A 115,343-nucleotide genomic window follows, 5' to 3' on the forward strand; every position below is an offset into this window, starting at 1 on the left:
GGTTTCTGAGTCGGCTATCAGATACGGCCTGTCGCGGCGCCGTAATAATCTGTAACTATCAGCATGTTGTGGGTATCCACAGCGCGACATAAGTCAAGAACCGTTAGAATGCTCACTGGCTGAGCAAGCCGACTCGTTCATCGCGCGGACACCTATCCCGTCCAGCCCCGCATCACCCACTACCCCCCGGGTGCAGAACAAGGCCGCTGCCGGTGGCCCACCCATCCCGCCGCAAGCCGCCTCCCTTTTCTCACTGTTGAGCATCATGAGCCAAGCCGAATTTACTGAGGCCGAGCTGCATCGGCCATTGAACCGCAGCGACTACAAGACTCTTTCGCTTTCCGCGCTGGGCGGCGCACTCGAGTTCTACGATTTCGTCATCTACGTATTCTTTGCCGCTGTCGTCGGCAAACTGTTCTTCCCTGCGGATATGCCTGACTGGCTGCGTCAGATGCAGACCTACGGCATTTTCGCCGCGGGCTACCTGGCGCGTCCGCTCGGCGGCATCATCATTGCGCACTTCGGCGACCTGTTCGGACGCAAGCGCATGTTCACGCTGTCGATCTTCCTGATGGCCGTGCCGACGCTGCTGATCGGCCTGCTGCCCACTTACGAGACGATCGGTTTTGCCGCACCTGTGCTGCTGCTGTTCTTCCGCATCCTGCAAGGCGCCGCCATTGGCGGAGAAGTCCCCGGAGCGTGGGTGTTCGTGGCAGAGCACGTACCGACGAGCCGCATCGGCATTGCCACCGGTACGCTGACCTCCGGCCTGACCGGCGGCATCCTGCTCGGTTCGTTGATGGCGGTTGCCATCAACAAGATCTACTCGGCCGAAGAAGTCGCCGCGTTCGCGTGGCGCATTCCGTTCATCGTCGGCGGTGTGTTCGGTTTTGTGGCCGTGTATCTGCGCCGCTTCCTGGAAGAGACGCCGATCTTCAAGGAAATGCAGGCCCGCAAGGCGCTGGCCAAGGGTTTCCCGCTCGAAGAGATCAAGCGTCACCTGTCCGGCACCATCATTTCGATGCTGCTGACCTGGGTGCTGTCGGCCGCCATCGTGGTGGTGATCCTGATGACGCCGGGCTACCTGCAGAAAGTGCACGGCATCACGCCGGTGCTGGCCGCCCAGGCCAATGCGCTGGCTACGCTGACGCTGACCGCCGGTTGCATCGTGTTCGGCTGGGCCTGCGACCGCTTCGGCGTGCGTCCTGCCATGCTGGTCGGCTATGCCGGCCTGCTGGGGGCGAGCTATTTCTTCTATCACAACGCGGGTAACGACTCGAGCCTGTTCCTGAGCTATGGCGTGGCGGGCTTCTTCGTCGGCAGCATCGCTACCGTGCCCTACGTGGCCGTGCGCGCGTTCCCGGCGGCGATCCGCTTTTCGGGTCTGTCGTTCTCGTACAACGTGTCGTACGCGATCTTCGGCGGCCTCACGCCGATGGTGCTGACGGCATGGCTGCAGGTCGACAAGCTGGCGCCGGCCCACTACGTGGGTTCGCTGGCGGTGCTGGGCTTCCTGCTGGCGTTCGTGCCGCTGGCGGGTCGCCAGTCGGCCAGCCGTATCGTCGGAACGTCGCTGGCAACGCAGGCGCGCTGATCCGATTTCGTGCCCGGCCAGGGCATGTGACGCGCAACGGTGGGCAACCGCCGTTGCGCGTTTTTTGTTTGGTGGACCGTAGAACCGGCGCGGTTCTGCTATTGGTCGGCGTCGCCCCAACGCGCGACCAACGCGTGCGGCACGCCGAGCTGGTCGAGAACGCGCGCCACGACAAAATCGACGAGATCTTCGACGCGTTGCGGCCGGTGATAGAAGCCGGGCGATGGCGGCAGGATCACCACACCCATGCGCGACAGGCGCAGCATGTTTTCGAGGTGCAGGGTCGAGAACGGTGTTTCGCGCGGCACCAGCACCAGCGTACGGCGTTCTTTCAGGCAGACATCCGCTGCGCGCTCGATGAGGTTGTTGGACAGTCCGGCGGCAATTGCCGCGAGCGTGCCCATCGTGCACGGGCACACCGCCATCGCGTCCGGAGGATTGGAACCCGATGCCAGCGGCGCAAACCACTCTTCGCGTCCGTACACCTGAAGCCGATCTTCCGGCGCGCCGTACCGTTCCATCAACCAGGTCCGGGCCTCCGACGCACGCGACGGGAGCGCGATATCCATCTCCTGTCGAGCGACGATCTGAGCAACCTGCGAATACAGCACCTGCACGCGGCAATCTGCCTGCAGCAAGCATTCGATCAATCGCAGGCCGTAGGGCATGCCCGAGGCGCCGGTCAGGGCGACAGCGATGGTTTTCATGGTTTCTCGTCGAGCAGGCGGGCTGTCACGAGCCCGTTGATGGTCCCGAATAGTAATGCCGCCGCCGCAAACACGGGAGACAGAGCCCACAGGCCCTCGTGCGGCACCAGCCACAAGCGTGCCAGCATCAGTTGCCCACCGATATGCGCGAAAGCGGCAAGGATGCTCAGCGACACCGGGCCGAACCACCGTGCTGGCAAACGCGCGGCGACGGCCAGCACGGCAAGGCTCGTCAGGCTGCCGGCCAGGCTCAGGAAGAAGCCGGACGCCATGAACTGCCCGAGCAGCAGGCCCCCCGCGAGCACACGCAGCAGCGCTACCCAAGCGGCCTCGCGCCAGCCATGGCGCGACAGCACCAGCAACACGACGATGTTCGCCAGCCCCGGCTTCACGCCCGGCAGGGGCGTAGGGATGGCGGCTTCGGCCACCGACAGCACGGTCGCCGCCGTCGCGTACCGGGCGATGCGGAAGTCTGAAGCGTCGGCAGTGATGAGTCGGGTCGGCACGGTCGCCATTATCGCGCGAACGCCCTGGACTTGCCGTGCCCTCGCAGGCGATGCGGTACGCCCTGTTACAAGTCCGGACTTCCGCTATGGACGATGGAAGCGTAAAGTTCAACTACTAAGTTTAACTTCGTAGTTTGACTGGATAAGTAGCGGAGCCATCTTGAGCGACAAGCCCGATAGCGTCGAGTCCCCGAACACCCAGAGCGTTGCGGTCGATCTGCGCGTGCTCGTGGGCAAGTTGCGCCGCAAATTGCGCGAGGCTGCGGATACGCAGGGCCTCAATGATGCGCAGCGATCCGCGCTCATGCACCTGGAGCGCGAAGGTACGTCCACCGTGACTGCGATGGCGCAGGCCGAAGGCATGCGGTCGCAATCGATGGGTGCCATCGTCACGGTGTTGATGGACGCAGGACTGGTCAGTGGCGCACCCGACCCGACTGACGGGCGTCGCACACTGCTGTCGCTGACCTCCGAGGCGCGCAAATACATCCGGCAACTGCGGGCCGCGCGCGAGGACTGGCTGGTGCAGAGCATCCAGTCGAAATTCTCTGCCACGGAACAAAAACAACTGGCGCGTGGCGTCGATCTGCTCAAGCGCCTCGTCGAATAATGGGAGTCCCAATGTCCGTCACTACGCTCGACCCGCACACCGCACTGGTCCTCATCGATCTCCAGCGCGGCATCGTCGCGCTGCCCACCGCGCATCCGGCAGACGATATCGTCGCGCGCGGCGCCCGGCTCGCAGCGGCGTTCCGCCGGCGCGGGCTGCCGGTGGTGCTGGTGAATGTGGCGGGCGGTGCTCCCGGCCGCACGGAGCAGCCACGGCGTACCGACGCGTACCCACCGGATTGGGCTGTGCTCGTGCCCGGACTCGATCAACAACCGAGCGACCTCCTTGTCACCAAGCGGACCTGGGGCGCATTCACCGACACCCGGCTGAAGGCGCTGCTGGCAGATCGCGGCGTGACGCACATCGTGCTGGCCGGCATCTCGACGAGTATCGGCGTGGAGTCCACCGCGCGGCAGGCTCATGAGCTTGGACTGAACGTGACGCTGGCCGTCGACGCGATGACCGACACCAACGCCGACGCCCATATCAACAGCGTCACACGCATCTTTCCGCGCCTGGGAGAAACCGGCACGACCGACGAAATACTCGCCCTGCTCGAAAGAACGCAGAACACCTGAGGACCGCACGAAGGAATAGCCCCATGGACCGCAGCACATTCCGCTCCCTTGGCAACTACAACTACCGACTCTGGGCGGCGGGTGCGCTGGTGTCCAACGTCGGAACGTGGATGCAGCGTACGGCGCAGGATTGGATCGTGCTTGCCGAACTGACTCATCGCAGCGCGACCGCGGTGGGGATCGTCATGGCGCTGCAATTTGGCCCGCAACTGTTGTTGCTGCCGCTGACCGGGCTTGCTGCCGACCGCCTCGACCGCCGCAAGCTGCTCATCGCGACGCAAGCGACAATGGGTGCGCTCGCACTCGCCCTGTCGATACTGACCATCACCGGACTCGTACAGCTATGGCATGTGTACGTTTTCGCATTTCTGCTCGGATGCGCGTCGGCCTTTGATGGCCCCGCTCGCCACACCTTCGTTTCCGAATTGGTCGGGCAGGCCGACCTTGCCAACGCGGTCGCGCTCAACTCCACGTCGTTCAATGCCGCGCGCATGATCGGCCCCGCCATGGCCGGCGTGCTGATCGCCGCCGTGGGCAGCGGGTGGGTGTTCCTCATCAACGCCGTGTCCTTTGTGGCGGTACTGGTTTCCTTGTTCCGTCTGCGTGCCGGAGAGTTGCATCCGCGTCCTGCCGCACGCCAGGCCAAGAATGGCCTCGCGGAGGGTTTCCGTTATGTATGGGGGCGCCCCGACCTGCGCGCTGCGCTGTTCGCGCTGCTGTTGGTGGGCACGTTCGGCCTGAACTTCCCGATCTTCATCTCGACCATGTCGGTCACCGTGTTCCACGGTGGCGCGGGACAGTACGGGCTGCTGTCATCGGCGATGGCCATTGGCTCCGTGACCGGTGCGCTCATGGCCGCCCGTCGCGCACGCCCGCGCATTTCGCTGTTGCTGACCGGGGCGAGCGTGTTCGGAGTCGCGTGTGCCGTCGCGGCATCGATGCCGCATTACGTGCTGTTCGGTATGGCGCTGGTGGTCGTCGGTCTGTCGGCACAGACGATCACGACCTCGACCAACAGCCTTGTCCAGTTGTCGACCGAGCCCGCGCTGCGCGGCCGGGTGATTGCGATCCTGCTGGCGATCTCGCTGGGCAGCACGCCCGTCGGGGCGCCGATCGTAGGCTGGGTTGCGGACACCTTCGGGCCGCGCTGGGCGTTGGCGGTGGGTGCGGCATCCGGCATCGCGGCGGCGCTCGTGCTCTTGCGCTACCTGATGAAATACCGCGGCGTGCGCGTGCGAATCGATTCCGGCCTGCCGCGGCTGGTGCCTTCCATCGTTCATCGTACACGCGCCGGTTGACGCGATGCCAGCGGCCCGTCCGTCACGGACTTCAAGCGTGATACGAACGGTTCAGCACGCTTCCTGACCTGCCATGACGGCGGCTCAAGAGACGTTCGTCACGGCGGAAAGGCGAATCACTTGCCATCGCGCAGGGCCACACATATAGTCGATTGGCCCATGCTGCCCACGAACAATTCTTCGCTTCCCTCCTCGCTACGCGACAAGCTTCTGGCCGAAGCGCGAGGCGAACTGCTGGATGGGTTGCGCCAATGCTTGCGCACCATCGGATTCTCGATGCCCGATGTGGTCGAAATCGGTGCCACGGCCGCTGGAGAGTGCTTTGATGAACTGGCACGGCTCAAGGACCGGCGCGGGTTCGAAATGGCGCGCAGCCTGACGGCATCGCGCATCAGCCTGCTGCATGAAGCCGACCTCGAATTTTCGATCCGCCTGACCGACCTCGCTCGCCGCCTGCGCGAGCTGACCGAAGAAGAACTCCATCCGCTGCATATGCGCTTCGTGCGATTGCTCGATCAGCGCGACGCCAGCGACGAACAGACCCCCGTCGGACCGGACGCGGCCTGTGCCGCATTGCGTGCCATCGTCGAAGAAGCCGGGCTGGAGCCCGACATGCGCCTGCATATGCTGGTGCGCGCCGAGGCGCCGTTTGGCGCCATGCTGCGTCAGTTGTATCGCAAGCTCAATGAACGCTTTGAGCTGGCGGGCGTGGCCGGCAGCCTGTATGGGCGGCCGCGCAGTGCGCCCGCTGCGCCGCCCGAACTGCCGCCCGGCGGTTCGCTGCAACAACTCCAGCAGCGTCTGGTGGCCGCCGGTGCCCACGAGGCCATGACGAGCCATTCGCTCGATCCCGGGCTGTCGGCGGCGCTGCGCGAACAAGTTCTGTCATGGCTGGCCGACCAGCAGGCGCAGCGTGCCGGGCAGCCATCGGAAACACCCCTGCAAGGACTGGGCGCGGCCGGCTTGTCGGGCCTGCTCAGCGTGTCGACACGTGCTTCGCTCGAAGCTGTCAGCCAAGTGTTCGAGACGCTCTATGCCGACCCGTCCCTGCCGCCGGTCATCAAGGGACTGATCGGGCGATTGCAGATCCCCGTCCTGCGGCTGGCACTGACGGATGAAGGCGTGATGCTGCGCACCGACCACCCGGCACGCCTGCTGATCGATACGTTGGGGGCGGCGACCATCGGCCGCAATCTGCCGCATTCCGAACTGGCCGCGCTGCACGCCATCATCGACGTGCTGGAGCGTCGCCGCACCATCGACGCGCCGGCCTTCAGCGAAGCTCTCGCCGCCATCAATGCGCGCCATGACGCTGCCATCGCAGCACTGGCAGCCGAAGCCGAACCGTTCATTGCGGTGGCACAGCGAGAAGAACAGCGCGAAGGTGCTGCGCGGCTCGCCTCGCAAGCGCTGCGAGCCATGCTGGAAGGCAACGTGCCGACGTCGGTGACCAACTTTCTGCGCTACTACTGGGTGCGCGTGCTGATCGGCGCGCTCACCGCCCGAGGCGAGCGCTCTGACATCTGGCGCAGCCTGCTCGAATCCGCTCACCGCCTTGTGCAGAGCTGCCAGGACGTGAACACGCCCGAGGCGCGCGATGCGCTCGCCAAGGCGCTGCCGGATCTGGTCAAGCGCCTGGACGCCGGTCTTGCACTCGTTGGGCTGGACGAGGCCGGACGCCATCAGGCGCTGGGGCCGTGCCTCGATATGCATACGGCCATGATCCGGAATCAACCGCTTCCCGAAGTACAGCCGATAGCCGCTCGCCCCGGACTGCGCTGGCGCAGCGTGCCGGAGACGACGCGCCTGCGCATTGCCCGCGCGCCGGAATATCTGCCCTACGAGCCAGAACCCTCGCAGCAGGCTGAATCCCTGCAGATCGGCAGTCCGCTCACCTGCAACCTGCCCGACCTGGGCGAGCGGATCGGCTCCGTCGCGTGGGTGGGGCCGGCGCGGCGTGTCGTGCTGTGGACCACGCCTGGTGTGCATGGCATGTCGATATTGCCGATGCGCTGGATCGCTGAAGGCTTCAAGACCGGCGACGCGAGTCTGCCGCGCGGTGGCAGCCTGTTCGAACACCTCGCCTCGACGGCGCTCTGCCGCTGACCTCGCGGGTCGGGCTTCTCCCGATCCGCAGCGCACATATCCGCGCGGCCTGCTAGATTGAACCGAGCGGCGCATTCGACGCTGCCCCACGGAGAGAGGCTCGCATGTGCAGATTGTTCGTCGGCGCAGACCCCGATTTCTATCGCGCACGCTCGCGTTCGCTGCGCCTGCATGGCGTGGCGACCAGCATCCGGCTGGAGAACTTCTTCTGGAAAATACTCGCCGAGATTGGCGAACGCGACGGCCTGTCGCTCAATCAGCTCATCACTCGGCTGCATGACGAACTGGTGCAGACTGGTGCGGATCTGAGCGACCTGGGCAACTTCAGTTCATTCCTTCGCGTGAGTTGCATGCGTTATCTGTCGCTGCAATTGGCTGGCCACATCCCGCGCGATGCTGGCGTGCCGATCCGCAGTCTCGACGCCGAAGCCGTGCTGCGTGCCGAACGTGGCGCGAACAAACCGGAAGGGCGACTGGCCGCCTGACGACGTGGCGCATGCAGGCGGCTCCGGGACAAGGTATAAAGGGTCGGTTGTCGTTTCGTTCGTGCCCCGATCATGCCCGTTCCCCTGCTGTCCGCGCTCGAAGCGCGCATCCTTGGCGTCCTCGTCGAGAAACAACGTACCGTCCCCGATACCTACCCGTTATCGGTCAATGCGCTGGCCTCCGGCTGCAACCAGAAGACCAGCCGCGATCCGGTGATGAACGCCAGCGAAGGCGAAATCCTCTCGGCGATCGACAGCCTGCGCGCGCAGACGTTGGTGATCGAATCCTCCGGCAGTCGCGTGGCGCGCTACGCGCACAACATGGATCGCGTACTCCATGTGCCCAGCCAGTCGGTGGCGCTGCTCGCCACGCTCATGCTGCGTGGCCCGCAGACGACGGCAGAGCTGCGCGCCAACAGCGAGCGGCTGCACAAGTTTGCCGACGCCTCATCGGTCGAAGCCTTTCTCGAAGAGTTGGCCGAGCGTGCCGATGGCGCACTGGTGATGATGCTGCCGCGCGCGCCCGGTAGCCGCGAGAGCCGGTGGACGCACCTCTTGTCCGGCGAGCCGGATCTGTCGGCCATGGCGGTGGCGGCGCCAGCGGCTGCGGGACCTGCTGGCCCGCTCGCCGAGCGTGTGGAAGCACTGGAGGCAGAAGTCAGCCGACTGCGCGAACAACTGGCTCGCGTGATGACGGAGCTGGGAATCGAAGCTTGAGGGCAGCGCCTCAGGCGGCGCGACCGTTGCCGACGAATTCCGGGAACAGGCTCATGGGTGGAAGTTCGTGATCGGACTCCACCAGCCCGCGACGGCCGAGCTCAAAGATGATCGTGTCGGGGTCGCCCACCGTCGCCAGTTGCGGGCGCAGCTCGCACCACGGCGTCTTGCCATTGACCATCAGCAGGGCGGAACGCAGGCGTCGCGGCAGCGTGTCGTCGTTCTGGATCGCGGCGCGGCCCTTGGCGGTCTTGTAGTAGATTTCCTGATCAAACATGAACATCCCCCGCGAGGCATCCTACGTGGCCCTCCGTTGCTTTGAAACGGTCAACGGGCGAACGGGCCGCGCACGCGGACTAGCGTTTGAACAAACGTTCAAACACTTTCCTCGCAGATTTGAATCCTTGTGTCACCCATGAACTGTCGCCCGCACTGCGGGGCCTGCTGCATCGCCCCCTCGATCTCGTCCCCGATCCCCGGCATGCCACACGGCAAGCCGGCCGGCGTGCCGTGCGTGGAGCTCGACGAAAACCTGCGTTGTCGCATTTTCGGTCAGCCGGAACGACCCGCCTGTTGTGCCGGCTTGCAGCCGGCGCAAGACATGTGTGGCGAATCGCGCGAGCATGCGGTGCGGTGGATCGCCCACCTTGAGGCAGTCACGAGGCCGTAATGGGCCAAGTGTCATGCCTTTGTTTTTCCGGTAGCCGTCAGCCAGTCGAAGAAGTCAGTAAGGCGCCGACCGCGCACGTCGGGATAGCGGTCGTTGTCGACCCGCAGATGCTGGATGCGGTCGACGCGGAAGTGGCGGAAGTCGTCGCGCAGCAGGCACCAGCCCACCAGCGTCCAGTTCTGACCCCAGAAGAACAGACCGAGCGGCCACACAGTGCGCTCCGATTCGGCTTTGTCTTCGCGCATGTACTGCATGTGCGCGACGCGGCGCTGACGCACGGCGGTGCGTAGTTCGCCGAGCCAGCGTGGGCGGGCAGCGTATTCGATGGGCGGCACGAAGAGACGTGCGGCGTCGACTTCGCGCCGGCGTTCTTCCGGTAGTGCGTTGTGGATCTTGGCGAGTGCAGCGGTCGCCGCGCGGGCAAGTTCCTCGTCGCCCCAGGCCTGCACCATACGCGAGCCGATGATGAGCGCTTCGATCTCATCCGTGTCGAACTGCAATGGCGGCAGGTCGACACGGTGGCGCAGGCGGTAGCCCACGCCGGCTTCGCCTTCGATGGGCACGCCCGACAGCGACAGATCCTGGATGTCGCGATAGAGCGTGCGCAGCGATATCTGCAACTGATCGGCCAGCCATGCACCTGTCACGCTGTGGCGGCTGCGCAGCAGTTCGACGAGGCGATAGAGGCGGTCGGCACGGCGCATGGCAGGGGATCAGTGGCGGGGAGTCGGCATATTACTGCGCTGCGGCCGGTTCAGTTCGGCGAGTGCAGGCCGATGAGATTGCCTTCGGTGTCGGCGAAGAGTGCGATGTAGCCAATCTCCGGGCTGATCTGCTGGCGTGGCAGCATGATCTTGCCACCGGCGTCCTCGATGCGATCGAGGATCGGGCGCATGTCGTTGCCGCCGTTCAGATAGACCTTCACGCCGTCTTGTCCCGGCTTCATCTTGTCCATTTCAACGACCGCCCCGCCCACACCTGGCTCGCGGTACGGGAACAGCGCCAGTCGGCAGTTCGGCATGCTCTCGATTGGCATGTCGACGTCGAGGATGGTCTGGTAGAAGCCGCGGGCGCGTTGGAAATCGGTGGCGGGAATCTCGAACCAGTTGAGGGCGTTTCGCATGGCAGCACTCCTTGTGCGGTGAAGAAGAGGCGCCACTTTGAAGGGGGGCTGCTGACAGCATGGTGTCAGTAGACTTGGCGGGACGCTGACAAACCCGCCAGGAATCTGCGGCCACCGTTCACCGCAGGTGCGAGAGAAACTTCTCCGGCAGCAGGCAGTGCTGCAGCGATCGTTGCGAAAACAGAAAGCGCCCATCGCACACGAAGCCCAGTTCGGCCCACGGGACTTCGTTGAGCGCTGCGGCCACGCGTTCGACGTCGAGCGAGGTGTCGTGCGGGAAGATCGCCATCACCGATCCGTCATAGTCTTTGCACGCATGCGTGAAGAACGGTGCAGCTCGGCGGGTCTTGCAGTTGACGTAGATACGCGGGGCGTCCGAGCGCGCGTGCTCGCGCCCCCAGCGCCACCAGTTGCGTTCGTCGAACTTGCGCACGCGGCGGCTCAGCAGCGCGGCTTTGTGGGCGTCGAGATGCGGGTGCTGCACGTTGTACAGCATGCGCCGCGTAGCGCCCGTGCGGGCCGTGCCTGAGTAGACGAACTCCACATTTCCATCGGCGTGCGTGAAGACACGGTCGGCGCCCGATACCGCTCCGACGCGTACGCTGAAGAGGCTGTCGAACGGGACACTGAAGCGGTTGGACAGGAACAGCAATTGCCCGTTGTGGCAATCGAAGCTGCGGCCATCCGACATGCGGCGATCGTGCCGCCCTTTTTCAAAGCGGAAGATTGCGCAGTTGGGAATCGCGCCTTCGAAGATGCGCGCGTCGCCCAGGTCTTCGAAATCAGTGATGGTGCCTTGATCGAACAAGTGACGGTTGAGCCGCCGGGCGCCGGTCGCCTTGATGAAGTCGCGCGGCGTGATGAAGATCAGCTCGCCGCCCGGCTGAAGGTGCCGCATGCATTTTTCGATGAAGAACAGGTACAGGTTGCTGCGCGAGTCGAACAAGCGCATGTCGAGCTTGCCGCGCGTCGCCGGCAGGATGTCCTGGTAGCGCACGTACGGCGGATTGCCGATGATGGTGTCGAAGCGCTCGCCAGCGGGCAGGTCGAAAAAATCCATGACCCGTGCATCGTGCGGTGCGACGCGGGCGTCGTATTCGATGGCCATGCAGCCCGTGATGCGCGACGAGAATGCGCCGTCGCCGCACGAAGGCTCCAGCGTGCGGCCGTGATTGCGGCGCAGCGCAAGCATGCGTTCGACGATGCGCGGCGGCGTGAAGACTTGCCCGAGCTGGGCAACGTCGCGCGGCGGGGCGATCAGTTCAGCGAGCGCCACCCGTGACCTCGATCGTCTCGCCCGCGACGCGCACCGTGCTGCCGGCGCGCAGCTTGCGCGTTTTGCGCAGTTCGACCTCGCCGTCCACCGTCACCAGCCCATCCGCGATCATGGCTTTGGCGGCGCCGCCGGATGAGGCGATCGACAGCAGCTTGAGCAGCTTGTCCAGTTCGATGTATTCGGTCGTAAGGGCGAAGGTGTGTGTCGTCACGACAGTCAGGCGGGGAGGTGGCGGAGGCCAAGGTTAACACAGCCCGGCGCGGCCGAAAAAAAGCCCGACGCATGGCCGGGCTTCGAGGGTCCGCCCATGGACGGGCGGGGTGTTCTAGAGCTTGCCCGCGCCGGCGTTGGCCGTGACCTTGGCCTTGATGCCGGTCGTTGCTTCCAGCGTGTAGCTGTAGACGCTGGACGGCTTCCAGACCGTGTCGGTGCTCAGCAGAACCGGCTTGCTCGCAGCGGCGGCGGCAATGTTGGCGGCCGCGAAGATGTCCTGCGGGGCGCCATTGAGCACGGAGCCTGCGTCGTAGTAATACGTGTTCTGACCGACGTCTGCCGATGTGCCAGTGGTGGGCGAAGCCTTGTGCCACACATAGAACATCGAGTTCACGCTGGCCTTGGTCGTGTTGCCCGACGGAGCGTCCTGGATGTCGAAGACGTTGTTTTCCGAATAGATCTTCGACAGGTAGCCGATGCCCATGCCGTACAGGAAGCGGTTGTTCGGCACCGGGATGTTGTCGCTGTCGATCGGTGCGTACTGGCCGGTGTAGCCGACCTGGCCGCTGTAGTAGTTGTCATAGACGTGAACCTTGCCGAAGCGCACTCGCGGCAGGCGCTGGCCAGCGTTTTCCCACCAGTTATGGTGCAGCGTGACCGACAGGGCGCCGAGGCCGTTGGTGGAGATGCCGGTCGTGCTGTCGTAGGTGCCGACGGAGTCCGAGCCGCCAATCAGGTGCGTCTTGTCGTGGTTCTTCACGTGGTTGTACGACAGGGTCACGTAGTTCGACCTGTTGGTGATATCCACGGCGCCGTCATGGTGCTCGACGACGTAGTCCAGACCCTTGTGCGGCAGTTCGAAGACCGACGGGAACATCCAGTCCTCACGATCGCCATCGGTGAAGGTGCAGTGGTCGATCCACACGTGCGTGCCGCCAGACAGGCTCAGCGTGTCGTAGTTCGAGTTCCAGTGGCCGCCCGGACACATCTGCGGGCCGGTCGTGGCATCGACGTACGTGGCCTGGCAGCCCGGCTTGGTGGTGTCGAGCACCCACGAGTCGGTCGGATCCCAGGCCGGGAAGTAGTCGAACGAATCTTCGAACGTGATGTTGCGCACGACCACGTTGTCGGTGCCGTCGCCGATCGAAATCTGGCCCTTGATGATGCGAGCGTCCGAGCCCAGGCCGATGAGCGAAGTATTGGAGCCCAGTGCGACCTTGACGACCTTGGACTGATTGCCCGAAGACGTGGTGCGGAGTGTCTCCTGCGTGCCGGACGGCTTCTTCGGCTTGTTCGTGGTATCCAGCGTCGTATTCCAGACGCTCGGCTTGTAGGCGGCGACATAGGCGTCAAAGCTATAGCCGGGGGCCGCGTAGTCAGCTTCCTTCAGCTCGACCAGTGCCTTGTTCATCGACAGCGTGATGGTGCCCTTGACGTAGATGATCTTCTTCGTCGTATCGAGCGTGCCGGTGAAGGAGCCGTCGTCGTTGATCACGGCATTGGTGTAGAGCGCCTGGATCAGTTCGTTGCGGTTGGTGACCGTGTAGGTGTGCGCTGCGTCGGCGCCGTTGCCGCCGGACGTGCCCGTCGCGCCCAGATTGTTGGTGCCGACCATGGCCCAGCCATCCGCACCGAGCGAGCCCACCGGCAGTGCGCTGCTGGAGGACGAACTCGAGGAACTGGTCGAGGAGCTCGACGAGCTGCTCGATGAGGAGCTCGTCGAAGAGCTGACCGAAGACGAGCTGCTCGAAGTCGAACTGCTCGACGAGGACGTCGTGGAACTGGAAGAAGAGGTGCTGGAAGAGCCGTCGTCGTCGCTGCCGCAGGCCACGAGGGTGGCGCTGAGCAGGGCGGCGAGCAGCAGCGAGGGTGCTTGCCGATTCATGTGTGAGTCTCCTCCGGGTGTAAATATGTCAGACAATTCAGACACTTGCGGACTGGTCATCTGAAGACCCGGTAATTTTGTGAGTTTGCCCATGTTTCTGGCGCTTTGTGATCGATAACAATTTGCCCGAAACGACGCCGACTATACGCTTCACTATTTCGGTACAGCAAGCCGTCTGCATACATGTCTGACATTGTGGTGCGCGAATACAACGTCCCTGTTTCGCGCATGGGCCCTTTGCGCTCGGCATGCGCGATTTGCGATCATCCGCGACAGTCATAGACAGGCAAAAAAACTCTTCGCCCCACCCAGGAGCCGCCCCATGCTCGCCCAAGTCGCCATTTTTCTTGCCGCAGCCATCGTGATGGTGCCCATTGCCCGGCGCTTCGGCCTCGGCGCCGTGCTCGGCTACCTGGCCGCCGGCGTGCTCATCGGGCCGTGGGGCATGCGGCTCATCGACGGGGTGGAAACAACGCTGAGCTTTGGGGAATTCGGTGTTGAACTCATGCTCTTCGTGATCGGGCTGGAACTGCAACCTCAACGCCTGTGGGTGCTGCGCCGGCTGGTGTTCGGGTTGGGCGGTGCGCAAGTGTTGCTGACCGCGGTGCTGGTCGGCGGTGCGGCGCTGTGGCTTGGGCTGAGCTGGCAGGCCGGCGTGGTGGTCGGGCTGGCGCTGGCCATGTCATCCACCGCGCTGGTGTTGCAGACGCTGGCGGAAAAGCACCAACTGACCGATCGTCACGGCCGCAACGCTTTCGCCATCCTTCTCTTCCAGGATCTGTCGGTGATCCCCATCCTGGCTCTGTTGCCCCTGCTGGGGGGCGAGTCGACCGCCGGCAGCGACTGGCACGATGCACTGCGCGGTGTGGCGGTCATCGTGGGGGTGATCTGGGGGGGCCGCACGCTGTTGCGGCCGGCGCTGAAGTGGATCGCCACCAGCGGCGCGCGCGAGAGTTTCACCGCCGCCGCCCTGTTCGTCGTGGTGGGCGTGACGCTGTTGATGGAATACGCCGGGCTGACCGCGTCGCTGGGTGCCTTCCTCGCCGGCATGCTGCTGGCTGATTCGGAATACCGTCACGAACTGGAAGCCGACATCGAGCCATTCAAGGGCCTGTTCCTCGGCCTGTTCTTCATCGCCATCGGCATGAGCGCCAACGTGGGGCTGTTGCTGTCGCAACCGCTGTCCTTGCTGGCTGGCGTGGTCGGATTCATGGCCATCAAGTTCGCCGCCCTGTACCTGATCGGGCGCGTGGCCGGCGGGGCGCGCTCTGCGGCGCGACGGCTGGCGATCTCATTGGCGCAGGGCGGTGAATTCGCCTTCGTGCTGTTCGCACTGGGGCGCAATCATGGTGTGCTGAGCGAGCCTCAGGCCGCATGGCTGGTGATGGTCGTCACCCTGTCGATGCTGTGCGCCCCGCTACTCTTCGTGCTCGAAGAAAAGCTCCTCACGCCATGGTTCGACCGCGACGTCGAGCGCCCCTTCGATGCCGTGGCCGATCCGGGACGTCCGGTCATCATCGCCGGCTTCGGGCGCGTCGGGCAGATCGTGTCGCGCCTGTTGGCGCTGCGGCGAATCCCCTTCACAGTCTTGGACGCCAGCGCCCAGCAGGTGGATTTCGTGCGGCGCTTCGGCAACAAGGTGTATTACGGCGACGCTTCGCGACTGGATGTGCTGATGGCCGCCGGCATCGACAAGGCGCGTCTGTTCGTGCTCGCCATCGATGACGTCGAAGCCTCGATCAAGACGGCCGAACTCGTGCGCGCGCACTTTCCCAAGCTGCCGATCTACGCACGTGCGCGCAATCGATTTCACGCCTACAAGCTGATGGATATCGGCGTGGAGGCGCTGGTGCGCGAAACGTTCTTCAGCAGCACGCAACTGGGGCGCGACGTATTGCGCGGTCTCGACGTACCGGCCCAGGACGTGGATGTGCTGATTGAGCGCTTCATCGCCCACGACGAGCAATCATTGCGCCGCCAGCACGCGGTCTATCAGGACGAGGCGGCGCTCATCCAGACGAGTCGTCAGGCGGCCGCCGAGCTGCGCGGGCTGTTCGAGGAGGACGCCGCCGCACAGCGTATCGCGCAGCCGGCGGACCCGGCTCGAGCCGGTGCGCCTTCGTGACGCACCGGTCCTGGATGGTGTTGGCTCAGGCGGGCAGATCGACGAGGTAGATCGCCGGCTCGCCTTCGAAGTCGGACGTATAGAGCACGTGCTTCTCGTCCGGCGTGAAGGCCGGATGCGGATGCGTGACCTGCCGGTTGGCGCGGTATTCCCGCCACGATGTGTTGTGGCGGCAGATACGGTGGGTGCTCTTGTCGCGGAAGTCGAACAGGTACAGGTACGGATCGGTCGCCTGCTCGTGCCCGGATGTATCGGCCATGTCCTGCGGCGTGCCGGAGCCGTCCGCCACGGCCAACGTGCCATCGAAGTTGCTCATCAGGTGCGAGCAGGCCGGCATGGGCATGAGCACTTCATTTTCGAGCGTCACCGGATCGGCCGTGCAGATCCAGCGGTCATGCTCGCCGCGGCGCAGATAAGACACGTACATCATCTTCGAGCCGTCGGGCACCCAGAATTCGTGCGTGCAGCGCTCGCCCGGTTCGTGCTGCTTGATCTTGCGGATGTGGCTGCCGTCTTCATCGATCAGCCACATGCGCGCGTCGACCAGGTCGAGCGGGCCTTCATGGCAGTAGCCAACCGTGTTGTCGTCGAACGGGCGATAGATCGGGTGCCCGGTCCACTTCGCTTGTTCCAGCAGCGTGCGAGCCTTGCCGGTTTCGATGTCGATGGAAATCAATCGGCAGCGCGGATTGCGCAGGAACTGTTCGCGGAATTCCTGCCACGTGGCCAGCGGCATGAGCTCGCCGTCCACGACTTCAATGCCGACGAGTTTCGTGCCGGCGGAATTCACGCCCCACGTACCGTAGCCGACCCAGCCGGCAGGCACGTCGTAGACGACCTTCTCTTCGAGCGATTCGAGGTCGACGCGGCGCAGTTGGCGCCCGTTCTTCACGTAGTACAGGTATTGCTCGTCGGCCGACAGGAAGCAGCCGAAAGTATTGTCGCCCTTGCCTTCAGTGAGTTGGCGCGCGGTCTGCGTGGCCATGTCCAGCAGGTAGCAGTTCCAGTCGCCGTCGAACCAGGCGCCGAAGAGCAACTTGCTGCCATCATCGAACCAGCACTTCTGGTAGAAGTAATTCCGGTGACAGGTGACGTCGGGCGGAGTCAGGCGCGTAATCGTGGCGCCGGTGTCCGGGTCGGTGAAGGTATGGAATTCAAGCTGGATGGTGTCGCCTTTTGCCACGTGCTGCCTCGTAAGACTCGTTGCAGAAAAAAAGAGGCCCGAAGACGGAGGATGACTTCGGGCCATGGCGATCCGATGTGCCGGAACCCTGGGCACACATGCACGGTACCGCCGTGACCGCAGTATCGGCAGGCGGGCAAGGCGTGTCTTGTAAATTTGCGACATGCCATGGTGCAGATCAGGCGGCTTTCGAAATGTCGCTTTTTTACAAGACTTCTTTGTGGACTCCAAAAATACTCCTCACTACGAGGCGTCGAATGAGCGCCCGTGGATAAGTTGAGTTGAGGAGACCCGCATGACGAAGTATTCCCGGACGCTGATCGCCACCATCGTGGCGGCCACGCTGCCGGCCGCTGCGCTGGCATATACCCAGGCGCCGATGCTGGCCAGCGATGCAAAGCTGCCACCCGTCGACAAACGCCTGCCCGATAAACCCCTGGTGATCAAACCCATCCAGGCAAATGGCGTCTATGGCGGGACGCTGCGCACCGTCGTGCGGGCCACTGGCGACCAGAACGGCATTCTGCGCACCATCGGCAACCAGGGCCTGACGCACTGGACGCAGGACGGCAACGGCGTCGAGCCCTACGTGGCCGAAAGCTATACCGTCAGCGCCGATGCGTCCGAGTACACCTTCCATCTTCGCAAGGGCATGAAGTGGTCCGATGGCGCGCCGTTTACCGCTGACGACATCGTCTTCGCAATGAACGACCTCATCCTGAACAAGGAATTCTTCGGCCAGACCCTCGACATGTACATGGTTGGCGGCAAGGCACCCGAAGTAACCAAGGTCGATGACTTCACCGTCAAGTTCAAGTTCGCAGCGCCCTACCTGACCTTCCCTGAATGGCTGGCTGCGCCCTACGGACAGCACCAGGTGCTGTACGCCAAGCACTACTGCCAGCAGTTCCATCCCAAGTACAACAAGAACGTGTCCGAGCTGTTCGCCAAAAACAACGTGAAGGACTGGCCTACGCTCATGCGCGCCAAATGTGCCGACACGGAAGTGCCGTCGCGCTGGGCTACGCCGGAGCGCCCGACGCTGGACCCGTGGATCGTCAAGGAGCCGTATGGCGGTACCGCGCAGCGCGTGCTCATGGAGCGCAACCCGTATTACTGGCAGGTCGACCCGTCGGGCAAGCAGTTGCCGTACATCGATCGCGTGCAGTTCGCCGTGATCTCCGATGTGCAGGCGGCGCTCCTGCAGGCCACCAACGGCCAGTTCGACTTTGAAGGCCGCATGTTCGTCGACGTGACGAACCGCCCGGTACTGCTGAAGAACCAGCAGAAAGGCGGCTACAAGGTCTTCGGCCAGGTCAGCACCAACGCCAACGCGGCGGGGCTGTGGCTGAACCAGACAACGAAGAACGACAAGCTGCGCCCGTTCATCACCAACCACGATTTCCGCGCCGCGCTGTCGCACGCGATGGACCGCGAAGAGATCAACAAGGTGGTGTATTACGGGCTGGCTTCGCCGTGGCAGAGCGGGCCGTTCAAGGAGAGCAAGTGGTACAACGAAAAGCTTGGCACGCAGTATCTCAAGCACGACGTCGATACCGCCAACAAGATGCTCGACGCACTCGGCCTGACCAAGCGCGACAGCGACGGCTACCGCGAATATCCGAACGGCGGGCGTGTGCAGCTCGAAGCGATCGTCATGATCGACCGCACGCACATGATCGCCACACTGGAACTCATCCGTCGCCAGTGGAAGCGTGTCGGCGTCGAACTGACCATCAACGCGGCCGAGCGCTCCCTGGCGACCAACCGCGCGGTCAATAACGACTACGACGTGAGCATCGACGTGTTCCCGGGTGGGCTGGACGCTACGCTCGCTCCGCGTGCGTACGTCGCGAACTATCCGCTCGAATCGCGCCAGAGCCTGGAATGGGTGAAGTGGTACCTGACGCAGGGCAAGCAAGGTGTGGAGCCCTCGCCGAGCATGAAGAAGCGCATGGCGCTGTACGACCAGTGGCGCTCGGCGAAGACGCCGGCCGAAGCGGACAAGCTGTTCCGCGAAGTGTTGCAGATCGCTGCCGACGAGTTCGAAGTGATCGGCACGGTGCGCCCGGCGCCGGTGACCACCATCCGCAGCCTCAAGCTGCAGAACGTGAACGAAAAGGCTCCGTTCAGTTGGCCGCTGGGCTCGCCGGCCCTGTCGCTGCCGCAGCAGTGGTGGTTCAAGAACTGATCGACGGATCGGCTGCTTGATGCAAGACACGCGCCCCGCCGGATTCCGGCGGGGCGTGTTCTTTGGCGCCTGATCGTTTTCAGTCAAGCGGTCGGCCCGTCTTTTTACCTTCGTTTGCTTGAATCTTTTTGCACGGCCTCCATCTAAGCGGGAGCGCATGAGCGCTTTTTTGCTGAAAGGCAGGTTGTAGCAATGTTCAATTGGGTCAAGACCTCGATCCTCATGGCGGGCATCGTGGCCTTGTTCGCGGTGGTCGGCCAACTCATCGGCGGCGCGCAGGGCATGATGATCGCGCTGGTCCTGGGCGGCGCCATGAACCTGTGGGCCTACTGGTTCTCCGACAAGATGGTGCTGCGCATGTACCGTGCGCAGGAAGTCGACGCCACTTCATCGCCCTATCTCTACAACATCGTGCGTGACCTGGCGGGCCGGGCGCAGTTGCCCATGCCCAAGGTGTACATCATCGATGAGCCGCAACCCAATGCGTTCGCCACCGGCCGCAACCCGGAGCACGCAGCCGTGGCGGCGACCACCGGCATCCTCCATCTTTTGTCCGAGCGCGAGCTGCGTGGTGTCATGGCACACGAACTGGCCCACGTGAAGCATCGCGACATACTGATTTCAACGATCTCGGCGACGGTGTCCGGCGCGATCTCGTCGTTGGCGCAGTTCGGCATGTTCTTTGGCGCGCGCGACGAGCGCGGGCGGCCGGCCAACCCCATCGTTGGTCTCATCGTGGCACTTCTGGCGCCGATCGCCGCCATGCTGATCCAGTTTGCCATCTCGCGCACGCGTGAGTTCGGTGCCGACAAGGGCGGGGCCGAAATCTCGGGCGACCCGAATGCGCTGGCCGACGCACTGGCGAAGATTCACTCTTACGCGCGAGGCATCCCGATGGAAACCGCCGAGAGGCATCCGGAGACGGCACAGATGATGATCATGAATCCGCTCTCCGGCGGTGGTCTCCAAGGGCTGTTTTCAACGCACCCCGATACGGCTGAACGGATATCCCGGCTGCGCGCCATGGCGACAGGCCGGGTGTGACGTAGCCATCCCGAACGACCCAGCCCGGCAATGCCGGGCTTTTTTCTGCGCACAGGCATGTCCGATCCAACGCTCTCCAATATCGACGCGGGGCACTACAGCGTCGTCGCCAGTGGACGAAGTGCACACCAGCACTGGGAGGTGTGGGATACCGAGCGCTTCGGTCGCCTCTATCGACTCGATGGAGCCTTCATGGCGAGCGAGCGCGATGCCCACATCGGCCACGAGGCGCTGGTTCACGTGCCGGCCATCGCACACGGGAATGTCCGCAGAGCGCTCGTGCTCGGGGGCGGTGACGGCGGTTCGGCCCGCGAACTGCTGCGCCATGATGCCGTGCGCGTGACCGTGGTCGACATCGATGCGGACGTCATCGCCTTGTCGCGAAAGTACCTGCAGGCAATTCACGATGGCGCGCTGGACGATCGGCGCGTGGATATTCGCATGGGCGACGCGCATTGGTTCGTCATGACGGCAAACGACCGCTTCGATCTTGTCGTGTTCGATCTGACCGATCCTTACCGCTCGCCAAGCTTGCACGACAGCGCCTTCTTCGCGGCCTGCAAGCGGCTGCTGGCGCCGGACGGTGCGCTGTCGGTGCAATTGGGTTCTCCCACCTACCAGAGGCAGCAAGTACGTCGACTGCTGGATGATCTGCGCTCCTGCTTTCGCACAGTGACGCCGTTTGTGACGGATATCCCGCTCTACGGCGGGGCGTGGGCTTTCGCCTGTGCGAGCGATGCAGTCGCCCCTGGCGCGATAGACCAAGCGACGCTGGTTGCCCGCATTGGCGTGCTCTCGGGCCTGCGGGAAATCAGTCCGACCCGCTATCGGCAGTCGATCGAGCGAGGCGATTTTCTGCGCTGAAATGCCAGCAAAAGCTGGCCCGAAAAGCCAAAACCTTGGCCCGCGCAGACAGGGAATGTCGCTGCTCGCCTCCCTAACATGCTCCTACCGCAATCGGTACGACAGCCTCCCCCGGCTCCCCGTCGACCGACGGTGAACAACCTTCGCAAGAGGAGCAACGAATATGAAAACCAAGCTGATGATCGTCCTTGCCGGCACCGTGTTGGCCACTTCCGCAGCCATGGCTGCTCAGCCCGGCTTCTACGTGGGCGCCAATGTGGGCGCCGCCAAGCAGGACGTGAATAGCGACGGTCACTACAAGGACACGCCCGCCACGTACGGGGTGTACGGCGGCTACAACTTCGACAAGAACTTCGGCGTTGAGCTCGGCTACCAGGATCTGGGTGGCATATCGGCCACGAAGAGTAGTGGTGACACTGTACGCGCTCGCACCAACGCTTACTCGGCCGACTTCGTGGCCCGGTTGCCGGTGACTGACCGTCTCGACGTCTATGGCAAGCTCGGCGTGGTGCGCTATGACCGCAGCTATTCGGGACTGGATAGCGCTTCGTCCGATACCGGCACAGGCGGCAAGGTCGCCATCGGCACCGAATACTCGGTCACCAAGAACTTTGGTCTGCGTGCCGAGCTGGCCCAGTACCAAGGCATTCCGAGCCGCGACGAGATGGGTGTGAGCTTCAAGGATTCGTCGACCGTGATGACGCTGGGCGCCAACTATCGCTTCTGAGCGGGGACTGCGGGGCGATCCGCAGGAAATTGCTGCAGATGTTTGCAAAGCGTTGCGGCAGACTGCTGCCGCAACGAATCCTTACAGTTGATGTCGAAATGGGCGGCCCGCAAGGCCGTCCATTTTTTTGTCCGGGTCTAGAATGGACGGCCGCCGATCCCGTGATGCCGATTCATGTATGACACATGGCTAGCCAGCGTTCTGCTGCTTGTACACGCCGAACTTGCCAAGCGAGGACTGGACGCTGACGCCGTTGCGCGCAGCGTGGGCGTGGAGCCCGCCGATCTGCGCGATGCAAATGCCCGTCTGCCGCACGACAAGGTTCGCAATTTCTGGGTTGCGGCTGTGGCGGCCTGTGATGGCGACGCCTGCTTTGGCCTGGACGTGGTCACGCTGGCCAATCCGACCACCTTGCACGCCTTGGGCTTCGCCGTGATGGCAAGCGGCACCCTGCGCGAAGCCACCGAGCGCTTGCGCCGCTATACGCGCATCGTATCGACCATCGATAACTGGGAATGCCGGCAGGATGCCGACGCCACCTGGCTGGTGTTCCAGAGTACCGATGACGACGCGAGTTATCCGCGCAGCTTCGACGCCCGGCTTGGGCTCATCGTCCGCATCTGGCGAATTCTGGCGGGCCGTCCACTCGCGCCGAGCGCGGTGCGCATGCGCCACCTCGCACCGGCCGAAGGTCTCGACCGCATCGCCGCTTTTTTCGGTGTGATGCCCGAGTACGAGGCTGGCGAGTACTCCCTGGCGTTTTCGAATGCCGATCTCGATCAGCTCCTCCCGGGGAGTAATCCGGAACTGGCGCTGGCGGCCGAAAAAGTCGCCGCCGACTATCTGGCCCGGCAGGAGAAGGACGATGTGGTGGTCCGTGTTCGGCGCACGCTGATCGAGTTGCTGCCATCCGGACAAAGCAGCCGCGCGATCATCGCGGGAAAGCTGTCGATGTCGGAGCGGACGCTGCAACGGCGCCTGACCGAGCGCGGCATGACCTACGCGGGCTTGCTGGACGATCTGCGCCGCGATCTGGCGGCGGACTATCTGCGCAATAGCCGGACGACGGTCCAGGAGGCGGCTTACCTGTTGGGATTCGCCGAAGTGGCGAGCTTCAATCGCGCCTTCCGGCGCTGGACGGGGGTGTCGCCTTCGCAGTGGCGCGAGGAAGCGGCCAACACCAATTGAAAGCTTGCCCCACAATTGAAGGCCTGCCGCTGAACCTTGCGGACAGGCCTGTGAGGACTTCTCAGGAGTTGAGTTCTGCCGGTGTTGCGGCTTCGAGCGCTTCCCACACCACGTTTTCTTCGAAGTCGACGTGTTCCTGCAGCAATTTCGAGAAGGCGGCGATCGTCTCTGCGTCGGGCTGGTTCAGTGCGGCGATGAGGCGGCGCAGCTCGGTGTGCTGCTCCAGCACCTTGTCGGCGAGATCGTCGCGGCCGATGGCGCGCAACTGCGGAAGGGCATGACGCTCTTCTTCCTGGAAATGGGGTTCCATCTCGGTCTCGAACACCTCGTAGACGCGGCGCGCAAAGCCCGGAAGGTTGCTGCCGTCCTCCGCCCCTTCGGGGGCAGCCTCGCGCGCGGCGGCGACCAGCATCATGGCGGCGCGATGTTCTTGGGACAGGTGCTTGAGGCGTAGACTCAACTTTCTCATGATGTGGTGCCTTGAGAATCTTGGGAACCCTCAAAAGTACTTGCGAGAAAATTCTTGCGGATGACCCAGATCAATATATAGCTACGGATTTGGGAATATGCGCATCTTCGTTGCAATCCTGGAAACGAACTGATCCACCCATGCATCAACCCCAACAGAGCAAACAAGAAAATGCTGGAATTCTCAACGTTTCAGCTTACAAATTCGTCGAAATCGACGACATCGACGCACTTCGTGCAGAACTCCAGACCCGCTGCGACGCGCATGGACTGAAGGGCACCATTCTCATCGCGCCTGAAGGAATCAACCTGTTCCTTGCCGGTCCGCGTGAACACGTGACGGCGATTGTGGATTTCCTCCGCGCCGATCCGCGTTTCGCCGATCTGGCGCCCAAGGAGTCGCTCTCCACCGCTCAGCCGTTCCGTCGCATGCGGGTGAAAAAGAAGCGCGAGATCATCACCATGAATCGTCCGACCATCCGTCCGAGCGAAGGACGCGCCCCCTCCGTGCCGGCACAGACGTTGCGTCGCTGGCTCGATCAAGGCCACGACGATGAGGGGCGCCCAGTCGTAACGCTCGATACGCGTAACGCGTTCGAGGTCGACGAGGGGGCCTTCGACGGCTGTATCGACTACCGCATCGCCAGGTTCAGCGAGTTCCCCGCCGCTGTTTCTGCGAACGCCGCCGGGCTCGCGGGCAAGACGGTGGTCACTTTCTGTACCGGTGGCATCCGGTGTGAAAAGGCAGCCATCTACATGCGCGAAGCCGGCATCGACAACGTCTTTCAGCTCGAAGGCGGTATCCTCAAGTACTTCGAGGAAGTCGGCGGCGCCCATTGGCGCGGCAACTGCTTTGTCTTTGACGAGCGCACGGCGCTCGATCCCGATTTGGCTCCTGCAAAGGCCTGACCATGAACGCACCCCAGTCCATCTATCTCAAGAATTACACGCCGCCGGCATATCTGATCGACACGGTCGATCTCGATATCGCGATCCATGATGGTTTTGCGCGCGTCTCCGCGACGCTTGCGGTTCGCCGCAATCCGGCGGGCGCGGGCGGCGCGCTGCGCCTGAACGGCGAGGAATTGGCGCCCGAGTACATCGGTCTCGATGGTATCGAGCTGGACGCCGGGCGCTGGCAGTACGCCAACGATCTGCTGGTCGTACACGACGTGCCCGAGGCGTTCGCGCTCAAGACGGTGGTCCGCATCGAGCCCGACAAGAACACCCAGCTCTCCGGGCTGTATCGCTCCAAGGATGGCTACTTCACGCAATGCGAGGCCGAAGGGTTCCGGCGCATCACGTTCTATCCGGACCGCCCCGATGTGATGGCGCGCTTTACGTGCACGCTGCATGCCGACAAGGCTTGCTTTCCGGTGCTGTTGTCCAACGGCAACCCGAGCGCGGCGGGCGAAGAGGCCGATGGCCGTCACTGGGCGCGCTGGGAAGATCCGTTCAAAAAGCCCGCCTACCTGTTCGCCTGCGTCGCCGCCAGGCTCGACGTGAAGGAGGATTTCTTCACGACCGCTTCAGGCAGACGCGTGCGTTGCGCGGTGTACGTCGAGCCGGGCAAGCTCGATCAGGTGGACCACGCGCTCGCTGCCATCAAAAAATCCATGAAGTGGGACGAGGACACCTTCGGACTGGAGATGGACCTCGATCACTACATGATCGTCGCCGTCGGCGACTTCAACATGGGGGCGATGGAGAACAAGGGCCTCAACATCTTCAACACCAAGTACGTGCTTGCCCGGCCCGATACCGCCACCGATGTGGACTACCAGAACATCGACCGTGTGGTGGCGCACGAGTACTTCCACAACTGGACCGGCAACCGCGTGACCTGCCGCGACTGGTTCCAGTTGTCGCTGAAAGAAGGGCTCACGGTTTTCCGCGACCAGCAGTTCGGCATGGACGTGCACTCGGCCGGCGTGACACGCATCCAGGAAGTCCGTCTTCTGCGCGCCGCGCAGTTCCCCGAAGACTCTGGCCCGATGGCGCATCCGATCCGGCCTGCAAGCTACGCGGAGATCAATAACTTCTACACCGCCACGGTCTACGAAAAAGGCGCCGAAGTCGTCCGCATGATCCACACGCTGATCGGCAAAGAAGCCTTCCGGCGCGGAATGGACCTGTACTTCGCGCGCCACGACGGGCAGGCCGTGACGTGCGAGGACTTCGTTGCGGCCATGCAGGATGCATCGGGCGTCGATCTGTCGCAGTTCAAGCGTTGGTACAACCAGGCCGGCACGCCGCATCTGGTGGCGCGCGGCAATCACGACGCGCGTGCGGACACGTATACGCTGGAAGTCGAGCAGCACTATCCGGCGACCGCGTACGAAACGCGCATGGCAGCCGAGGGCAATCCGATCGAGCGCGGGCCGTACCACATTCCGCTCGCCGTTGGTTTTGTGGGGGAGGATGGCGGAGCAATTGCCGTCGCATTGGATGGCGAATCCGTGGTCAGTGCGGACACTCGCGTGCTGTCACTGACGCAGGACGTGCAGCGCTTCGTGTTCCATGGTGTGCCACAGAACGCGGTGATCTCGCTGCTGCGGGGGTTTTCCGCGCCGGTCACGCTGGAGTTCCCGTATCGCGACGACGAACTCATCCGCCTGATGGCCTTCGATGCAGATCCCGTCACGCGTTGGGATGCCGGGCAGCGGCTGGCGACGAACATCCTTCTCGACGGCGTGCATGCCTACCAGGCGGGCAAGGGCGAGGCCGGCGCATGGATTCCCACCGCCTATGCGAATGCCATGCGCGCGTTGCTGGCCGACGCCTTTGCGACGGGCGGCGACCCGGCGCTGGTGGCGGAGAGCTTCGTGCTGCCGGGCGAGACGGTGTTGGCTGAACAGATGGACGTGGTTGACCCGGACGCCATCCATGCCGCGCGCATGCACCTGCGCCGACATATCGCGACGGAGCTGGAAGTGGACCTGGCGCAGGCCTACGTGCAACTGCGCGTCACTGATGCGTATTCGCCAGACGCGCTTCAGGCCGGACGTCGCGCGCTGCGCAACCAGTGTCTTGGCTATCTGGCCGAATTGGGCACGGCGCACACCAACGATCTGGTGGTCACGCATTTCAACACCGCAGCCAACATGACTGACAGCATGGCGGCCCTGTCGGCACTGGCCAACCTCGCCGTGCCGGAGCGCGTTACCGCACTGGCCAGTTTCTACGAATCCTGGAAGGGCGAGGCGCTGGTGGTGGACAAGTGGTTGGGTGTGCAGGCCACCTCGCGACTGGCGGGGACGGGCGCCGCCGTCCGGGCGTTGATGGCGCATGAAGCGTTCGACATCAAGAATCCCAACAAGGTGTACTCGCTGATCCGTGCCTTCTGCGCCGCCAATCCAAAGCACTTCCACGCCATCGACGGCTCTGGCTACGCGCTGGCCGCCGACGTGGTCCTGCAACTGGATGCGATGAATCCGCAGGTGGCGTCGCGCATTGCCCGCACGTTCGATCGCTGGAAGAAGTTCGATGCCGTGCGCCAGTCGCTGGCAGGTGCGCAGCTTGAACGCATCCAGGCGCATGCCGGATTGTCCGCGGACGTGGCAGAAGTGGTCGGCAAGGCCTTGCAGAGTTGAGCATTGCGGCGCCCCAATGAACAACGCCCCGTCGTGACGGGGCGTTTTTTTGTCCGCGAAGAGCGCCTATTTGCCCAGTGCCTGTTTCTGCAGTGCGACCAACTCGGCGATGCCGTCGGCGGCCAGTGCCAGTAGTGTGTTGAGCTGTTCGCGCGAGAAAGGTGCGCCTTCGGCGGTGCCCTGCACCTCCACGAAGCCTCCGCTGCCCGTCATGACGACGTTCATGTCGGTGTCGCAGGCGGAGTCTTCCGGGTAATCGAGGTCGAGTACGGGAACGCCATCGAAGATGCCGACCGATACGGCCGCCACGAAGTCGCGCATCGGTGAGGCCGGCAGCTTGCCGCGTGCGACCAGCCATTCGAGTGCGTCATGCACGGCCACGCAGGCGCCGGTGATGGCCGCAGTGCGCGTGCCGCCGTCGGCTTGCAGGACATCGCAGTCGATGGTGATCTGGCGTTCGCCCAATGCAGCGGTGTCGACCACCGCCCGCAGGCTGCGGCCGATGAGGCGCTGGATTTCCTGTGTGCGTCCGCTCTGCTTGCCCTTGGCAGCCTCGCGCGCACTGCGTGTGTGCGTCGAACGCGGCAGCATGCCGTATTCGGCGGTCAGCCAGCCTTCGCCCTTGCCACGCAGGAAGGGCGGTACCGATTCTTCGACGCTGGCAGTGCACAGCACGCGGGTGTCGCCGAATTCGACCAGCACCGAACCTTCGGCGTGGCGGGTGAAGTGGCGCGTGATGCGCACGTTGCGCAATTGATCGGGAAGTCGTCCAGAAGGTCGCATGTGTTCGTCGATTCAGAGGATAGGTAAGTCCGTCAGCCGAGCGGCCCAGCAGGGCTGGGCCGTTGGCTGCGTTATTCGGTCAGCCAGGGCGTGAAGCCCTGTGACGAGGAGGCGCCAGAGGCGGCGCCCTCCTGGCCGGACGCGCCATCGCTGCCCGGCGGGGGCGGCGGCGGGACGAATTCTTCGTAGACGTAATCGTCCTGGCCGGCGCCCTGCGGCCGTACGGCGATCAGCCCGGCCGGCACTTGCGTGCGCTGCTGCGGCACGCCAGCCAGCGCCTTGTTCATGTAGTTGATCCACACGGGCAAGGCGAGGCCGCTGCCGGTCTCGCCCGATCCGAGGCGGCGCGGCTGGTCGAAGCCGATCCACGCGATGCCGACCAGCGTTGGCTGATAACCGCAGAACCAGGCGTCGACGTAGTCGTTGGTCGTACCGGTCTTGCCGGCGAGGTCCGAGCGGCCAAGTGCGTTGGCCTTGGCAGCCGTGCCTCGGCGGACCACGTCCTTGAGCATCGAATCCATCAGGAAGGCGTTGCGCGGATCGAGCATGCGCTCGGCGGCCTCACCGGCCACCGGCGGATCGACGCGGGCCACGATCTGATCGTTCTCGTCGCGGATCTCGCGCACGATGAACGGCTGGATGCGATAACCGCCATTGGCAAAGGTCGAGTACGCCGCCGCCATCTGCCACGGCGTGACCGAGCCGGCGCCGAGCGCCATCGTCAGGTAGGGCGGTTGGCGCGCCTTGTCGAAGCCGAATCGCGTGGTGACATAGTCTTGCGCGTACTGCGTGCCGATCGCTTGCAGCAGACGGATGGCCACGACGTTCTTGGACTTGGCCAGCGCGGTGCGCAAGGTCATCGGGCCGTCGTACTTGCTGTCGATGTTCTGCGGCTGCCAAGCCTGGCTGCCGGTGTCGCCCGACGAGAACGACAGCGGTGCATCGTCGAACACGCTGGAGGGCGAATAGCCCTTTTCGAGCGCGGCCGAGTAGATGAACGGCTTGAAGCTCGATCCCGGCTGGCGCCATGCCTGTGTGACGTGATTGAACTTGCTGCGGTTGTAGTCGAAACCGCCCACCAGCGAGCGCACGGCGCCGGTCCGCGGGTCGAGCGAGACGAACGCGCCTTCGACTTCCGGCGGCTGGGTGATGGCCCAGCCCTTGGCGGTCTTGACCAGGCGGATGATCGCGCCTGGGCGCAGGCGTTTCTGCTGCGGCGCATTGTCGGCCAGCATGGCGGCCGCAAAGCGCAGCGAATCGCCGGTCAGCGTGACGATCTCGCCGCCGCGCAGATAGGCCTTGAGCTGCTTGGTCGAGGCGTCCAGCACGATGGCGGCCTTCAACTCGTCCTGGTCCGGGTAGGGCTCGATCAGGTCTTCGAGGGCGACATCCTGGTCGTCCTTGATGTCCTTCAGGTCCACATAAGCCTCAGCGCCGCGATAGCCATGGCGGCGCTCGTAATCGAGCACACCCTGGCGCAGCGCCGCGTAGGCGGCTTCCTGGTCGGCGGCGGTGATGGTCGTGATGACCTTGATGCCGCGCGTGTAGGCCTCGTCCTTGAACTGGTCGTAAGCCATCTGGCGCGCCATTTCCGCCACGAACTCCGCATGCAGGCCCGGCGTGGCGCCCACGCTCGCCGCCGCGCTTCCGCGGCCCGCCGCCAGCTTGATGGGCTCGGCCAGCGCCTGTTCATAGACGCCGTCATCGATGTAGTTGAGTTCGTGCATGCGACGTAGCACGTATTGCTGACGCAGCTTGGCGCGGGGCGGATTGGCCACCGGGTTGTAGGCCGAAGGCGCCTTGGGCAGGCCTGCCAGCATGGCGGCTTCCCCAACCGTCAACTGCTGCAGCGTCTTGCCGTAATAAGCCTGTGCGGCTGCCGCAAAACCGTAGGAACGTTGGCCCAGGTAGATCTGGTTGATATAGACCTCGAGGATCTGTTCCTTGGACAGGCTGTTCTCGATCTTCATGGCGAGCAGGATCTCGTACAGCTTGCGGCTGAAAGTTTTCTCACGCGAAAGATAGAAATTCCGTGCGACCTGCATCGTAATCGTGCTGCCGCCTTGGCGACGAGCGCCGCCTAGCAGGTTGGCCAGTGTTGCGCGCGTGAGACCGGCAAAATCAACGCCCCGATGCTCGAAGAAGTGATCGTCTTCCGCCGCCAGGATGGCCGCCTGCAGGGTTTTTGGGACCTGTGCAATGGGCGCGTAGGTGCGCCGCTCTTCGCCGTACTCGGCGATCAGGGCGCCGTCGGCGGTATAGACGCGAAGCGGGATGCGCGGCTTGTAGTCGGTCAGCGCTTCGAGCGACGGCAGCTTCGGCCACGCGAACGCGGCGGCGATGCCGAGGGAAGCGATGCCTAGCAGCGCGAGGCCGAACAGCACGGCCAGGGACAGCATGATCCAGCGTTTTTGCATGGGGTGACCTTCGGTGTAGAGACGCGATTATAGGCGGGAGGGTTCCCCTCTAGGGCTGAAGATCGACCGTTCGGCGTCGTTGTAACAGCGTGAGTAGGATTTTGCTGATAGCATTTAATGTAAATTGTTGTTAGTGCGCCCAACTTACTGATTTCAGGACCATTTCGAGGAAGACGTCATCGTGAGAGATCTGTCCGCCCTGCTGGGAGGGAGAGCCAAGCCCCTGTTGGGCCTGGATATTTCCTCGTCGGCGGTCAAAATGGTCGAGCTGGCGGAGGCTGGCGCGAACCAGTACCGGCTCGAGCGCTATGCCATAGAGCCCTTGCCGCGCGACGCGGTGACCGACGGCAACATCGCCAGCCTCGAAGTCGTCGCCGACAGCATCCGCAAGGCGTGGAAGCGCCTCGGCACCAATACCCGCCAGGTTGCGCTGGCTCTGCCCGCGCCCGCAGTGATCACCAAGAAGATCGCATTGCCGGCCGGCCTGCGCGAGCTGGACATGGAAATCGCGGTCGAGTCGGAAGCTAACCAGTACATTCCCTTCGCCATCGAAGAAGTCAATCTCGACTACCAGGTGCTCGGCCCGATGGCCGGCTCCGAAGACGAAGTCGAAGTGATGATCGCCGCCTCGCGCAAGGAAAAAGTCCAGGATCGCGTAGCCGCCGCCGAGTCGGCCGGCCTCAAGGCGGTGGTGATGGATGTCGAATCCTTCGCCGCACAGGCCGCGTTCGAGCTGATCCGCCGTCGCCTGCCGGAAAGCGGCAAAGGCAAGATCATCGCCGTCATCGATGTCGGCGCGCACAGCATGAAGGTCGCCATTCTGCGTGACGACGTCGTGCTGTACTCGCGCGAACAGCCTTTCGGCGGCAGCCAGCTGACGCAGGACATCATGCGTGCCTATGGCATGAGCATGGAAGAGGCCGAGACGGCCAAGCGCTCGGGCAGCCTGCCCGACAATTTCGAAAGCGAACTGCTGCGCCCGTTCATGGACAGCCTGGGGCTGGAAGTGTCGCGCGCGCTCCAGTTCTTCTTTACTTCGACGCAATACAACCAGGTCGACCTGGTGGTGCTCTCGGGCGGCGTCGCGGTGATTCCGGGCATCGACCAGATCGTGGCCAGCCGTACGCAGGTCAGCACCCAGATCGCCAATCCCTTCGTCGGCATGGCGTTGTCCCAGCGTGTTCGCCCCAAGAACCTGGCCGCTGAAGCGCCCGCGCTGATGGTGGCTTGCGGCCTCGCCCTGCGGAGGTTCGACGCATGATCCGCATCAACCTTCTCCCGCATCGCGAAGAAGCGCGCAAGCAACGCCGCCAGCAGTTCTACTCACTGCTCGCGCTGGTTGCCATGCTGTGCGGCATGATCGCCTTCGTCGGCTACACCTTCATCGACCGCGCCATTGAAGATCAGGAAGCCACCAACGACTTCCTCAAGCGCGAGATTGCCTCGCTCGACAAGGAGATCGCCGAGATCAAGCGCCTGCGCGAGCAGACGCAGGCGCTGCTGTCGCGCAAGCAGGTCATCGAGTCGCTGCAAAGCAACCGTGCCGAGACCGTGCACGTCTTCAACGAGCTGATCCGCCAGACGCCGGAAGGCGTGTACATCCGCGCGATCAAGCAGACCGGAATGCGGATCAACATCCAGGGCTACGCGCAATCGAACGCCCGCGTCTCACAGCTCATGCGCAACCTGGATTCGTCGCCGGTGCTCGAAAAGCCCGAACTCATCGAGATCAAGGCCGTGGATCTCAAGGGCCGCCGCGTGGGTGACTTCAACCTGAACGTGAGCATCGAGCGCCAGCCGATCGACGCCGACAGCGCCAAGAACGCCAAGACGGAGCGCAAGCCGTGAAAGCCCCTGCATTGAAGAAAGTGGCGGCGTTCGATTTCAAGCGCCTCGTCGACGATTTCCGCCAGCTCGATCCGAACGATCCTGGCCTGTGGCCCGCAGCGCCGCGGGTGGCTGCGCTGGTGGCCCTCTTCATCCTGCTGCTCGTCGGCGCCTGGTGGTTCCTGTGGAAAGGTCAGCTCGAAACGCTGGATGAGCGCCGTAGCCAGGAAGTGCAACTGCGCGAAGAGTGGGTCGGCAAGAAGCGCCAGGCCGTCAACCTGGACGAATACCGCAAGCAGCTGGCCGACATCGACCGCCAGTTCGGCACCCTGCTCAAGCAACTGCCGAACAAATCCGAGATGGAAGCGCTGCTGGTCGACGTCAATCAGGCCGGCCGTGGCCGTGGTCTGTCGTTCGAGCTGTGGAAGCCGGGCACTGAAGCGGTGCGCGACTTCTACGCCGAACTGCCCATCGCGCTGCGCGTGACGGGCTCCTATGACGACCTGGGCAACTTTGCCAGCGACGTCGCCAAGCTGCCGCGCATCGTGACGCTGTCGGACATGGCCATCACGATGAACCCGTCCGGCAAGCTGATGATGGACGCCAACGCCGTGACCTACCGCTATCTCGACGAAGAAGAGATCGCCAAGCAGCGCCGCGAAAAGGCGGCTCAGAAGAAGTGACGAGCCGGGGAGATCGAAACGTGAAATCGAGTTGGCTCATCCTCGTGGGCTGTGCGCTGCTGGCAGGTTGCAGCAACGACGACCACCAGGACATCAGGAACTGGATGCAGGACCAGGCCAAGGACATGCGCGGTCGCGTGCCGCCGCTGCCGACGATCAAGACCTTTCCGGTCGTCGACTATGACAACGGCGGCCTGGTCGATCCGTTCGCATCCAGCAAGCTCGAGCCGGAACGCCGCGGGGGCGGCAAGAACCGGCCCGACATGAACCGTCGCCGCGAACCGCTGGAAGCGTATCCGCTGGAGACGCTCAAGATGGTCGGGATGATGATGTCGGGCGGGCGCCCCGTCGCGCTGATCCAGGCCGACAAGACCATCTACCAGGCACGGGTGGGTAACTACCTGGGACAAAACTTCGGGGTGATTACCAAGATCACCGACGGTGAGATCACGCTCAAGGAACTGATCGAAGACTCCAATGGGGATTGGATCGAGCGTGTCAGCACGATGCAGCTGCAAGAGCAAGAGGCTAAAAAATGAAAATCGGTACTCGACTGTCTGCACTCTGCCTGTCGGCGGGCGTCAGCTTGATGCTTGCCGTGCCGGTGGCGCACGCCCAGACGGCCCAACCGGCTGCGGCGCCTGCAGCGGCCACCGCGAAGAACGCGATCGAGTCGATCGGGGCCACCTCACAAGGCGGCAACGTCATCGTTCGCGTCACGCTGCGCCAACCGTTCGACGGCCAACTGGGCAGCTTCTCGGTTTCCAACCCGTCGCGCGTGGCGATCGATTTCCCAGGTACCAGTAACGCCCTGGGACGCAATGCGCAGACGATCAACGAAGGTGACGTGCGCAGCGCCAACGTCGTGCAGGTCGCCGACCGCACGCGGCTGGTGCTGAACCTGAACCGCGCGCTGACCTATGACACCCGTGTGGAAGGCCGCGACGTGGTGATCACGCTGTCCGCCGCCACCGCCAAGTCGCCCGAGGCAACCACGACGGCGCGCTTCGCCGAACAGAAAGGCGGCCCGGACCAGCACAGCATCCGCGACCTCAACTTCCGTCGCGGCCCGAACGGCGAAGGCCGCATCGTGGTCGATCTGTCGGACGCCAACACCGGCATCGACATCCGCCAGCAGGGTTCCGATCTGGTGGTCGATTTCCTCAAGACGAGCCTGCCGCAGAACCTGTCGCGCCGCCTGGATGTGACCGATTTCGCCACGCCGGTGACGTCGGTGTCGACCACGCAGCAAGGTGGCATGGTGCGTCTCGTGGTGAGCCCGAAGGGGCTGTGGGAACACAACGCCTACCAGAGCGACAACCAGTTCGTGCTGGAAGTGAAGCCGGTTCAGGAAGATCCGCGCAAACTCGTGCAGGGTGGCGACAATCGTCAGAAGTACGCCGGCGAGAAACTGTCGCTCAACTTCCAGAACATTGACGTGCGCTCGGTGCTGCAGGTCATTGCCGACTTCACCAACTTCAACATCATCACCAGCGACAGCGTGACCGGCAACGTCACCCTGCGCCTGAAGGATGTGCCCTGGGATCAGGCGCTCGACATCATTCTCCAGGCCAAAGGTCTGGATATGCGCAAGAACGGCAATGTCATCTGGATCGCGCCGCGTGATGAACTGGCCGCGCGCGAAAAGCTGCAACTGGAAGCCCGGTCGCAGATCCAGGACCTCGAACCGCTGCGCACGGAGAGCTTCCAGATCAACTACCACAATGCCAAGCAGGTATCCGACTTCCTCAAGGGCAAGGACCAGACCGTGCTGTCCAAGCGTGGCACGGTGGCGGTGGATGAGCGCTCCAACAAGATCTTCGTGACTGACATCAACAGCCAGCTCGAAGCGCTGCGCGCGCTGATCGCGGAAATCGACGTGCCGGTGCGCCAGGTGCTGATCGAAGCGCAGATCGTCGAAGCGACCGACACCTTCAGCCGCAACCTCGGCGTGCGCCTGGGCTTCGGGTCCGCCAGCGGTTCGACCGCGGGCACCAACTCGGCGGGCAACACCATTCCGCGCACCACCATCGGCGGTGGCCTCGGTTCCACGGCCTACCAGGCCGGCCTGACCGACCAGCAGCCGATCTTCTCGAGCCAGGGCCTTGCATTGAACCTGCCCGCATCGTCGATCGGCGACAAGGCCGCGGGTGCGCTGTCCTTCGTGCTGTGGAACAGCGCGGCGACCCGCTTCCTGACCATGGAAGTGTCGGCGCTCGAAGCCGACGGGCGCGGCAAGGTGGTATCGCGTCCGCGCGTCATGACGGCTGACCAGGTCGAAGCGCTGATCGAGCAGGGCACCGAAATCCCGTACCAGCAGGCCACCAGTTCGGGCGCGACCAGCGTGTCGTTCCGCAAGGCCAACCTGGCCCTCCGCGTGCGTCCGCAGATCACGCCCGACGGTCGCGTGTTCCTGTCGCTCGATGTGAACAAGGACACCCCCAACACGTCGCTGTCGACCGGTTCCGGCATCGCCATCGACACCAAGCACGTCAGGACCGACGTGCTGGTGGAAAACGGCGGCACGGTGGTCATCGGCGGCATCTACCAGCAGACCGTGGGCAACACCACGACGAAGGTTCCGCTCCTTGGCGACGTGCCCTACCTCGGCGCCCTGTTCCGCAACAACGAACGGTCGGACGACAAGACCGAGCTGCTTGTTTTCATTACACCGCGAATCGTGACTGACCAGGCCCTGGCACGCTGATTCCCCGATTCGTGCAATGACGACATGACAACGGCGTGAGCTACCCGCAAGGGTGCTCGCGCCGAAGTGCATCAACCGTCAGACTGCGGGTCCTGAGTATCAGCGGCACAGAGCCGTCTTGGAGAGAAATACAACATGAAGATGTGGCAAAAACTGGCGATCCTCGTCGCCACTCCCTTGGTGCTCGCCGCCTGTGGTGGCGGCGGTGGCGGCAATGGCACCTGTCTGGCTTCGGGTGGTTGCGGCAATACGTCGAGTTCGTCGTCGACATCCTCGTCCAGCTCGGAAGCGACAACCGCTTTCGGCATGACGCTCGAAACCGTCGATACGGCCAGCGGCCTGACGGTGAATCCGGTGACGTCGGCCCTCGTCTATGGCAAGCCGTTCAAGCTTTCGGTGACGGTGACCAATCCGGACAAGACTCCGGCGGCCGGCGTCGTCGTTGTATTCACGACCGACGACACGACCAACTCCCAATTCACGCCCAACAGCGGCAAGGCACTGACGGACGTCAACGGCAAAGCGTCGATCACGCTGTCGGCGACGACGCCTTCGGCGAGCGGCGCCATGACGATCAAGGCGGCGGCCGGCACGGCCTCGGTCAGCCAGAACTACTCGATCAATTCGACGTCCGGCACCGGCACGGCAGGCACGCCTTCGTATCTGCAGTACGTGGGGGCGTCGACGACCCGCCTGTTCATCTCAGGATCGACCAACGGCATCAATAATGCTGCCGAGCAGACGATTGTCCAGTTCAAGGTGTTGGACAGCTCCAACAACCCGGTCAAGAGCGCCCAGGTGATCTATTCGGTCACCAAGCGCAACGGCGGCATCCTTACCAATGGCAGCGCGTCGGATGTGACAGTGACGTCGAACGATGACGGTATCGCTTCCGTGACCGTCAACTCGGGCTCGGAGCCGATTACGTTCAACGTGATCGGCAAACTCGTCGTGGTGCCGACCAAGGAGTACTACTCGAACGATCAGATCGTGATCACCGGCAGTCGTCCAGATCAGTCCAAGTTCTTCCTGCAGTGGGACCCTGCCTCGGATTGCGCTACTGGTATCGAGAAGCGCACCTATCCGTGCAAGTTCTCCGTCACTGTTGGTGACATCAAGGGCAACCCGGTGGCTGACGGCACGGTGGTCAACTTCGTGAGCTACTCAGGCGTGATTGTGGCCACCTCGCTCGCCAGCCAGCCCAGCGGTGCGTGTCTGACCGTCAACAGTCAGTGCAGCGGAAACTACACGGGGCGTCCGGATGTCGATCATGCTCAGCACCGTATCGTCGCCTACACGGTTGGTAATAACGCACCGACTGGCTCACCGATCACGGACGGATCGAGCACGATCATCGTCAACGCACCTGATGCTGACAATTACATCCGCTACATGATGTCCGACAACAAGGCTTCATCGTCCTCGTCGGCTGGCAGCACGCCGTAACCGTGCGACAAACCGCGGCCGCGAAGAACCGGCCGCGGACTGCTAGAATCGCTGTCGTGAACGGACAGCGCCATAACATCTATCTCGTGGGCCTCATGGGCTCGGGCAAGACGACCATCGGTCGCGCACTTGCCCGGCGCATGGGGCGCCGTTTTGTGGACACTGACCACGAGATCGAAGCACGCACGGGCGTGCGCATTCCCACCATCTTCGAACTCGAAGGCGAAGCCGGTTTCCGGCGCCGCGAGGCTCAGACCATCGTCGAACTGTCCGAAGAAGCCGGCATCGTGCTGGCAACAGGGGGAGGCGCGATCCTCGACCCGGAAAACCGCAAGGTGCTGCGTCGCACCGGCTGGGTGGTGTACCTGGATGTACCGACCCACGTGCTGCTCGAACGCACCCGTCACGACACCAACCGTCCGCTGCTGCAGGTCGCCGACCCGCTGGGCAAACTCAACGCCCTGCGCACGCAGCGCGATCCGCTGTACCGGGAGATCGCCGACATCATCGTGGATGGCGCGCGCCATCACTCGCATACGGCGGTATCGAGAATCCTCAAGGAATGGGAACAACTGTGCGTACACTCGACGTAGCGCTGGGTGAGCGCGCCTATCCGATCCACATCGGCCGCGGTCTGATCGGCCAGCCGGATCTCGTGCTGCGCCACCTCAAGGCGCGGCGCGTGGCGATCGTCAGCAACGAGACCGTGGCGCCACTGTATCTGGCGCAGCTCGCCGAAGGGCTGCGCGGCGCCGGCGTGAGCACCACCGAAATTATCCTGCCGGACGGCGAGGCGCATAAGGATTGGCAGACGCTCAATCTCGTCTTCGACGGTCTGCTGGGCAATCGTTGCGAACGCTCGACCACCGTCATCGCGCTGGGCGGTGGCGTGATCGGCGACATGGCCGGCTTTGCCGCGGCGACCTATCAGCGCGGCGTGCCGTTCATCCAGGTGCCGACCACGTTGCTGTCGCAGGTCGACTCCTCCGTCGGCGGCAAAACGGCGATCAACCATCCGCTCGGCAAGAACATGATCGGTGCGTTCTACCAGCCGCGACTGGTGCTGGCCGACGTCTCCACGCTCGACACGCTGCCTGACCGCGAGCTCAAGGCCGGGCTGGCTGAGGTCATCAAGTACGGTCTCATCCGCGACCTGCCTTTCCTCGAATGGTGCGAAGCGAACATCGATGCGCTGCTCGCACGCGATCCCGAAGCGCTGGCCTACGCCGTCGAGCGCAGTTGCCGTAACAAGGCCGAAGTCGTCGCCGCCGACGAAACCGAGCAAGGCGAGCGCGCCACCCTCAACCTCGGCCACACCTTCGGCCACGCCATCGAAACCGGCATGGGTTACGGCGTGTGGTTGCACGGCGAAGCGGTCGCGGCGGGCACGGTGATGGCGGCAGAGCTCTCGGCGCGGCTCGGCATGCTGAGCTCGGCCGACGTCGCGCGCGTGCGTACCATCTTTGAGCGCGCGGGCCTGCCCGTCGCGGGGCCGGCCCTGGGCGTCGAGCGCTACGTGGAACTCATGCACCACGACAAGAAGGTCGAAGCCGGTCGCCTGCGCCTGATCCTGCTCGAGCAGATCGGTCGCGCGCAGATCACCGATCGCGCTGCGCGCAGCGATATCGAAGCGGCCATCGCCGCCTGCGTGGCATGACGACCGCCGCCGCCACGCTCGCCTCTTACGCGGTCAGCGAGGCCAACAGCCGCGGCCGCGTGCACGCCGAAGACCACCCGGCCTCGCGCAGCGAATTCCAGCGCGACCGCGATCGCATCATCCATTCGACGGCATTCCGTCGCCTCGAATACAAGACGCAGGTCTTCGTCAATCACGAAGGCGACCTCTTCCGCACACGGCTGACGCACAGCATCGAGGTCGCCCAGATCGGCCGCTCGCTGGCGCGGGCGATGGATTTGAACGAAGACCTCGTCGAAGCCATCTCGCTGGCACATGACCTCGGCCACACGCCCTTCGGCCACGCCGGGCAGGATGCGCTCAACGAGTGCATGCGCGAGTTCGGCGGCTTCGAACACAACCTGCAAAGCCTGCGCACGGTCGAGTTGCTGGAAGACCACTACGCGCAGTTCGACGGACTCAATCTCACCTACGAGACGCGCGAAGGCATCCTCAAGCACTGCTCACCCAGGAACGCTGCGTTGCTCGGTGAGCTCGGCCGCCGTTTCATCGACAAGAAGCAGCCTTCGCTCGAAGCGCAGTTGTGCAATCTGGCCGACGAGATCGCGTACAACAATCACGACGTCGACGACGGGCTGCGCTCGCAGATCATCACGCTCGAACAGCTCGAAGGCGTCGACGTCTTCGCGCGCCACGCCAACGATGCGCGCAGCCGTTATCCCGGCATCGCCGGCCGCAAGCTCATCCACGAAACCGTGCGGCGCATGATCAACGCATTGGCGCTGGACCTGATCGCCACCACGCGCCGCAACATCGCCGACGCCGCTGTGGTCACGCTGGACGACGTACACAATTGCAGTGCGCCGCTGGTGGCTTTTTCGGACGAGATGCGCAGCGAGCAGCTTCAACTCAAGCAATTCCTGCGCGAGAACTTCTATTGGCACTACGTTGTGCTGCGCGAAATGGCCAAGGCCAAGCGCATCATCGCCGAGCTGTTCGATGCCTTCATGAGCGATATCCGGCTGCTGCCCATGCAGCATCAGGAGCGTGCGCGCGAAGACAAGGCTCGCGCCGTGGCCGACTACATCGCCGGCATGACGGACCGCTACGCGATGAAGGAGCATCGCCGCCTGTTCTCGGTCGGCAACGTCTGAGAACGAACCATCGCTTTGTCATGAACCGGACAAGAGTCGGTATTTCGCGCTTTTCCTGAATGTCATGAGCCGCCTGCCGCGACTGTACGTGCCCGACATGCCGCAACTGATCCTGCAGCGGGGCAACAATCGCGCGCCGGTGTTCAACGACGACGCCGACTTCGAGCAGTATCGCGTGCACCTGCGTGAATCCGCGCGCGAAGCCGGCGTCGCGCTGCATGCCTATGTACTGATGCCGAACCACGTTCACATGGTTGCCACGCCGGGCGATGAAGGTGCGGCCGGCGCCATGATGCAGCGCCTCGGCCGCCGCTACGTCCGCTATTTCAACGATCGCCACGGGCGCAGCGGAACGCTGTGGGAAGGGCGCTACCGCTCCACCGTCGTCGAGCCGGACGCCTACCTTCTGGCGTGCTACGCGTACGTCGAACTCAACCCCGTCCGCCATCAACTCGCCAGCGAACCCTCGCACTACGACTGGTCGAGCTGTCGTCATCACGTCGGCCTCGCCGCCGATCCGCTCATCACCGACCACGCTCTGTACTGGGCGCTGGGCAACACGCCGTTCGAGCGGCAGGCGGTGTATCGCACGCTGCTCGAGAACGGCCTCTCCGGCCGGCAACTGGAGGCTATCCGCTTTGCGGCGCATCGAGGATGGATGTTGGGCGCGGCGGATGCTGAATCGACGGCCAATCGTCGTGGCCTGCCTCTGCCCAAGGGCCGTCCGCGGCGCCCGCCCGCCTGAGTCATCCGCGCCATGTCCGGCAGCCCGATGGGGCACGGTCGCCTTAGGACTTTCTTAGGAATCCCTTAGCCAAGATTTAGCGGCGCCCCGCCAGCGCCCGCCGTACTCTGCCGCTCCACGTCGCGACGTTTCATGGCACGTCGCCGTACCACCCCGATCGAAACGTTTGAGGAGAGCAGCATGATGGGCAAGGACAGCCGCGCCGTTGCGCGATTCGACATGTACGCATTGGTGCACAAAGGCTTGCGGGCATTCATGAGCGACACCGTATCGCTCGTGGGTCGCACCGACTGGAGTGACGAGCGCGACGCATTGGCGGCGACCGCGCAGTTGCGCAAGTTGATGGAGACCTGCTTCAAGCACCTGCAGCACGAGAACGAGTTCATTCACGCCGCGATGGAAGCGCGCCGGCCAGGATCGTCCGGAGACACCGCTCTGGATCACGCGGAACACATCATGGCGGTCAAGGCCTTCCTCGCCGATACGCAGGAACTGGAACTGCTGCCGGTGCCGCTGCGTCAGCCGCTCGCATCCGAAGTCTACAAGCGGCTCGCGGTCTTCGTCGGCGAAAACTTCGAGCACATGGCGCATGAAGAGGCTCACAACAATGGCGTGTTGTGGGCAGCGTATTCGGACGCCGAACTCATCGACATCCACGACCGGCTGGTGGCCTCCATTCCGCCGCAGGAAATGGGCATCGTCATGCGCTGGATGCTGCCGTACGCAAACGCGCAGGAACGTGCAATGTTGCTCGGCGATATCCGATCGAAGGCGCCGGCAGAGGCCTTTGACGCCATGCTGGACATGCTGCGTCCCCTCGTTTCACGGGGCGACTGGAGCAAGCTGATGAAGGCGCTTGGCATTCCCGCGACGACGATGAATGCCGTGCCGGCCTAGCAGCCATCGGGTGGGCCCGCGCCAGGCGGCCCACCCTGCAAGAGTTCTACTCGGTGAGCCCCGCGAAGCGCGCCCTCAGACGCTCCACCGGCAGATCGCGGCCGATCAGCACTATGCGCGAGGTGCGCAGCTCATTGCTGTCCCACGGGCGACCGTAGTCGAAGCCTGCCACCTGGTGCACGCCCTGGAAGATGAGCCGTCGCGGCTCGCCAGCGATCGACAGGATGCCCTTGTACCGGAGCAGGTCATTGGCGTGGTCGGCCAGGAGTTCATCGACGAAGAGCGAGATGCCATCCAGCGGCAGCGGTGTATCGCATTCGAGCACCACCGAGGCAATCGCGTCGTCCCATGAGCGCTCGCCCACGGGGCGCCATCCGCGCCGGGGCAGGCCGGATTCGCGCAACATGAAGCCGCCGATCGATAGTAGCGCTCGCAGGTCATCGATGCGCGATGCCCATTCCAGCGGTGCGCGTGCGTTGATGCGCGCCAGTCGCGCGGCCAGCGTGGCGGCCCCGTCGACGCTGAGCGCATCGGTCTTGGTGAGGATCAGCCGATCGGCGAAAGCCACCTGCGATGCCGCCACGCGTTCGCGATCGAGTTGCGCGGTGGCGTGCAATGCGTCGATGACGGTGATCACGCCATCGAGCTGGTAGTGGCCGCGAAGGGTTTCGTCTCGCAGAAAAACCTGCACGATCGGTGCTGGATCGGCCAGCCCGGTCGTCTCAATGATGAGCCGCTCGAAAGCGAGCTCTCCGCTCGCGCGCCGTGCCGCCATCGAGACGAGCGCGTCGGAGAGCGCGCCCTTGACGGTGCAGCAGATGCAGCCATCGGACAATTCCACGACTGCGCTGGCCTCTGATGCCACCAGGCTGCCGTCGATGCCGACGGCACCGAATTCGTTTTCGACGATGGCGATGCGCGTGCCACGCATGGCCGCCAGCAGGCGGTTCAGCAGCGTGGTCTTGCCGGCGCCGAGAAAACCGGTGAGCAGGGTAACGGGGATCGTTTCTTGCATGACAAACGAAAAAATGCGCGTCACCGAAGCGACGCGCAAGAGGCGGAGATGGTAGTCAGCCCACCTGTACGACCTGGGTGGGCTGCGGTCTTAGCAACACTTGCCCGCGCCGCCGGAGTAGCGCGCTTCCTGCCGTTCGCGGAAGAATTCCTCGTACGTCATTGGCGTGCGATCCGGATGCGTCGTGCGCATGTGCTGCACGTAGGTGTCATAGTCGGGCAGGCCTACCAGCGCACGCGCCGCCTGCCCGAGATACTGACCCATGCGTGCAAGGTCATTGAACATGATCGACTCAGGCGCCTGCTGCTTCGCCAACCGGCACGTATTCGGACTCGCGCACCGTCGGGCGTTGTTCTTGCAGCGCCTTCATGCAGGAGCGGATACCGAACAGCAGCACGGCAATCACCACGAAGATGAACACGCCGGACAGCGTCGCATCCACGTAGTCGTTGAACACGATCTGCTGCATCTGCGCCATGGTCTTGGCCGGAGCCAGGATTTCATTGCGCGCGATGGCGTCCGAGAACTTGGCGGCGTGCGACAGGAAGCCGACCTTCGGGTTGGCCGAGAAGATCTTCTGCCAGCCCGCCGTCAGCGTGCAGGCCAGCAGCCACACCGTCGGCAGGATCGTCGTCCAGGCGTAGCGCTGGCGCTTCATCTTGAACAGCACCACCGTCGCCAGGGTCAGCGCCACGGCTGCCAGCATCTGGTTGGCCACGCCGAACAGCGGCCACAGGGTGTTGATACCACCCAGCGGATCGACCACGCCCTGGTACAGGAAGTAACCCCAGGCCGCCACGCACAGTGCGGTGGCGATGAGGTTGGCGACCAGCGACTCGGTGCGCTTGAACGACGGTACGAAAGTACCCAGCAGATCCTGCAGCATGAAGCGGCCGGCACGCGTGCCCGCATCGACTGCGGTCAGAATGAACAGCGCTTCGAACAGGATGGCGAAGTGATACCAGAACGCCATCATCGCCTTGCCGCCGATTGCCTGGTGCAGGATGTGCGCCATGCCCACGGCCAGCGTCGGAGCGCCACCCGCACGTGCGATCACCGACTTCTCGCCGATGTCGGCGGCGGTCTGCGCCAGCACGTCAGGCGTGATCACGAAGCCCCATTGCGAGATGGTGTGCGCAGCGGTCTCGGCCGTCGGTCCGAGCACGGCCAGCGGGCTGTTCATCGCGAAATACACGCCCGGATCGACGCACGAGGCGGCAACCAGCGCCATGATGGCGACGAACGATTCCATCAGCATGCCGCCGTAACCAATGAAGGCGAGGTGCTTTTCGGACTCGATCAGCTTGGGCGTGGTGCCCGACGAGATCAGCGCGTGGAAACCCGACACCGCGCCGCAGGCGATGGTGATGAACAGGAACGGGAACAGGTTGCCCGACCAGGCCGGACCCGTGCCATCCACGAATTGCGTCAGCGCGGGCATCTGCAGTTGCGGTGCCACGAAGGCAATGCCGATCGCCAGACCGAGGATGGTGCCGATCTTCAGGAAGGTCGACAGGTAGTCGCGCGGTGCCAGCAGCAGCCACACCGGCAGCACCGAAGCGATGAAGCCGTAGCCGATCAGCATCCACGTGAGCTGCTTGCCATCGAACGTGAACATCGGCCCCCAGGTCGGGCTGGCTGCGACGTCGCCGCCGAAGATGATGGCGGCCATCAGCAGTACGAAGCCGAGCACCGAGATTTCCAGGATGCGGCCCGGGCGGATGAATCGCAGATAGATGCCCATGAAGATTGCGATGGGGATCGTCGCTGCGACGGTGAAGCTGCCCCAGGGCGAGTCAGTCAGCGCCTTGACGACGATGAGCGCCAGCACGGCCAGGATGATCACCATGATCATGAAAGTGCCGAACAGCGCGATCACACCGGGGATCGGTCCGAGCTCGGATTTGATCAGGTCGCCCAGCGAACGGCCGTCGCGGCGCGTCGAGATGAACAGCACCATGAAATCCTGCACCGCACCGGCGAAGATCACGCCGGCCAGAATCCACAACATGCCCGGCAGGTAACCCATCTGCGCGGCCAGCACGGGGCCGACCAGCGGACCGGCACCTGCAATGGCGGCGAAGTGATGGCCGTAGAGAATGTTCTTGTTGGTGGGCACATAGTCCAGCCCATCGTTGTAACGGTAGGCCGGCGTCATGCGGTTGGGGTCCACGCCGACGACGGTGTGGGCCAGGAAGCGCGCGTAGAAGCGGTAGCCGATCAGATACACCGACACGGCCGCGATCACGATCCATAGCGCGTTGATGGTTTCGCCGCGCGACAGCGCGACGACGGCGAGCGAACAGGCCCCCAATACGGCAAGGGCTGCCCACCCTAGCCTGGGCAGGACATTCTGCATGGTCTCCTCCGACTTTGTCCGCGCCAGATGGCACGGAGCGTCTGGTTGTCAATGCGGCAGACGCGGAGCGCCTACCGTGTAACCAAGTATGAAAAGGCGCGAGAGTCAACACATCCGCGCGAACACGCAGACGGTCGCTGTAATAATACGTAATGGAATACCCTAGGCGGTATGCGCCGGCGTCGCCATCACAGCACGCGCTGGACCGCTTGGCGCCATGCATGCAGCAGTGCCTGCGCCTGGTCGCGGCCGATGGCCGGCTCGAACATCCGTTCGCGCTGCCACATGCCGGCCAGCGCGTCGGCATCCGGCCACACACCGGCGGCCAGTCCGGCAAGATAGGCCGCGCCCAGTGCGGTGGTTTCCTGCACCACCGGACGCATCACTGGCACGCCAAGCAGGTCGGCCTGGAACTGCATGAGCAGATCGTTGCGCGACGCGCCGCCATCGACGCGGAGTTCGCGTACGGCAAGGGCGCTGTCAGCCTGCATGGCGGACAGTAACTCGGCCGACTGGTAGGCGATCGATTCGACCGCCGCCCGCGCGATGTGCGCCGCAGTGCTGCCGCGCGTCAGGCCGACGATGGCGCCGCGAGCTTCGGGTTCCCAGTACGGCGCACCCAGGCCCGTGAAGGCGGGCACCACGTGTACGCCGCCATTGTCGGGCACCGATGTCGCCAGCGCTTCGATCTCCGCCGCATCGCGGATGATGCCCAGGCCGTCGCGCAGCCACTGTACGACGGCGCCTGCCACGAACACGCTGCCTTCCAGCGCGTAGCCGGCCTGCGCGCCGAGCTGCGCAGTGCGCGTGGTGACCAGCCCGTGCGTGGACGTGCACGCCTTGTTGCCGGTGTGCGCCAGTGCGAAACAGCCTGTGCCGTAGGTATTCTTGGCCATGCCCGGCGCATTGCAGGCCTGCCCGAAAAGTGCTGCCTGCTGGTCGCCCGCGATGCCGCCGATGAGAATCGGCGCGCCGAACAACGCCGCCAGTGAATAGCCGATTTCTCCGCTCGAAGGCACGACACGCGGCAGCACCGCGCGCGGAATGCCGAGCACCGCCAGCAGGTCGTCGTCCCAGTCGCCGGTGTGGATGTCGTAGAGCAGAGTGCGCGACGCGTTGCTCACGTCGGTCACGTGCATCGCGCCGCCGGTGAGCTGCCACACCAGCCAGCTATCGACGGTGCCGAAAGCAAGTTCGCCATTGCGCGCGCGAGCCCCGGCGCCTGGCACCTGATCGAGCAGCCAGCGCAGCTTGGTACCGGAAAAATAAGGATCGACGACGAGCCCGGTGCGGGCGCGGAAAACCGGCTCCAGCCCGTCCTCTTTCAGGCGCGCACAATGGGCGGCCGTGCGGCGATCCTGCCAGACGATGGCGGGCGCCACGGGCTGGCCGGTGCCGCGGTCCCACAGGATGGTGGTTTCTCGCTGGTTGGTGATGCCGATGGCGGCCACATCCTGCGCGGTCAATCCCGCGTCGGCCAGCGCCCGTTGCGCGCAGGCAAGCTGGCCTTGCCAGATTTCGACCGGGTCGTGCTCCACCCAGCCCGGCTGCGGGAACGACTGCTTCAGCTCGCGCTGCGCGGTAGCGATGACGCGACTGTCCTGGTCGAAGACGATTGCGCGCGAACTGGTCGTACCCTGGTCGAGTGCAAGCAGATGTGGCATGGGTGGCTCCTGGATGGGCGGCCCCGATGATGCGCGCCGCCGTGCCGCACTGCAACGCGGGAAAGCGCTGGTGTGCCGGCAAACCGGTGCGGTGCGATAAAATGCAGGATTACCTGTTGAAGACCGCACGCAATGAGAAGCGATTGGGAAGTCGTCATCGGGCTGGAAACCCACGCCCAGCTCAACACCCGTTCGAAGATTTTTTCGGGCGCCAGCACGGCATTCGGCGCCGAGCCGAACGTGCAGGCCAGCGCGGTGGATATCGCGCTGCCCGGCGTGCTGCCGGTACTCAATCGCGGCGCGGTCGAGCGGGCCATCCGCTTCGGGCTGTCCATCGGCGCGACCGTCGCGCCGCGCTCGGTCTTCGCGCGCAAGAATTACTTCTACCCCGACCTGCCCAAGGGCTACCAGATCAGCCAGTTCGAGCTGCCGGTGGTACAGGGCGGCACGATCACCATCCGCGTGGGCGAAGGTGAAAAGGCCTACGAAAAGACCGTGCGCCTGACGCGCGCGCACCTCGAAGAGGACGCCGGCAAGTCCTTGCACGAAGACTTCCATGGTCAGTCGGGCATCGACCTGAACCGCGCCGGCACGCCGCTGCTCGAAATCGTCACCGAGCCCGACATGGCCTCCGCGGCCGAAGCCGTGGCCTACGCCCGTGCGCTGCATGCGCTGGTGCAATGGATCGACATCTGCGACGGCAACATGCAGGAAGGCTCCTTCCGCTGCGACGCCAACGTCTCGGTGCGTCGTCCCGGCGAGCCGCTCGGCACGCGGCGCGAGATCAAGAACCTCAACAGCTTCCGCTTCCTGCAACAGGCCATCGAATACGAAATCGGCTGGCAGATCGATGAGATCGAATCGGGCCGCGCGATCCAGCAGGCCACCGTGCTGTTCGACCCGGATACCGGCGAGACGCGCATGATGCGCTCCAAGGAAGACGCGCACGACTACCGGTACTTCCCCGATCCCGACCTGCTGCCGTTGGTGATCGACGCCGACTGGATCGCCCGCGTGAAGGGCGAACTGCCCGAACTGCCGGTGCAACTGGCCCAACGCCTCCAGGACGAGTACGGTCTGTCGGCCTACGATGCCGCCACGCTCACCGCCAGCCGCGACACCGCGCAGTACTACCTCGACGCACTGGCAGCCGGTGGCGCCGCGCTCGCCAAGCCACTGGCCAACTGGGTGATGGGCGAGCTCGCCGCGCGCCTGAATCGCGAAGAACGCTCGTTGGCCGACTCTCCCGTATCGCCCGCACAACTGGCCGGGCTGATGGCGCGCATCGCGGACAGCACTATCTCCAACAACATCGCCAAGAAAGTCTTCGATGCGTTGTGGAATGGCGAAGGCGCGACGGCCGACGAGGTTATCGAAAAGCAGGGGCTCAAGCAGGTGACCGACGCCTCCGCCATCGAACCGATCATCGACGAAGTGCTGGCCGCCAACCCGAAGTCGGTCGAGGAATTCCGCGCCGGCAAGGAAAAGGCTTTCAACGCGCTGGTCGGCCAGGTCATGAAGGCCTCCAAGGGCAAGGCCAGCCCGGCGCAGGTCAACGAGCTGCTCAAGAAGAAGCTCGGCGGTTGACATCATGAACCGACGGCGCGAGCGCTTGGCGGCAGCGGCTGCTCTGGCGCTCGGCGCCGCCATGATCGTATTCACGTTCCAGCCAGCGCTGTCAGCGCTGCGCTACCGGCCCGGCGCCGATCCTCTGTGGATGGCGCTGCCCGCCCAGTTGGTCCACCTTGGGCCTCCGCATCTGCTGCTCAATCTGTCCGGTCTTGCGCTGATGGCGCTGGTCGCGCGGCGACACGCGCTGCTCGCACATGTCATGGGCGCGTTGCTTGTGGCTGCCGTGGGCGTGGCCGTCGGCCTGCGCTACGACGATCCGCCGCTGGCGTGGTACGTGGGCTTGTCCGGCGCGCTTTACGGCGCCGTCGCCGCCTTGGGCTGGGGGCTCGCCGCCCGTCGGCACCCCGGCGTGCTGCGAATGACAGGTGCGTTGCTCGTCGTGGGGGTCGGCATCAAGACCTGGGCCGGCATCGCCCACGTGGGCGGTCCCGGCGAGTGGCTGGGCATCCCGCCCGCGCCCAGCGCACATCTCTATGGCTATCTGGGCGGTCTCGCCTGGTCCGTCGCGGCCGGCTTGATGGTGCGGCGCAGGCCGTAACTGATCGCCGCCAACGCAGCCAACCCGGCCAGCATCAGCGGATCGGCGGCACCGCCCCCACCTCCACCTCCACCTCCGCTCCCGCCGCTGTTGGCCGGCACGCTCGATACGCTGCTTGCGGCGGACGAGGAGCTGGACGTAGCCAAACCCACTGCGATCGTGGCGGTGCTCGTATCCGTGGCGCCTTGATCGTCGGTCACGGTAAGCGACACGACGAAAGTGCCGTTAACCGACGGCAATGCGCTCGCCTGCGCCTGATCGGTGCCCGACAGCGCGGTGACGACACCGTTGCCATTGGCCAGCAACCACAAGTAGCTGGCGATGCGTCGCCCGGTGGCGGCGGTACTGCTGCTGCCGTCCAGCGTCATGGCGGACCCCGCCATCGCTTCGCCCGCCGCGATGCGGGCTTCCGGGCGCAAGGCATCATTCACCGCCGCCCGCGTATTGAGCAGGCCGGCGCCGCACGTGCCGGTGGTGCAGTTGCATTGCTGGTCGGCGTTGGTGCCGGTGCTGCAACTGGGTAGGCCGGCTTCCGCCGGGAACGCAACGGCAGTGCCTTTGATCCGCGCCATCACCGAAGCTGGCGCCAGCCCTGGATGCACCGATAGCATCAGACCTGCCGTGCCGCTGACCAGCGGTGTGGCGAAGCTCGTGCCGAGCGCGACGTGAGCGCTTCGGTCGGTGTAGATGCTGTTGCCGGGACTCTGCTTGCCGTCGTTGGTGGTGGTGATGAACGGGTAACCGCACGGGTCGCCGTTGGGGCAGTTGCCGGCTGGTGCGGCGATTCCTGCCTCGGGCCCGAAGCTGCTGTAGCCGACCTTGCCGCCGGTGTGGCGGACACCGGCCACCGCCAGCACGCCCGCACAGTTGCCGGGTTCTTCGACAGGGCCGTTGTCGTTGCCCGCCGCCACGATGATCGTTGTGCCCTGCGCCACGATCTGGGCGACGGCGTCACGGTAGGCCGCGCTGCACGTGCCCGATCCTCCGAGGCTCATGCTGATGACGCGCGCCGGATGCGTGTTGGTCGGCACACCTTCGACCGGCAGACCCGCGGCCCAGTACATGGCGGCGATGATGTCCGAGTCGTATCCGCCGCACTTGCCCATGGCGCGGACCGGCAGCACACGCACGCCCCAGCCGACGCCGGTCACGCCGATCGAGTTGTTGGAGCCGGCGGCCAGAATGCCGGACACCATCGTGCCGTGCCACGAACTATTGCCGACCGGGCAGCCTTTGAAGATCTCCTGACCATCGACGTCGGCCTGGGTGATGAAGTCGCCCGGGTCGCTCGGGTCCGGGTCGCGGCCGTCGCCATCGTTGGCGATGAGCGGCTCGGTGACGAAGTCGTAGCCATAGACCGACCCGTCGTCGCGCGTGACGAACTTGCCGGCGAGATCCGGGTGATCCGGACGTACGCCGGTATCGATGACCGCCACCGCGATGTCGCCGCTGCCGGTGGTGATGTCCCAGGCTCCCGTGGCATTGATGGCGGATTTTTCGGTCGACTGCAGGTACCACTCCATGCTGAAGAGCGGGTCGTTCGGAATGGCCCGTACCTGCTTTCGGCGGTCCGGCACGGCGTATTCCACGTCGGCCTGCGCAGCCAATCGGTTGGCCAACTGCTGCGTGTCGATGCCCTTCGCTTCGACCAGATGCAGACGGTCGGTCAGCTTGCGCTCGGTGCGGATCTGCAGGCCGGTGCGCGCGGCCAGCGCACTGACGCGGCCGCCGGGATCGCTTTGCCGGACCAGCGTCGAGCCATCGCGATACTTGACGATGACGCGTGCCTGCTGGGCGTATGCCGGCGGCGTAATGAGCCCGGTCAGGACGGCGGCCAGGGCGACTTGCCTTGCGATATCTGTCAGGGTCATGGTGATGGCCTCGCTGCGAGGTTCAGCGTGTCGACTTGCGTGCATCGCGCTCCACGGCCCGGACCAGCCCGCTGGCGCGCAGACGATCGATGGCTTGTGAGCAGTCCGGGTCCTGCGTGACGCAATCCATCCGGTAAGCCGCCCATCCGGATGACATGTTTGCACCAAAATGAACCGTGCTGCCGGCGGCCCGAGCGAGCTGCCGCAGCCACGCAGCGTCGTCGGCCCTGACGTCCGGCGGCAGGGCGATCATGACTTGTGTGGAACGCGTCGGCACAGGCGCGGGCTGCGCGCAGGCAGCCGCCATCAGCGGCAACAAGAGGACGGCCACGAGCCTCGTCGAAAGATGCGCCGCAGGCGCGGCAGGGGCGGATCGCCATGTCATGAACGGGCTCCTCGTGATCCTGTGCTTCATGCTGCTTGGCACGCATGCAACGCTCTACGCGACGCTTGTCAGGTACGGCGAGATCGGTCGCATCATTTCGCCGGTTTCGATGGCAAAGTGCGTGATCGCAGGATGGCTGCAAAACCATGAACCGCTTGTGACCGCACATGAACGATCGTACCGAACCGGATCTGAGTGACTCCGTCGCATCGCAGCACCTCCCGTCGTCCGCCGCAGCCCCGTGGCGCCCGCTGGGCCTCTGGCTTTGGCTGATGGTCCTGCTGAACGTGCTCTGCTCGACGAACTCGGGCTTCGAGCCCGACGTCGCCTGCTGGGTCGATTGGTCGCGTCAATTGAACGACCTGGGTTACGCCGGGCTGGAAGGCAATTACCCTCCGCTCTTCACACACTGGCTGTGGCTGGTCGGGCACATCCATGACCTGCTCGGCGTCACGCCCCAACTGGGCGGGTTGCTCCGCCTGCTGGCCATCACTCCGGTCATCGTGGCGCACGGTGGCCTGTTGTGGATGATGGATCGCCTGCTGCGCGCCTCGCATGCCACCGAACGGCAGTCCACCTGGATCATGGCCTTTGCCGTATTCAGCCCTGCGCTCCTCATGAACGGACCGATCTGGGGCCAGGTTGACCTGCTTTTCTCGTTCCTGATCGTGTCGGCGCTGCTGTGCCTGATCTACGACCGGTACCTGCTGTGCGTATTTCCGCTGCTGACGCTTGCCGTACTGACCAAGTTCCAGGCCATCTGCATCGGGCCGGCGATCCTGCCGCTGCTCTGGCATCGGCGCCGACCCGAACTGTTCGCCGGATTGCTGCTGTCGATTCCGCTGGCGGCGGTCCTGGTACTGCCGTACGTCATGACGGGCAGCCTCGGGCTCATGATCGACAAGGCCTACATCGGCGCTTCGGGACTCTTCCCCGTGTCGAGCTACAACGCCGCCAACCTGTGGACCCTGATCGGCATGAACGAGGTGCAGGACTCGCGCCTGTTCTATGACCATGGCACCGTCGCGCGAGGGTGGCAACTTCTGTTTACACCGCATTACCTCGGCATCGCCATGTTCGGCGCCTGGAGCCTGTGGCTGCTGGTCGACGGCCTGCGCCATGACGTGATCGAACGGCACTGGCGCAATGCCATGTTGAGCATTGCGGGCTTCTTCCTGTTCCTGCCGGCGATGCATGAGCGCTACCTCTTCCCGGCCGCCGTCGTGGCGATGGTGGCGCTGGCGTGCGACCGCCGATTCGCCTGGCATGCCGTGGTGCTTTCACTGCTCACGGCCGCCAACATGGCCGCCGTCATGAAACCGGCTGGCGGCGCCCTGCTGCACCTGCAGGCAGTGTTCATCTTCGTGACGATCGCCGTCATGATCGTTGGCCTGCCGTGCGCCTCGGCCCTGTTCTGGCGCGCAGGTCGTTTGCCCTTTTGGCTATGGCTGACAGCGTGCGTGGCGGTCTGGGGCATCGCGCTGGCCATCCATCTGTATGACGTGCGGCAGGCCGAAGCGCAGCGCATGGCGAACTTCAAGGCGCGCGGATGGATGGACGCCGCCGCCATGCAGGGGCGCACTTCGCACCAGGAATGGGGCCAGTTGCAGGAGGGGCGCAGCGTCGGCCAGCGTCCGCTGACGGTGGCGGGGCGTCGCTATCTCGCGGGCCTCGGTACGCACGCACGTTCATCGATCCTGATCCCCATCCCCGACGGCGCCACGGCATTTTCAGCGCAGGCGGGGCTCGACGACGAAGAGCCGGGCGGACTGGTGCGCTTCGAGGTCTACCTGGATGGACAGCACGCGTGGACGAGCCCGGACATGCCCTACGGCGCCGCCGCGCAACCCCTGTACGTGGATGTGCGCGGCAAGCGCGTGCTGGAACTGCGCGTCGACCCGATGGGCAGCAACTCGGGCGACCACGCGGACTGGCTGGAGCCCAGGTTCCTGTTCGAGCGCCGCTAGTTTGGCCTTCAGCACAAAAAAAGGCGCACCGCGGTGCGCCTTTTTCGTCTCCACCGAACCGCGTGCTCAGGCAAACGGCCCGGTGACGTGTTCGTCGCGCTTGCGCGCGAAGGCCGCGCCGCGCACGACGTCGACATGGAAGCGCGGGCGCGCCTTGGTCTCGGTGTAGATCTTGGCGACGTATTCGCCGATCACGCCGAGGCTCAGCAATTGCACGCCGCCCAGGAAGTACGTCGGGATAACTGTCGAAGCCCAGCCGGGCACCGTCTCGCCCGGCACGAAGCGTATGATCAGCGCCCATGCCGCCAGTGCGATGCTGGCCAGCGACACCACGAACCCCAGCGTCGTGATCAGCCGCAGCGGATAGGTCGAGAACGAAGTGATGCCCTGCCACGCGAAGGAAAGCATCTTCTTGAGCGGGTACTTCGATTCGCCCGCAAAGCGTTCGGCGCGGTCGTACTCGACGATCGATGAACGATAACCCAGCAGGGGCACCAGCCCTCGCAGGAACAGGTTCACCTCGCGATACTCGCGCAGCGATTCGAGCGCGCGACGGCTCATCAGGCGGTAATCGGCGTGATTGAACACGATGTCGACCTTCATCGACGCCATGAGCTTGTAATACCCCTCGGCGGTGAAGCGCTTGAAGAAGGTGTCGGTATCGCGACGCTTGCGCACGCCCAGCACGATGTCATCGCCACGGCTGAAAGCCTCGACCATCTTGGGGATGACGTCCAGATCGTCCTGCAGGTCCGCGTCGACGCTGATCAGCGCGTCGCCGGGCGCGGTCATCAACCCGCACAGCAGCGCGTTCTGGTGGCCACGGTTGCGCGACAGCTTGATGCCGCAGATCGACGGGTGCTGGCGCGATAGTTCATCGATCAACGCCCAGGTGCGATCGCGGCTGCCGTCGTCGACGTAGAACACCGCGCTGTCATCCGAGCAGACTCCCCGCGCGCGCATGTCGTCGAGCAGCACCAACAGGCGGGAGGTGGTCTCGGGCAGAACGCTTTCTTCGTTGTAGCAGGGAATCACCAGGCCAATGCGCGGCGGGCGATTCACTGCTGCGGCCGGAATGTCCAGATTGCGTTGATCATGTAGTTCCATACGAATACCACGCCGGTAGCGATGAGTTGAGCAAGGAAAAACGCCACGCCGAAGCCGACGAGCGTGTCGAGCACCAGCGTATTGATGAGGCAGCCCGCGGCCGCGGTGGCGGCAAAGCGCGGCAGGCCGTGGCTGTGCCGGTTGCTGGTTGCGAAGGTGAAGCGCGCGTTGAGCAGATAGTTGGCGACGGCGGCGATGGCGAAGCCCACCGCCGATGCGGTCACGCCGTCGAAAACGCCTAGCCAGACGAACATCGCCAGGAGAAGGTATTGCAGCCCGGTGGCTGCTCCGCCTACCAGAAGAAAGCGCCACGCGGTACCCGCGTTGAGGTTGCTCATGACATCGGGCTCATTGCGTATGCGTGTGCGCTCGAGTGGAGTCCGGCGAGATTCTCGACTGCATGTGATCGGTTCCGGCAGCAGCGCCTGAAAAGCGCAACATTCGCCGAAGTCGGGTTGCGAATCAAGGCGCCGCGCACAAATTTGTGCGCTTTGGAGGGGCTTCTTGCACGTATTGCGCAAAAAGCCTGCGACAGGCGGCCGGCGAAGTCGCATTGCGCGCCTTCGCCGCGAGACCTGTGCGAAATGCTCAGCGCTTCAGGCGTGCAAAAGCATCCGCCATGGCGCTGTTGACGGCCGGCTTCTGCGGCTGCTGGCGGCGGGCGTCTTTCTGTCCGGGGCGCGAGGCAGGGCGAGCGTCGCCATTGCCGCGGCGCGGCGCTGGCTCGGCGGGATCGTTCAGCCGCATGGTCAGCCCGATGCGCTTGCGGGCGACGTCGACCTCGACCACTTTCACTTTCACCACATCGCCGGCCTTCACCACCGTGTGCGGGTCCTGGACAAACTTGCTCGACAGCGCCGAGATGTGGACCAGACCGTCCTGGTGCACGCCGATATCGACGAACGCCCCGAAGGCCGCGACGTTGGTCACCACGCCTTCGAGCAGCATGCCGGGCTGCAGGTCCTTGATGTCCTCGACGCCGTCGGCGAAGGTTGCCGTCTTGAACTCAGGACGCGGATCGCGGCCGGGCTTGTCGAGTTCGAGCAGGATGTCCTGCACCGTGGGTACGCCGAAGCGCTCATCGGTGAACTCGCTGGCGCGCAGGCTGCGCAGGAAGTTGCCATCCCCGATCAGTTCGCGCACCGGCTTGTTGGTCTTGAGCACGATCTTCTCGACCACCGGATAGGCCTCCGGGTGCACCGCCGAGGCATCCAGCGGATTGTCGCCATTCATGATGCGCAGGAAGCCCGCCGCTTGCTCGAAGGTCTTGTCGCCAAGGCGCGGGACCTTCTTCAGGGCGGCGCGGTTGGCGAAGGCGCCATGCTCGTCGCGATAGGCGACGATGTTCGACGCCAGGGTGCTGTTGAGCCCCGAAATACGGGCCAGTAGCGCCGCCGATGCCGTGTTCACGTCGACGCCGACGGCGTTCACGCAATCTTCAACCACGCCATCGAGCGAGCGCGCCAGGCGCGTCTGGTTCACGTCGTGCTGGTATTGGCCCACGCCGATCGACTTCGGGTCGATCTTCACCAGCTCGGCCAGCGGGTCCTGCAGGCGCCGCGCGATCGACACCGCACCGCGCAGGCTCACGTCGAGCTGCGGGAATTCCTTGGCCGCGAGTTCGGATGCCGAATACACCGACGCGCCGGCTTCCGACACCACGATGCGCGTGAGGCCGAGTTGCGGGTGGTCACGCATCAGGTCGCTGGCGAGCTTGTCGGTTTCGCGGCTGGCCGTGCCGTTGCCGATGGCGATCAGCTCGCACTTGTGGCGCGTGGCCAGCGCGGCCAGTGTGGCGAGCGAGCCCGACCAATCGCGGCGCGGCTCGTGCGGATAGATGGTGGCGGTGTCGAGCAGTTTGCCGGTGGCGTCCACCACGGCCACCTTCACGCCGGTGCGCAGGCCCGGGTCGAGACCGATGGTCGTGCGCGGGCCGGCGGGTGCTGCCAGCAGCAGGTCGTGCAGATTGCGGGCGAAGACACGGATGGCTTCTTCTTCGGCGCCTTCGCGGGCGCGGGTGAAGAGTTCCAGTTCGAGCGTCAGGAAGATGCGCGCGCGCCACGCCAGGCGCACGCTGTCGAGCAGCCATTTGTCGGCCGCGCGGCCTGCGTCGCGAAGACCAAAATGCCCGGCGATGCGCAGTTCATACGCGCTGCGCTCGGTCGGCGGCACGTCGTCCGGCTGATAGGCCAGCGCCAGCGTGAGGAACTCTTCGTTGCGGCCGCGCAGCAGTGCCAGCATGCGGTGCGAGGGCAGTGCGCGGATCGGTTCGCGGTGGTCGAAATAGTCGGAGAACTTGGCGCCGGCCTGTTCCTTGCCGGCCACCACCTTGGCGACGACCTCGCCTTCCTGCCACAGTTTTTCGCGCAGTTCGCCCAGCAACTGGGCGTCTTCGCCAAAGCGCTCGATGAGGATTGCGCGGGCGCCGTCCAATGCCGCCTTGACGTCCGTCACGCCAGCTTCGGCGTTCAGGTATGCGGCGGCGGTGTCTTCCGGCGACAGCGTCGGGTCGGCGATGAGCGCGTCGGCGAGCGGTTCGAGACCGGCCTCGCGCGCGATCTGTGCCTTGGTGCGGCGCTTGGGCTTGTACGGAAGGTAGAGATCCTCGAGCGTGGTCTTGTCGGTGGCGGCGAGGATGGAATTTTCCAGCTCGGGCGTGAGCTTTTCCTGCTCGCGGATCGACTTCAGGATCGCCTCGCGGCGCGTGTCCAGTTCGCGCAGATAGGTCAGCCGCTCATCGAGGTTGCGCAGTTGCGTATCGTCGAGCCCGCCCGTGACTTCCTTGCGGTAGCGGGCGATGAAAGGGACGGTAGCACCTTCGTCGATCAAGGCGACGGTGGCGGCGACCTGTGCTTCGCGCACGCCGAGCTCTTCGGCGATGCGCAGGGAAATCGGTTTCAGCATCGGATCAAAACACCGGATTGAAATTCTGGGTCTGGCGGCCCTGGAGGCCTCCGTCCCGCGGTGGGCCGTGTGCCCGGCGCGGGGCCGAGAAGGATACAACAGGCTCACGCGCAGTGGCCTGGAGCGAACTCAGCCCCGCGACGGTTCAAGATGGCATGAAGCTGACAATCAGGAGGCGCGCATTGTTTTTCATGGGGATTTGGAACTTTTGAACAAATAAACAGCCAATGCGAACGCTTCGCATTTGATTGCTGTAACGTTCAGTCCCTTCCCCCTTCGGAGAACTTTGCCGTGAAAATCAACTTTCGCCATCTGGCGATTCTTGCCGCAACGGGCCTTGGCGCCCAGTCGGCACTGGCGCAACAAGCCGTGGTCAATCTCTACACCGCCCGCCATTACCAGACGGATGAGGCGCTGTACGCCAAGTTCGAAAAGGCCACCGGCATCAAGGTCAATCGCATCGAAGGCAAAGAAGACGAACTCATTGAACGTATCCGCAGCGAAGGGGCCAACAGCCCGGCCGATGTGTTCATTACCGTCGACGCCTCCCGCCTGGCCAAGGCCGAACAGCTTGGCCTGTTCGCCCCGGTGAAGTCGAAGGTGCTCGAGCAGCGCATTCCCGCGCATCTGCGCACCGCCGACTGGTTTTCGTTCTCCCTGCGCGCCCGCGTGATCGTCTATAACAGCGCGTTGGTGAACGGGGCCGATGTGCAGACGTACGAAGATCTCGCCAACCCCAGGCTGAAGGGCAGGATCTGCGTGCGCGAAGGCAATCACCCATACAACCTGTCGCTGGGTTCCGCGATTCTGGCGCATGACGGTACGGCCAGGACCGAGGCCTGGGCGCGTGGCCTGGTTGCCAACCTTGCCCGCGCACCGAAAGGCGGCGACACCGATCAACTCAAGTCGGTGGCGGCCGGTGAATGTGGTGTGGCGGTTGCCAACAGCTACTACGTAGCCCGCCTGATGCGCTCGGACAAGCCGGAAGATCGCAAGGTCGCCGACGCATTGACGGTGGTATGGCCCAACCAGAAAAGCTGGGGTACGCACGTGAATGTTTCGGGCGGCGGCATGCTCAAGAGCGCCCCCAACAAGGCCAACGCGCAGAAGCTGCTGGAGTTCTTCGCCTCCGACGAGGCGCAGGTCTATTTCGCCGACGGCAACAACGAATGGCCGGTCGTAAAGAGCGTGAAGGTGCGCAATCCGGCGCTCGATAAGCTCGGGCCGTTCAAGGCCGACGAACTGCCCATCGGCAAGGTGTCGTCGGGTACGGCAGAGGCGCAGAAGATTTTCGATCGCGCCGGATTCATGTAATGAGCAGTGTCGGCCGTGGCATGCAACGCCGGTGCCACAGCCGATGACTCGCGGGTGAGTGCAGGCAACGGCATAATCGCCGCATCCCCGATGCATTGCCCCATGGAATATCAGTGACCCCCGAAGAGATCACCCGCACCCCGTTCGAAACCTTTGGCGGCGAGGATGTCGTCCGCCGTCTCGTGGACCGTTTTTACGATTTGATGGACACGCTGCCGGAGGCCTACGTCATCCGCAAGCTGCATCCGGAGTCGCTGGATTTTTCGCGCCAGAAGCTCTTCGAATTCCTGTGCGGCTGGCTCGGCGGGCCGCAGTACTACGTCGAGAAATACGGTCACCCGCGCATGCGCGCACGGCACATGCCGTTTCCGATCGGCAACGCCGAGCGCGATGCATGGCTGATGTGCATGGCGCAGGCCGCCGACGAGATCCTGCCCGAAGGCGGCGCGCGCGAGCGCTTCTGGGAGGCGATCCTCGGGCTGGCCAACCACATGCGCAATCAATGAGGCGGCGCGTCTGGCTGACCGCCTCAGCGTGAAAGGCCGGCCTGTTCGCGGTAGGCCGCGGTGATGGCGCTGAGGTCGCCGTTGATGCGATAGAAGGTAATGGTCAGTCGCTGCGACAGGCTGCGCAGCATGCTGTCGGCTGCGGAGCGACTCAGCCGCGTGGTGAGATCGCGCAGTTCCGTTGCACCTTCCGGATCGCGCTCGACCAAGGTCGCCATCACCTGCGAAGGTGCGGGGGCGTCCGGACGCAGTGAGGCGAAGACGTTGTCCAGCCGCGCCGTGACTTCGGGCGCATTGGGCGAACGGCCCGTCATGTCCTGGTACACACGCGCCACCAGCGCATATTCGGCGATGAGCGCGTAAGCCTGCAGGTCTTCCGCCGTGGCGTTGCGCAGGATCTCATCGGCACCGCCCTGGGCGGCGAGCGCATCGCGCACGTTCTGGGGCGTGATGCCGAGCAGCTTGCCTGAGCGGGCTTCCTCGTCATCCAGCGCCGCACAGATCAAGGCGTATTCGCGGTCGTAGTACGGATTGCCCGGATGCCAGTCCTTGCCGAGCTGCCCACGCGCGCCGATGCCGGCAAGCATGTTGTGCGCGAGCATGCCGCGCTGATCGGCGATGAGCGAATCGACCAGCGTCTGTACTTGCGAAAGCTCGATCCTGCCCGCCAGTTGTTCGGCGACCGCTGGTGGCATATCGGTGTTGGCCCAGGCGTGGAGCGTCGTTGTCGCGACGACACCAGCAAAGAGACAGCGGCAGGCAAGGGTGGGAATCTTCATGGCCAGCAACTCCGGCAGACAACCCCACTACTCTACATAAGCCTGGTGCCGACAGGGTCAATCATCGTTTCGCCGCGACGATCCGTGACAAGCGGGCCTCTTCTCAGGTCAGCAATGCGGCGTCACGCTCGAATATGCCGACGATCAGGTCGGCGATCAGCCGCACGCGGGGCGAACGGCGGACATCCGGGTGCAGGACCAGCCACACCTCGCGCGAGGGCGGCCCTTCATCCGGCGCCAGGCGTACCAGCGTCGGCTGCGTGCGGGCCAGATAGTGCGTCATGAACGTCACACCCAGTCCGGCGGCCGCGGCCGATACGATGGCCGCCAGATCGTTGCTTCGCAGCGCAAAGCGGCGGCCGCCCGCATAGTCTTCCAGCCACTTTTGCTGCGGCACGTTGCGCATGCTGTGGTCGTAGGAGACGAATTCCCATTCGTGCGGCGGCTTTTCCAGCCACTCGCGCCTGCCGTACAGGCCATAGCCGACCTTGCCGATGAGGCGGGCGGCCAGCGCCAGCGACTGCGGGCGTCCCATGCGCAGCGCGATGTCGGCTTCGCGACGCGCCAGGTTCGCTTCGCGCGTCTCACCGATGACTTCCAGCTCGATGCCCGACCACTGGGCGCGGGTGGCGGCCAGGCGAGGCATGAGGAACTGGCTGACCAGGGTCGGCGGGGCGGAGACGCGGACCCGTCCCGTCTGTGTCCCGGCGCCGACGGCGGCGCGTTCGAACGCCAGCGCCTCGTCTTCGATGCGCTCGCCCAGCGTGACCAGTTCTTCGCCTTCGGCTGTCAGCCGCCAGCCGCGCGGCAGCCGGTCGAAAAGGCGCAGACCGAGGCTCGATTCGAGCGCTTCGATACGCCGGGCGACCGTCGAATGTTCCACCGCCATAGTGCGTGCCGCGCCCGACAGGCTGCCTTGCCGCGCCACGGCGAGAAAGTAGCGGACGTCTTCCCATTGCAAGCGGCTGTCTGTTTGTTTTTGCACGGATAATGGGCGCAAGTGACGAATTCACTGCAAATTGTGCCCAGATTAGAGTGAGCCCCACAAGGTTGCGCATATCGCAGCAGCCGTCTTGCGGAGGCCTCCCCATGCTCTATCTCGTGCTCCTGACCTATGTCGAACCGATCGACCGCGTCGATGCCTGGCTGTCCGCGCATCGCGCATTTCTTGCCGCTCACATCGAAAGCGGCACCTTCCTGCTGGCGGGGCGCCGTCAGCCGCGCACGGGCGGACTGATCATCGCTCGCGCCGATTCGGCCTTCACCCTCGAACGGATCATGATGCAGGACCCCTTCGTGCGCTCCGGGGTGGCGCGCTTCGACATCGTCGCCTTCGAGCCGAGCGCCGGTCTGCCGGATTGGATGGAGGCGGCCACGGTCGTCGAGGCTGCATCATGATTACGCGCTCCGGGCGCCTCGGCGGTGTCGGCCTGCTGATCGTCGCCACCGTTCTGTGGGGCTGCATGTTTCCCATCGGCAAGCCGATTCTCGGTCGGGTGGATGCCTTTGCCATCACCTTCGTGCGCTATGGCATATCGGCCGTCGCCATCGCCGCGTTGCTGGCGCTGAGCGAGGGCCGCTCCGCCTTCGCCACCGAGGGCCGCTCATGGCGGCTGGCTTTCTTCGGCGTCGCCGGTTTCTGCGGCTTCAGCATGCTGGCGTTCAGCGGGCTCCGCTTGTCTTCGCCCGCGCACGGTTCGGTCGTGGTGGCGACGCTGCCGCTTCTTACGGCGCTCATCCAGGGGCTGCGCACGCGCAACTGGCCGGCGTCGCACACGGTTGTCGCCATGCTGCTGGCGCTGGGCGGCGTCGTGCTGGTGGTCAGCAATGGTCATCCGTCGACCTTGCTGGTGTCGCGCTCCGCACTGGGCGACGCCATGATCCTGGCCGGCGCGTTGTGCTGGGCGTTCTACACGCTGGGCGCGCGCGACTTTCCGCACTGGTCGCCGCTGCGCTACAGCGCCGTGACCCTGCTGTTCGGCTTTGCCGGCATCGCCGTGGTGTGCCTGATGGCTTTCGAAGCGGGGGCCACGCACGTGCCGTCGGGCGCCGATCTGGCGTCGTCGTGGCCGCACCTGTTGTTCATGGCGCTGGGCGCTTCCATCGTCGCGGTACTGTCGTGGAATTCCGGCGTACGCCGCCTCGGGCCGGTGAACGGCGCGTTGTTCATCAACGTGGTGCCGATCAGCACTTTCGTCATCGAAGCCGCCGGCGGGCGCGTGCCGGGCGCCTGGGAGCTGGCGGGCGGGGCCCTGGTCGCCGCCGCCCTGCTGCTCAATGGCCTGTATCGTCCGCGCCTGGCATCGATGCCGGCAAGATGTCCGAACGCCGCCTGAGCCGGGGCCATGGCGCACAGCGCTACACTAGCGGCTTTGATTCACGCCGCGCTGTGCGGCTTGCCGAGAAAGGAACACCCATGTCCCAGCCCGCTACGCCGTCCGGCCTGCCCGGTTACGGCCTGTCCCTGAACCTGGAAGATGCCAAGCGCGTGGTCGCGGCGGCCGAGGCCGAAGCGCGCGCCAATGGTTGGGCGATGGTGATCGCGGTGGTGGACGCTGGCGCCAATCTGGTGGCGCTTCAGCGCATGGACGACGCCAACATCGGCAGCCTGGCCGTGGCGCAGAGCAAGGCCGAGACGGCCGTCAAGTTCCGTCGTTCGACCAAGTTGTTCGAGGACCAGATCGTCGCTGGCGGCGTTGGTCTGCGCGTGCTCTCGATGCGCGAGATCTGCGCCGTCGAAGGCGGGCTGCCGATCGTGGTCGATGGTCGCGTCGTCGGCGGAGTCGGCGTATCGGGCGCGCAGGCCACCCAGGACGCGCAGGTCGCCGCGGCCGGAGCCGCCGTGCTGGCTCGCTGATCGGAACCACACGGTCTACGAAAAACGGCAGCCGAGGCTGCCGTTATCTTTTGCCGATACGGGAGACCTACTTGGCCTGGGCGACCATGTAATCGACCGCTGCCTTCACCTCGGCATCCGACAGGCTCGGGTTGCCGCCCTTGGCCGGCATGACGTTGTTCTTGCCCGTCAGCGCCGAGTGATACAGCGTGTCGTTGCCCTGCGCCAGGCGCGGCGCCCAGGCGCCCTTGTCGCCCAGCTTCGGCGCGCCGGCCGCGCCCGTCGAGTGACAGGCCGTGCAGGTGGAGTCATAGACCTTCTTGCCGTCGACCGCAGCGGTCTGTGCCGGGGCGCCCGCCGCTGCCGGCGCTGAAGCGCCCGCGTCGTTGGCGCCCGCCGGGGCCGCAGGCTCTTTGAAGTTGGCGCCGCCCTGGTTGGCGAGATAGACCACGGCACGGGCGAACTCGACGTCCGGCATGTCGGGCTGGCCGCCCTTGGGCGGCATGTTGCCCTTGCCCGCCGTAGCGATCTTGAGCACGGCGTCGTAGCCTTCCGCGATGCGCGGCGCCCACGCGGCGTGGTCGCCGAATTTGGGCGATCCGAGCATGCCGGTCGCATGGCAGGCCGCGCAGACCTGTTCATAGACCTGCTGCCCGGTGCGCAATGCACCGCCCGCCGCTGGCGCGCCGGCAAGTTCGACCTTGGCAACGGGTTCGATCAGCGAAGCGGTGTCTTCTTCCGAGACAGGCTCGGGCTTGTTGCAGGCAGCGAGAACACCCGCCGCGACGACAATTGCTACCGTAAGCGCGGAACGCACAAACTTGGCCATGAAACCCCTCGGAAAGAACAAGCGGATTCGAAAGGCGCGATTATAGCGTCAGGCTTGGCCGGTTTGCGCAGCGCATTGGACGCGCGGGGGGGCCTGAAGTATCATTCACGGCTGCCATGAGGGCTCGCGGGGATTCTCGCTCGGCCCGGCACTGTCAGTTCCCCACGCATCCGTAGCTCAGCTGGATAGAGTACTGCCCTCCGAAGGCAGGGGTCGCACGTTCGAATCGTGTCGGATGCGCCAAAAACCCGTCATATCGCCGACGGTCGCCCGCACCGATTTCCCGTTCCATTCGCCTCTTCGCGCAGCGCCTCCACGCATGCTGCCGCGACTGCCGTCCGTTCCCTCCGTCCCTCCGTTCCGGTCCGCTCTGCTCCGACGTTGTTGCGTCGCCGACGATTCCTGGGTGCTGCGGAAGGTTTCCGACCGCCTTACCGGAACAGTTCCTTCGGAGCTTTGGCGCCCCGGCTCAGAACATTGAAAAATCACCAGATCGAGTTAATCGTCATCAACCCGACGGCGGCAACACGATCCCTACGATCGCGTCTCTGCATTCAGCAACGGAGGAGTGCGCGTGCTCCATTCGTCTTCGATGGAGGTGCCGGGAGGGGGTGTTCGTATGAAGGTCGATGCGGTGGGTTCGTCGTTCGAAGAGGCGTGGTCGGATCTCTATGGTGCTGCCTGCGATATGGCACTTGCGCCCCTTGCCGATCGAATGGCCGGGCGTGTCGACGCGATTCTCGAGAAATTCTTCGCCCTGGCGGCGAACGCGCCTTTCATCAAGCAACTGCTCGATACCTTCACCCCGAAGAGGCAACGCACGTTGCCGACATCATGTGGCGGCATGTGAACGCGCCTTTCCACGACGACGTGCAATGCCCGGACACGCGAGGCAGGACCTGCCTCTTTTCGAGGTTGCCGATCGAGCCTGGCGTGTCCCCCGCCGCCGACCACCATGCGTGGCGCCTGGTCGAAGCGGCCATCTCTTCGGGTGTCGGCAGCGAAGCCTACAGGAAAGCCTGCGCTCACATCATCGGGGACGAATGAGCCCCATCGAGCAGACATGAAAAACGCTATTCACCGCGCCCGATGGCGGGCTGGACTCTGGACCATCGCGGCCGCATGTGCCGGCGTCGCGATCATTCTCGGCGCCCTGTTCGCGATGCAGAGCTTCCTGGCCGGACTGAACACGATGTACGCCAAGAACCTGGAGCCGATGTATCAGCTCGACAGCATCCGTGCCGCGCAGGTCGACATCGGCCGCATGGAGTTGCGCATCGTCGCGCAGCGCGATACCGCCTACACGTGGCAGGCCGCGCGCCGGATCGCCGATCGCCTCGATGCGATCGATTCGATATGGATGTCGTACGACCCGCGCGGCATTGCGAACGACGAGGAAGCCCGGCTGGCCTCGGCGGTCCGCGACGCGCTGCCGCCATTCAGGCAACGCGTCGAACGGTTCTCCGCACTTGCGCTGTCTGGTGACTACGAGCGCGCGACCCTGATCGTCCTGGCGTCGGAGGTCCCACGCATGCAGATGGAAGCGCTGATGGCGCAGATCATCCAGGTCAATCTGGATGGTTCGGCCCGTGAGTACCGCCGTGGCGAGCAACTGTTCGAGCGCGTCGCCGCGGTTGGCATCGCCCTGTTCGTGATCGGCCTGGTTGCCGTCCTCGTCGCGCTGTATCGCATGAACCGCCATCGCGACAGCGCACTGCGCGACTCGCGCTATCGCGGCAAGCTGGCCGAGCAGATTACCGAACACAGCCCGAACAGTGCGGTGGTCACCGACGCGTCGGGCACCATCGTGCACGTCAACGCTGCCTTTTGCGCCATTACCGGCTACAGCGCGCACGAGGTGCTCGGACAGAATCCGCGGCTGTGGCGCTCGGGGCGGCAGTCGCCGGATTTCTACAAGGCAATGTGGCAGAGCCTCACCACCGCGGGCCAGTGGTCCGGCGAGATCTGGAATCGCCGCAAGGACGGGGAACTGTTCCTCATGTCGCTCAACATTGCCGGCATCCGGGGGCACGACGGCAATTTCACCAGCTACATCGGCATCGGCTCGGACGTCACGCATCGGCGTACGGCCGAAGACAGGCTTGGGCACATGGCCATGCACGACGCGTTGACGGGCATTCCCAATCGCGTGCTGTTCGACGAACGCCTGCGCCATTCGATCTCGCGCGCGCAGGCCAACCAGACCAGGCTCGGCGTGATGTTCGTCGATCTGGACGGGTTCAAGTCGGTGAACGACAACCATGGGCACATGGCGGGCGATGCCGTACTGGTGTGCGTAGCGTCGCGGCTGCGGGCCGCCGTGCGGGAGAGCGACACGGTCGCACGTCTGAGTGGCGACGAGTTCGCCGTGCTCATCGAAGACATCCGGGAGCCGATGCATCTCGGGGCTGTTGCGGAATCGCTGCTGGCGGCAGTCGTGACGCCCGTGCAGATCGGACGCCATGCGATCGGCATTTCTGCGAGCATCGGCATCAGCGTATATCCAGAGGACGCCGTCGAGGCACGACAACTGCTCGAATATGCTGACCGGGCGATGTACGCAGCCAAGAAATCCGGCAAACGCGCCTATCGATTCCATGCAGCGCCATCGTCCGCACCCGACAGCGCGGGCCACGTCATCGTCGAAGGAAGCAAGCCATGAGCGGCGCACTCAAGATCGGCCGCGCATACGGTCTGGGTTCCGCCCCGCTGGTCGCGGCGGCGGTCGGGTTCGTCATCATCCTGGCTGCGCTCGCAGTAATGAGCACGCTGGTCACCAACCTGTCGGTGACGCACGAGAAGAACGCGACGCCGTTGGCGCAGCTCGATGCGATACGCGCACTCCACATGGACGTTCGCTGCCAGCAGTGGCGGATACTCTTTGCACGCGATCGGGCCGTCACCGCGGCAGGCACGCGCCGCATCGAAGAGCGGCTCGACACCATCGACGGACTCTGGGGGCGCTACTATCCCAACGGCGTCATCAGCCCGCGCGAATCGGAACTGGCCCGCGAAATCCACGACCTCATGCCCGAGGCGCGACTGAACGTCGAGCGATTCATCGGCCTTGCGCGAGCGGGCCACTACGACGATGCGCAGCGATGGACCATTGCACACGCGCCCGATCGCGAGCGCCTGGACACCCTGCTGTCCACCGACATCCAGGACAACATCGACCAGGCCCGGTCGCTGTGGGCCAGCAGCCGGCGCGTCTTCGACATTGCATTCGGCCTGGGCGCGCTGCTCATCGTGTGCGGCGTCGGCGCAATCGGCTACGCGCTCACCAAAATGATGCGACGTCGCGATCAGGCCATCTGGGACTCGCAATTCCGTACCTGGTATTGCGAGCAGATCATCGAGCACACCAGCAGCGCGATCGTCATCACCGATATGACCGGGACGATCCTGCGCGTCAATCCGAGTTTCTGTTCCGTATCCGGCTACTCCGAAGAAGAGGCCGTCGGTCGCAACGCCAACATGTGGAGTTCGGGACGGCAGCCGCCCGAGTTCTACCAGAAGATGTGGGGGGCGCTGCGGGACGACGGAGCCTGGAGGGGCGAGATATGGAACCGCCGCAAGAACGGTGAGCTCGTGCTCGTCATGCTCAACATCTCGGCCATTCGCGGCCCCGCCGACACATGTCTGGGCTATGTGAGCATCGGCACGGACGTCACCGAAGTGCGCCAGAAGGAAGACCGGCTCGGCTACATCGCCATGCACGATGCACTCACCGGCCTGCCCAACCGCACGCTCTTCGGCGAGCGCCTGAGCCATGCCGTCGCGCGCGCACACCGCCATCGCTCGCGGCTGGCGGTGATGTTCATCGATCTCGACGGGTTCAAGTCGATCAATGACAACCACGGCCACGCCTTCGGCGACACCGTGCTGGTGGCGGTGGCAACCCGTCTGCGGGGGGCCCTGCGCGAGAGCGACACGGTCGCGCGCCTGAGCGGCGACGAGTTCGCCGTCGTCATCGAAGACCTTCGCGATCCACGCGATGTCGGCGTCATCGCGCAATCGCTGCTGTCCGCCGTGACGCTGCCTGTGGAGGCCGGGGAACATGTCGCCCAGCCGTCGCTGAGCATCGGTATCTGCGTCTACCCCGATCACTCCACCGAAGTCGAATGTCTCGTGGCGCTGGCGGACGAGGCCATGTACCGCGCCAAGAAAGCCGGCAAGCACACGTACCGCGTGCACGGTGAGGCAGAGGCCGTGCCCTTTGCGACGTGAGTCGCCCGCGTTCGATCAGTTCTTCAAGCCGAGTCGTCGCGCGAGCTTGTGAAGGTTGCTGGCATCCACGCCCAGCTCACGGGCGGCGCCGGCCCAGTTGTCTTCGTGACGCAGCAGCGCGACACGGATCGCTTCGCGCTGACTGCTTTCGACGACCTCCCGCAGGCTCAGGCCCGCTGCGATGGTCGTGACGTGCGGCGCTTCGGCGGCGCCGGCGATGGCATCGATTGGCGCGTGGCTATCCAGCCCTGAGCGCGCGTCGAGGTCGAGCAATTCCGGTTCCAGCGTGACGATGTCGCTGCGCGCGGCGCCGCGGCTCACCGCCTTCAGGGCGGCACGGCTGATGACGTGTTCCAACTCGCGCACGTTGCCCGGCCAGCGGTAATCCAGCAGCGCTGCTTGGGCGGCGGGGGACAGACGCAGGCTGCGCAGTCCCAGGCGTGCCCGGTTCAGTTCGATGAAGCGGCCGGCCAGCAACAACACATCGTTGCCACGTTCGCGCAACGGCGGAATGGGGATCGGATACACCGACAGCCGGTGATACAGGTCCGCGCGGAACAGGCCGTCGCGCACGTGCGTGCTCAGGCTGCGGTTGGTGGCGGCGATCACGCGTACGTCGACGCGCAATGGGCGATCCGCGCCCAGGCGCTGCACCTCACCGTTCTGCAGCGTACGCAGCAACTTGGCCTGGATCGAAAGCGGCAGTTCGCCGACTTCATCGAGGAACAAGGTACCGCCCTCAGCCGCTTCGAAGCGACCTGGGCGGTCGCTCATGGCACCCGAGAACGCGCCGCGCACGTGGCCGAACAGCTCGCTTTCGGCCAACGATTCGGGGAGCGCAGCGCAGTTGACGTGAATGATCGGCTTCGCGGCCCGGCGCGAAAAGCGATGCAGCGTGTGCGCAAATAGCTCCTTGCCCACGCCGGTTTCCCCCAGCAGCAGCACCGGCAGGTCGGAGTCGGCGACCACTTTCAGCTCATGGAGCAGGCGGGTGATCGCTTCGCTCTGGCCAACGATCTCGCTGTCTTCATACACCGTGCCGCCGTCGTGCCGCACATTGGTCGCGGCCAGCCGCAGCACGCGCACTTCGTTTTCCAATTGGGTCAGGCGCACGGCCGCTTCGATGGATGGCGCCAACTGTTCCAACGCCGCGCGCGCGTCGTCGTCGAAGGTGCCGATCTGCAGTGCGTCCAACGTCAGCACACCCCACGCCGCGCCATCGCGAAGCAGGGCGATGCCCATGCAGTCGTGCACCGGCAGTGGTTCGCCCGCGTGTTCCAGCACCAACCCGTCGTAAGGGTCGGGCAGTGCGCTGTCGTGATCGAAGCAGGTCACGCCGCGCTGGCTCAGGATTGCCGCCAGGCGCGGGTGATCCTTCACCGCGAAGCGCCGCCCGAGCGTGTCGCGGGCCAGCCCATCGATGGCGATGGGGCGCAGCGTGTCGCCTTCCAGCCGCAGGAGTGCAACCGCGCCGCAGCCAAATAGCGTGCGCACCGTGCCGAGCAGGCGCTGCAGACGGATGCCGGCCGGGAGTTCTCCGGCGAGGTCCGCCTGGATCATCAAAAGTGCGGTGATGAGGGTCATATATACCGCGAAAGGTCAAAAATACCGCGATCAAAGAATGGTGAATATTACCATTGATGTGTCTAAGGAATTGAAAATAAAGGCCGGACGATTTGGCACAGGGTTCGCTAAGGGAGTGGCAAGGCGCTTTGTCTTGCCCGCACGCCGCGAGCGGGGACGACGCCGTCACAAGGAGAACACCATGGATTTCGTCGACCAGCCTCTCGGCCAGATTGCCCGCCGCATTGCCGGCGCCACCCGCGTCTTTGATGCCTACCGGCTTGATTTCTGTTGCGGGGGCAACCGCACGCTCGGTGCGGCGGCCGCTGCTGCAGAAGTCGACGTCGCACCCATCGTCGAAGAGCTGCACGTCTTGCAGGCCCGCGCTGCGGAGCCGGGCGAACGTTCGTGGGACGAGGCCGACGCCGGCACGCTGATCGACCACATCCTGCAGCGCTACCACGCGGTGCACCGCGAGCAATTGCCCGAGCTGATCCGTCTGGCGCGCAAGGTGGAGCAAGTGCACGGCGACAAGGCTGATTGCCCGCTCGGGCTGGCTGACTTGCTGACCGACATCGCGCAGGAGATGGAGAGCCACATGAGCAAGGAAGAGGGCATCCTCTTCCCGATGATCCGCGCGGGCCGCGGCGCACTCGCCGGCGGTCCGATCCATGTCATGCGCCTGGAGCACGACGAACATGGCGTCGCGCTGCGTCGTCTGTCCGAACTCACCAACGACATCACCCCGCCGCGCGCCGCGTGCACAACGTGGCGTGCGCTCTACGCCGGCCTGCGTACTTTCCGCCAGGACCTGATGGAGCACATCCATCTCGAAAACAACATCCTCTTTGAGCGCCTTGCCCCGCTCGCCCAGCACTGAAAGGAACGAGGACCACGCTATGGGCCCGTACAAGAAACTCTGGTTCACGCTCATCGCCGTGCTGGTGGTGACGTTCTCGCTGCTGGGCTATTTCGGCAAAGAGGTCTATCGGCATGCGCCGCCCATTCCGGCGCAGGTCGTCACTGACGATGGCCGCACGCTGTTCACGCAGGACGACATCCTCGACGGGCAGACCGCATGGCAATCGGTCGGTGGCATGCAATTGGGTTCGATCTGGGGACACGGTGCGTATCAAGCGCCGGACTGGACCGCCGACTGGCTGCACCGCGAGCTGACGGCGTGGCTCGATCTGGCCGCACAAGCGCAATACGGCAAGCCTTACGCGCAGATCGATGGCCCCGCGCAGGCCGCGTTGCGCGAAGCGCTGCGCGCGGAATATCGCGGAGCCGCCACCGATGCGAGCGGTGTGCTCGAGGTCAGTGCGCGCCGCGCACAGGCCATGGCACAGACGGCGGCGTACTACGACAAGCTGTTCTCCGACGCGCCCGAGTTGCAGACCAGCCGCGAGCACTTCGCGATGAAGAACAACACGCTGCCCAGCGCGGAGCGTCGCCAGGCGCTCACGCACTTCTTCTTCTGGACGGCGTGGGCGGCGTCGGCGCAGCGCCCCGGTTACGAGGCCACCTACACCAACAACTGGCCGCATGAGCCGCTGATCGGCAATCAGCCGACCGCCGAGAACGTCATCTGGTCGGTTGCCAGTGTGGTGGTCTTGCTGGCTGGCGTCGGGCTGTTGATCTGGGCGTGGGCATTCCTGCGCAAGCACGATGACGAACCGCCCAAGGCGGCCGCCAACGATCCGCTGACCAGCTTTGCGCTGACGCCATCGCAACGTGCGCTAGGCAAGTATCTGTTCCTGGTCGTTGCATTGTTCGTGTTCCAGGTCTTCCTGGGCGGCTTCACCGCGCACTATACGGTTGAAGGCCAGTCGTTCTACGGCATCGACGTGTCACGCTGGATTCCCTATTCGCTGTCACGCACATGGCATATACAGAGCGCGCTGTTCTGGATCGCCACCGGTTTTCTCGCCGCAGGTTTGTTCCTTGCACCGTTGATCCATGGCGGCAAGGACCCGCGCTTCCAGAAACTGGGCGTCGATATCCTGTTCTGGGCACTGGTCGTGGTGGTGGTCGGTTCGTTCGTTGGCAACTACCTCGCCATCGCGCAGATCATGCCGCCGGAATGGAATTTCTGGCTGGGTCACCAGGGCTATGAATATGTCGACCTGGGTCGCCTGTGGCAGATCGGCAAGTTCGCCGGCATCCTGATCTGGCTGGGGCTGATGCTGCGCGGCATCGTGCCGGCATTGCGCGCCAAGGGCGACCGCAATCTGCTCGCGCTGCTGACCGCGTCGGTCGTCGCCATCGGCCTGTTCTACGGAGCAGGCTTCGGCTACGGCGAACGCACCAGCCTGACGATCATGGAGTACTGGCGCTGGTGGGTGGTGCACCTGTGGGTGGAAGGCTTCTTTGAAGTCTTTGCGACGACGGCGCTGGCTTTCATCTTCTCCACGCTGGGCCTGGTGTCGCGCCCGATGGCGACGGCGGCAAGTCTGGCGTCAGCGTCGCTCTTCATGCTGGGCGGCATTCCGGGCACGTTTCACCATTTGTACTTTGCCGGCACGACCACGCCGGTGATGGCGGTCGGTGCGAGTTTCAGCGCGCTCGAAGTCGTGCCGCTGATCGTGCTCGGCTATGAGGCATGGGAAAACTGGCGCCTGAAGTCGCAGGCCCCGTGGATGGAAAACGTGCGCTGGCCGCTGATGTGCTTCGTGGCGGTGGCGTTCTGGAACATGCTGGGCGCTGGCGTATTCGGCTTCATGATCAACCCGCCGATCTCGCTGTACTACGTGCAAGGGCTGAACACCACGCCAGTGCACGCGCATGCCGCACTGTTCGGTGTGTATGGTTTCCTGGCGCTGGGCTTCACCTTGCTGGTGCTGCGCTACATCCGCCCAGGCTTTGTCTTTAGCGAGCGCCTGATGAAGACGGCATTCTGGTCGCTCAATGGCGGGCTGGTGTTGATGATCGCGACGAGCCTGTTGCCTATCGGCATCATCCAGTTCCACGCCAGCGTTGCGCATGGCCTGTGGTACGCCCGCAGCGAGGAGTTCATGCAACAAGGCATCTTGCAGACGCTGCGCTGGGTACGTACGTTTGGCGACGTGGTGTTCATCGTCGGCGCCCTGGCGATGGCATGGCAGGTCGTGCAGGGTGTCTTCCGGCGCAACCCGTTTGGCCGTACCGAACAAGTGGCGCCCGTGCTGCGCTGACGACCGACTGCATCGGGTCGTGTCCTGTCGCCGTTTGGCCGGGCATGCTGGGCCGGCACCTTGGTGTCGGCCCTTTTTTTGTCCAGGAATCAGGGTGCCTGGATGCTCGCCACCGGCATGCACGTGGTGCAGCGATTCCAGCCCGGCGCGAGGACGTTGAGCCCGTCGACACGCACCAGAATGTCGTCGTCATTGAGTGTCGCCCGTGCGGCTTGCACCGATCTGTTGTCGAGAATGAACAGCGTGTCGGCCTCGTATTGACCGTCGCGCAGGCGGGTCGCTGCGTTTTGCTCGGACTGCCGCATGGCGTCACGCGACACGCGTGCGAGATACACCGCATCGGTGGTCATGCCGTGTGTGCCGGCGAAGAAAGACAACTGTGCCCAGTGCGGTGCCATGCTCTTCGGTGCGATGTGCCGTACGCGCGTGTAGCGCGCGGCCGCCTGCTCCCAGAACGGCCCGGCGAGCGCCTGCGGCCATGTCTGGGAAGGCTCTGTGTCGAAGCGCTGCCGCATCGGCCACCATCCGGCGCGCGTATCTGCGATTTGCAGGACGAGCGCTACGCTCAATACGGCTACGATCAATCTGGGGGGACCATAGCGCACGACGGCATAGAGAATGCCCAGCGCCACCAGATAGAACACGGGCCAGAACATGCGGCCCGATGCGCGGAATACGCTCGCGAGGTAGTAGAGCTTTTCGGGGAGCGGGAACTCGAATTCGTAACCGCCGATGCCGATCCGGTTGGTCAGCGCGAATAACAACACCGCGCCGGCCGCCGGCAACAGCAGGGGATGTCGGCGCAGGGCTGCGCCGAACCGGGGCCGTCGGAGGACCAGTATCACGACCGCAAACGCAGCCAGCACGACAAGGCCCAGTCCCAGATAGTTGAAGCCTTCGTATTCGCCTTCGGCCTGTGGAATGTCGCCCAGCAGATACGACCAGCCGTCGGCATCGAACAGAGCCAGCAGGTTCATGCGGTAGTAGCCGTAGCCGCTCGCCACCGCACCCGTGCCGATACCAAAGTAGCCAGCCTGCCAGCAGGCCACGCCGACCATGGTCATCAGTGCCACGGTTTCGGCCAGCACCGCGCGCGTCGGCAGCTCACCGCGCAGGCGCCGCGTTGCGACATCCAGCACCCAGATGCCGCCCGTCATGCCGAGCAGATAGGCGTGCACGAGCGCCGCAATGGTGAGCACCGGTGCCCAGCACAGAAGCCGGCGCGCGTTGCCCGGGCGAAAGTACAGATACAGCGCCGCGAGTATCAGGAAGTGCCCGGCGAGGCTTGAATGATCGTGCAGGCGCAGGAACATCGGCGGCGAAAAAACCAGCAGCGCCGTGACGAGCGTCTGCACGCTCCGACGCTGCGCGAACAAGCCGGCGAGCCGCCACGCGATCCACCCCTGAGCCACAAAGCAGATGAAGAGCCACAGGCCGATGTACTGGAACGTTTCGGGTAGCAGGCTCAAGGGCTTGAAGACGAATGCCAGTAGCGGAATCGCGTCGGCATAGATGACGGAATTAGCGATCTCCAGCCCGTAGCCGGGATTGCCGCCCAGCGGAAAGCCCCACGGCGCCTGACGGTAGAACAGCCAGCCCAGGTAATGCTGGGCCGCGTCGCCGTCGCCCAGCCACGCGATATTGGTCGGGTCGAGCGCGCGCGCGCCGACCACCAGCATGAACGCCAGCGCGCCCAATAGCGCGGGCCAGAGGTGGTCTGCGAGGAATCCGTGTCGGGACTGCATGCGCGTCAGGCGCGCGGCGCGGCCAGCACGGGGGCCGGCAGTTCGGCGCCGGCATTGGACGCCATGTCCGCGTCGCCGCCTTCGTAGATCTGCCGCACCAGGAACACCGGCCGACGCTTCGATTCGATGTAGGTCCGCCCGAGGTATTCGCCGATGACGCCAATGCCCACCAGTTGCAGGCCGCCGAGCAGCGTCACCGCCACGATGATGGATGCGTAACCCGGCACGTCGACGCCATGGATGATCACTTTCAGCGCGATGTACAGCCCGAACATGAACGACAGCGCCGACACGGCAAGGCCGATGTAAGTCCAGACGCGCAACGGCGACGTACTGAAGCTGGTGACATCTTCCAACGCCAGATTCCACAGCCGCCAACCGTTGAACTTGCTGCTGCCGGCCGAGCGTTCGGGGCGCGTGTAGTGCACGGAGGCGGTGCGGAACCCGACCCATGCGAACAAGCCCTTCATAAAGCGCCGCGACTCCGGCAGCGCCTTGAGGGCATCGACGACACAGCGATCCACCAAGCGAAAATCGCCGACGTTCTCGGGCAGCCTGGGGGAGGCGATCATGTTGTGGATGCGGTAGAACCACGACGCGCTCGAGCGCTTGGCCCAGGTATCCGATCCTCGGTGGCGGCGGTGGGCCAGCACCACCTCGAAACCCTCGCGCCACTTGGCGATCATCGTCGGGATCAGTTCCGGCGGGTCCTGCAGGTCGACATCGATGGGCACCACCACCTGCCCGCGCGCAGCCTGCAAACCTGCCGAGAGCGCGGCTTCCTTGCCGAAGTTGCGGCTCAGGTCGATCACGCGCACGCGCGCATCGTGCTGTTGCAGACGCAGCAGCACGTCCAGCGTGTGATCTCGGCTACCGTCGTTGATGAAGACGAACTCGATCACGACCTCGGGCAGGATCGAGAACACCTGGGTGACGCGGTCGACAAAGAGAGAGATCGCCTCCTCTTCATTGAAGACGGGTACGACCAGGGAAAGCCTCACGGTCGAATCGAAAGTCTCTCGGCTGGTCATGGGTTCCCTCGTGGTGGGCGGTATGTACCGCCCTTCGTGGCGATCCGGCGTGTGTCACGTGCCGGCACGATCTTCAAAGTAGAGGGTTTTCCCGCGTCGTCACAGGGACAATCGGGCAGTTTTGCTGCGCTGCGGCGTCCGCCGTGACGGATGCCGCGCAGAGGGGATGGCGCGGCCGGGCAAACGAGAGCTCAGGCGCGCTCGGGCTCGCTCCGTGCGGCGGATGCCGGTTCAGGGCGTGATGTGATCGCCGCGCCCATGGCCGCGACGACCGCGCAGCCGACGGCAAACCACTGTTGGGCGGTGAGATGTTCGCCCAGCAGGGGCCAGGCCACGAGTGCCGCTACTGCCGGTTCCATGCTGGTCAGAATGCCGAAGGTTTCCTTGGGCAGATGCTTGAGCGCGAACATCTCCAGCGACATCGGAATTGCGCTCGACACCAGCGCCACGACCAGTCCCATTGCAAGAATGCCCGGATGAAACAGCGCGCCGCCCGCGTGTACCAGCCCGACCGGGAAGACGATCAACGCCGCCACCGACAGGCCCAGCGACACGACGTGCCCCGAATGGAGATGGCTCGCCCGCTTGCCGAAGACGATGTACGCGCCCCAGCACACGGCGGCGCCCAGCGCGTAGAGCATGCCGACGATATCGAGCTGGTGGGCGCCGGTGCCCAGCGGCAGAATCATCGACAAGCCCAGCACGGCAAAGGCGGCCCACAGGTAGTTGGTCCAGCGCTGCGAGTAATACAGCGTCACCGCCAGCGGGCCGAGGAATTCGATCGCCACGGCGATGCCGAACGGAATGGTCCGCAGCGCCATGTAGAAGAGCAGGTTCATGCACCCCAGCACAACGCCGTAGCGCAGGATCGAGCGGGCGTCCTCGCGGCGCAGCGTCCAGCGCCACGGGCGCCACAGCGCCAGCACGATGAGCGCCGAGAAGGTCACGCGCAGCGCGCTGGTGCCCTGAGCACCGATGAGGGGGAAGAGTTGCTTGGCGTAGGAGCTGCCCAGCGCCAGCGCGGAAACCGAGCCGAGCACTGCCAGCACCGGTATGGCGCGATGGGGCGTAGAGGACATGGCACAATAATATTTCGTGTCGCCCGGCGTTTCGTTGCACTTTCCGGGCGCTGGACGCATTTTTCGCTCGAAAGGCCGGCATGTCTGCGCAAGCTTCGCTCGACCGCTACGACGCGGCCATTCTCGACATCCTCCAGCGCGACAATCGCACGCCGCAGCGCGTGATCGCCGAGGCGGTCAACCTGTCGGCGCCAGCCGTGCAACGCCGCATCCGCCGCATGGAAGAAGCGGGCATCATCACGGCCAACGTGGCGGTGGTCGATCCCGAAAAGGCGGGCGTGCCGCTGACCATCATGATCGCGGTGCAGGTCAACAGCGAACGGCCGGTACATGTGGCCGCTTTTCGCCAGCGCCTGATGCAGGAGCCGGCCGTGCAGCAGTGCTACGAAGTGACCGGCGAGACCGACTACTTTCTGATCGTCAGCGTCGAGTCGATGAAAGATTACGAAGCGCTCACCGACCGCCTGTTCGGCGACGATGACAACATCCGGCACTTCCGTACCTCGGTCGTGCTCAAGCGGTTCAAGGCCGGGCTGGCCGTACCGCTGTCGCCGGGCTGAGACGCGCGGCCCTTACCCGATCCTGCGCACGCCGCATTCCCTCACGGAGGCCCTCATGGCACACATCCTCGGTATTTCCGGCAGCCTGCGCGCCGGCTCTTACAACAGCGCCCTGTTGCGCGCGGCACAAGGCCTCATGCCTGCGGGCTCGACGCTCGACATCGGCACCATCCGCGGCATTCCCCTCTACGACGGCGACGTCGAAGCCGCCGAAGGATTGCCGCCGGCCGTGGTCACGCTGAAGGAAGCGATCGCCGCCGCCGACGCGCTGCTGATCGTCACGCCCGAGTACAACAACTCGATGCCGGGTGTGTTCAAGAACGCCATCGACTGGCTCACGCGCCCGTCCAGCGACATCGCCCGCGTGTTCGGCGGCCGCCCGGTGGCCATCATCGGCGCCTCCCCGGGCGGCTTCGGCACCATCCTGTCGCAGAACGCGTGGTTGCCGGTGCTGCGTACGCTGGGCATGGAGCCGTGGTTCGGCGGCCGGCTGATGGTGTCGCGTGCCGGTACGGTATTCGACGCGCAAGGCGCGCTCATCGACGACAAGGTGCGCGGTCAGCTCGAACAATTCATGGCCGGATTCGTCGCGCATCTCGATCGCTGATCCGTCGCACGCCGGGTGGGGAATTAGATAGCCGGGCTATCTATTGCTAAAATGGCGCCAGTCGTTTTCCTGAACCCCCTCCCGTCGTGCCTACTCCAACAACTCCCTGGCTGACGCTGGATCGGCCCACCATCGCGCAGGCGCTTCGCCTGGCGACGGCGGCCCTGATCGCGTTCGCCATCGCCAGCGTCCTGCATGTTCACAACGCTTACTGGGCGGCCATGCCCGTGTGGGTGGTGGCCCAGTCCTCGCGCGGCCTGCTGCTCGAGCGGGCCTTCTTCCGTGTCGTCGGCACCTTGCTCGGCGCGGCGCTCGGCTTTGCGATTCTTCACCTGACCGGCAACCCGTACCTGCAACTCGTGCTGCTGTCCTGCGTGGTGGCGCTCGGCGCAGGCTTCACGCACATCCTGCGCGGCGTGCACGCGTACGGCGCGCTGCTGACGGGCATGACCGCGGCGGTCGTCGTGCTGCCTTCCATGCTGGCGCCGCAAGGCGCGACCGAACTGGCGCTGGCGCGCGTCGAGTGCACGCTCATCGGCGTGCTCGTCGTGACAGTGGTGATGGCCCTGTTCACGCCCGATTCGCGTCGCGACGCGTTCTATCGTCGCGTGCGCCAACTGGCCGGTGACGCTGTGACGTTCGCATCGTTCGCCGTCGAAGGCCGCGCCGACGACGAGACGATGGCCTACGAGCGTCGAGTGCTGGCCGAGATGAGCGACGTCGACGCGCTCGCCAGCATGGTCTCGGCCGGCTCCGTCGAGGGATACCGGCGCTTGCGCCACGTGAATGCCCTCATCATGTCGGCCATGTCTGTGATGGCCGCGGCCCGCGCCGTGCGTGCGCGGCTGGCCTATGGCGAACCCTTGCCGGAGGGCCTCGCGCCGACGCTGGTGGAACTGGCTGCGCATCTCAAGCGGGGCGGGGCTGGCGCGGTCGCCGCCGACTGGGCGCACGCCAACATCGAGCAGGGTCGGCTGGCCGATGCCGTGCGCCAGTTGCAGGACGCCGAAGCGCGCCTGTTCGCCGCGCCGGACGACGCCGATGCGCGTTCGTTCAGCCGCAAGGCCGCCTATCTTGCGCCGCATCGCGACTGGGCGCTGGCGCGCAGCACGGGTGCCGTATCGGGCGCGGGCTGTCTGATCGCAGGCGGCATCGCCTACGTCAGTGGCCTGCCGGCGGCCGAGCTGACTGCCATGGGCGTATGCATCTTCTCGATGGTGCTGGGCTCGCTGCCGGTGCCGCAACGCGCGGCGCCGCACATGATGGCCGGCGTGCTGGTCGGCGTGGTCGCGGCGACCTTCTATCGTTTCGCGATTCAGCCGCATGCGTTCGAAGGTGCGGCGCTCGTGCTCGGCGTGGCGCCTTTCATCGTGCTCGGCAGTTTCATGCGGGCCAATCCCCGCACCAGTCTCGCCGGCATCGACGCCAACATGTGCTTCATGCTCGCCAGCCAGGCCGGCATGGCACCAGCCGAATCCGCACACATCATTGCCGGATCGCTCTCGCTGCTGGTGGGCGCGGCCGTGGTGACGGGCGGCTTCGTGCTGATGCCGCGCCGCTTCGACCGGCAGGCGCGTGAAGTGGCGCGCAGCATCCGTACCGATCTGCGCCGGCTCATCGGCGACCCCACACCCGAGCGGCTGGGCGGCTGGCACCCGCAGACCGCGCGCCAGGTGCTGCGCCTCATGCTGCATGCCACACGCATCGGCGGTCGCATGGGGCACGACGCGCCCGACGGCCTGCTGGCCACGCTCAACCTCGCGCATGCCGTCGCGATCCTGCGCACCGAAGCGGTCGGCGATGGGCCGGCGTCCCCTGCGGCGGCTGCCGCGCTGCGCCTGCTGTACGAAGCCCGGCATGCCCCTGATCGCACCGCCGCGCGAATGGCCGACGAGGCGCGCGCACTGCCTGTCGGGCCCGTTCGTCACGCCATGGAAAACGTTGCCGACTGCCTGATGGCGGCGCTGCCCCTGTTGCGTTTCGCGGACGACACGCCATGACGGTCATGACGCGGCATGAACGCTTCGGGCGCTCGCTAGTGCTCCTGGCACGTCTTTATCGTCGCCATCTCGACGACGCGCTGAAGCCCTATGGTCTGTCCGAGGCTTCGGCGCTGCCGATCCGCTACCTTGCACGCCTCGGCGACGACACGCGTCAGGGCGAGCTGGCCGAGGTGATGAACATCGAGGGCCCCACGCTCGTGCGTACGCTCGACCATCTGGTGGCGGCAGGCTGGGTCGAGCGCATCGAAGCCGAGGACGATCGTCGCGCGCGCCTGGTGCGCCTGACGCCGCAGGGGCGTGAACTCAATCGCAAGTTGGGGAGTGTGCTGGCGGATTGTCGGCGGCGGTTGTTGCGGGGTATCGATGAGGCGGACCTGGATGCCGCGTTACGCGTGTTTGAGGTGCTTGAGACGCGTTTGGCGGGGGAGTTGTTTCGGGGTCCACGGGAGTCGTGAATCGGGGCGTCCTGAGAGGCCGTTTCTTTGTTGCGGATTGCGGACTGGAAGGCGCCCTCTTGCTCGATCCCTTGGTCGTGCGAGCGAGGCTTCTGCTGCTGAGGTATGTTAGCGGGGAGTTCTCTCGTTGCGAAAAGTGCGGCACCTTGTTGGCTGACTGGACGAGTGCATCCCTGCGTGGGGTTTCGTCTATCAACGGTCGTGACGGCTGCTGATGCTCGACGGCCGGGAGTTCGCCCCGGCGGGCGAGTAACTTCTTTGTTATCGACAAAGAAGTCACCAAGAAAGCGACCCCTACATCGCCGCCAGCCTGCGGCTGGTCCCCTGCGCTACTCGTCAAGTCAGGCGGCTGCGGAACTCGCCCTTCGGGCTCAGACAGTCCTCGCCGACCCGCTACGCGGGCAGCCTGACTTGTCTGCGTTGCTCGGCGGCTCAGAAGGGGCCGGCCATAGCAAACACCTCGAAGTGCATGGAGCTAAAGCCTCTTCATTGTGTGTGGCACGTCGTGCGTGTACCAGGCGCCGCATGCAACACGCGCAGCGAAGTTTCAGATGTTGCGAGTAGTGCGTCGGACGAAGAAGCGAAGCGCCATCCGCCACTCTCGAACTAGTGGCGTCGTTCGATCAGCAACGACGTTTGATTGGCGAGAGCGCCAACGGAAACACAAGCATTCAGAAACAGGGCCTTTTTACCGGCTGCCAGATCGTACAACACCCCTGCACCCATCCTCAGGGCTTCTGCCCCGAAAACCCCGCATCCCTCGCACGTCGATCCAGATTGTCCATCCGCTCGCTCGTCAGCGGATGCGACGAAAGATATGCCGTCGCGTTGTCCGCTTCGTGTGATCCCCTGTCGTCCTCGGCCGTGAGCCTTTGCAGGAAGGCGCCGAGCTTTCGCGGATCGACGCCGTTCGCGAGCATGATCGTGGCCGCGTAGTCATCGGCTTCGCGTTCGAAGTCGCGCGAATAATGCATCGACACCAGCGCGGTCGATGCGGCTGCCAGCGCGCTGATGTCGCCGAACCACATCGCTGCCGCGACCGATACCGCGCTGCCCTGAATGAGCTGTCGCATGGCGTGGCGTCGTTCCACGTGGCCGAGTTCGTGGGCGAGCACGCCGAGGACTTCGTCGTCGCTGTGGGCATCTTCGACCAGTCCGTCGAGCAGCACGATGTCCCCGCCCGGCAGGGCGAAGGCGTTGGCGCCGAACTTGCCGCTCTTGCGGAACAACAACCGGTACGACGCGTGCGAGCCATCCTGAAGCCAGTTGGCGAACTTGCGCTCGATCTGCTGCTGGCGCGCCTTGGGGAGTTGCGATTCCGTGAAGTCGACTTTGTCGAGCGCCGCCAGCGTGGTGCTGGACAGCGTCTGCTGCCATGACTGCGGCACGAGGTGCGAGGCGACGTTGGCGCCCCATGGCAGCAACCACAGGTACGCGGCTACGCAGACCAGCGCAATCGCCACGAGCGATCCGACGGCCAGGCTCCAGCGGGATTCCATGCGATCCAGCCAGCGTCCGCGCGGCGCGCCGAAGAGCGCTTCCACTGCGGGCGAATCCGCCAGTTCAACGCTGGCGCCTGCCGGCAGCAGCAGTCTGCGTGCGGCGCTCCCCAGTCGGGGTTCGAGACGACATTCGGCTGCCGGCACGCGCAGTGAGACCTCGCTGCTTTCCACGTGCACGGAATCGGCCTCGCGCCTGACGCGTACGGCGTGCGAACGGCTGCTGCGGCCGTCGTAGTAGAGGCCGGCAAGACCGTCGGAGGGCGTGTCGTCAGAAGCCAAGGTCGATGTCCAGGAAGTCGGCGGCCTCGTCGCCCGTGGCGGCCACGCGCTGCGCGTTGTCGGCGACGAAGTTGTCGAGCCCGCCTGCCACGTCGACGGCCAATGCGCTGGCGCGATAGCGTGCCAGTCGGATCTTGGCATAGGGCATGTACAGGCCCAGCGTGACGATGGTGAGCACGAGGTTGCTGAACATGATCCACGCCAGCGGGAAGAAGCGCAGCGTGCTGATGAATTGATGCCCGCCCATGCGCGTGGCGTTGAGCGTGGCGTTGCCGATGCGCGAACGCACGAAGGCGCCGGCGATGAAATAGATGACGATGTAGGCGAGCCACATGGAGCCTACGACGCCGACGCCGCGAAGGACCCGGCTTGCTTCGGCATCCGGCAATGAGACCTGAAAAACCGCGGCCAATGCGGCCATGGCCCCCCCAATGACGACGCCGGTGACGATGGTGACGCCCGCCGCGCCCAGGTAGCCCAGGTAGAAGTCCGAGGTGCGCGGCTCGCAGGTGAATTTCTCGTTGCCCAACTGCAGGTGGCCGTAGATGAACCTCTGCAGGTGGCGTTGCCACCACGGAAAGGCAATACCCAGCGAGAAGGGCACGGCCAGGCCGTACAGGTAGAGGATCTTCACCGCTTCGCCGATGTCGCCGGAAAACCCCATGCGGATGCCGCGCCAACTGGTGTTGTAGGTGCGAAAGCGCAGCGCCTGGCACAGCACCCACGGCCACAGGACGATGAACAGCAAGCTGGCCGCCCCGCCTGCGAGCGGCGCGAACTGGGTCAGTACGTTGTAGGCGACGAGGACGCCCACCACGAGAAGCCGTCCTTTGAGGATCGATTTGGGCTGCCCGTGATAGTCGAACGACGAGCCGCCCAGGACGGTGTGGCGATGAAAGTACTGCTCGCGCCGCACCTTGGCCCATGCCGAATAGATGCCGAGCGTGACGATCGAGAGCAGGAGGTTGACGATCCAGATGCGGAAGTACTCGTTGCCGGAGCCGGTAAAGCGAAATTGCTCGCGCGTGACCGGCGCGGACGGCGCGACGACGATATCGGAATTTTCCATGTGCAGAGATTGAATGAGGCGGTCTTGTAGTGCGGGGCTGGCCGGTGCGCTTGCGAGATGCCTCGGTCGCCTCGCCCGACCCCCGTCGGACGGGCCTATTCTGGCATGGCGCGCATGCACGCGCGCCGTCGACGCACAAAGGTGCGTAGACGGCGCTCAGTGAGGAAGCACGCGGTTGGGCGGGGACTGCCGCCCACGGTGATTTATTGTCGCGTCAGACTTTGAAACGAGCGATGTCAGATTGCAGGCGTGCTGCCAGCGCTTCCAGCGACTGCGTCGTACCGGCGGTGCTGCGGGCGACGGCGTGGTTCTCATCGGCCATTTGCGCGATGTGCTCCACGTTGCGCGCCAGGTCGTTGCTGGCCGAAGTCTGCTCGCGCAGCGCCAGCGAAATGTCGGCGACATAGCGCACCACGCGTTGCGACGCCTGATGGATATCGCGCATCGCTTCGCCCGCCTGGTGCGTCAGCGCTACGCCGTCATCCACGCGCGCCACGCCCATCTGCATCGATCCCACCGCGTCGCGCGTGCCCGACTGGATCACTTCGATCATGCCGGTGATCTGGCGCGTGGCCTGCGAGGTGCGTTCGGCCAGCTTGCGCACCTCATCGGCGACCACCGCGAAGCCACGACCGGTCTCACCCGCGCGCGCGGCTTCGATGGCGGCGTTGAGCGCCAGCAGGTTGGTCTGTTCGGCGATTTCCTTGATGGTCGCGACGATGGCGCTGATCTGCTCCGAGTTCGCGCCAAGTTCGTCGATGACGCGCGAGGATTGCGCAACCGAGTCCGAGATGCGCTCGATTTCCTGTTCGGTGCGACGCACGACTTCTTCGCCTCGGCCCGATACGTCGCCCGAATGCGTTGCCATGCCTTCGGCATCGGTGGCGAAGCGTGCGATCTCGGTGATGCCGACGGTCATTTCTTCGACGGTCGACGCCATGTTCGAGGCTGCTTCGCTCTGGCGCTCAGAGCCGTTGGCGACGTTGGCGGCCAGCACGTTGAGCGTGCCGGCGGCGGTGGCGACTTCCTGCGCGCCGGCTCCTACGCGGCCGAGGATGCTGGCGAAGGACTGCGCCATGTTGTTGAACTGGTTGGCGACCTCGCGCAGTTCGTCGCGCGCGGTAAAGCCGATGCGGTAGGTCAGGTCGCCTTCGCCGATGTGGCGCGCGCCGTCGCGCAATTCTTCCACCGACTGCGTCATGGCGATCAGCACGCTGATCGACATATACGCCAGCGCCAGTACCATCGCCAGCGCCACCAGGGCGCTGCCCCAGACGCGGGCGGCAAGGCCGCGCACGCGCCAGTTGACGATCGATTCGAGTTCGTCGAGCGCGGCATCCGCCGCCTTGTAGTAGGCGACCACGGCCTTGTCGCCGGTCTCCATGAACGCCGGTGCGGTCACGCTCATTTCGCCGCCGATGATCTCCTTGCGGATCATGTCGAGCAGTGGCGTCGCAGCCGTGTCCATGCTCTTGACCACGTTGGACAGCGTGCCGCCCAGGCTGCTGTCATAGCGGCCGATGCGATTGAGGAGTTCCTTCAGTTCGGCCTGCCCGTCGGTGAACTGATCGACCATGCCGCCGAGGCGGCGCGCCTCGTTGCCGTAGGCGGATGCCACCGCCAGCGCCAGCACGCCCGAGCCGCGAATGCCGGTCAGCGATTCGGCGCCCACCGGGATCTTGTGCAGCAGCGCGTCGACCAGGTAGGCGCCGCGGCGATCCGGATCGCTCTGCATGGTTGAGTTGCCGGCCAGGTCGCGCATGAACAGCTTGAGCTCTTCGCGCACGAGGTACGAGTTGCCCGCTTCGGCCGCCGGCGCCGCGCCCGATTGTGCAGCCGCCACGCGCTGCTTGTAGGCGGCCCACTGATCGGACAGGAACTTGAATCGCTTGGACAGGTAGAGGTTCGGATGCGCCTCGACGGCTGCCGACAATTGCTTGAGCGCCGCGTCGGTCGCTGCCGCCCGCTTGTCGAGCGGCGCCTTCAGGTCGCTGTTGCCGGGAGCCGCGGCGGCCAGCCCTGCGTACATCAGCAGTTGCTGGTGCAGCGCATAGGTCGGCGTGAGCAGTTCGACGCCGGCCTGTTCGCGGCGCGCCACGTTGAGATCGTCGCTCATGCGGTTGGCCGTCTCGATCGTGAAGAAACCGATGGTGACCACCGACATGGCGCCGAGAAGGGCGAACTTGTACGGGTAACGCAGTCGCCGCAGGATGGCGATGGCGGGTGCAAAGAAAACGCTGATGAACTTCACGGCTCTACCTCCTGTGTGGCGTGTTGGCCCCGCCACTGTCTCGTTTTAGAACCTCGCCGCACGATCGACCGCCTGAGTATTTCTCTATGTGCGAGGTTCTTGGGAAGAGACGCGCCGCAGCCGTGCCAACGCGCTCTTCTGGTGCTCTCTCTTCCGGGACTACAAGCGGAAACGTGCGACTTCGGTGGTCAGCTGATGCGCCAGGGATTCCAGGCGGTTCGCCGTCTGGGCCGTTTCGGCTACGGCGGCGTTGTTCTCGTCGGCCATGCGCGCGATGTGTTCGACGTTGCGAGCGATCTCGGTGCTGGCGGACGTCTGTTCGCGCAATGCCAGGGAGATATCGCTCACCGACTGCACCACGCGACCCGATTCGTCGCGGATGCGCATCATCGATTCGCCGGCCTGGTTGGTCAGTTGCACGCCTTCGCGCACGCGCGTTACGCCGTCCTGCATGGCGGACACTGCGCGGTTGGTGCCTGACTGGATCGCCGCGACCATGCCGCCGATTTCCTGCGTGGCGCGCGCTGTGCGCTCGGCCAGCTTGCGGACTTCGTCGGCCACCACCGCGAAGCCGCGACCGGATTCGCCGGCGCGGGCCGCTTCGATGGCGGCGTTGAGGGCCAGCAGGTTGGTCTGGTCGGCGATTTCCTTGATCGAATTGACGATCGAGCTGATCTGCGCCGAGTTCTGGCCGAGTTCTTCAATGACGGTGGCCGACTGGTTCACCGCTTCGGCGATGCGCTCCATTTCGGACACGGTGGACTGCACGACTTCGCCACCTGTTGTCGACAAGGTGCCCGAGTGCGAGGCGACTTCTTCGGCCGATGCGGCATGACGCGAGATTTCGTCGATGCCGACGGTCATTTCTTCCACCGCCGCCGCCATGCTCGAGGCTGCCTCGGACTGGCGTTCGGAGCCCTTCGAAACCTGCTCGGCGCTGCCGGCCAGCGCGGTTGCCGACTGGTTCAATTCCTGCGCGGTGCTCTGCACGCGCTGGATGACTTCGGCGAATGACGAGGACATGGCGTTGAACTGGTCTGCCACGGCGCGCAGCTCATCCTTGGCCGAGAACGGGATGCGGTACGACAGCTCGCCGTCGCCGATGCGGCGCGCGCCTTCCGACAGTTCGGAAACCGAACCGAGAATGGCGAAGAACATGGCCACCGAGAAGTAGGCGAGCAGCAGCACCATGACAGCGGCAATCACCGTGTTGGTGATGAAGGCGCGGTTGAGCTCGCCGATGCGGGCATCGAGCACGGCGCGCAGCGTCGGCACGATCTGCTTGTCGGCCTGACTGAACAGCGTGTCGACCATCGCGGCGCTGTGCGTCGTGTAGGCCTTGGGTTCGACGGCCAGCGCGCCCTTGAGCAGTTCGGCGTCGGCTTCGGCCAGGAAGCTGTCGTACGCGCCGCCCAGCGCCTTGCCGGTGGCCTGCAGCGCTTCGCGCGCGGTGCGGCTGGCATTGGCTGCGCGATTGAGCGAGTCGAGCAGTTCGGAACGCGTGCGTTCGACTTCGGAGATATGGCCGCCGATCTTGCGCCATTCCGTCGCCATGTCCTTGGTGACGATGAGGAACAGGCCCGAGCCGCGCAGGCGGTTGGCACGATCGGTGGCGTCCGGCATCTTGCGCACCAGCGTGTCGGCCAGATAGTTGGCGTCCGGCGAGGCATCGGAGATCAGGTTCGAGACTTCGCCGATGTCGCGCAGGAAGTCGCCCATCAAACCGAACAGCTTGGCGTGCAGCGTGGCGATGTCCTTGCCTTGCGTGGCGGCCGTCTTGCCCTTGACCTGCTGCCACTCGGCCTGCACGGCCTTCCACGGCGCGGCGAGGTTGAGGCTGCTGGCGGCCAGCGCCTTGTCGACTTCGGCCAGTGCCGCGTCGACTTCGCCGGCGCGTGCCTGCACGTCGGACTTGAAGGTGTCGTCTCCGCTCTGCGCGGCGGTGGCGACCACGGAATGGTGCTGCATGACCTGCAACGCACGCAGCGCCGGCTGATAGACCGACAGACCGTCGCGCTCGGCGCGCGCGGCCGATAGTTCGGACTGCATGGCGATCGTCAGCGATACGACGAAGAAGCCGATCGATACGACGGCGACAAGGCCGATCAACCCGAATTTGTAGGGATAGCGCAGCCGGTTCAGAAGTGCCACGGCGGGGCTGAATAGTGCTTTCACTGCTGTCTCCTCGCGAGCTCCGGCGACCCTATGGTCGCTGTCTCACCGGTATCGGGCCGGGTGACGATAACTTTAGGTCGCGTTTTCCCGCCCTCTGGGCGCACCGTGCGCAAAGCGGCGCCGGTGCTTGTTTTCATGACGACGCGCCGCTCGTCGGCGGACGTCGCTGCAACGACATCAAGACTGCTCCGGCGACACCACCGGCGGCGACGACATCAGCGCCGTGACTTGCTCGGCCGGCATCGGACGGCCCAACAGATAACCCTGTGCCTCGTCGCAACCGCAGGCGCGCAATGCACCCAGCACCGGACCTTCTTCCACGCCTTCGGCCACCACGCGCAGTCCCAGGCTGTGCGCCAGGGCGATCGTCGAGCGCACGATGATCGCGTCCTGTTCGTCATTGAGCATGTCTTCGACGAAAGAGCGGTCGATCTTCAGCGAGGTCAGCGGCAGTCTGCGCAGGTACGCCAGCGATGAGTAACCCGTGCCGAAGTCGTCGATGGACAGCCGCATGCCTTCGGCCACCAGCCGGTCGGCGACGGCCAGCGCGCGGTCGGGGTCGCCGATCAGCGCGGTCTCGGTGATTTCCAGTTGCAGCGCTGCGGGCGGCAGCGCGTATTCCTCGAGCAGTTCGGCCAGCGCGTCGGGCAGCGTGACGTCCAGCAGATTGCGCGTGGACAGATTGATCGCCACCGAGACGTCGAGCCCAGCGTCGCGCCACGTGCGCAACTGCCGCAGCGCCTGGCGCGCGACCCACAGGGTCAGCGGGCGGATCAGGTCGCTGGTTTCGGCATAGGGAATGAACTCGGCAGGCGCGATGCGGCCCAGTGTCGGATGTTCCCAGCGCACCAGGGCTTCGCAGCCGCTCCAGCGGCCCGAGACCAGATCGAGCTTGGGCTGGTAGTGCAGCACCAGTTGATCGGCCTGGATGGCCGAGCCCAGTTCGGTGATCATCGCCAGCCGGCGCGGGTTGTGGGTGTCGTACTGCGGGTCGAACACGCTGATTCCGCCGACCTTGCTCTTGGCTTCGTACATGGCCACGTCGGCGCAACGCAGCAGCGCATGGCTCGATTCGCCGTGGGTGGGGTAGAGCGCCACCCCGACCGAGGCGCCCAGTTCGAGTGCAATGCCTTGCACGTCGAAAGGCTGGCGCAGCATGGTGCCGAGCAGCGCTGCGAAGGCGTTGGCCTGCTCCTGCCGTCCCTCGCCAGGCAGCAGCACGGCGAATTCGTCGCCGCCCAGCCGCGCCAGCGTTGCGCCGAACGGCGCGGTGGCCGAGCGCAGCCGGTCCGCCACCAGCTTGAGCAGATGGTCGCCCGAGTGGTGGCCGAGCGTGTCGTTCACTTCCTTGAAGCGGTTCAGGTCCAGCAGCATCAGCGCCACGCCGTTGCCGCTCTGCTTTGCCTGTTCGATGGCGGCGGTGGTCTCGCGGTGCAACTGCGCGCGGTTGGGCAGGCCGGTGAGCGAATCGTGCATGGCCTGGTATTCGAGGTCCTGCACGTGGCGCGCGTTGGCCAGCGCCAGCGCCACCGTCTGACAGACGGCGTTGAGCGTGTCGAGGTCCGAGTGGGCCAGCGAGCCGATGCCCTGCCTGAACAGCAGGCTGATGACACCGAAGGATTCGTCGCGATAGATCAGCGGCATCGATACCAGCGAGCGGATGCCGCTGGCGATCAATTTGCTTTTGCCAACGGGCGTGATGCGCGGTTCGGCGGCGATGTCCTGGCAGACCATGATGCGGCGCGCCTGCAGCGCTTCGCCGGCCAGGCTGCCGTTGAGCGCAATCATCGGCTCGGCCTGGGTCAGTTCGGTCGCACCGGGGCCCAGGCAGGCGATGCGCAGCAGTTGTTCCTGGTCGGCGCCGATGCGGAAGAAGCTCACGATGTCCGCACGCCGCAGCAGATGCAGTACGCGCACGGTTTCTTCGGCGATCAGCGTGATGTCGGTGATGCCGTGCAGGCGGCGCGCCAGGCTATTGACCACCTGCAGCGCGTTGTTGCGTTGTTCGAGTTGCTTCTGGGCCTGTGCACGGGCGCGTTCGGCGCGCTGGCGATCGGTGATGTCGCGCACGATGGCCAGGGTGAAGGCTTCGTGGCCCAGGGCGATGGCGGTCAGGCTGATCTCGCAGTCGAACACCGAACCGTCGAGCCGGCGATGCGACCACTCGAAGAATTGTGGTTCGCCCTCCAGGGCGCGGCGGATCATGACGGATGCCTTCTCGGTGGAAGACTGTCCGTCGCGCTGCGTGGGCGGCGAAATATCCTGCGGGCGCATGCTGCGCAACTGTTCGCCGCTGCAGGCGAACAACTCGGCAGCGCGCTGGTTGCAGTCGATGATCTCGTCGCCGCGCAGCGTGAAAATGGCGTCGCCGGCCAGCTCGAACAACCGGCGATAGCGCTCTTCGCTGTCCTTCAGTTCATGGAACACCAGCAACTGCGACACCAGATCGGCCACCGAGATGGCGAAGGACTGCTCCTCGCGGCTCCATAGCCGGGCGCTGCCCAGGTGCTCGATGCAGATCGCGCCGCTGAGGCGGCCGGCCTTATGAAGTGCCGCGTCGAGCATGGCGCCGACGCCGTTGGGAACCAGGTAGCCGGCGGCCAGCTCGCTGGTGCGCTGGTCATTGACGGCGTCGGTGGCGTCGATCAGGCGCGTGCTGTCCAGCGCGTGCAGGTACTGCGGCGCGTGGTCGAGCGCCACCGGACCGAATTGTTCGAAAGAGCAGTGCGCGGCCAGGTAATGCACTCCGCACTCCAGCGCGCGGCCGTCGGGGCGCATCAGCCAGATGCCGGCGCGGCCCACGCGCATCGTCTCGGTCAAGGACACGGCCACGTACCGCAAGGCCGCTTCCAGGTCGCTCTCCCACAGCGCAGCGTCCTTCGACAGACGGATGAAAGCCGTCTGGAGGCGGTGCGAAAGGCTGTCGATGGCGTCGACGGATGGGAGGTTCATGATCCGGGCGAATAGGGCACGAAATCATGGTATCGACGGAAAATATGGAAACTGAAGCAGAAATGTCGGAAATGTCAGACTGCATCGCCGCATTGCCCAATGGGGCAGGCGTGGCCGGCATTGCACCGGCCACGGTTTTGTCAGGAGGGTAACAGGCTGGCGATCAGCGTACCGTCTTGTCCAGCCGCAGCTTCACGTACGAGCCCGGTGCCTCATCCAGTACCGGCAGGGTACCGGCCGACGGGTTGCGGGCGGGCACCTGGCTGTCGTCCTGCGCCACCAGCCACGCATTCCAGTCCGTCCACCACGAGCCTTCGTGTTGCGTCGCCGAAGTCAGCCAGTCGTCCGGCGAAGGGGGCAGCTTGCCGGCGTCGTTGACCCAGAAGCCGTATTTGTTGGCCACGGGCGGGTTGACGATGCCGGCGATGTGACCCGAGCCGCCCAGCACGAAGCGCACGGGCCCGCCGAGCAGTTGCGTGCCGAGGTAGGTGGTCTTCCACGGGGCGATGTGGTCTTCCTTGGTGCTGATGAAATAAGCCGGCACCTTGATCTTGGAGAGATCGATCGGTGTTCCCAGCAGCGTGATTCCGCCCGGTTCGCGCAGCGCGTTGCGCATGTACATGTTGCGCAGGTAGAAGCTGTGCATCTTGGCCGGCATGCGCGTGGCGTCGGAGTTCCAGTACAGCAGGTCGAACGGGAACGGGTTCTTGCCCAGCAGATAGTTGTTCACGACGAACGACCAGATCAGGTCGTTGGCGCGCAGCATGTTGAAGGTGTTCGCCATCTCGCTGCCTTCGAGATAGCCGCGTTCCGACATCTTGCGTTCGAGGTTGGTGACCTGGTCTTCGTCGATGAACACCCCCAGTTCGCCCGGCTCGGAGAAGTCGGTCAGCGTAGTGAGGAAGGTCGTCGAAGCGATGCGCTTGTCTTTCTTGGCCGCCATGTAGGCCGCAGCCGCCGACAGCAGCGTGCCGCCCAGGCAGTAGCCCACGGCGTTGATCTCGCTGGCGCCGGTCTGCTTGCAGACCGCATCCACGGCGTCGATGACGCCTTCCTGCAGGTAGTCCTCGAACTGCTTTTCGGCCAGTCGCGCGTCCGGATTGACCCAACTGATGACGAACACCGTGTGGCCCTGGTCCACGGACCACTTCACGAACGAGTTTTTCTCGCGAAGGTCGAGGATGTAGTACTTGTTGATCCACGGCGGGACGATCATCAGCGGCCGCTTGTAGACCTTGGCCGTGGTCGGCGTGTATTGCAGCAACTGGATCAGGTCGTTCTGGAACACCACCTTGCCCGGCGTCGTGCCCACATTCTTGCCCAGCTCGAAGGCATCGGTGTCGGTCATGCGGATGCGCAACTGACCGTCGCCGTCTTCGATGTCGCGCAGCAGGTTGTTGAAGCCCTTGACCAGGTTCTGGCCGTGCGACTGCACGGTGGTGCGCATCACTTCCGGGTTGGTCAGCACGAAGTTGCTGGGGGACAGGGCATCCACGTACTGGCGCGTGAAGAAGTTCACCTTCTTCTGCGTGTTCTCGTCCAGCCCTTCGACGCCCGCCACGGTGTCATGCACGTGGCGCGCGGCAATCAGGTAGGACTGCTTGATGAAGTCGAACAGGAAGTGGTCCTGCCAGGCGTCATCGCGAAAGCGCTTGTCGTCCTTGGCGGGTGTGGCGATCGGCGCCGGAGCGAGGCCCATGAAGCGCTGCATCGAGTTCTGCCACAACGAGAAGTAGTCCCACGCCAGCGACCACTGTGCCTGCGCCAGGCGCATCGGGTTGGCGAGCAGCTTGGACGTCATGTCCATGAATGCCTGCGCCAGGCCCAGTTCGTCGTCGCACGTCTTGATGCCTTTCTGCATCTGGCGCTGCACGTGCTCGGTCAGTAGCTTGGAGCTGCGCCGGGCTACGTCGGCGTAGGTTTGCGCGATCTCTTGAGGATCGGGCATGGTTGCCGTATCGGCTTGGTTCTGGTTGGTCGACATGGAACTGCGCTCCTGAACATATGGGTTAGGGGGCGAAGCTTGCGCCGGCAATCACCGGCATCATCAGGTCACCGCCACGAAGCGGACCCTGTTTCCGTCGTCGATGCGCCGCACGGAGCCGCGCACCATCAATTGGTTCAAGTGGGCGATGGCCTCGCCCATCGCGAACATCACCTGATGTGAGTCCAGCTCGCGCGGGAACAGCACCGGCAATACTTCGGCCGCGCTGCGCGGCACATCGAGGGCCGCGAGCAACGTAGCATCGCGCTCTTCATGGTGCGCTTCAAGTTGGGCAATGCGCGCATGGACGCCCAGGAACGGCGCACCGTGCGAAGGCAGCACCAACGTGTCGGCCGGCAGCGACGCGAAACGGCGCACCGAATCCAGAAAGCGGCTCACCGAATCTTCTTCGGGCAACGCCGCCGGCACGTTGACGTTGGTCGTGATGCGCGGCAGGAGCATGTCGCCCGAGATCAGCACGCCCAATTCCGCACAATACAACGCCATGTGTTCGGGCGAGTGCCCGTACCCGACGATGGTTTGCCATGCGTGGGCACCGATCTGCAATCGATCACCGGCCACCAGTCGCCGGTAGGTGCGGGGCAGCTCGGGCACGCCGCGCGCATAGACGTTGCCGCGTCGGGCCAGTCGGCCGCAGCGATCCTCGTCCAGCCCGTGGTGGCGGAAGTGATCCACCATCGCGGCCACGTCGTAGCCCGCAATCTCATGGAGCAATGTGTGGGCCAGCAGATATTCGCCTGTGCTCATCCACACCGGCGCGCCGGTGCGCCGGGACAGCCATTCCGCATTGCCGGCGTGGTCGGGGTGGTAGTGCGTGACGATGATCTGCGTCACCGGCTTGTCTGCCGCCGTCAGCACGGTGTCCCACGCCGCGCGGGAGGCATCGTCGCCCAGGCCGGTGTCGACGATCGCGATGCCGGGGCCGTCTTCGATCAGCCACAGGTTGATGTGGTTGAGCGCGAAGGGCAGCGCCATGCGCAGCCAGGCGATGCCGGGCGCCACGCTGCGGGGAGCGGAGCCTTCCGGGCTCGTGCCAAAGGGATATTCAAGCGAGTCGGTGGTCACGTTGGGGCGGCAGGTATGACTGTTGTCGTTCGATTGTAGCGTCCTGTTTTGCTGCTACACGGAAAATCGGCCCCGGCGGGCGGCGCAATCCGAAGCCGGTGCCCGCTGTGCATAATCGAGGTTCTTCACGACGGGGATGCACCATGCAGGACGTTCTCATCGCCGGCGCCAGTCGCGGCATCGGGCTGGAGCTGGCGGTGCAGTACGCCGCCGAAGGCTGGCACGTGATCGCGGGCTGCCGGCAGCCCGACGAAGTGCGCGCCTGGCTGCCCGCCGACGTGGATGTGCAGGCGCTGGACGTGATGCGCGTCGAATCGGTGGCTGCGCTGGCCTGGCATTGTGACGACGCGCCGCTGCCGCTGCTGGTCATCAGCGCCGGGCTGGCCGGACCGGCTGCGCAACGATTCCTGGCGCCGGGCGATGCCGAGTTCGACGCTGTCATGCGAACCAACGTGCTGGGCGCCATGCGGCTGATACAGGCTTTTGCGCCGGCGGTGGCGCAGGCGCGCGGCCGCGTCGTGGTGCTGTCGTCCGACGCCGGTTCGTTGCAGGCAACGGCCGATGCCGGCCAGCCGCTGTATCGCATGGCCTGCGCGGCGCTGAACATGGTGGTGCGCATGGCGGCCGCCGAATTTGGCCCGCGCGGCGTGACGGTGGTGAGCGTACATCCGGGCAGCGTGCGCACCGACATGGGCGGCGCCGGAGCCGAGCTGCCGGTGGGCGAGGCGGTCGAGCGACTGCGGCAGCTCATCGACACGCTCGATACGCGTCATAACGGACGGTTTCTGTCGATCGACGGCCGTATGCTCGACTGGTAACGGAACTGTCCGTAGCATTGACCTTCAGTGCCGGATGACTGGCTGGCCCTTCACACAAGAGACAACATGGCCCCGATCGACTTTTACTTCGACTTTTCGTCTCCGTACGGTTACCTGGCTTCCGAACTGATCGACGATCTGGCCGCGCGCCACGATCGGCTGGTCGTGTGGCATCCGATCCTGCTGGGTGTGGCGTTCAAGGCCACGGGGGCGGCACCCTTGCCGCAGATTCCGCTGAAAGGGGATTACGCGCTGCGGGACTTCGCTCGCTCGGCGCGTTACCTGGGCATTCCCTATTCGCATCCATCGAACTTTCCCGTGCCCACGCAGCATGCGGCGCGCACCTTTCTCTGGTTGCAGGATCGCGACCCCGATCAGGCGCGCGCCTTCGCGCATGCGGCTTACCGCGCATGCTTCACAGCGGACGTGAACATCGCCGAGCTCGATCGCGTGCTGGGAATCGCCGCCGACGTGGGTGCCAATCGGCATGAACTCGGCCAGGCCCTGGCCGAAGCGGCACTCAAGGAACGGCTCAAGGCCGAAGTCGAACTGGCCATGGCGCGCGGCGTGTTCGGCTCGCCATTCTTCATTGTCGAAGGCGAGCCGTTCTGGGGCGTCGATCGCCTGCCTCATCTCGAAAAGTGGCTTGCCTCGGGCGGTTTCTGAGCTAAGCCACAGGAAGGGCGTCGCCGTAGCGGGCGATGCCCGGCAAACATGAACTGGACGCACCTCGACCTGACCCATCTCGCTGCATTGGCCGCCGCAATCGGATTTGCCAGTGGCATCCGGCTGTATGCGCTGGTGTTCGTGCTCGGCGCGGCCGGGCATTTCGGCTGGATCGACCTGCCGCCGGGGCTGCACGTGCTGGCCCACCCGATCGTGATGGGCGTGGCCGCGTTGCTGGCGGTGGTGGAGTTCCTCGCCGACAAGATTCCCGCCGTCGATACCGTATGGGACAGCGTCCACACCTTCATCCGCCTGCCCGCCGGGGCGGCGCTTGCCGCAGGCCTGGCCGGCGACCGTGCCGCCGCCACTACGGCGCTGGCGCTGCTCGGCGGCACTTTCGCCGCCACGGGGCATCTGGCCAAGACCGGCACGCGCGCCACACTCAATACCTCGCCAGAACCCGTGTCGAACTGGACGGCTTCGTTTGGCGAGGACGTGGTCTCGCTCGGGCTGTTCTGGCTTATCGCGCATCACCCGCTCCTGGCGGGTGTGCTCGCGCTGGTGCTGGCTGCGTTCTGTGTGTGGATCGTGCGCCGGCTGTGGCGCTCCCTGCGCCGGATCCTGCGTAGCGCCGGTATGCTGGCGCGCCCTGAACCCGACCCTGACCGACGTGTCACCTGACGACGCCGGACGCCGTAATGAACGACGAGAACTTCGACGAAATCGCCTTGCCCGTTTCGCCCTGCGTGCGCCTGTGTTGCCTGGATGGCGAGTCGGACGTCTGCACGGGCTGTTTTCGCAGTATCGATGAGATCCGCGCCTGGGCAGGCTCGGGCGTCACGGAGCGCGAAGCGATCCTGGACAATTGTTCCAGGCGGCGTGAAGCGCATTACGCCCGCTACGGGTTGCCCCCGCATCTGCGCGAAGCCTAGGGGGCTCAGCGCGATTCCTTGATGATGCGGTCGTTGGTCGATTGGATCGGCCGGGCGTTGTTGCGATAGAACCGCGTGAAGATGTCGATCTGCTCGCGCGAGATGTCAACGGGTTGTTTCATCACCAGCCACAGCACGCCTTCGGTGCACGGTGGCGTCGTCAGTGATCCCATGTAACTGAAATATCCTTGCTCGGCCGGCATGAGCCGCGTGATGTCGAGCGGTGTCTCCGGCTGGTAGGGCTGGTTCTTTTCGAGCGGCAGATTGTTCCACAGGGTCTGCACGGCGTCGTTCGGTTTGCCGGCCTTGAGCAGTATCGCGAGGACAGCAACGCGCCCTTCGGCGTCGCGGTGAACGAGATGTGCGGTCATGTCGAACGACTGGCCGTTCACGCGCTCTTCCGACGGGTGATGAAAATGGACGCCCGTCAGCACGTAGGTGCGACCCATGACCTTGAGCGTGGAGCCGGCGGCCAGATCGATGTCGATGTTGCGGCCCGAGTCGACGATGGTGAAGGCGGAAGGCCGATAGTCGATGCGCAGGGGTTCCTGGTCGACCTTGATGGCGTCACGCAGATCGATGGGCGACTGGCGCTGTCCGCGCGCGCAAGTGGCGTATTCGCCGGACAGGCGTGCCCAGGCTTCCGGGCCGGTGTCGCCTTCGTAGCTCCACGATTTCGGCGCGGCAGGCTTCGGTGCGGCACGCGGGCTCGCTTCGCGGGGCGGCGCATAGGCGACAGGTGGCGGCGGTGCAGCGCTACCGTTGGCGGCATTGGCCAAACGCTCGGCCAGGTTCGAGTCGGTGGTGGCGTCGAGCGCGACTCGGCGCGGCTTGACCGGCGGCTCGGCACCGGCTTCGGGCTTGGCCTGATTCTGAGCGCCTGCTGCCCTGCGTTCGGCCTGTGCCGCGAGGCGCGTCAGGGATCTGACGGTGGCCGGCGGGTTCGCCGCCGATTGGGGCGGAACCTCGCACACTTCCGAAAAAAAGCGGTCGTCCGCCGTCCCGGCCTTGATGCCGATGGGACGGTCGCTGTCGACGCCTTCCTCGCGGATGGGGCGTTCGCCAGCGTCGAAATAGACGCGTTTGACGATGGTGAAGGTGCGTGCCACGCAGTCGTAACGATTCAGCGCCCGTACCTCACGATACCCGGCCAACTGCGCCTGCGCGTCGGACAATACGATGCGGCCCCATGCGACGCGGGCGCCGCGCTCGGCCCGCAGCACGCTGCCACGGTCCAGTTCTACGCGGCGCAGACGATCGCTCGCCACCGTCATCCAGTCGGCGGACCAGGCGGGCAGGGCGATCAGCAGAGCGAGGGCAAGCACCGGGCGTGCGGGCATGTTGGGGCGGGTTGTTGTTTCCTCTTTTTTCGGCCGCGAAGCCCCATAACTTGAATGCCCGGTTTGCCAAAGCCGGTTTTTTTGAGTACCTTGCCGCCATTCGCTGGGGGTCTGCCGGGTTGTCCGGCAGTGAGAAATACCCTTCGAACCTGATCCGGGTGATACCGGCGTAGGGAAAGCGAGAGCACGTCTCCATGCCCCGTTGCGGGCGCCGGCCGTGCAGCCTCCCCGCCCCACCCACAACGGAGGTTGCACCGTGAACGCCAATGAGAAATTCGTCGCTTCGAACGCCCACGTGGACGAAGCGGCCATCCAGCCACTGCCCAATTCGCGCAAGGTCTACATCGCAGGTTCGCGCGCTGATATCCGCGTGCCAATGCGCGAAATCGCCCAGGCCGACACGCCGACCGCATTTGGCGGCGAGAAGAACCCGCCGATTTTCGTCTACGACACTTCCGGTCCGTACACCGACCCAACGGCCAGGATCGACGTTCGCGACGGCCTGCCCGCGTTGCGCGCAGGCTGGATCGATGAGCGAGGTGACACCGAACAGCTCTCTGGGTTGAGTTCCGAATACGGCCGCGGTCGCGAAGCCGATGGCTCGCTCGACGCCCTGCGCTTCAACCTGCAACGCAAGCCGCGCCGCGCCAAGGCCGGCGGCAACGTCACGCAGATGCACTATGCGCGCCGCGGCATCATCACGCCGGAGATGGAATACATCGCCATCCGCGAGAATCTCAACCGCGCCGCGTACATCGAGTCGCTCAAGGCCACGGGCCCGAACGGCGAAAAAATGGCGGCTTTCATGGGGCGCCGTCATCCGGGGCAGAGTTTCGGTGCCGCGATTCCCGACGTGATCACGCCGGAATTCGTGCGCGATGAAGTAGCGCGCGGCCGCGCCATCATCCCGGCCAACATCAACCACCCGGAAAGCGAGCCGATGATCATTGGCCGCAACTTCCTCACCAAGATCAACGCCAACATCGGCAACAGCGCGGTGACTTCCAGCATCCAGGAAGAAGTCGACAAGCTGACCTGGTCGATCCGCTGGGGCGGCGACACGGTGATGGACCTGTCGACCGGCAAGAACATCCACGAAACGCGCGAATGGATTCTGCGCAACAGCCCGGTGCCTATCGGCACGGTGCCGATCTACCAGGCGCTGGAAAAGGTCAACGGCAAGGCCGAAGACCTGACCTGGGAGATCTTCCGCGACACGCTGATCGAGCAGGCCGAGCAAGGCGTGGATTACTTCACCATCCACGCAGGCGTGCTGCTGCGCTATGTGCCGATGACGGCCAACCGTATGACGGGCATCGTCTCGCGCGGTGGATCGATCATGGCCAAGTGGTGTCTCGCGCACCACAAAGAGAACTTCCTCTACACGCACTTCGAAGACATCTGCGAAATCATGAAGGCCTATGACGTGAGCTTTTCGCTCGGCGACGGCCTGCGCCCCGGTTCGATCTGGGACGCCAACGACGAAGCGCAACTGGGTGAGCTCAAGACGTTGGGCGAACTGACCGAGATCGCATGGCGCCATGACGTGCAGGTGATGATCGAAGGCCCGGGTCACGTGCCGCAGCAGCTCATCAAAGAAAACATGGAGCTGGAACTCGAATGGTGCAAGGAAGCGCCGTTCTACACGCTGGGGCCGCTGACCACTGACATCGCTCCGGGCTACGACCACATCACGAGTGCCATCGGCGCTGCGCAGATCGGCTGGTACGGCTGCGCCATGCTGTGCTACGTGACGCCCAAGGAACACCTGGGGCTGCCCGACAAGGACGACGTGAAGGCCGGCATCATCGCTTACAAGATCGCCGCGCACGCCGCCGACCTTGCCAAGGGCCACCCGGCCAGCCAGATCCGCGACAACGCCATGAGCAAGGCGCGTTTCGAGTTCCGCTGGGAAGACCAGTTCAATCTGGGACTCGATCCCGACACGGCCCGCGCCTACCACGATGAGACGCTGCCGCAGGAGGGCGCAAAGGTCGCGCACTTCTGTTCAATGTGCGGCCCGCACTTCTGCTCGATGAAGATTACGCAGGACGTGCGCGACTTTGCCGCCGCGCAGGGCATTGCCGAAGCCGAAGCCATTTCGCGCGGGATGGAGACCAAGTCGGTCGAGTTCGTGACCAAGGGCGCGCAGGTCTATCACAAGCTCTGAGCGCGTGACGGCAAGTGTTGAAACGAAGGGCCGCGTGAGCGGCCCTTGTCATGTGCGTGCCCGTACAGGCCATGGCAGCCGTGCGGCGGTACAGCAGAATCAATCACGCCGCCGCGTGATCGGATTGCTGCAAGCGGCCGGGTTGCAGTTGCTCACCGAGCAGCAACTTCTGCAGGCACTGACAAAAAAGCCATCCGGTATCGAACCGGATGGCTTTTTCTTTGGTTGAAGCAGCGCGTTCAGTCTTTGACGAACAGCGTCACCAGCGGCTCGTCGCCGACCTGCCGACTCCAGTGGCCGTGCACTTTCGGGTCGAAGACCGCGCCTTCCGGCAACGTGTCGGCGGAGTAGAAGTGTTCGCCAGCCTTGAACACGCGCGAAGAACCGTCGAGCAGCACGATTTCCATGGCACCGCTCAGGATGTAGACCCACTGCGGTGTGCCGGTCACATGGACGGCGCTCTTGAAGCCGACCGGGCTGCGACGCAACTGGATGCCGGAAGCGCCGATCACGCTCGACAGATGGACGTTGGGATTGGATTCATCCAGCGAAATGTCGTCTTCGCGGAAAGCCGCGCGGCCGCCGGCGCCGGTGTACAGGACCACTTTGGTAAAGCTGCTCATGAACATCTCCAGAATTCAAAAAGGCGCTTATGACGCCGTGGGGCGGATGGTAGCGCAGTGCGGCGCTGTCCTCGACGGAAATCCGCTTCGTGGCGGCAGTCGGCATCGCCCTTCGGTCTGTAAATTTGTGTCAATGAATCATGGGTTCCGTTCAGTAGAATTCAAACGATCGGCGCGCCCTGCGCCGAGACATCAAAAAAACAAACATCGGGGGATCAGATGAAATCCGTAGTCCGGGGGTGTGTTGTCGTCTTTTTTTCGGGAATTCTGTCCGCCTGTGGGGGCGGCGGAGGGGGTGGAGACGGTGCGTCGCCCAGCGGCGCAGAATCGAATTCCAGTGTGTCGTCCAGCAGCAGTGTTTCATCCAGCACGAGCAGTTCAAGCTCTTCGGTAGTGAATTGCCCGGCAGGCAGCAGCAAACCGGCGACGGCCGATTTCAGCCTTTCCACGACGCAATTGAGCTTCACTGTCGATGAGGGGGCCGTCAGTGCTCGTCAGCTCGTGTCGGCGACGTTCACCAATTCGAAACTGGCTGCCATCAAGCTTGCGCCGCCGCCGGGGGGCACGGCGACAACCTGGCTGGTCACCGAACTTGCGGCGGACCAGCCCTACGCGTGGATCTACACGGACGCACGTGCACTCAAGGCGGGCACCTATTGCACGTCGGTGCGCGTCGAAGTGCTCGATAGCAGCAACAAGTCGCTGTCGTATGTCGACGTTGCGGCAAAGGTCACTGTCGTCGCCAAGGGCACTACTCCGACTACCGACTACAAATGGGCGGCCTACAACGGCAGCGTGGCGCTCACCCACGTGGCTGCGATTGCTTTTCCATCGTCCCGCGCGACTGCACCGTTCTCTCTGATCGGCGGAACGACACAGGATTCGCAGGGCCGCACCATCAAATTCTTCGATGGTTTCAAGGCTGACGCGGCGACCGGGTTGCTCCGCCTGGATACCTCATCGTCGCCGCTTGACCGCAGCATCGTGCGCAGCACGTCGTTCTGGTCGGATGCCATCTACCCCAAGTCGCTGACATATCTGATGCGGGTGGCACCCGTCGCGGGCGTTGTCTACGACAGCAAGACGCGCCTGTTCGAAGTGGAGCTGAGTCTCGCCACGCCGGGCGCCAGCGACGGCGCTCGCATTGTGCTTGGCATTCGCAATGACACGACGGCGCAGAGTGTGTACATCGGCCAGCCGGAAGAGTCTGTCGCCATGCCGATGGCAGGGACGCCGCTCGACATGTCGGTGCCGCACATCTACCAGGTCAGCGTGACGCTGACCGGCCCACGCAGCGGATCGTTCACGGTCTACGCGGACGGCTCCGATACGCCCATCATCCCGACGGTCACCAGCAACGATCTGCGCAGAGCCTGGCTGCTGAACAACTACATCCAGGCGGGCGACAACGGAGACTCTGCGATCGTCGGCGACATCGACTGGATGGCCTGGACGACCACTGGCGCCTTCAAGCCGTCGCAACTCAAGGGCGCACTGCCCGGCGGTCTTGGCGTCACCACGGGCTACTGACCGACGCGACACGAGCTGTTACCAACGGGCCGCATTGCGGCCCGTTTTCGTTTGTTCTGCCGATTTGACCGGCCGCGCGGGTGCGCCTACCCTTCGCACCTTCCCGAGCGGTGCGCCTCCAGACATTGCCGGGCATGGATTCCCCGACATGGCTACGACACCACATCTCGAACTGCTTTCCCCCGCCAAGACGGCCGACATTGGCCGCGAGGCTGTCCTGCATGGCGCCGACGCCGTATACATAGGCGGGCCGTCATTTGGCGCGCGGGCCAACGCTGAGAACACCGTGTCGGATATCGCCGGGCTGGTGGAGTTCGCGCACCGCTACCGCGCGCGCATCTTTGCCACGCTCAACACGATTCTTCACGACGCCGAACTCGAGCCGGCGCGCAAGCTGATCTGGCAGTTGTACGACGCAGGCGTGGACGCGCTGATCGTGCAGGACATGGGCCTGCTCGAACTCGATCTGCCGCCGATCCAGTTGCACGCGAGCACGCAGACGGATATCCGCACCGTGGACAAGGCGCGCTTCCTGGCCGACGTCGGGTTCTCGCAGATCGTGCTGGCGCGCGAGCTGACGCTGCAGCAGATTCGTGCGGTGCATGACGCCACCGACGCGACGCTGGAGTTCTTCATTCATGGGGCGCTGTGCGTGGCGTTCTCAGGCCAGTGCTACATCAGCCACGCCCACACGGGCCGCAGCGCAAACCGGGGCGAGTGTTCGCAAGCCTGTCGCCTGCCTTACACGTTGCAGGATTCGCAGGGGCGCGTGGTGGCTTTCGACAAGCACCTGTTGTCGATGAAGGACAACAACCAGAGCGACAACCTGCGTGCGCTGATCGACGCGGGCGTCCGTTCCTTCAAGATCGAAGGCCGCTACAAGGACGTCGGGTACGTCAAGAACATCACCGCTCACTATCGCTTGCTGCTCGACGAAATTCTCACCGAGCGGCCGGAGCTTGCGCGTGCTTCCAGCGGCGAGACGTACCTGCTGTTCACGCCCGAACCGGACAAGACCTTCCATCGCAGCGCGACGGATTATTTCGTGAATGGTCGCAAGGAAGACATCGGCGCCTTCGATTCGCCGAAGTTCGTCGGCGTGGCACTCGGCACGGTGACGCGCGTGGCGGGCGACCATTTCGACATGGAGGCCGACGCGCCGCTGCACAACGGTGACGGCCTCAACTACATGCACAAGCGCGATGTCGTCGGCGTGCAGGCCAACCGGGCTCAGTGTGTCGAAGGCAACATGTGGCGCGTCTGGCCGAATGAGGCTATCGCTTCACTGCCGGGATTGAAGCCGGGTACGGCGATCAGCCGCAATCGCGACCACGCCTGGGAACAGGCCTTGACGAAGAAATCCGCGGATCGTCGCGTGGGCGTATGGATGCAGTTGCGCGATGCCGATGCGGGCTTCGTGCTGTCGCTGACGGATGAGGATGGCGTGACAGCCAGCGCTTCGCTGGCGCATGACAAGGTGCTTGCGGAGCATCCTGAACGCGCGGCAATGGCTTTGCGCGACGGTCTGTCGAAGCTCGGCAACACCATGTTCGCGGCGCGCGAAGTGACGATCGACGATGCCGCTGCCCGGTATTTCGTGCCGGCATCCCAGCTCAACGCACTGCGGCGCGATGGCATCGCCGCGCTCGAGGCGGCGCGCACGAAAACGCTGGAACGCCTGCCGCGCAAGGCCCCCGTCGAACCGCCGGCCAGTTATCCGGACGATACGTTGAGCTATCTCGCCAACGTCTACAACGACGCGGCCCGCCGTTTCTACGCGCGCCACGGCGTGAAGCTGATCGATGCAGCCTACGAGGCCAATGAAGAGGCGGGTGAGGTGTCGCTGATGATCACCAAACACTGCCTGCGCTTTTCATTCAACCTCTGCCCCAAGCAGGCCAAGGGGGTGAAAGGCGTACAGGGGCAGGTGCGTGCCGAGCCGATGACGCTCGTGAATGGCGCCGAACGGCTCACGCTGCGTTTTGACTGCAAACCGTGCGAGATGCACGTCGTCGGCAGGATGAAGAAACATATCCTCGCGTCGCCGCCGCCAGTAAGCGTACCGGTGACGTTCCATCGCAAGCGCCCGGGCGCCTGAACGCGCGGGCTCCTAGCTGTCGTCGTCCATCAGCGGCGGCTCCTGCCCCGTCACGCGATAGGACTCGGAGGCCCACGCGCCGAGATCGATGAGCTTGCAGCGTTCGGAGCAGAACGGGCGGTAGGGATTGCGCGGCGACCACTCTGCGGGCGAGCCACATTGCGGGCAGGTGACCGTGCGGACGGGCTTGGGGGTATTTTCGCTGCTCATGCCGATACCTGATTCATGGTTCCTGTTGCGGGTACGCCGAGGCTACCTCGCAACAATTCTTGCCGCGTGATTTTGCCACGTACATGGCGCGATCGGCCGCTGCCATGAGTGTGTGCGAATCATGCGCATGCTGGGGCGCGATGGCGATGCCAAGGCTGGCGCTGACGCGACAGGTGTGGCCGATCCCGGGTGGCGCAAGCTCCGCGATGGTGCACAGTACCCGCTGTGCCAACAAGAGCATGCTCTCTTCGTCGGTATCTGCCACCAGTATCGCGAATTCGTCGCCGCCCAGGCGGAAGAACAATTCGTTGCGGCGGACGATGTCGGCTACGCCGGCCGCCACGGCGCAAAGAAGGGCGTCTCCAATGTGATGTCCGAGCGTGTCATTGACGTGCTTGAAGGCGTCCAGGTCGAAGAAGATCAGTCCCACCTGAAGGCTGCGGCGCTGGCTGTCGGCGAGTTGCCGGTCGAGCTCTTCCACAAAGCGGCGGCGGTTGAGCAGGTTGGTCAGCGGATCGCGCTCGGCCATATCCACCAGCCGCTGTTGTGCACAGCGCATTGCCGTGACGTCTTCGTGCACCCATAGCCGCCCGATGGCCGTTGCGTCATCGCGCGTCATGACCATCGATGAGACTTCGCGCAACACGCGCCCATCATTCATGTCGATGTCATAGGGTTCGGAGGCGCCGCGCTGTTCGAGAATCTCGGCAAGGTGGCGGCGATAGTCGGCGTCGTTGGCCCGCAACGATGCGGTGCATTCGAGCAGGGTGCCGGCATCCATGCCCGCCGTCGATGCCTGGTCCGCGATGCCCCACATCGCCCGTGCAGCGGGGTTTATGTAGAGTACGTGGCGTTCCCGGTCGATGAACACGATGCCGAGCGTGACCGTGTCGAGCAGCGCCGCGAGGCGTGCCCGTTCGTCGTCGCTCTGGCGCAGATAGAGATCAGTCAGCACCTGTGCTTCGCGCAGGGCCGATACGGTCTCGCGCAGGCGTGCTTCAATGTCACGCCGATGCTGGACGTTCTGGCCGGACAGCCGGACACCGGTGAGCCGCCCCCTGGCATCGCGCAACGCATACCACCGGCATGTGAACCAGGCTTCGCTGCCATTGCGGTGCCGGATACGGAGTTCGTGGCCCGTATTGGGGCGGCCTTGCAGCGCCCGCAGCGCCATGACGTGCGCGCGCCGCCGGTCAGCCGGTGCGACGCAGAGGTCGACCATCCGGCCGGCCGGTGCACATTCCTCGAGGGTGTAGCCCGTGATGTCGTGGAAGGCGTTGTTCACCCAGAGCAGGCGTCCCTCGATGTCGACCAGGGCTTCCAGCCCCGGCGTGTCTTCGGCCAGTTGACGGTAGTTGGCGGGCGCCCGGCCGCCTTGCGGGGCGACGTGGCGCCGTCCGGCCACATGCGCAAGCCAGCAAGCGGCGCAGACTGCTGCCACGAGCAAGGACCAGCCAGCGGCGCTGGCCGGGTAGTCAACGATCCACGGAAATAGCGCGATGCCGACGAGCAGCATGCACGCGAGCACGGGCACAAGAGGTGGCGGGCGCGGCCGTGCGCGGACCCGGCGCTGATCGCCGGCAGCGGGCTTTGCCACCGGACACCTCCGTTACAGCGTCTTCATCAGTACCTTGGAACGCCGTTGAAAGTTATACAGGTCGCGCTTGCGGGCCGGCAGTTCTTCGGGGGCGACTTCGACGAAGCCGCGCTCGCGGAACCAGTGCTCGGTACGCGTCGTCAGTACGAACAGGCGCGAGAAACCCGCGTTGCGCGCGCGACTTTCCATGTGTTGCAGAAGTCGGTCGCCGAGCCCGGCGCGACGGTAGTCGGGCTGGATCGCCAGGCAGGCCATTTCGGCCATGCTCTCTTCGGGGAACGGGTAGAGCGCCGCGCAGCCGATGACGACGTGGTCGTGCTCGACCAGCGTGAAGCGTTCGATTTCCTTTTCCAGCAATTCGCGCGGGCGGCGTACCAGCGTGCCATCGGCTTCGAGCGGCTGGATCAGGTGGATCAGCGAGGCGATGTCTTCGTTGTTTGCTTCGCGGATGCGATGCAGCGGATCGCGCGTGACCATCGTACCGACGCCCTGGCGGGTGAAGAATTCCAGCAGCAGGCCGCCGTCCTTGTCGCGGTCGATCAAGTGAGCGCGGGCAACGCCGTTGCGCACGGCGCGGATGGCGCGCGGCAGGAACAGGTCGAGGTCTTCGGTCAGGCCTACGCCTTCCTGGAATTTGCGTTCGGCCTCATCCGCCGTGATGGCTTCGATGAGATTGCCCTGGCCGTCGAGCAGGCCGGGGGCGTCGCACAGGTAGATGAGTTTTTCGGCCTGCAGCGCGATGGCGACGGCCTCGGCGACTTCTTCCATGGCGAGGTTGAAGATCTCGCCAGCGGGTGACACGCCGAGCGGCGTGATCAGAACAACGTTCTGCTGGTCCAGGTCGGCGGAGATTTCTTCCGCGATGACCTTGCGCACCGAACCGGTGTATTGAAAGTCGATACCGTCCACCACGCCGATCGGGCGCGCAACGATGAAGTTGCCACCTGTCACGCGCATGTATGCGCCCGCCATCGGCGTGTTCGGCAGACCCTGCGAGAGGCAGGCTTCGATCTCGATGCGCGTCACCCCCATGCCGGCCTTGACGGCTTCGAGCGCGCGGCGATCGGTGATGCGCAGGCTCTTGTGATAGACCGATTCAAGGCCGCGTCGCGCGAGTTCCTGTTCGATATGCGGGCGCGAGCCGTGCACCAGCACGAGGCGCACGCCCAGTGCTGCCAGCAGGTTGCAGTCGTTGCAGAGATCCTGCAGCGCTTCGCCCTGCGCGACTTCGCCGCCAAAAGCGATGACGAAGGTCTTTCCGCGGAAGGCGTGAAAATACGGCGCCGCGCCCCGGACCCAATCCACGAACTGCATGGCGTTGGATTCGGTCATCGGCGGCGCTGCCGTCACGTTCTCGTTGAAAGCGGAATGCTGTGCCTTGTCGTTCAATGCCTGCTCCATCGGATGAAAGCGATCCGCGCGGAGGTTGTGCCGCTCGGCGCGGCGGGAGGTGCGCGGTGCGGACGGAGCCTTGCCCCGCCTGCAGTCGCAAAGAATGCCACGTTCGCGGGTGGACGGCGATGCGCTTGTCGGATACGGGCTAGAAATCGCCCCAGAGCGCCAGCATTGCCGCCACAGTCGCCAGCCCGGCGGTTTCGGTGCGCAGCACGCGCGGCCCGAGCGTGATCGGCGTGCAGCCGGCCGTGCGTGCGGCGGCCAGTTCGGCTTCGCTCCAGCCGCCTTCCGGGCCGATGAGCAGCGCTACCGGCCCCGTGGGCGCGGCGCGGTCGCGCAATGATGTGCCCGCCACGGGGTCGAGAATCCAGCGCTCTCCGGCAAAACCGCCGCCCAGCCAGGCCGGCAGCGAAGAGACCGGCGCGATCGCGGTGAGCCGATCGCGCCCGCATTGCTCGGCCGCCGACTGCGCGACCTGCTGCCAGTGGGCGACGCGTTTGGCCGCGCGATCGCCATCCAGGCGCAGTACGCTGCGTTCCGCGGCGACGGGCTGCACGCGATTGACGCCCAGTTCCACGGCTTTCTGGACGATCCAGTCCATCTTGTCGGCCACTGCCAGCGCTTGCACCAATGTGATGTCGAGCGGAGATTCGCTCGCGGATTCGCTGACTGCATCGATGCGCATGCGCACTTCGCGCCCGGTGGCGGTGAGCTGGCCGGAATAGCGCAGGCCTTCACCGTCGAAGATGCACAGCGCATCGCCGACGCGCATGCGCAGTACGCGGTCGGCATGGTGCGCCGCTTCGCGTGGCAGGGCGATTTCGGCGCCTTTGGCGAGCGGGCCGGTCGAGCCCGGCGGGCAGTAGAAGCGTGGTGTCATGATGTTATGATCGAAAACCCGTGGGCTGCGCCACCGGCCCGCCATTATAGGCGGCGCCCGACTCGCTCCCGCGCATCCGATCATCCCCTGGAGAAGGCCGATGCCCAAGCTGGCCCGGGCGCTGGCGCTGGAGTCGATCGTGCGGGCCGTGTCCCGCGACGTCATCGTGCCGCGCTTCCTGAACATCACCCGCGAACGCAAGCTCGATGGCAGTTCGCTGACCGAGGCGGACATCGCCGCGCAGAAGACGCTCGCCGAGCGGCTTCCGCATTTGCTCGACGCTCCCGTCATCGGCGAAGAGATGTCGCCGGAAGAACAACTGGCGCATTGGCAGGACGGGCGCGACGGGCTGTGGTGCATCGATCCCATCGACGGGACAACGAATTTCTCCAACGGCATTCCGGTGTTTGCCGTGTCGGTGGCCTACCTCGTCAATGGCGAGACCGAGTTCGGCGTGGTGTACAACCCCGTGCGCGACGAAGCTTTCTACGCCGAGCGTGGTGCGGGAGCATGGCTCAATGGCGTGCAGTTGCCGCTGCGCGAAAGCGCCGTGGGATTGTCGGACGCCGTGGCGGGCATCGACTTCAAGCGCATCCCGACCGATCTTGCAGTGAGCCTGGTGCGCTCGCCGCCGTATTACTCGCAACGCAATTTTGGCTCGAGCGCACTGGAGTGGTGCTTTGCGGCCGCGGGCCGCATCGATGTGTACCTGCACGGCGGCCAGGCGCTGTGGGATTACGCTGCCGGCCGCCTGATCCTCGCCGAGGCGGGCGGTTGTGCCGGCGTCCTGGGGGGCGGGTCGCTGGTGGCCGATCCGGCGGCCAAGAGCCCTGTCGTGCTGGCGGCCAATCGGGCGCTGTATGACGAGTGGCAGGCCTGGCTAGAGCAGAACGGGTAGGGCCAAGCATGTCGAGCAAGCATCCCATCGTGGCGGTGACCGGTTCTTCGGGATCGGGCACGTCGACCGTTTCGCGAACCTTCGACTGGATTTTTCGGCGCGAAGGCGTACGCGCGGTCATGGTCGAAGGCGACGCCTTTCATCGCTACGACCGCCGTGAGATGACCGAACGCATCCTCCACGCCGAAGAACGCGGTGAGCCGGCGCCGAGCCATTTTGGAATCGAGGCCAATCACATCGATCGGCTCGAGGCCTTGTTCGCCGGGTACGCCCGCACCGGCACCGGCACGCATCGCCACTACGTGCACGATGAGGTCGACGCTGCGCGCTGGTGCCAGGAACCGGGTACGCTGACCGAATGGGAGCCTCTGCCGGAAGGCTCGGACCTGTTGTATTACGAAGGCCTGCACGGTGGAGTGGTGACCGACACGCACGACGTCGCTCGCCATGTCGATCTGCTGATCGGCGTGGTGCCGACCATCAACCTGGAGTGGATTCAGAAAATCCATCGTGACACCCGTACGCGTGGCTATTCGATGGAAGCCGTGCAGCAGACAATCCTGCGTCGCATGCACGATTACGTGCACACCATCGTTCCGCAATTCGCCCGCACACACATTAATTTCCAGCGCGTGCCAGTCGTCGATACGTCGAATCCGTTCATTGCGCGCGATGTGCCGACGGCCGACGAAACGCTCGTCGTGATCCGCTTCCGCAATCCGCGCGGGCAGGATTTTCCCTATTTGCTCAATATGATTGCCGGCTCGTGGATGAGCCGGGCCAATTCCATCGTGGTGCCCGGCGGCAAGCTGGACCTGGCGATGCAGCTCATCCTGACACCGCTTATCTGGCGCCTCGTCGAACGGCGCCAGAAGGCCATGGCGCGCAGCCAGGACTGAGCAAGCGGGAAAATCCGCGTCAGACAGTTCGTGCTGGTCTTGCGGGCGATCAATCGGTGCCGTCGGAATAACTGTTAATTTTCCAGAGAATATTGTCTGGCGGAAACGAAACCGGGCGGTTTTGTGGCGTCCAATGCCCTGTTTCGCAGATAATTCCACTCTTGTCGACACCGCCCAAGGCCTTTCCGCCAGAAGTGACTATGCAAAATACCCCCAAGACCCCCGTTTTCACGCCCATCACAGGTGCCATCCGCGCGCTGGCGATGGACGCCGTCCAGCAGGCAAATTCCGGCCACCCCGGCATGCCGATGGGCATGGCGGAAATCGCCGAAGTCGTCTGGCGCCGCCATCTGTCGCACAACCCGGCCAACCCCAAGTGGGCCAACCGCGACCGTTTCGTCCTGTCGAACGGCCACGGGTCGATGCTGCTGTACGCGCTGCTGCACCTGACGGGCTACGATCTGCCGATCGAAGAAATCAAGCGCTTCCGGCAACTCGGCTCGCGTACCCCGGGCCACCCCGAGAATTTCCAGACTGTCGGTGTTGAAACGACCACCGGCCCGCTGGGTCAGGGTCTGACCAACGCCGTTGGCTTCGCGCTGGCCGAAAAGCTGCTGGCCGAAACCTTCAACCGACCCGGTCACGACGTCGTCGACCACCACACCTACGTGTTCCTCGGCGACGGTTGCCTGATGGAAGGCGTCAGCCACGAAGCCAGCTCGCTTGCCGGTACGTGGAAGCTGGGCAAGCTCATTGCCTATTACGACGACAACGGTATCTCCATCGACGGCGAAGTCACCGGCTGGTTCACCGACGACACCAAGGCTCGCTTCGAAGCCTATGGCTGGCAGGTGCTCGGCCCCATCGACGGCCATGACGCCGAAGCCATCGAAGCCGCCACGCAGGCAGCCAAGGCTGACAATGAGCGCCCGTCGCTGGTGATCTGCCGCACCGTTATCGGCATGGGCTCGCCCAACAAGGCCAACTCCGCCGACGCCCACGGCGCGGCACTTGGCGCGGCCGAAGTCGAAGCCGTACGCAAGGTGATCGGCTGGAACCACCCGCCGTTCGAAATTCCGGCCGATGTTTACGCCGCCTGGGACGCCAAGGCTGCCGGTGCCGCCCGCGAAGCCGAGTGGAATGAGCGTTTTTCCGCCTACAAGGCCGCACACCCCGAACTGGCCGCCGAATTCGAACGCCGCCAGATCGGCCTGCTGCCGCAGTCCTATGCTTCCGCACGTGAAGCGCTGCTGGACAAGGCTCAGAACAAGGCTGAATCGATTGCGACCCGCAAGGCCTCGCAGCAGGCCATCGAGGCGCTGGCACCGGCGCTGCCCGAACTGCTGGGCGGCTCGGCCGACCTGGCCGGTTCGAACCTGACCCTGTGGTCCGGCTCGAAGGAGTTCCTGCCGGGCGTCACGGGTGCCAACTACATCAACTACGGCGTGCGCGAATTCGCCGAGGTGGCGATTGCCAACGGCATCGCGCTGCACGGCGGCTATATTCCTTATACCGCCACGTTCCTGGTGTTCTCCGACTACGCCCGCAGCGCCATCCGCATGGCGGCACTGATGGGCGTGCGCCAGATCATGGTCTTTACCCACGATTCGATCGGTGTGGGCGAGGACGGTCCGACGCACCAGCCGGTGGAGCATGTTGCTTCGATGCGCATGATCCCCAACCTGAACGTCTGGCGTCCGGCCGATACGGTCGAAACGGCGGTGGCCTGGGCGGCCAGCATCGAGCGCCACGACGGTCCCAGCGTGTTGGCGCTGACGCGTCAGAACCTGCCGTTTTCTCCGCGTACGGCGGAGCAGGTGGCGGCGATCCGCCGTGGCGGTTACGTGTTGTCTGAAGCAGTCGGCGGCGCAGCGCGCGCCGTGCTGATCGCGACCGGCTCCGAAGTCGGCGTCGCGCTGGGCGCGCAGAAGCTGCTCGCAGAACGCGGCATTCCGGTCCGCGTGGTGTCGATGCCCTGCACGCGACTGTTCGATCTGCAAAGCGCGGAATACCACCGCGAAGTGCTGGGGCAAGGCGTGCCGCGCGTCGCGATCGAAGCCGGCGTCACCGACGGTTGGTACAAGTATGTGGGCCTCGAAGGGGCCGTCATCGGGATGGATCGTTTCGGCGAATCCGGCCCCGGCGGGGAACTCTTCCGTCATTTCGGCTTCACGCCAGAGAAGGCTGTCGAAGCTGTCATGAAGCTGATATAGACTGGTTGTTTCGCGTATCCGGATTGCCCCCGGCCGGATTCAAGCGGCGCGTTGTGCAGCGCCGCACGCGAAGGTGGTGGATGTTGAAGAACTTTTGCTAACTAGGAGTATAAAAATGGCAATCAAGGTTGGTATCAATGGTTTCGGCCGCATCGGCCGCATGGTTTTCCGCGCCGCCGTCCAGAATTTCTCCGACATCGAAATCGTCGGTATCAACGACCTGCTCGAGCCGGACTATCTGGCTTACATGCTGAAGTTCGATTCCGTGCATGGTCGCTTCAAGGGTGAAGTCGCCGTCGATGGCAACACGCTGATCGTCAACGGCAAGAAAATCCGCCTGACGGCCATCAAGAACCCGGCCGAGCTGAACTGGACCGAAGTCGGCGCCGACGTCGTCGTTGAATCGACCGGCCTGTTCCTGACCAAGGAAACCGCAGAAGCCCACATCAAGGCTGGTGCGAAGAAGGTCATCATGAGCGCCCCGTCGAAGGACGACACCCCGATGTTCGTGTACGGCGTCAACGACAAGGCCTACAAGGGCGAGGCGATCATCTCGAACGCTTCCTGCACGACTAACTGCCTGGCCCCGGTGGCCAAGGTCCTGAACGATACCTTCGGCATCAAGCGCGGCCTGATGACCACAGTGCACGCCACGACCGCCACGCAGAAGACCGTTGATGGCCCGTCGAACAAGGATTGGCGCGGTGGCCGCGGCATCCTGGAAAACATCATCCCGTCCTCGACCGGCGCTGCCAAGGCTGTGGGCAAGGTGATCCCCGAGCTGAACAAGAAGCTGACGGGTATGTCGTTCCGCGTGCCGACCTCCGACGTGTCGGTGGTCGACCTGACGGTCGAGCTGAACAAGGAAACGACCTACGAAGAAATCTGCAAGGTCATGAAGGCCGCTTCCGAAGGCGCACTGAAGGGCGTGCTGGGCTACACCGAAGAGAAGGTCGTGTCGACCGACTTCCGTGGCGAACCCTGCACCTCGGTGTTCGACGCCGACGCAGGCATCGCGCTGGATGGCACCTTCGTCAAGGTCGTGTCCTGGTACGACAACGAATGGGGCTACTCCAACAAGGTGCTGGAGATGGTCCGCGTCGTCGCCAAGTAAGCGTCTGAGCCGCCTCCGAGGGCGTCGCAATTCTGCGGCGCCCTTCGTATGCGCGCAGTAAGTGGACCGTGGATGGTGAAGCAGTGGCCGGCCGTGCGCCGCGTCGCAGCCGCCCGCCGCCATTCACCCTCACCTTTCACTGAACGGGATTCATCATGCAATTCAAGAAACTCTCCGATCTGGATCTGGCCGGCAAGCGTGTATTCATCCGCGCCGACCTGAACGTGCCGCAGGACGACACTGGTGCGATCACCGATGACACCCGCATCCGCGCTTCCGTGCCCGGCATCAAGCTGGCGCTGGACAAGGGCGCTGCCGTGATGGTCACGTCGCACCTGGGCCGTCCGACCGAAGGCGAATTCAAGCCCGTCGATTCGTTGGCCCCGGTGGCCAAGCGCATGTCCGACCTGCTCGGCCAGCCCGTTCGCCTGATCCAGAACTGGGTCGATGGCGGCTTCACGGTCGCTCCCGGCGAAGTCGTGCTGCTGGAGAACTGCCGCGTCAACAAGGGCGAAAAGAAGAACAGCGAAGAACTGGCTGCCAAGATGGCCAAGCTCTGCGACATCTACGCCAACGATGCTTTTGCCACGGCTCACCGTGCCGAAGCCACCACGCATGCGCTGGCGCTGGCCGCGCCCGTGGCTTGCGCCGGTCCGCTGCTGGCTGCTGAACTCGAAGCGCTGGGCCGCGCGCTGGTCGCGCCCGAGCGCCCGCTGACCGCCATCGTCGGCGGTTCGAAGGTCTCTACCAAGCTGACCATCCTGGACAGCCTGGCCGACAAGGTCGATCAATTGATCGTCGGTGGCGGCATCGCCAACACGTTCATGGTCGCGGCCGGCCTGCCGGTGGGCAAGTCGCTGGTAGAAGCCGACCTGGTCGAAAATGCCCGCCAGATCATCGACAAGATGGCCAAACGTGGCGCCTCCGTGCCCATCCCGACCGATGTCGTGGTGGCCAAGGAATTCGCTCCGACTGCCGTGGCGACCGTCAAGGCTGCCAAGGATGTGGCCGCTGACGACATGATCCTGGACATCGGCCCGGAAACCTCCGCCAGGCTCGCCGAGCAGTTGAAGGCCGCCAAGACCATCGTCTGGAATGGCCCGGTCGGCGTTTTTGAGTTCGACGCCTTTGCCAATGGCACCAAGGTCATTGCCGATGCCATCGCATCGTCGTCCGGCATGTCGCTGGCCGGCGGCGGCGACACCATTGCCGCCATTGCCAAGTTCGGCATCGGCGACAAGGTGGGCTATATCTCGACGGCCGGCGGTGCTTTCCTGGAATTCCTGGAAGGCAAGGCCCTGCCGGCGGTCGAAGCCCTCAAGCAACGCGCCAACGGCTAAACGAACCCCAAGCGCCGGGTCTCAGTATCCGGCGCTTTATTTTTGAGCGCCCACGGGTGCAAGACGCCATGAAGAAAAACGAAGGCTTGGCAAACAAGCCCGTCAAGAAAGTCTCGCGCAGCAAGGTTGTACGCACTACAAAGGAAACGAGTGCGGCACCCTCTGTTGCAGCTACCGAAAAACTCCCTCCGCTCTCTTCCTATCAAGGAGTCAGGATGCAACGCCATACCAAAATCGTGGCCACTCTCGGCCCGTCCTCGAATGACCCGGAAGTTCTCGAACGCATGATTCGGGCCGGTGTCGACGTTGTCCGTCTGAATTTCTCGCACGGCAAGGCCGAAGACCACATCAACCGCGCCAACATCGTGCGCGAAGCCGCCCGCCGCGTCGGCAAGCAAGTCGCCATCCTGGCCGACCTGCAAGGCCCGAAGATCCGCGTCGGCAAGTTCGAGAACGGCAAGACCTTCCTCGAAAAGGGCCAGAAGTTCATTCTGGACTCGGACTGCGAACTCGGTAACGACGAACGCGTCGGCCTGGACTACAAGGATCTGCCCAAGGACGTTCGCCCCGGCACGATCCTGCTGCTGAACGATGGTGCCATCGTCCTGGACGTCGAACGCATCATCGGCAACGAAATCCACACTACCGTGCGTTTCGGCGGTGAACTGTCGAACAACAAGGGCATCAACCAGAAGGGCGGTGGCCTGACTGCTCCGGCCCTGACCGCCAAGGACATGGAAGACATCAAGACGGCCGCGCAAATGGGCGTGGACTACGTCGCGGTGTCGTTCCCGAAGACCTCGGCCGACATGTACATGGCGCGCACGCTGATCCGTTCGGCCGGCAGCCAGGCGCTGACGATCGCCAAGATCGAGCGTACCGAAGCCGTCGAACCGGAAAACCTGCGTGAAATCCTCGAATCCTGCGACGGCGTGATGGTCGCTCGCGGCGACCTGGCCGTTGAAGTCGGCGAAGCTGCCGTGCCCGCGCTGCAGAAGAAGATGATCCGCCTGGCCCGTGAGCTGAACAAGATCGCCATCACCGCCACGCAGATGATGGAATCCATGATCTCCAGCCCGGTTCCGACGCGCGCCGAAGTGTCCGACGTGGCCAACGCCGTGCTGGATGGCACCGACGCCGTCATGCTGTCGGCCGAAACCGCCGCTGGCAAGTTCCCGGTCGAAGTGGTCGAAACCATGGCGCGCATCTGTGAAGAGGCTGAAAAGTCCTTCCCGGTGACGCTGGATCAGGACTTCCTGAACCGCACCTTCACCCGCATCGACCAGTCGATCGCCATGGCTGCGCTGTTCACGGCCTACCACATGGGTGCCAAGGCCATCGTGGCGTTGACCGAATCGGGTTCGACCGCGCTGTGGATGAGCCGTCTGCGTGCCGGTGTGCCTATCTATGCGCTAACCTCACAAGAGTCGACGCTGGGCAAGTGCGCGCTGCTGCGCGACGTGCAGCCGATCCTGATGCCGCGCATCACGGACGACCGCGAACGCCTGCTGCGTGAAGCCGAACAGACGCTGCTGCGCCACAAACTGGTGCAGCGTGGTGACGTGATCGTGATCACCGTCGGCGAGCCGCTCGGCCAGTCCGGCGGCACCAACAGCCTGAAGGTGGTGCGCATCGGCGAGGTCTGAGGTATCTCCTTCCGCGCTTGACGCATTGCAAGGCCGGCTCCCGCAAGGGAGCCGGCCTTTTTCTTGCTGTTCCGACAT

The 115,343-nt window shown here is 64.6% G+C and carries 102 protein-coding genes, 1 tRNA gene and 1 riboswitch (1 of these 104 only partly in view); of the genes, 61 read left to right on the top strand and 42 right to left on the bottom strand.

Features of this window, described 5'->3' with window-relative positions; translation table 11 throughout:
• On the top strand, window positions 1-9 hold the end of the coding sequence (locus tag ACDA63_RS04190; RefSeq protein ID WP_373661928.1) for a DUF924 family protein. Its footprint begins 561 nt before the window's first position; 9 of the gene's 570 nt are visible here — the last part of the coding sequence; its start codon lies off the left edge, out of view; its stop codon occupies window positions 7-9.
• A 256-nt stretch (window positions 10-265) separates the two neighbouring features.
• A complete protein-coding gene (locus ACDA63_RS04195) occupies window positions 266-1,594 on the top strand; it encodes an MFS transporter (protein ID WP_373661929.1) in 1,329 nt (442 codons plus the stop codon).
• 98 nt (window positions 1,595-1,692) lie between these two features.
• On the opposite strand, the gene ACDA63_RS04200 is transcribed toward ACDA63_RS04195, so the two are convergent.
• Window positions 1,693-2,301, bottom strand: a complete 609-nt coding sequence (locus ACDA63_RS04200; RefSeq protein WP_373661930.1) for a flavin prenyltransferase UbiX — start codon at window positions 2,299-2,301, stop codon at window positions 1,693-1,695.
• Window positions 2,298-2,738: a Gx transporter family protein gene (locus tag ACDA63_RS04205; RefSeq protein WP_373662105.1), complete on the bottom strand. Its 441-nt coding sequence runs from the start codon at window positions 2,736-2,738 to the stop codon at window positions 2,298-2,300. Before ACDA63_RS04205 ends, ACDA63_RS04200 begins: the two co-directional genes overlap by 4 nt.
• Before the next feature lie 229 nt (window positions 2,739-2,967).
• On the opposite strand from ACDA63_RS04205, the gene ACDA63_RS04210 reads away from it, so the two are divergent.
• The 6 genes from ACDA63_RS04210 (at window position 2,968) to ACDA63_RS04235 (ending at window position 8,601) form a co-directional block, all read left to right on the top strand.
• Window positions 2,968-3,417 carry a MarR family winged helix-turn-helix transcriptional regulator gene (locus ACDA63_RS04210; RefSeq protein WP_373661931.1) on the top strand — a complete coding sequence of 150 codons (450 nt, stop codon included), beginning with the start codon at window positions 2,968-2,970 and terminating at the stop codon, window positions 3,415-3,417.
• An 11-nt stretch (window positions 3,418-3,428) separates the two neighbouring features.
• Window positions 3,429-3,995, top strand: a complete 567-nt coding sequence (locus ACDA63_RS04215; protein ID WP_373661932.1) for an isochorismatase family protein — start codon at window positions 3,429-3,431, stop codon at window positions 3,993-3,995.
• Between the two features lie 23 nt (window positions 3,996-4,018).
• Window positions 4,019-5,293: an MFS transporter gene (locus ACDA63_RS04220; RefSeq protein WP_373661933.1), complete on the top strand. Its 1,275-nt coding sequence runs from the start codon at window positions 4,019-4,021 to the stop codon at window positions 5,291-5,293.
• A 159-nt stretch (window positions 5,294-5,452) separates the two neighbouring features.
• On the top strand, window positions 5,453-7,399 hold the full coding sequence (locus ACDA63_RS04225; protein ID WP_373661934.1) for a DUF1631 family protein: 1,947 nt from the start codon (window positions 5,453-5,455) through the stop codon (window positions 7,397-7,399).
• A gap of 104 nt (window positions 7,400-7,503) precedes the next feature.
• On the top strand, window positions 7,504-7,884 hold the full coding sequence (locus tag ACDA63_RS04230) for a ribbon-helix-helix domain-containing protein (protein WP_373661935.1): 381 nt from the start codon (window positions 7,504-7,506) through the stop codon (window positions 7,882-7,884).
• A gap of 72 nt (window positions 7,885-7,956) precedes the next feature.
• Window positions 7,957-8,601: a YceH family protein gene (locus ACDA63_RS04235; RefSeq protein ID WP_373661936.1), complete on the top strand. Its 645-nt coding sequence runs from the start codon at window positions 7,957-7,959 to the stop codon at window positions 8,599-8,601.
• A gap of 10 nt (window positions 8,602-8,611) precedes the next feature.
• On the opposite strand, the gene ACDA63_RS04240 is transcribed toward ACDA63_RS04235, so the two are convergent.
• Entirely contained in the window at window positions 8,612-8,878 is a 267-nt protein-coding gene (locus ACDA63_RS04240; RefSeq protein ID WP_373661937.1) for a hypothetical protein, read from the bottom strand.
• 138 nt (window positions 8,879-9,016) lie between these two features.
• Here ACDA63_RS04240 and ACDA63_RS04245 point away from each other — a divergent pair, with 138 nt between their 5' ends.
• Window positions 9,017-9,271 carry a YkgJ family cysteine cluster protein gene (locus ACDA63_RS04245; RefSeq protein WP_373661938.1) on the top strand — a complete coding sequence of 85 codons (255 nt, stop codon included), beginning with the start codon at window positions 9,017-9,019 and terminating at the stop codon, window positions 9,269-9,271.
• An 11-nt stretch (window positions 9,272-9,282) separates the two neighbouring features.
• On the opposite strand, the gene ACDA63_RS04250 is transcribed toward ACDA63_RS04245, so the two are convergent.
• From ACDA63_RS04250 to ACDA63_RS04270, 5 genes are all read right to left on the bottom strand, one after another.
• Complete coding sequence (locus ACDA63_RS04250; RefSeq protein WP_373661939.1) at window positions 9,283-9,975, bottom strand: helix-turn-helix transcriptional regulator; 693 nt, start codon at window positions 9,973-9,975, stop codon at window positions 9,283-9,285.
• A 50-nt stretch (window positions 9,976-10,025) separates the two neighbouring features.
• A complete protein-coding gene (locus ACDA63_RS04255) occupies window positions 10,026-10,394 on the bottom strand; it encodes a VOC family protein (RefSeq protein ID WP_373661940.1) in 369 nt (122 codons plus the stop codon).
• A 118-nt stretch (window positions 10,395-10,512) separates the two neighbouring features.
• Window positions 10,513-11,670 carry an Eco57I restriction-modification methylase domain-containing protein gene (locus ACDA63_RS04260; protein ID WP_373661941.1) on the bottom strand — a complete coding sequence of 386 codons (1,158 nt, stop codon included), beginning with the start codon at window positions 11,668-11,670 and terminating at the stop codon, window positions 10,513-10,515.
• Window positions 11,657-11,881 carry an RNA-binding S4 domain-containing protein gene (locus tag ACDA63_RS04265; protein ID WP_373661942.1) on the bottom strand — a complete coding sequence of 75 codons (225 nt, stop codon included), beginning with the start codon at window positions 11,879-11,881 and terminating at the stop codon, window positions 11,657-11,659. Before ACDA63_RS04265 ends, ACDA63_RS04260 begins: the two co-directional genes overlap by 14 nt.
• Window positions 11,882-11,995: 114 nt before the next feature.
• Complete coding sequence (locus ACDA63_RS04270) at window positions 11,996-13,498, bottom strand: polysaccharide lyase family 1 protein (protein ID WP_373661943.1); 1,503 nt, start codon at window positions 13,496-13,498, stop codon at window positions 11,996-11,998.
• Here ACDA63_RS04270 and ACDA63_RS04275 point away from each other — a divergent pair.
• Both ACDA63_RS04275 and ACDA63_RS04280 read left to right on the top strand, forming a co-directional pair.
• The gene (locus ACDA63_RS04275; protein ID WP_373661944.1) at window positions 13,497-13,832 is read left to right on the top strand and encodes a hypothetical protein; all 336 of its coding nucleotides are present in this window, start codon (window positions 13,497-13,499) and stop codon (window positions 13,830-13,832) included. The two genes, ACDA63_RS04270 and ACDA63_RS04275, sit on opposite strands and share 2 nt — an antisense overlap.
• 258 nt (window positions 13,833-14,090) lie before the next feature.
• Entirely contained in the window at window positions 14,091-15,893 is a 1,803-nt protein-coding gene (locus ACDA63_RS04280) for a monovalent cation:proton antiporter-2 (CPA2) family protein (RefSeq protein ID WP_373661945.1), read from the top strand.
• A 25-nt stretch (window positions 15,894-15,918) separates the two neighbouring features.
• Here ACDA63_RS04280 and ACDA63_RS04285 read toward each other — a convergent pair whose 3' ends face one another.
• On the bottom strand, window positions 15,919-17,076 hold the full coding sequence (locus ACDA63_RS04285; RefSeq protein ID WP_373661946.1) for an oligogalacturonate lyase family protein: 1,158 nt from the start codon (window positions 17,074-17,076) through the stop codon (window positions 15,919-15,921).
• A gap of 295 nt (window positions 17,077-17,371) precedes the next feature.
• On the opposite strand from ACDA63_RS04285, the gene ACDA63_RS04290 reads away from it, so the two are divergent.
• The 5 genes from ACDA63_RS04290 (at window position 17,372) to ACDA63_RS04310 (ending at window position 23,090) form a co-directional block, all read left to right on the top strand.
• Complete coding sequence (locus ACDA63_RS04290) at window positions 17,372-19,267, top strand: ABC transporter substrate-binding protein (protein ID WP_373661947.1); 1,896 nt, start codon at window positions 17,372-17,374, stop codon at window positions 19,265-19,267.
• Window positions 19,268-19,459: 192 nt separating this feature from the next.
• The gene (gene htpX / locus ACDA63_RS04295; RefSeq protein ID WP_373661948.1) at window positions 19,460-20,311 is read left to right on the top strand and encodes a zinc metalloprotease HtpX; all 852 of its coding nucleotides are present in this window, start codon (window positions 19,460-19,462) and stop codon (window positions 20,309-20,311) included.
• A gap of 57 nt (window positions 20,312-20,368) precedes the next feature.
• Window positions 20,369-21,175, top strand: coding sequence for a methyltransferase domain-containing protein (locus ACDA63_RS04300; protein WP_373661949.1), 807 nt, complete (start codon window positions 20,369-20,371; stop codon window positions 21,173-21,175).
• 163 nt (window positions 21,176-21,338) lie between these two features.
• Entirely contained in the window at window positions 21,339-21,902 is a 564-nt protein-coding gene (locus ACDA63_RS04305; RefSeq protein WP_373661950.1) for a porin family protein, read from the top strand.
• 174 nt (window positions 21,903-22,076) lie between these two features.
• Window positions 22,077-23,090, top strand: coding sequence for an AraC family transcriptional regulator (locus ACDA63_RS04310; protein WP_373661951.1), 1,014 nt, complete (start codon window positions 22,077-22,079; stop codon window positions 23,088-23,090).
• Window positions 23,091-23,151: 61 nt separating this feature from the next.
• Here ACDA63_RS04310 and ACDA63_RS04315 read toward each other — a convergent pair whose 3' ends face one another.
• Entirely contained in the window at window positions 23,152-23,559 is a 408-nt protein-coding gene (locus ACDA63_RS04315) for a hemerythrin domain-containing protein (RefSeq protein ID WP_373661953.1), read from the bottom strand.
• A 110-nt stretch (window positions 23,560-23,669) separates the two neighbouring features.
• On the opposite strand from ACDA63_RS04315, the gene ACDA63_RS04320 reads away from it, so the two are divergent.
• Both ACDA63_RS04320 and pepN read left to right on the top strand, forming a co-directional pair.
• Entirely contained in the window at window positions 23,670-24,467 is a 798-nt protein-coding gene (locus tag ACDA63_RS04320; RefSeq protein ID WP_373661954.1) for a sulfurtransferase, read from the top strand.
• A gap of 2 nt (window positions 24,468-24,469) precedes the next feature.
• On the top strand, window positions 24,470-27,151 hold the full coding sequence (gene pepN, locus ACDA63_RS04325) for an aminopeptidase N (protein ID WP_373661955.1): 2,682 nt from the start codon (window positions 24,470-24,472) through the stop codon (window positions 27,149-27,151).
• 66 nt (window positions 27,152-27,217) lie between these two features.
• On the opposite strand, the gene rph is transcribed toward pepN, so the two are convergent.
• Window positions 27,218-27,934, bottom strand: a complete 717-nt coding sequence (rph, locus tag ACDA63_RS04330) for a ribonuclease PH (RefSeq protein ID WP_373661956.1) — start codon at window positions 27,932-27,934, stop codon at window positions 27,218-27,220.
• 71 nt (window positions 27,935-28,005) lie between these two features.
• Complete coding sequence (locus ACDA63_RS04335) at window positions 28,006-30,351, bottom strand: penicillin-binding protein 1A (protein ID WP_373661957.1); 2,346 nt, start codon at window positions 30,349-30,351, stop codon at window positions 28,006-28,008.
• A 181-nt stretch (window positions 30,352-30,532) separates the two neighbouring features.
• Here ACDA63_RS04335 and ACDA63_RS04340 point away from each other — a divergent pair, with 181 nt between their 5' ends.
• The 11 genes from ACDA63_RS04340 (at window position 30,533) to ACDA63_RS04390 (ending at window position 41,446) form a co-directional block, all read left to right on the top strand.
• Window positions 30,533-31,612 carry a pilus assembly protein PilM gene (locus ACDA63_RS04340; RefSeq protein WP_373661958.1) on the top strand — a complete coding sequence of 360 codons (1,080 nt, stop codon included), beginning with the start codon at window positions 30,533-30,535 and terminating at the stop codon, window positions 31,610-31,612.
• Window positions 31,609-32,199, top strand: a complete 591-nt coding sequence (locus ACDA63_RS04345) for a PilN domain-containing protein (protein WP_373661959.1) — start codon at window positions 31,609-31,611, stop codon at window positions 32,197-32,199. Before ACDA63_RS04340 ends, ACDA63_RS04345 begins: the two co-directional genes overlap by 4 nt.
• Complete coding sequence (locus ACDA63_RS04350) at window positions 32,196-32,861, top strand: type 4a pilus biogenesis protein PilO (RefSeq protein WP_373661960.1); 666 nt, start codon at window positions 32,196-32,198, stop codon at window positions 32,859-32,861. Before ACDA63_RS04345 ends, ACDA63_RS04350 begins: the two co-directional genes overlap by 4 nt.
• A 20-nt stretch (window positions 32,862-32,881) precedes the next feature.
• Entirely contained in the window at window positions 32,882-33,400 is a 519-nt protein-coding gene (locus ACDA63_RS04355) for a pilus assembly protein PilP (RefSeq protein ID WP_373661961.1), read from the top strand.
• Window positions 33,397-35,568, top strand: a complete 2,172-nt coding sequence (pilQ, locus tag ACDA63_RS04360) for a type IV pilus secretin PilQ (RefSeq protein WP_373661962.1) — start codon at window positions 33,397-33,399, stop codon at window positions 35,566-35,568. Before ACDA63_RS04355 ends, pilQ begins: the two co-directional genes overlap by 4 nt.
• 135 nt (window positions 35,569-35,703) lie before the next feature.
• Window positions 35,704-37,014 carry a hypothetical protein gene (locus ACDA63_RS04365; RefSeq protein WP_373661963.1) on the top strand — a complete coding sequence of 437 codons (1,311 nt, stop codon included), beginning with the start codon at window positions 35,704-35,706 and terminating at the stop codon, window positions 37,012-37,014.
• Between the two features lie 56 nt (window positions 37,015-37,070).
• Entirely contained in the window at window positions 37,071-37,607 is a 537-nt protein-coding gene (locus ACDA63_RS04370; protein ID WP_373661964.1) for a shikimate kinase, read from the top strand.
• A complete protein-coding gene (gene aroB, locus ACDA63_RS04375) occupies window positions 37,589-38,671 on the top strand; it encodes a 3-dehydroquinate synthase (protein WP_373661965.1) in 1,083 nt (360 codons plus the stop codon). Before ACDA63_RS04370 ends, aroB begins: the two co-directional genes overlap by 19 nt.
• The gene (locus ACDA63_RS04380) at window positions 38,668-39,804 is read left to right on the top strand and encodes a deoxyguanosinetriphosphate triphosphohydrolase (RefSeq protein ID WP_373661966.1); all 1,137 of its coding nucleotides are present in this window, start codon (window positions 38,668-38,670) and stop codon (window positions 39,802-39,804) included. The genes aroB and ACDA63_RS04380 overlap by 4 nt, the downstream gene beginning before the upstream one ends.
• Before the next feature lie 64 nt (window positions 39,805-39,868).
• Entirely contained in the window at window positions 39,869-40,549 is a 681-nt protein-coding gene (locus tag ACDA63_RS04385; RefSeq protein ID WP_373661967.1) for a transposase, read from the top strand.
• 180 nt (window positions 40,550-40,729) lie between these two features.
• Window positions 40,730-41,446, top strand: coding sequence for a hypothetical protein (locus ACDA63_RS04390; RefSeq protein ID WP_373661968.1), 717 nt, complete (start codon window positions 40,730-40,732; stop codon window positions 41,444-41,446).
• Between the two features lie 46 nt (window positions 41,447-41,492).
• Here the strand turns inward: ACDA63_RS04390 and ACDA63_RS04395 are convergent, their stop codons facing one another.
• From ACDA63_RS04395 to glpK, 4 genes are all read right to left on the bottom strand, one after another.
• Complete coding sequence (locus ACDA63_RS04395; protein ID WP_373661969.1) at window positions 41,493-42,461, bottom strand: GTP-binding protein; 969 nt, start codon at window positions 42,459-42,461, stop codon at window positions 41,493-41,495.
• 90 nt (window positions 42,462-42,551) lie between these two features.
• The gene (locus ACDA63_RS04400; RefSeq protein WP_373661970.1) at window positions 42,552-42,746 is read right to left on the bottom strand and encodes a YbdD/YjiX family protein; all 195 of its coding nucleotides are present in this window, start codon (window positions 42,744-42,746) and stop codon (window positions 42,552-42,554) included.
• 7 nt (window positions 42,747-42,753) lie between these two features.
• Window positions 42,754-44,820, bottom strand: a complete 2,067-nt coding sequence (locus ACDA63_RS04405) for a carbon starvation CstA family protein (protein ID WP_373661971.1) — start codon at window positions 44,818-44,820, stop codon at window positions 42,754-42,756.
• Window positions 44,821-45,008: 188 nt separating this feature from the next.
• A complete protein-coding gene (glpK, locus tag ACDA63_RS04410) occupies window positions 45,009-46,484 on the bottom strand; it encodes a glycerol kinase GlpK (protein ID WP_373661972.1) in 1,476 nt (491 codons plus the stop codon).
• A gap of 132 nt (window positions 46,485-46,616) precedes the next feature.
• Here glpK and gatB point away from each other — a divergent pair, with 132 nt between their 5' ends.
• On the top strand, window positions 46,617-48,071 hold the full coding sequence (gene gatB / locus ACDA63_RS04415; RefSeq protein ID WP_373661973.1) for an Asp-tRNA(Asn)/Glu-tRNA(Gln) amidotransferase subunit GatB: 1,455 nt from the start codon (window positions 46,617-46,619) through the stop codon (window positions 48,069-48,071).
• 4 nt (window positions 48,072-48,075) lie between these two features.
• Window positions 48,076-48,654 (top strand): rhomboid family intramembrane serine protease, encoded by a 579-nt coding sequence (locus tag ACDA63_RS04420; RefSeq protein WP_373661974.1) that lies wholly within the window; start codon window positions 48,076-48,078, stop codon window positions 48,652-48,654.
• Here the strand turns inward: ACDA63_RS04420 and ACDA63_RS04425 are convergent.
• Together ACDA63_RS04425 and ACDA63_RS04430 are read right to left on the bottom strand one after the other, a co-directional pair.
• On the bottom strand, window positions 48,594-50,525 hold the full coding sequence (locus ACDA63_RS04425) for a S8 family serine peptidase (protein ID WP_373661975.1): 1,932 nt from the start codon (window positions 50,523-50,525) through the stop codon (window positions 48,594-48,596). The two genes, ACDA63_RS04420 and ACDA63_RS04425, sit on opposite strands and share 61 nt — an antisense overlap.
• A 22-nt stretch (window positions 50,526-50,547) precedes the next feature.
• A complete protein-coding gene (locus ACDA63_RS04430) occupies window positions 50,548-50,910 on the bottom strand; it encodes a hypothetical protein (protein ID WP_373661976.1) in 363 nt (120 codons plus the stop codon).
• A 167-nt stretch (window positions 50,911-51,077) separates the two neighbouring features.
• On the opposite strand from ACDA63_RS04430, the gene ACDA63_RS04435 reads away from it, so the two are divergent.
• Window positions 51,078-52,877, top strand: a complete 1,800-nt coding sequence (locus tag ACDA63_RS04435; protein ID WP_373661977.1) for an NPCBM/NEW2 domain-containing protein — start codon at window positions 51,078-51,080, stop codon at window positions 52,875-52,877.
• A gap of 66 nt (window positions 52,878-52,943) precedes the next feature.
• Here ACDA63_RS04435 and ACDA63_RS04440 read toward each other — a convergent pair whose 3' ends face one another.
• The 3 genes from ACDA63_RS04440 to ACDA63_RS04450 form a co-directional block, all read right to left on the bottom strand.
• A complete protein-coding gene (locus ACDA63_RS04440; protein WP_373661978.1) occupies window positions 52,944-53,984 on the bottom strand; it encodes a glycosyltransferase family 2 protein in 1,041 nt (346 codons plus the stop codon).
• Window positions 53,936-54,322, bottom strand: a complete 387-nt coding sequence (locus ACDA63_RS04445) for a GtrA family protein (RefSeq protein ID WP_373661979.1) — start codon at window positions 54,320-54,322, stop codon at window positions 53,936-53,938. The genes ACDA63_RS04440 and ACDA63_RS04445 overlap by 49 nt, the downstream gene beginning before the upstream one ends.
• 250 nt (window positions 54,323-54,572) lie before the next feature.
• The gene (locus ACDA63_RS04450) at window positions 54,573-56,888 is read right to left on the bottom strand and encodes a Tex family protein (RefSeq protein WP_373661980.1); all 2,316 of its coding nucleotides are present in this window, start codon (window positions 56,886-56,888) and stop codon (window positions 54,573-54,575) included.
• 297 nt (window positions 56,889-57,185) lie between these two features.
• On the opposite strand from ACDA63_RS04450, the gene ACDA63_RS04455 reads away from it, so the two are divergent.
• A complete protein-coding gene (locus tag ACDA63_RS04455) occupies window positions 57,186-58,202 on the top strand; it encodes a Fe(3+) ABC transporter substrate-binding protein (RefSeq protein ID WP_373662106.1) in 1,017 nt (338 codons plus the stop codon).
• A gap of 113 nt (window positions 58,203-58,315) precedes the next feature.
• Window positions 58,316-58,708 (top strand): group II truncated hemoglobin, encoded by a 393-nt coding sequence (locus ACDA63_RS04460; RefSeq protein ID WP_373661981.1) that lies wholly within the window; start codon window positions 58,316-58,318, stop codon window positions 58,706-58,708.
• A 23-nt stretch (window positions 58,709-58,731) separates the two neighbouring features.
• Here ACDA63_RS04460 and ACDA63_RS04465 read toward each other — a convergent pair whose 3' ends face one another.
• Together ACDA63_RS04465 and ACDA63_RS04470 are read right to left on the bottom strand one after the other, a co-directional pair.
• Window positions 58,732-59,487: a hypothetical protein gene (locus tag ACDA63_RS04465; RefSeq protein ID WP_373661982.1), complete on the bottom strand. Its 756-nt coding sequence runs from the start codon at window positions 59,485-59,487 to the stop codon at window positions 58,732-58,734.
• Window positions 59,488-59,590: 103 nt separating this feature from the next.
• Window positions 59,591-60,448 carry a LysR family transcriptional regulator gene (locus ACDA63_RS04470; protein WP_373661983.1) on the bottom strand — a complete coding sequence of 286 codons (858 nt, stop codon included), beginning with the start codon at window positions 60,446-60,448 and terminating at the stop codon, window positions 59,591-59,593.
• 128 nt (window positions 60,449-60,576) lie between these two features.
• Here ACDA63_RS04470 and ACDA63_RS04475 point away from each other — a divergent pair, with 128 nt between their 5' ends.
• The 3 genes from ACDA63_RS04475 (at window position 60,577) to ACDA63_RS04485 (ending at window position 62,344) form a co-directional block, all read left to right on the top strand.
• Entirely contained in the window at window positions 60,577-60,885 is a 309-nt protein-coding gene (locus tag ACDA63_RS04475; RefSeq protein WP_373661984.1) for a YciI family protein, read from the top strand.
• Window positions 60,882-61,823 (top strand): DMT family transporter, encoded by a 942-nt coding sequence (locus ACDA63_RS04480; RefSeq protein WP_373661985.1) that lies wholly within the window; start codon window positions 60,882-60,884, stop codon window positions 61,821-61,823. The genes ACDA63_RS04475 and ACDA63_RS04480 overlap by 4 nt, the downstream gene beginning before the upstream one ends.
• Before the next feature lie 80 nt (window positions 61,824-61,903).
• Window positions 61,904-62,344, top strand: coding sequence for a heme-binding protein (locus ACDA63_RS04485; RefSeq protein ID WP_373661986.1), 441 nt, complete (start codon window positions 61,904-61,906; stop codon window positions 62,342-62,344).
• A gap of 67 nt (window positions 62,345-62,411) precedes the next feature.
• Here ACDA63_RS04485 and ACDA63_RS04490 read toward each other — a convergent pair whose 3' ends face one another.
• Window positions 62,412-63,152 carry a cytochrome c5 family protein gene (locus ACDA63_RS04490; RefSeq protein WP_373661987.1) on the bottom strand — a complete coding sequence of 247 codons (741 nt, stop codon included), beginning with the start codon at window positions 63,150-63,152 and terminating at the stop codon, window positions 62,412-62,414.
• Between the two features lie 166 nt (window positions 63,153-63,318).
• On the opposite strand from ACDA63_RS04490, the gene ACDA63_RS04495 reads away from it, so the two are divergent.
• From ACDA63_RS04495 to ACDA63_RS04510, 4 genes are all read left to right on the top strand, one after another.
• A tRNA-Arg gene (locus ACDA63_RS04495) sits at window positions 63,319-63,395 on the top strand.
• 376 nt (window positions 63,396-63,771) lie between these two features.
• Window positions 63,772-64,002 (top strand): hypothetical protein, encoded by a 231-nt coding sequence (locus ACDA63_RS04500; protein WP_373661988.1) that lies wholly within the window; start codon window positions 63,772-63,774, stop codon window positions 64,000-64,002.
• A 213-nt stretch (window positions 64,003-64,215) separates the two neighbouring features.
• Window positions 64,216-65,814: a diguanylate cyclase domain-containing protein gene (locus ACDA63_RS04505; RefSeq protein WP_373661990.1), complete on the top strand. Its 1,599-nt coding sequence runs from the start codon at window positions 64,216-64,218 to the stop codon at window positions 65,812-65,814.
• Entirely contained in the window at window positions 65,811-67,382 is a 1,572-nt protein-coding gene (locus tag ACDA63_RS04510; protein ID WP_373661991.1) for a diguanylate cyclase domain-containing protein, read from the top strand. The genes ACDA63_RS04505 and ACDA63_RS04510 overlap by 4 nt, the downstream gene beginning before the upstream one ends.
• A 15-nt stretch (window positions 67,383-67,397) precedes the next feature.
• Here the strand turns inward: ACDA63_RS04510 and norR are convergent, their stop codons facing one another.
• Window positions 67,398-68,966, bottom strand: a complete 1,569-nt coding sequence (norR, locus tag ACDA63_RS04515) for a nitric oxide reductase transcriptional regulator NorR (protein WP_373661992.1) — start codon at window positions 68,964-68,966, stop codon at window positions 67,398-67,400.
• A gap of 181 nt (window positions 68,967-69,147) precedes the next feature.
• Here norR and ytfE point away from each other — a divergent pair, with 181 nt between their 5' ends.
• Both ytfE and ACDA63_RS04525 read left to right on the top strand, forming a co-directional pair.
• Window positions 69,148-69,825 carry an iron-sulfur cluster repair protein YtfE gene (gene ytfE / locus ACDA63_RS04520; RefSeq protein ID WP_373661993.1) on the top strand — a complete coding sequence of 226 codons (678 nt, stop codon included), beginning with the start codon at window positions 69,148-69,150 and terminating at the stop codon, window positions 69,823-69,825.
• A gap of 19 nt (window positions 69,826-69,844) precedes the next feature.
• Window positions 69,845-72,118, top strand: coding sequence for a nitric-oxide reductase large subunit (locus ACDA63_RS04525; protein WP_373661994.1), 2,274 nt, complete (start codon window positions 69,845-69,847; stop codon window positions 72,116-72,118).
• Between the two features lie 89 nt (window positions 72,119-72,207).
• On the opposite strand, the gene ACDA63_RS04530 is transcribed toward ACDA63_RS04525, so the two are convergent.
• From ACDA63_RS04530 to ACDA63_RS04540, 3 genes are all read right to left on the bottom strand, one after another.
• A complete protein-coding gene (locus tag ACDA63_RS04530) occupies window positions 72,208-73,863 on the bottom strand; it encodes a DUF6311 domain-containing protein (RefSeq protein WP_373661995.1) in 1,656 nt (551 codons plus the stop codon).
• Window positions 73,864-73,868: 5 nt separating this feature from the next.
• Window positions 73,869-74,894, bottom strand: coding sequence for a glycosyltransferase family 2 protein (locus ACDA63_RS04535; RefSeq protein ID WP_373661996.1), 1,026 nt, complete (start codon window positions 74,892-74,894; stop codon window positions 73,869-73,871).
• A gap of 191 nt (window positions 74,895-75,085) precedes the next feature.
• On the bottom strand, window positions 75,086-75,973 hold the full coding sequence (locus ACDA63_RS04540; protein ID WP_373661997.1) for a DMT family transporter: 888 nt from the start codon (window positions 75,971-75,973) through the stop codon (window positions 75,086-75,088).
• 80 nt (window positions 75,974-76,053) lie between these two features.
• Here ACDA63_RS04540 and ACDA63_RS04545 point away from each other — a divergent pair, with 80 nt between their 5' ends.
• From ACDA63_RS04545 to ACDA63_RS04560, 4 genes are all read left to right on the top strand, one after another.
• Window positions 76,054-76,533, top strand: coding sequence for an Lrp/AsnC family transcriptional regulator (locus ACDA63_RS04545; RefSeq protein ID WP_373661998.1), 480 nt, complete (start codon window positions 76,054-76,056; stop codon window positions 76,531-76,533).
• A gap of 55 nt (window positions 76,534-76,588) precedes the next feature.
• Window positions 76,589-77,140, top strand: a complete 552-nt coding sequence (locus tag ACDA63_RS04550; RefSeq protein ID WP_373661999.1) for an NADPH-dependent FMN reductase — start codon at window positions 76,589-76,591, stop codon at window positions 77,138-77,140.
• Between the two features lie 86 nt (window positions 77,141-77,226).
• The gene (locus tag ACDA63_RS04555) at window positions 77,227-79,140 is read left to right on the top strand and encodes an FUSC family protein (protein WP_373662000.1); all 1,914 of its coding nucleotides are present in this window, start codon (window positions 77,227-77,229) and stop codon (window positions 79,138-79,140) included.
• On the top strand, window positions 79,137-79,598 hold the full coding sequence (locus tag ACDA63_RS04560) for a MarR family winged helix-turn-helix transcriptional regulator (protein ID WP_373662001.1): 462 nt from the start codon (window positions 79,137-79,139) through the stop codon (window positions 79,596-79,598). Before ACDA63_RS04555 ends, ACDA63_RS04560 begins: the two co-directional genes overlap by 4 nt.
• A gap of 728 nt (window positions 79,599-80,326) precedes the next feature.
• Here the strand turns inward: ACDA63_RS04560 and ACDA63_RS04565 are convergent.
• From ACDA63_RS04565 to ACDA63_RS04595, 7 genes are all read right to left on the bottom strand, one after another.
• Window positions 80,327-81,379: a M48 family metallopeptidase gene (locus ACDA63_RS04565; protein WP_373662002.1), complete on the bottom strand. Its 1,053-nt coding sequence runs from the start codon at window positions 81,377-81,379 to the stop codon at window positions 80,327-80,329.
• Complete coding sequence (locus ACDA63_RS04570; RefSeq protein ID WP_373662003.1) at window positions 81,369-82,448, bottom strand: YjgN family protein; 1,080 nt, start codon at window positions 82,446-82,448, stop codon at window positions 81,369-81,371. Before ACDA63_RS04570 ends, ACDA63_RS04565 begins: the two co-directional genes overlap by 11 nt.
• 214 nt (window positions 82,449-82,662) lie before the next feature.
• A complete protein-coding gene (locus tag ACDA63_RS04575; protein ID WP_373662004.1) occupies window positions 82,663-84,699 on the bottom strand; it encodes a methyl-accepting chemotaxis protein in 2,037 nt (678 codons plus the stop codon).
• Window positions 84,700-84,858: 159 nt separating this feature from the next.
• Window positions 84,859-86,874 (bottom strand): methyl-accepting chemotaxis protein, encoded by a 2,016-nt coding sequence (locus ACDA63_RS04580; RefSeq protein WP_373662005.1) that lies wholly within the window; start codon window positions 86,872-86,874, stop codon window positions 84,859-84,861.
• A 177-nt stretch (window positions 86,875-87,051) separates the two neighbouring features.
• Entirely contained in the window at window positions 87,052-89,826 is a 2,775-nt protein-coding gene (locus ACDA63_RS04585; protein WP_373662006.1) for an EAL domain-containing protein, read from the bottom strand.
• Between the two features lie 163 nt (window positions 89,827-89,989).
• Window positions 89,990-91,810, bottom strand: coding sequence for a PHA/PHB synthase family protein (locus ACDA63_RS04590; protein WP_373662007.1), 1,821 nt, complete (start codon window positions 91,808-91,810; stop codon window positions 89,990-89,992).
• A 63-nt stretch (window positions 91,811-91,873) separates the two neighbouring features.
• Window positions 91,874-92,896, bottom strand: a complete 1,023-nt coding sequence (locus tag ACDA63_RS04595) for an MBL fold metallo-hydrolase (protein ID WP_373662008.1) — start codon at window positions 92,894-92,896, stop codon at window positions 91,874-91,876.
• Between the two features lie 143 nt (window positions 92,897-93,039).
• Here ACDA63_RS04595 and ACDA63_RS04600 point away from each other — a divergent pair, with 143 nt between their 5' ends.
• The 4 genes from ACDA63_RS04600 (at window position 93,040) to ACDA63_RS04615 (ending at window position 95,312) form a co-directional block, all read left to right on the top strand.
• Window positions 93,040-93,714: an SDR family oxidoreductase gene (locus ACDA63_RS04600; protein WP_373662009.1), complete on the top strand. Its 675-nt coding sequence runs from the start codon at window positions 93,040-93,042 to the stop codon at window positions 93,712-93,714.
• Between the two features lie 66 nt (window positions 93,715-93,780).
• Window positions 93,781-94,380, top strand: a complete 600-nt coding sequence (locus ACDA63_RS04605; protein ID WP_373662010.1) for a 2-hydroxychromene-2-carboxylate isomerase — start codon at window positions 93,781-93,783, stop codon at window positions 94,378-94,380.
• Window positions 94,381-94,428: 48 nt separating this feature from the next.
• On the top strand, window positions 94,429-95,061 hold the full coding sequence (locus ACDA63_RS04610) for a DUF4126 domain-containing protein (protein ID WP_373662011.1): 633 nt from the start codon (window positions 94,429-94,431) through the stop codon (window positions 95,059-95,061).
• A gap of 17 nt (window positions 95,062-95,078) precedes the next feature.
• A complete protein-coding gene (locus tag ACDA63_RS04615; protein ID WP_373662012.1) occupies window positions 95,079-95,312 on the top strand; it encodes a DUF1289 domain-containing protein in 234 nt (77 codons plus the stop codon).
• Window positions 95,313-95,317: 5 nt separating this feature from the next.
• Here the strand turns inward: ACDA63_RS04615 and ACDA63_RS04620 are convergent, their stop codons facing one another.
• On the bottom strand, window positions 95,318-96,652 hold the full coding sequence (locus ACDA63_RS04620) for a carbonic anhydrase (RefSeq protein ID WP_373662013.1): 1,335 nt from the start codon (window positions 96,650-96,652) through the stop codon (window positions 95,318-95,320).
• Between the two features lie 95 nt (window positions 96,653-96,747).
• Window positions 96,748-96,846, top strand: a riboswitch (TPP riboswitch).
• Between the two features lie 62 nt (window positions 96,847-96,908).
• On the opposite strand from ACDA63_RS04620, the gene thiC reads away from it, so the two are divergent.
• Together thiC and ACDA63_RS04630 are read left to right on the top strand one after the other, a co-directional pair.
• Window positions 96,909-98,822 carry a phosphomethylpyrimidine synthase ThiC gene (gene thiC, locus ACDA63_RS04625; RefSeq protein WP_373662014.1) on the top strand — a complete coding sequence of 638 codons (1,914 nt, stop codon included), beginning with the start codon at window positions 96,909-96,911 and terminating at the stop codon, window positions 98,820-98,822.
• Between the two features lie 4 nt (window positions 98,823-98,826).
• On the top strand, window positions 98,827-99,051 hold the full coding sequence (locus tag ACDA63_RS04630; protein WP_373662015.1) for a hypothetical protein: 225 nt from the start codon (window positions 98,827-98,829) through the stop codon (window positions 99,049-99,051).
• A 10-nt stretch (window positions 99,052-99,061) separates the two neighbouring features.
• Here the strand turns inward: ACDA63_RS04630 and ACDA63_RS04635 are convergent, their stop codons facing one another.
• Together ACDA63_RS04635 and ACDA63_RS04640 are read right to left on the bottom strand one after the other, a co-directional pair.
• On the bottom strand, window positions 99,062-99,445 hold the full coding sequence (locus ACDA63_RS04635) for a hypothetical protein (RefSeq protein ID WP_373662016.1): 384 nt from the start codon (window positions 99,443-99,445) through the stop codon (window positions 99,062-99,064).
• 215 nt (window positions 99,446-99,660) lie between these two features.
• The gene (locus ACDA63_RS04640; RefSeq protein WP_373662017.1) at window positions 99,661-99,894 is read right to left on the bottom strand and encodes a hypothetical protein; all 234 of its coding nucleotides are present in this window, start codon (window positions 99,892-99,894) and stop codon (window positions 99,661-99,663) included.
• Window positions 99,895-99,901: 7 nt separating this feature from the next.
• On the opposite strand from ACDA63_RS04640, the gene ACDA63_RS04645 reads away from it, so the two are divergent.
• Both ACDA63_RS04645 and ACDA63_RS04650 read left to right on the top strand, forming a co-directional pair.
• Window positions 99,902-100,975: a hypothetical protein gene (locus ACDA63_RS04645; RefSeq protein ID WP_373662018.1), complete on the top strand. Its 1,074-nt coding sequence runs from the start codon at window positions 99,902-99,904 to the stop codon at window positions 100,973-100,975.
• A 148-nt stretch (window positions 100,976-101,123) separates the two neighbouring features.
• Window positions 101,124-103,073, top strand: coding sequence for a U32 family peptidase (locus tag ACDA63_RS04650; protein WP_373662019.1), 1,950 nt, complete (start codon window positions 101,124-101,126; stop codon window positions 103,071-103,073).
• Between the two features lie 12 nt (window positions 103,074-103,085).
• Here ACDA63_RS04650 and ACDA63_RS04655 read toward each other — a convergent pair whose 3' ends face one another.
• The 4 genes from ACDA63_RS04655 to ACDA63_RS04670 all read right to left on the bottom strand — a co-directional run bounded on the left by ACDA63_RS04655 (window position 103,086) and on the right by ACDA63_RS04670 (window position 107,155).
• Window positions 103,086-103,283, bottom strand: a complete 198-nt coding sequence (locus tag ACDA63_RS04655) for a DNA gyrase inhibitor YacG (RefSeq protein WP_373662020.1) — start codon at window positions 103,281-103,283, stop codon at window positions 103,086-103,088.
• A 13-nt stretch (window positions 103,284-103,296) separates the two neighbouring features.
• On the bottom strand, window positions 103,297-104,880 hold the full coding sequence (locus tag ACDA63_RS04660; RefSeq protein WP_373662021.1) for a diguanylate cyclase domain-containing protein: 1,584 nt from the start codon (window positions 104,878-104,880) through the stop codon (window positions 103,297-103,299).
• A 12-nt stretch (window positions 104,881-104,892) separates the two neighbouring features.
• On the bottom strand, window positions 104,893-106,212 hold the full coding sequence (gene argA / locus ACDA63_RS04665) for an amino-acid N-acetyltransferase (RefSeq protein ID WP_373662107.1): 1,320 nt from the start codon (window positions 106,210-106,212) through the stop codon (window positions 104,893-104,895).
• Window positions 106,213-106,420: 208 nt separating this feature from the next.
• Window positions 106,421-107,155 (bottom strand): 16S rRNA (uracil(1498)-N(3))-methyltransferase, encoded by a 735-nt coding sequence (locus tag ACDA63_RS04670; RefSeq protein WP_373662022.1) that lies wholly within the window; start codon window positions 107,153-107,155, stop codon window positions 106,421-106,423.
• 100 nt (window positions 107,156-107,255) lie between these two features.
• Between ACDA63_RS04670 and ACDA63_RS04675 the strand changes: the two genes are divergently transcribed.
• The 6 genes from ACDA63_RS04675 (at window position 107,256) to pyk (ending at window position 115,265) form a co-directional block, all read left to right on the top strand.
• On the top strand, window positions 107,256-108,053 hold the full coding sequence (locus ACDA63_RS04675; RefSeq protein WP_373662023.1) for an inositol monophosphatase: 798 nt from the start codon (window positions 107,256-107,258) through the stop codon (window positions 108,051-108,053).
• A gap of 8 nt (window positions 108,054-108,061) precedes the next feature.
• The gene (locus ACDA63_RS04680) at window positions 108,062-108,952 is read left to right on the top strand and encodes a phosphoribulokinase (protein ID WP_373662024.1); all 891 of its coding nucleotides are present in this window, start codon (window positions 108,062-108,064) and stop codon (window positions 108,950-108,952) included.
• Between the two features lie 200 nt (window positions 108,953-109,152).
• Window positions 109,153-111,165: a transketolase gene (gene tkt / locus ACDA63_RS04685; protein WP_373662025.1), complete on the top strand. Its 2,013-nt coding sequence runs from the start codon at window positions 109,153-109,155 to the stop codon at window positions 111,163-111,165.
• Window positions 111,166-111,280: 115 nt separating this feature from the next.
• Window positions 111,281-112,279, top strand: coding sequence for a type I glyceraldehyde-3-phosphate dehydrogenase (gap, locus tag ACDA63_RS04690; protein ID WP_373662026.1), 999 nt, complete (start codon window positions 111,281-111,283; stop codon window positions 112,277-112,279).
• Window positions 112,280-112,434: 155 nt separating this feature from the next.
• Window positions 112,435-113,619: a phosphoglycerate kinase gene (locus tag ACDA63_RS04695; protein WP_373662027.1), complete on the top strand. Its 1,185-nt coding sequence runs from the start codon at window positions 112,435-112,437 to the stop codon at window positions 113,617-113,619.
• 215 nt (window positions 113,620-113,834) lie between these two features.
• The gene (pyk, locus tag ACDA63_RS04700; protein ID WP_373662028.1) at window positions 113,835-115,265 is read left to right on the top strand and encodes a pyruvate kinase; all 1,431 of its coding nucleotides are present in this window, start codon (window positions 113,835-113,837) and stop codon (window positions 115,263-115,265) included.
• Window positions 115,266-115,343 lie beyond the last annotated feature (78 nt).

The organism is Uliginosibacterium sp. sgz301328 (genome assembly GCF_041807905.1).
GTDB lineage: Bacteria > Pseudomonadota > Gammaproteobacteria > Burkholderiales > Rhodocyclaceae > JBGVSA01.

Coding starts and splice junctions, on each gene's coding strand:
- ACDA63_RS04510 (WP_373661991.1), top strand. CDS start 65,811: ATGAGCGGCGCACTCAAGATCGGCCGCGCATACGGTCTGGGTTCCGCC.
- ACDA63_RS04680 (WP_373662024.1), top strand. CDS start 108,062: ATGTCGAGCAAGCATCCCATCGTGGCGGTGACCGGTTCTTCGGGATCG.
- ACDA63_RS04230 (WP_373661935.1), top strand. CDS start 7,504: ATGTGCAGATTGTTCGTCGGCGCAGACCCCGATTTCTATCGCGCACGC.
- ACDA63_RS04280 (WP_373661945.1), top strand. CDS start 14,091: ATGCTCGCCCAAGTCGCCATTTTTCTTGCCGCAGCCATCGTGATGGTG.
- ACDA63_RS04400 (WP_373661970.1), bottom strand. CDS start 42,746: ATGTTCAATGACCTTGCACGCATGGGTCAGTATCTCGGGCAGGCGGCG.
- ACDA63_RS04380 (WP_373661966.1), top strand. CDS start 38,668: ATGACGACCGCCGCCGCCACGCTCGCCTCTTACGCGGTCAGCGAGGCC.
- ACDA63_RS04610 (WP_373662011.1), top strand. CDS start 94,429: ATGAACTGGACGCACCTCGACCTGACCCATCTCGCTGCATTGGCCGCC.
- ACDA63_RS04490 (WP_373661987.1), bottom strand. CDS start 63,152: ATGGCCAAGTTTGTGCGTTCCGCGCTTACGGTAGCAATTGTCGTCGCG.
- ACDA63_RS04570 (WP_373662003.1), bottom strand. CDS start 82,448: ATGGAAAATTCCGATATCGTCGTCGCGCCGTCCGCGCCGGTCACGCGC.
- ACDA63_RS04390 (WP_373661968.1), top strand. CDS start 40,730: ATGATGGGCAAGGACAGCCGCGCCGTTGCGCGATTCGACATGTACGCA.
- ACDA63_RS04505 (WP_373661990.1), top strand. CDS start 64,216: ATGAAAAACGCTATTCACCGCGCCCGATGGCGGGCTGGACTCTGGACC.
- argA (WP_373662107.1), bottom strand. CDS start 106,212: ATGACCGAATCCAACGCCATGCAGTTCGTGGATTGGGTCCGGGGCGCG.
- ACDA63_RS04250 (WP_373661939.1), bottom strand. CDS start 9,975: ATGCGCCGTGCCGACCGCCTCTATCGCCTCGTCGAACTGCTGCGCAGC.
- ACDA63_RS04430 (WP_373661976.1), bottom strand. CDS start 50,910: ATGACATGGCGATCCGCCCCTGCCGCGCCTGCGGCGCATCTTTCGACG.
- ACDA63_RS04420 (WP_373661974.1), top strand. CDS start 48,076: ATGAACCGACGGCGCGAGCGCTTGGCGGCAGCGGCTGCTCTGGCGCTC.
- ACDA63_RS04635 (WP_373662016.1), bottom strand. CDS start 99,445: ATGAGCAGCTTTACCAAAGTGGTCCTGTACACCGGCGCCGGCGGCCGC.
- ACDA63_RS04220 (WP_373661933.1), top strand. CDS start 4,019: ATGGACCGCAGCACATTCCGCTCCCTTGGCAACTACAACTACCGACTC.
- ACDA63_RS04540 (WP_373661997.1), bottom strand. CDS start 75,973: ATGTCCTCTACGCCCCATCGCGCCATACCGGTGCTGGCAGTGCTCGGC.
- ACDA63_RS04245 (WP_373661938.1), top strand. CDS start 9,017: ATGAACTGTCGCCCGCACTGCGGGGCCTGCTGCATCGCCCCCTCGATC.
- ACDA63_RS04560 (WP_373662001.1), top strand. CDS start 79,137: ATGACGGTCATGACGCGGCATGAACGCTTCGGGCGCTCGCTAGTGCTC.
- ACDA63_RS04675 (WP_373662023.1), top strand. CDS start 107,256: ATGCCCAAGCTGGCCCGGGCGCTGGCGCTGGAGTCGATCGTGCGGGCC.
- ACDA63_RS04225 (WP_373661934.1), top strand. CDS start 5,453: ATGCTGCCCACGAACAATTCTTCGCTTCCCTCCTCGCTACGCGACAAG.
- ACDA63_RS04445 (WP_373661979.1), bottom strand. CDS start 54,322: ATGAGCAACCTCAACGCGGGTACCGCGTGGCGCTTTCTTCTGGTAGGC.
- ACDA63_RS04335 (WP_373661957.1), bottom strand. CDS start 30,351: ATGCAAAAACGCTGGATCATGCTGTCCCTGGCCGTGCTGTTCGGCCTC.
- ACDA63_RS04585 (WP_373662006.1), bottom strand. CDS start 89,826: ATGAACCTCCCATCCGTCGACGCCATCGACAGCCTTTCGCACCGCCTC.
- glpK (WP_373661972.1), bottom strand. CDS start 46,484: ATGCCACATCTGCTTGCACTCGACCAGGGTACGACCAGTTCGCGCGCA.
- ACDA63_RS04395 (WP_373661969.1), bottom strand. CDS start 42,461: ATGCAAGAAACGATCCCCGTTACCCTGCTCACCGGTTTTCTCGGCGCC.
- ACDA63_RS04435 (WP_373661977.1), top strand. CDS start 51,078: ATGAACGATCGTACCGAACCGGATCTGAGTGACTCCGTCGCATCGCAG.
- ACDA63_RS04315 (WP_373661953.1), bottom strand. CDS start 23,559: ATGAGAAAGTTGAGTCTACGCCTCAAGCACCTGTCCCAAGAACATCGC.
- ACDA63_RS04590 (WP_373662007.1), bottom strand. CDS start 91,810: ATGTCGACCAACCAGAACCAAGCCGATACGGCAACCATGCCCGATCCT.
- pyk (WP_373662028.1), top strand. CDS start 113,835: ATGCAACGCCATACCAAAATCGTGGCCACTCTCGGCCCGTCCTCGAAT.
- ACDA63_RS04235 (WP_373661936.1), top strand. CDS start 7,957: ATGCCCGTTCCCCTGCTGTCCGCGCTCGAAGCGCGCATCCTTGGCGTC.
- ACDA63_RS04465 (WP_373661982.1), bottom strand. CDS start 59,487: ATGAAGATTCCCACCCTTGCCTGCCGCTGTCTCTTTGCTGGTGTCGTC.
- ACDA63_RS04450 (WP_373661980.1), bottom strand. CDS start 56,888: ATGCTGAAACCGATTTCCCTGCGCATCGCCGAAGAGCTCGGCGTGCGC.
- ACDA63_RS04305 (WP_373661950.1), top strand. CDS start 21,339: ATGAAAACCAAGCTGATGATCGTCCTTGCCGGCACCGTGTTGGCCACT.
- ACDA63_RS04605 (WP_373662010.1), top strand. CDS start 93,781: ATGGCCCCGATCGACTTTTACTTCGACTTTTCGTCTCCGTACGGTTAC.
- ACDA63_RS04275 (WP_373661944.1), top strand. CDS start 13,497: ATGGCCCAGCCATCCGCACCGAGCGAGCCCACCGGCAGTGCGCTGCTG.
- tkt (WP_373662025.1), top strand. CDS start 109,153: ATGCAAAATACCCCCAAGACCCCCGTTTTCACGCCCATCACAGGTGCC.
- ACDA63_RS04500 (WP_373661988.1), top strand. CDS start 63,772: ATGAAGGTCGATGCGGTGGGTTCGTCGTTCGAAGAGGCGTGGTCGGAT.
- ACDA63_RS04310 (WP_373661951.1), top strand. CDS start 22,077: ATGTATGACACATGGCTAGCCAGCGTTCTGCTGCTTGTACACGCCGAA.
- ACDA63_RS04550 (WP_373661999.1), top strand. CDS start 76,589: ATGGCACACATCCTCGGTATTTCCGGCAGCCTGCGCGCCGGCTCTTAC.
- ACDA63_RS04200 (WP_373661930.1), bottom strand. CDS start 2,301: ATGAAAACCATCGCTGTCGCCCTGACCGGCGCCTCGGGCATGCCCTAC.
- ACDA63_RS04600 (WP_373662009.1), top strand. CDS start 93,040: ATGCAGGACGTTCTCATCGCCGGCGCCAGTCGCGGCATCGGGCTGGAG.
- ACDA63_RS04480 (WP_373661985.1), top strand. CDS start 60,882: ATGATTACGCGCTCCGGGCGCCTCGGCGGTGTCGGCCTGCTGATCGTC.
- ACDA63_RS04485 (WP_373661986.1), top strand. CDS start 61,904: ATGTCCCAGCCCGCTACGCCGTCCGGCCTGCCCGGTTACGGCCTGTCC.
- ACDA63_RS04425 (WP_373661975.1), bottom strand. CDS start 50,525: ATGACCCTGACAGATATCGCAAGGCAAGTCGCCCTGGCCGCCGTCCTG.
- ACDA63_RS04365 (WP_373661963.1), top strand. CDS start 35,704: ATGAAGATGTGGCAAAAACTGGCGATCCTCGTCGCCACTCCCTTGGTG.
- ACDA63_RS04255 (WP_373661940.1), bottom strand. CDS start 10,394: ATGCGAAACGCCCTCAACTGGTTCGAGATTCCCGCCACCGATTTCCAA.
- pilQ (WP_373661962.1), top strand. CDS start 33,397: ATGAAAATCGGTACTCGACTGTCTGCACTCTGCCTGTCGGCGGGCGTC.
- rph (WP_373661956.1), bottom strand. CDS start 27,934: ATGCGACCTTCTGGACGACTTCCCGATCAATTGCGCAACGTGCGCATC.
- ytfE (WP_373661993.1), top strand. CDS start 69,148: ATGGATTTCGTCGACCAGCCTCTCGGCCAGATTGCCCGCCGCATTGCC.
- gap (WP_373662026.1), top strand. CDS start 111,281: ATGGCAATCAAGGTTGGTATCAATGGTTTCGGCCGCATCGGCCGCATG.
- ACDA63_RS04475 (WP_373661984.1), top strand. CDS start 60,577: ATGCTCTATCTCGTGCTCCTGACCTATGTCGAACCGATCGACCGCGTC.
- pepN (WP_373661955.1), top strand. CDS start 24,470: ATGAACGCACCCCAGTCCATCTATCTCAAGAATTACACGCCGCCGGCA.
- ACDA63_RS04535 (WP_373661996.1), bottom strand. CDS start 74,894: ATGACCAGCCGAGAGACTTTCGATTCGACCGTGAGGCTTTCCCTGGTC.
- ACDA63_RS04300 (WP_373661949.1), top strand. CDS start 20,369: ATGTCCGATCCAACGCTCTCCAATATCGACGCGGGGCACTACAGCGTC.
- ACDA63_RS04215 (WP_373661932.1), top strand. CDS start 3,429: ATGTCCGTCACTACGCTCGACCCGCACACCGCACTGGTCCTCATCGAT.
- gatB (WP_373661973.1), top strand. CDS start 46,617: ATGAGAAGCGATTGGGAAGTCGTCATCGGGCTGGAAACCCACGCCCAG.
- ACDA63_RS04195 (WP_373661929.1), top strand. CDS start 266: ATGAGCCAAGCCGAATTTACTGAGGCCGAGCTGCATCGGCCATTGAAC.
- ACDA63_RS04345 (WP_373661959.1), top strand. CDS start 31,609: ATGATCCGCATCAACCTTCTCCCGCATCGCGAAGAAGCGCGCAAGCAA.
- ACDA63_RS04405 (WP_373661971.1), bottom strand. CDS start 44,820: ATGCAGAATGTCCTGCCCAGGCTAGGGTGGGCAGCCCTTGCCGTATTG.
- ACDA63_RS04240 (WP_373661937.1), bottom strand. CDS start 8,878: ATGTTTGATCAGGAAATCTACTACAAGACCGCCAAGGGCCGCGCCGCG.
- norR (WP_373661992.1), bottom strand. CDS start 68,966: ATGACCCTCATCACCGCACTTTTGATGATCCAGGCGGACCTCGCCGGA.
- ACDA63_RS04670 (WP_373662022.1), bottom strand. CDS start 107,155: ATGACACCACGCTTCTACTGCCCGCCGGGCTCGACCGGCCCGCTCGCC.
- ACDA63_RS04620 (WP_373662013.1), bottom strand. CDS start 96,652: ATGCCCGCACGCCCGGTGCTTGCCCTCGCTCTGCTGATCGCCCTGCCC.
- ACDA63_RS04525 (WP_373661994.1), top strand. CDS start 69,845: ATGGGCCCGTACAAGAAACTCTGGTTCACGCTCATCGCCGTGCTGGTG.
- ACDA63_RS04545 (WP_373661998.1), top strand. CDS start 76,054: ATGTCTGCGCAAGCTTCGCTCGACCGCTACGACGCGGCCATTCTCGAC.
- ACDA63_RS04440 (WP_373661978.1), bottom strand. CDS start 53,984: ATGGAACTACATGATCAACGCAATCTGGACATTCCGGCCGCAGCAGTG.
- htpX (WP_373661948.1), top strand. CDS start 19,460: ATGTTCAATTGGGTCAAGACCTCGATCCTCATGGCGGGCATCGTGGCC.
- ACDA63_RS04615 (WP_373662012.1), top strand. CDS start 95,079: ATGAACGACGAGAACTTCGACGAAATCGCCTTGCCCGTTTCGCCCTGC.
- ACDA63_RS04655 (WP_373662020.1), bottom strand. CDS start 103,283: ATGAGCAGCGAAAATACCCCCAAGCCCGTCCGCACGGTCACCTGCCCG.
- ACDA63_RS04270 (WP_373661943.1), bottom strand. CDS start 13,498: ATGGTCGGCACCAACAATCTGGGCGCGACGGGCACGTCCGGCGGCAAC.
- ACDA63_RS04290 (WP_373661947.1), top strand. CDS start 17,372: ATGACGAAGTATTCCCGGACGCTGATCGCCACCATCGTGGCGGCCACG.
- ACDA63_RS04385 (WP_373661967.1), top strand. CDS start 39,869: ATGAGCCGCCTGCCGCGACTGTACGTGCCCGACATGCCGCAACTGATC.
- ACDA63_RS04530 (WP_373661995.1), bottom strand. CDS start 73,863: ATGCAGTCCCGACACGGATTCCTCGCAGACCACCTCTGGCCCGCGCTA.
- ACDA63_RS04650 (WP_373662019.1), top strand. CDS start 101,124: ATGGCTACGACACCACATCTCGAACTGCTTTCCCCCGCCAAGACGGCC.
- ACDA63_RS04695 (WP_373662027.1), top strand. CDS start 112,435: ATGCAATTCAAGAAACTCTCCGATCTGGATCTGGCCGGCAAGCGTGTA.